Annotated in this window: 87 protein-coding genes and 1 pseudogene (2 of these 88 only partly in view); 66 read left to right on the top strand and 22 right to left on the bottom strand. The window is 46.1% G+C overall.

Annotated elements, in window-relative coordinates; all coding sequences use genetic code 11:
* From ACKTT9_RS15055 to ACKTT9_RS15080, 6 genes are all read right to left on the bottom strand, one after another.
* On the bottom strand, positions 1-889 hold the 5' portion of the coding sequence (locus ACKTT9_RS15055; protein ID WP_407872184.1) for a 2,3-diketo-5-methylthiopentyl-1-phosphate enolase. 380 nt of this gene lie to the left of the window's left edge; 889 of the gene's 1,269 nt are visible here — the first part of the coding sequence; its start codon is at positions 887-889; its stop codon lies beyond the left edge, outside the window.
* A 42-nt stretch (positions 890-931) separates the two neighbouring features.
* Positions 932-1,801: a pyrroline-5-carboxylate reductase gene (gene proC, locus ACKTT9_RS15060; RefSeq protein WP_407872185.1), complete on the bottom strand. Its 870-nt coding sequence runs from the start codon at positions 1,799-1,801 to the stop codon at positions 932-934.
* Between the two features lie 27 nt (positions 1,802-1,828).
* Entirely contained in the window at positions 1,829-3,076 is a 1,248-nt protein-coding gene (locus ACKTT9_RS15065; RefSeq protein ID WP_407872186.1) for a glutamate-5-semialdehyde dehydrogenase, read from the bottom strand.
* Positions 3,069-4,802 (bottom strand): proline--tRNA ligase, encoded by a 1,734-nt coding sequence (locus tag ACKTT9_RS15070; RefSeq protein WP_407872187.1) that lies wholly within the window; start codon positions 4,800-4,802, stop codon positions 3,069-3,071. The genes ACKTT9_RS15065 and ACKTT9_RS15070 overlap by 8 nt, the downstream gene beginning before the upstream one ends.
* A 30-nt stretch (positions 4,803-4,832) precedes the next feature.
* Positions 4,833-5,933 carry a glutamate 5-kinase gene (proB, locus tag ACKTT9_RS15075; RefSeq protein WP_407872188.1) on the bottom strand — a complete coding sequence of 367 codons (1,101 nt, stop codon included), beginning with the start codon at positions 5,931-5,933 and terminating at the stop codon, positions 4,833-4,835.
* 388 nt (positions 5,934-6,321) lie between these two features.
* On the bottom strand, positions 6,322-7,524 hold the full coding sequence (locus ACKTT9_RS15080) for a pyridoxal phosphate-dependent aminotransferase (RefSeq protein ID WP_407872189.1): 1,203 nt from the start codon (positions 7,522-7,524) through the stop codon (positions 6,322-6,324).
* Between the two features lie 155 nt (positions 7,525-7,679).
* Here ACKTT9_RS15080 and ACKTT9_RS15085 point away from each other — a divergent pair, with 155 nt between their 5' ends.
* From ACKTT9_RS15085 to ACKTT9_RS15095, 3 genes are all read left to right on the top strand, one after another.
* A complete protein-coding gene (locus ACKTT9_RS15085; RefSeq protein WP_407872190.1) occupies positions 7,680-8,210 on the top strand; it encodes a DUF1572 family protein in 531 nt (176 codons plus the stop codon).
* A gap of 85 nt (positions 8,211-8,295) precedes the next feature.
* Positions 8,296-9,096, top strand: coding sequence for a carbon-nitrogen family hydrolase (locus tag ACKTT9_RS15090; RefSeq protein WP_407872191.1), 801 nt, complete (start codon positions 8,296-8,298; stop codon positions 9,094-9,096).
* Positions 9,097-9,459: 363 nt separating this feature from the next.
* A complete protein-coding gene (locus ACKTT9_RS15095) occupies positions 9,460-10,842 on the top strand; it encodes a glycine--tRNA ligase (RefSeq protein WP_407872192.1) in 1,383 nt (460 codons plus the stop codon).
* 53 nt (positions 10,843-10,895) lie between these two features.
* On the opposite strand, the gene ACKTT9_RS15100 is transcribed toward ACKTT9_RS15095, so the two are convergent.
* The 7 genes and pseudogenes from ACKTT9_RS15100 to ACKTT9_RS15130 all read right to left on the bottom strand — a co-directional run bounded on the left by ACKTT9_RS15100 (position 10,896) and on the right by ACKTT9_RS15130 (position 17,666).
* Positions 10,896-11,387: a cysteine dioxygenase gene (locus ACKTT9_RS15100; protein ID WP_407872193.1), complete on the bottom strand. Its 492-nt coding sequence runs from the start codon at positions 11,385-11,387 to the stop codon at positions 10,896-10,898.
* Between the two features lie 150 nt (positions 11,388-11,537).
* The gene (locus ACKTT9_RS15105) at positions 11,538-12,413 is read right to left on the bottom strand and encodes an SDR family NAD(P)-dependent oxidoreductase (protein ID WP_407872194.1); all 876 of its coding nucleotides are present in this window, start codon (positions 12,411-12,413) and stop codon (positions 11,538-11,540) included.
* A 103-nt stretch (positions 12,414-12,516) separates the two neighbouring features.
* A complete protein-coding gene (locus ACKTT9_RS15110) occupies positions 12,517-13,122 on the bottom strand; it encodes a WYL domain-containing protein (RefSeq protein WP_407872195.1) in 606 nt (201 codons plus the stop codon).
* A 248-nt stretch (positions 13,123-13,370) separates the two neighbouring features.
* Positions 13,371-13,496: pseudogene (locus ACKTT9_RS15115) on the bottom strand (DeoR family transcriptional regulator); the annotation flags it as partial.
* A gap of 30 nt (positions 13,497-13,526) precedes the next feature.
* A complete protein-coding gene (locus tag ACKTT9_RS15120) occupies positions 13,527-14,420 on the bottom strand; it encodes a LysR family transcriptional regulator (protein WP_407872196.1) in 894 nt (297 codons plus the stop codon).
* A gap of 151 nt (positions 14,421-14,571) precedes the next feature.
* Entirely contained in the window at positions 14,572-16,635 is a 2,064-nt protein-coding gene (gene fhuB / locus ACKTT9_RS15125; RefSeq protein WP_407872197.1) for a Fe(3+)-hydroxamate ABC transporter permease FhuB, read from the bottom strand.
* On the bottom strand, positions 16,632-17,666 hold the full coding sequence (locus ACKTT9_RS15130) for an ABC transporter substrate-binding protein (protein ID WP_407872198.1): 1,035 nt from the start codon (positions 17,664-17,666) through the stop codon (positions 16,632-16,634). Before ACKTT9_RS15130 ends, fhuB begins: the two co-directional genes overlap by 4 nt.
* A 237-nt stretch (positions 17,667-17,903) precedes the next feature.
* Between ACKTT9_RS15130 and leuC the strand changes: the two genes are divergently transcribed.
* The 15 genes from leuC (at position 17,904) to gyrA (ending at position 42,941) form a co-directional block, all read left to right on the top strand.
* Complete coding sequence (gene leuC / locus ACKTT9_RS15135; RefSeq protein WP_407872199.1) at positions 17,904-19,325, top strand: 3-isopropylmalate dehydratase large subunit; 1,422 nt, start codon at positions 17,904-17,906, stop codon at positions 19,323-19,325.
* Positions 19,326-19,352: 27 nt separating this feature from the next.
* Positions 19,353-19,958, top strand: coding sequence for a 3-isopropylmalate dehydratase small subunit (leuD, locus tag ACKTT9_RS15140; protein ID WP_127451503.1), 606 nt, complete (start codon positions 19,353-19,355; stop codon positions 19,956-19,958).
* Between the two features lie 242 nt (positions 19,959-20,200).
* A complete protein-coding gene (locus ACKTT9_RS15145) occupies positions 20,201-21,718 on the top strand; it encodes an N-acetylmuramoyl-L-alanine amidase (RefSeq protein WP_407872200.1) in 1,518 nt (505 codons plus the stop codon).
* Positions 21,719-21,786: 68 nt separating this feature from the next.
* On the top strand, positions 21,787-22,377 hold the full coding sequence (locus ACKTT9_RS15150; RefSeq protein WP_157324554.1) for a GerMN domain-containing protein: 591 nt from the start codon (positions 21,787-21,789) through the stop codon (positions 22,375-22,377).
* A gap of 28 nt (positions 22,378-22,405) precedes the next feature.
* On the top strand, positions 22,406-25,120 hold the full coding sequence (locus tag ACKTT9_RS15155; protein ID WP_407872201.1) for an S-layer homology domain-containing protein: 2,715 nt from the start codon (positions 22,406-22,408) through the stop codon (positions 25,118-25,120).
* A 195-nt stretch (positions 25,121-25,315) separates the two neighbouring features.
* Positions 25,316-25,987 (top strand): endonuclease III, encoded by a 672-nt coding sequence (gene nth / locus ACKTT9_RS15160; protein WP_315949361.1) that lies wholly within the window; start codon positions 25,316-25,318, stop codon positions 25,985-25,987.
* 25 nt (positions 25,988-26,012) lie between these two features.
* Positions 26,013-26,288 (top strand): NAD/NADP transhydrogenase alpha subunit, encoded by a 276-nt coding sequence (locus ACKTT9_RS15165; RefSeq protein WP_127451514.1) that lies wholly within the window; start codon positions 26,013-26,015, stop codon positions 26,286-26,288.
* A gap of 92 nt (positions 26,289-26,380) precedes the next feature.
* On the top strand, positions 26,381-30,070 hold the full coding sequence (locus ACKTT9_RS15170) for a dynamin family protein (protein ID WP_407872202.1): 3,690 nt from the start codon (positions 26,381-26,383) through the stop codon (positions 30,068-30,070).
* 270 nt (positions 30,071-30,340) lie between these two features.
* The gene (locus ACKTT9_RS15175) at positions 30,341-32,176 is read left to right on the top strand and encodes an ABC transporter ATP-binding protein (RefSeq protein WP_407872203.1); all 1,836 of its coding nucleotides are present in this window, start codon (positions 30,341-30,343) and stop codon (positions 32,174-32,176) included.
* On the top strand, positions 32,173-34,020 hold the full coding sequence (locus tag ACKTT9_RS15180) for an ABC transporter ATP-binding protein (protein WP_407872204.1): 1,848 nt from the start codon (positions 32,173-32,175) through the stop codon (positions 34,018-34,020). The genes ACKTT9_RS15175 and ACKTT9_RS15180 overlap by 4 nt, the downstream gene beginning before the upstream one ends.
* A gap of 1,620 nt (positions 34,021-35,640) precedes the next feature.
* Positions 35,641-36,456 (top strand): GDSL-type esterase/lipase family protein, encoded by an 816-nt coding sequence (locus ACKTT9_RS15185; protein WP_407872205.1) that lies wholly within the window; start codon positions 35,641-35,643, stop codon positions 36,454-36,456.
* Positions 36,456-37,436 (top strand): ABC transporter ATP-binding protein, encoded by a 981-nt coding sequence (locus tag ACKTT9_RS15190; RefSeq protein WP_157324566.1) that lies wholly within the window; start codon positions 36,456-36,458, stop codon positions 37,434-37,436. The genes ACKTT9_RS15185 and ACKTT9_RS15190 overlap by 1 nt, the downstream gene beginning before the upstream one ends.
* 15 nt (positions 37,437-37,451) lie before the next feature.
* Positions 37,452-38,444 carry an ABC transporter permease gene (locus ACKTT9_RS15195; protein WP_157324828.1) on the top strand — a complete coding sequence of 331 codons (993 nt, stop codon included), beginning with the start codon at positions 37,452-37,454 and terminating at the stop codon, positions 38,442-38,444.
* Between the two features lie 63 nt (positions 38,445-38,507).
* A complete protein-coding gene (gene parE, locus ACKTT9_RS15200; RefSeq protein WP_157324568.1) occupies positions 38,508-40,475 on the top strand; it encodes a DNA topoisomerase IV subunit B in 1,968 nt (655 codons plus the stop codon).
* A 24-nt stretch (positions 40,476-40,499) separates the two neighbouring features.
* Positions 40,500-42,941: a DNA gyrase subunit A gene (gene gyrA, locus ACKTT9_RS15205; protein WP_407872206.1), complete on the top strand. Its 2,442-nt coding sequence runs from the start codon at positions 40,500-40,502 to the stop codon at positions 42,939-42,941.
* Here gyrA and ACKTT9_RS15210 read toward each other — a convergent pair.
* Entirely contained in the window at positions 42,932-43,099 is a 168-nt protein-coding gene (locus ACKTT9_RS15210) for a hypothetical protein (protein WP_407872207.1), read from the bottom strand. The two genes, gyrA and ACKTT9_RS15210, sit on opposite strands and share 10 nt — an antisense overlap.
* A gap of 255 nt (positions 43,100-43,354) precedes the next feature.
* On the opposite strand from ACKTT9_RS15210, the gene ACKTT9_RS15215 reads away from it, so the two are divergent.
* Positions 43,355-43,759 carry a MarR family winged helix-turn-helix transcriptional regulator gene (locus ACKTT9_RS15215; protein WP_127451825.1) on the top strand — a complete coding sequence of 135 codons (405 nt, stop codon included), beginning with the start codon at positions 43,355-43,357 and terminating at the stop codon, positions 43,757-43,759.
* A 32-nt stretch (positions 43,760-43,791) separates the two neighbouring features.
* On the opposite strand, the gene ACKTT9_RS15220 is transcribed toward ACKTT9_RS15215, so the two are convergent.
* The 3 genes from ACKTT9_RS15220 to ACKTT9_RS15230 are packed head-to-tail and all read right to left on the bottom strand — an operon-like array spanning position 43,792 to position 46,549.
* Complete coding sequence (locus ACKTT9_RS15220; protein ID WP_407872208.1) at positions 43,792-44,505, bottom strand: RluA family pseudouridine synthase; 714 nt, start codon at positions 44,503-44,505, stop codon at positions 43,792-43,794.
* Position 44,506: 1 nt separating this feature from the next.
* Entirely contained in the window at positions 44,507-45,373 is an 867-nt protein-coding gene (locus ACKTT9_RS15225; RefSeq protein ID WP_127451529.1) for a class I SAM-dependent methyltransferase, read from the bottom strand.
* A gap of 54 nt (positions 45,374-45,427) precedes the next feature.
* Positions 45,428-46,549, bottom strand: a complete 1,122-nt coding sequence (locus ACKTT9_RS15230) for a peptidylprolyl isomerase (RefSeq protein ID WP_407872209.1) — start codon at positions 46,547-46,549, stop codon at positions 45,428-45,430.
* Between the two features lie 180 nt (positions 46,550-46,729).
* Here ACKTT9_RS15230 and glgB point away from each other — a divergent pair, with 180 nt between their 5' ends.
* The 6 genes from glgB (at position 46,730) to cls (ending at position 54,351) form a co-directional block, all read left to right on the top strand.
* Positions 46,730-48,688 (top strand): 1,4-alpha-glucan branching protein GlgB, encoded by a 1,959-nt coding sequence (glgB, locus tag ACKTT9_RS15235; protein ID WP_407872210.1) that lies wholly within the window; start codon positions 46,730-46,732, stop codon positions 48,686-48,688.
* Positions 48,678-49,826: a glucose-1-phosphate adenylyltransferase gene (locus ACKTT9_RS15240; RefSeq protein WP_407872211.1), complete on the top strand. Its 1,149-nt coding sequence runs from the start codon at positions 48,678-48,680 to the stop codon at positions 49,824-49,826. The genes glgB and ACKTT9_RS15240 overlap by 11 nt, the downstream gene beginning before the upstream one ends.
* Before the next feature lie 6 nt (positions 49,827-49,832).
* Positions 49,833-50,942, top strand: a complete 1,110-nt coding sequence (gene glgD, locus ACKTT9_RS15245) for a glucose-1-phosphate adenylyltransferase subunit GlgD (protein WP_407872212.1) — start codon at positions 49,833-49,835, stop codon at positions 50,940-50,942.
* Between the two features lie 90 nt (positions 50,943-51,032).
* Positions 51,033-52,463, top strand: a complete 1,431-nt coding sequence (glgA, locus tag ACKTT9_RS15250) for a glycogen synthase GlgA (protein WP_407872213.1) — start codon at positions 51,033-51,035, stop codon at positions 52,461-52,463.
* Between the two features lie 127 nt (positions 52,464-52,590).
* Positions 52,591-52,785 carry a hypothetical protein gene (locus ACKTT9_RS15255; protein ID WP_127451541.1) on the top strand — a complete coding sequence of 65 codons (195 nt, stop codon included), beginning with the start codon at positions 52,591-52,593 and terminating at the stop codon, positions 52,783-52,785.
* A gap of 111 nt (positions 52,786-52,896) precedes the next feature.
* Positions 52,897-54,351 (top strand): cardiolipin synthase, encoded by a 1,455-nt coding sequence (cls, locus tag ACKTT9_RS15260; RefSeq protein WP_407872214.1) that lies wholly within the window; start codon positions 52,897-52,899, stop codon positions 54,349-54,351.
* Between the two features lie 57 nt (positions 54,352-54,408).
* Here cls and ACKTT9_RS15265 read toward each other — a convergent pair whose 3' ends face one another.
* Positions 54,409-54,837, bottom strand: coding sequence for a VOC family protein (locus ACKTT9_RS15265; protein WP_315949388.1), 429 nt, complete (start codon positions 54,835-54,837; stop codon positions 54,409-54,411).
* Between the two features lie 99 nt (positions 54,838-54,936).
* A complete protein-coding gene (locus ACKTT9_RS15270) occupies positions 54,937-56,157 on the bottom strand; it encodes a helix-turn-helix domain-containing protein (RefSeq protein ID WP_407872215.1) in 1,221 nt (406 codons plus the stop codon).
* Between the two features lie 134 nt (positions 56,158-56,291).
* On the opposite strand from ACKTT9_RS15270, the gene uidA reads away from it, so the two are divergent.
* The 17 genes from uidA to speD all read left to right on the top strand — a co-directional run bounded on the left by uidA (position 56,292) and on the right by speD (position 86,840).
* Entirely contained in the window at positions 56,292-58,091 is a 1,800-nt protein-coding gene (uidA, locus tag ACKTT9_RS15275; RefSeq protein WP_407872216.1) for a beta-glucuronidase, read from the top strand.
* Positions 58,092-58,138: 47 nt separating this feature from the next.
* Entirely contained in the window at positions 58,139-59,551 is a 1,413-nt protein-coding gene (locus tag ACKTT9_RS15280; protein ID WP_407872217.1) for an MFS transporter, read from the top strand.
* A 512-nt stretch (positions 59,552-60,063) separates the two neighbouring features.
* The gene (locus tag ACKTT9_RS15285) at positions 60,064-60,546 is read left to right on the top strand and encodes a DUF6530 family protein (protein ID WP_407872218.1); all 483 of its coding nucleotides are present in this window, start codon (positions 60,064-60,066) and stop codon (positions 60,544-60,546) included.
* Between the two features lies 1 nt (position 60,547).
* Complete coding sequence (locus ACKTT9_RS15290) at positions 60,548-61,747, top strand: MFS transporter (RefSeq protein ID WP_407872219.1); 1,200 nt, start codon at positions 60,548-60,550, stop codon at positions 61,745-61,747.
* 183 nt (positions 61,748-61,930) lie between these two features.
* Positions 61,931-62,797, top strand: a complete 867-nt coding sequence (locus ACKTT9_RS15295; protein WP_407872220.1) for a GyrI-like domain-containing protein — start codon at positions 61,931-61,933, stop codon at positions 62,795-62,797.
* A 158-nt stretch (positions 62,798-62,955) separates the two neighbouring features.
* A complete protein-coding gene (locus tag ACKTT9_RS15300; protein WP_407872221.1) occupies positions 62,956-64,758 on the top strand; it encodes a sensor histidine kinase in 1,803 nt (600 codons plus the stop codon).
* A gap of 9 nt (positions 64,759-64,767) precedes the next feature.
* A complete protein-coding gene (locus ACKTT9_RS15305; protein WP_407873046.1) occupies positions 64,768-66,096 on the top strand; it encodes an ABC transporter substrate-binding protein in 1,329 nt (442 codons plus the stop codon).
* A gap of 16 nt (positions 66,097-66,112) precedes the next feature.
* The gene (locus ACKTT9_RS15310) at positions 66,113-66,889 is read left to right on the top strand and encodes a response regulator (RefSeq protein ID WP_407872222.1); all 777 of its coding nucleotides are present in this window, start codon (positions 66,113-66,115) and stop codon (positions 66,887-66,889) included.
* Between the two features lie 133 nt (positions 66,890-67,022).
* Entirely contained in the window at positions 67,023-68,381 is a 1,359-nt protein-coding gene (locus tag ACKTT9_RS15315; RefSeq protein WP_407872223.1) for an ABC transporter substrate-binding protein, read from the top strand.
* 69 nt (positions 68,382-68,450) lie between these two features.
* Positions 68,451-69,377 (top strand): carbohydrate ABC transporter permease, encoded by a 927-nt coding sequence (locus ACKTT9_RS15320; protein WP_157324608.1) that lies wholly within the window; start codon positions 68,451-68,453, stop codon positions 69,375-69,377.
* A 1-nt stretch (position 69,378) separates the two neighbouring features.
* Positions 69,379-70,200 carry a carbohydrate ABC transporter permease gene (locus tag ACKTT9_RS15325; RefSeq protein WP_407872224.1) on the top strand — a complete coding sequence of 274 codons (822 nt, stop codon included), beginning with the start codon at positions 69,379-69,381 and terminating at the stop codon, positions 70,198-70,200.
* 27 nt (positions 70,201-70,227) lie between these two features.
* Positions 70,228-71,256 carry an S-layer homology domain-containing protein gene (locus ACKTT9_RS15330; RefSeq protein WP_407872225.1) on the top strand — a complete coding sequence of 343 codons (1,029 nt, stop codon included), beginning with the start codon at positions 70,228-70,230 and terminating at the stop codon, positions 71,254-71,256.
* 46 nt (positions 71,257-71,302) lie between these two features.
* Entirely contained in the window at positions 71,303-72,880 is a 1,578-nt protein-coding gene (locus ACKTT9_RS15335) for a cohesin domain-containing protein (RefSeq protein ID WP_407872226.1), read from the top strand.
* A gap of 237 nt (positions 72,881-73,117) precedes the next feature.
* On the top strand, positions 73,118-79,024 hold the full coding sequence (locus ACKTT9_RS15340) for a GH92 family glycosyl hydrolase (protein ID WP_407872227.1): 5,907 nt from the start codon (positions 73,118-73,120) through the stop codon (positions 79,022-79,024).
* 77 nt (positions 79,025-79,101) lie between these two features.
* Positions 79,102-82,269 (top strand): GH92 family glycosyl hydrolase, encoded by a 3,168-nt coding sequence (locus ACKTT9_RS15345; RefSeq protein ID WP_407872228.1) that lies wholly within the window; start codon positions 79,102-79,104, stop codon positions 82,267-82,269.
* Positions 82,266-85,904, top strand: coding sequence for an immunoglobulin-like domain-containing protein (locus ACKTT9_RS15350; RefSeq protein ID WP_407872229.1), 3,639 nt, complete (start codon positions 82,266-82,268; stop codon positions 85,902-85,904). The genes ACKTT9_RS15345 and ACKTT9_RS15350 overlap by 4 nt, the downstream gene beginning before the upstream one ends.
* A 123-nt stretch (positions 85,905-86,027) precedes the next feature.
* Complete coding sequence (speD, locus tag ACKTT9_RS15355; protein WP_127451576.1) at positions 86,028-86,840, top strand: adenosylmethionine decarboxylase; 813 nt, start codon at positions 86,028-86,030, stop codon at positions 86,838-86,840.
* A gap of 60 nt (positions 86,841-86,900) precedes the next feature.
* On the opposite strand, the gene ACKTT9_RS15360 is transcribed toward speD, so the two are convergent.
* Complete coding sequence (locus ACKTT9_RS15360; protein WP_407872230.1) at positions 86,901-88,088, bottom strand: CynX/NimT family MFS transporter; 1,188 nt, start codon at positions 88,086-88,088, stop codon at positions 86,901-86,903.
* Between the two features lie 234 nt (positions 88,089-88,322).
* Here ACKTT9_RS15360 and ACKTT9_RS15365 point away from each other — a divergent pair, with 234 nt between their 5' ends.
* The 16 genes from ACKTT9_RS15365 to ACKTT9_RS15440 all read left to right on the top strand — a co-directional run bounded on the left by ACKTT9_RS15365 (position 88,323) and on the right by ACKTT9_RS15440 (position 105,894).
* On the top strand, positions 88,323-89,981 hold the full coding sequence (locus tag ACKTT9_RS15365; protein WP_407872231.1) for a helix-turn-helix domain-containing protein: 1,659 nt from the start codon (positions 88,323-88,325) through the stop codon (positions 89,979-89,981).
* 144 nt (positions 89,982-90,125) lie between these two features.
* Positions 90,126-91,031, top strand: a complete 906-nt coding sequence (locus ACKTT9_RS15370; protein WP_407872232.1) for an iron-hydroxamate ABC transporter substrate-binding protein — start codon at positions 90,126-90,128, stop codon at positions 91,029-91,031.
* A gap of 148 nt (positions 91,032-91,179) precedes the next feature.
* Positions 91,180-92,067 (top strand): LysR family transcriptional regulator, encoded by an 888-nt coding sequence (locus tag ACKTT9_RS15375; protein WP_407872233.1) that lies wholly within the window; start codon positions 91,180-91,182, stop codon positions 92,065-92,067.
* Positions 92,068-92,275: 208 nt separating this feature from the next.
* Positions 92,276-93,490 carry a M20 family metallopeptidase gene (locus ACKTT9_RS15380; protein WP_407872234.1) on the top strand — a complete coding sequence of 405 codons (1,215 nt, stop codon included), beginning with the start codon at positions 92,276-92,278 and terminating at the stop codon, positions 93,488-93,490.
* On the top strand, positions 93,483-94,895 hold the full coding sequence (locus ACKTT9_RS15385; protein WP_407872235.1) for a YfcC family protein: 1,413 nt from the start codon (positions 93,483-93,485) through the stop codon (positions 94,893-94,895). The genes ACKTT9_RS15380 and ACKTT9_RS15385 overlap by 8 nt, the downstream gene beginning before the upstream one ends.
* Before the next feature lie 170 nt (positions 94,896-95,065).
* A complete protein-coding gene (locus ACKTT9_RS15390; protein WP_407872236.1) occupies positions 95,066-97,213 on the top strand; it encodes an AraC family transcriptional regulator in 2,148 nt (715 codons plus the stop codon).
* 40 nt (positions 97,214-97,253) lie between these two features.
* On the top strand, positions 97,254-98,213 hold the full coding sequence (locus ACKTT9_RS15395) for an aldo/keto reductase (RefSeq protein WP_407872237.1): 960 nt from the start codon (positions 97,254-97,256) through the stop codon (positions 98,211-98,213).
* Between the two features lies 1 nt (position 98,214).
* Entirely contained in the window at positions 98,215-99,219 is a 1,005-nt protein-coding gene (locus ACKTT9_RS15400) for a FecCD family ABC transporter permease (protein WP_407872238.1), read from the top strand.
* A complete protein-coding gene (locus tag ACKTT9_RS15405; protein WP_407872239.1) occupies positions 99,212-100,012 on the top strand; it encodes an ABC transporter ATP-binding protein in 801 nt (266 codons plus the stop codon). The genes ACKTT9_RS15400 and ACKTT9_RS15405 overlap by 8 nt, the downstream gene beginning before the upstream one ends.
* Positions 100,013-100,169: 157 nt before the next feature.
* A complete protein-coding gene (locus ACKTT9_RS15410; protein WP_407872240.1) occupies positions 100,170-100,634 on the top strand; it encodes a CBO0543 family protein in 465 nt (154 codons plus the stop codon).
* 138 nt (positions 100,635-100,772) lie between these two features.
* Positions 100,773-101,336, top strand: coding sequence for a hypothetical protein (locus tag ACKTT9_RS15415; RefSeq protein WP_407872241.1), 564 nt, complete (start codon positions 100,773-100,775; stop codon positions 101,334-101,336).
* A gap of 226 nt (positions 101,337-101,562) precedes the next feature.
* The gene (locus ACKTT9_RS15420; RefSeq protein ID WP_407872242.1) at positions 101,563-101,826 is read left to right on the top strand and encodes a hypothetical protein; all 264 of its coding nucleotides are present in this window, start codon (positions 101,563-101,565) and stop codon (positions 101,824-101,826) included.
* A 44-nt stretch (positions 101,827-101,870) separates the two neighbouring features.
* Positions 101,871-102,413 carry a hypothetical protein gene (locus ACKTT9_RS15425; protein WP_407872243.1) on the top strand — a complete coding sequence of 181 codons (543 nt, stop codon included), beginning with the start codon at positions 101,871-101,873 and terminating at the stop codon, positions 102,411-102,413.
* A gap of 76 nt (positions 102,414-102,489) precedes the next feature.
* Entirely contained in the window at positions 102,490-102,948 is a 459-nt protein-coding gene (locus ACKTT9_RS15430) for a DUF5071 domain-containing protein (RefSeq protein ID WP_407872244.1), read from the top strand.
* Between the two features lie 501 nt (positions 102,949-103,449).
* A complete protein-coding gene (locus tag ACKTT9_RS15435; RefSeq protein WP_407872245.1) occupies positions 103,450-103,764 on the top strand; it encodes a hypothetical protein in 315 nt (104 codons plus the stop codon).
* Positions 103,765-103,818: 54 nt separating this feature from the next.
* Positions 103,819-105,894: a thioredoxin domain-containing protein gene (locus ACKTT9_RS15440; protein ID WP_407872246.1), complete on the top strand. Its 2,076-nt coding sequence runs from the start codon at positions 103,819-103,821 to the stop codon at positions 105,892-105,894.
* 92 nt (positions 105,895-105,986) lie between these two features.
* On the opposite strand, the gene ACKTT9_RS15445 is transcribed toward ACKTT9_RS15440, so the two are convergent.
* Positions 105,987-106,145 carry a DUF1540 domain-containing protein gene (locus tag ACKTT9_RS15445; protein WP_157324647.1) on the bottom strand — a complete coding sequence of 53 codons (159 nt, stop codon included), beginning with the start codon at positions 106,143-106,145 and terminating at the stop codon, positions 105,987-105,989.
* A gap of 161 nt (positions 106,146-106,306) precedes the next feature.
* On the opposite strand from ACKTT9_RS15445, the gene ACKTT9_RS15450 reads away from it, so the two are divergent.
* Complete coding sequence (locus tag ACKTT9_RS15450) at positions 106,307-106,522, top strand: double zinc ribbon domain-containing protein (RefSeq protein ID WP_397369812.1); 216 nt, start codon at positions 106,307-106,309, stop codon at positions 106,520-106,522.
* A 188-nt stretch (positions 106,523-106,710) separates the two neighbouring features.
* On the opposite strand, the gene ACKTT9_RS15455 is transcribed toward ACKTT9_RS15450, so the two are convergent.
* On the bottom strand, positions 106,711-108,633 hold the full coding sequence (locus ACKTT9_RS15455) for a glycosyl hydrolase family 18 protein (protein ID WP_407872247.1): 1,923 nt from the start codon (positions 108,631-108,633) through the stop codon (positions 106,711-106,713).
* Positions 108,634-108,814: 181 nt separating this feature from the next.
* Here ACKTT9_RS15455 and ACKTT9_RS15460 point away from each other — a divergent pair, with 181 nt between their 5' ends.
* From ACKTT9_RS15460 to ACKTT9_RS15490, 7 genes are all read left to right on the top strand, one after another.
* Positions 108,815-109,348 (top strand): DUF309 domain-containing protein, encoded by a 534-nt coding sequence (locus ACKTT9_RS15460; protein WP_407872248.1) that lies wholly within the window; start codon positions 108,815-108,817, stop codon positions 109,346-109,348.
* Positions 109,345-110,073, top strand: a complete 729-nt coding sequence (locus tag ACKTT9_RS15465) for a response regulator transcription factor (protein WP_127451600.1) — start codon at positions 109,345-109,347, stop codon at positions 110,071-110,073. The genes ACKTT9_RS15460 and ACKTT9_RS15465 overlap by 4 nt, the downstream gene beginning before the upstream one ends.
* Positions 110,066-111,520: a cell wall metabolism sensor histidine kinase WalK gene (locus ACKTT9_RS15470; RefSeq protein ID WP_157324652.1), complete on the top strand. Its 1,455-nt coding sequence runs from the start codon at positions 110,066-110,068 to the stop codon at positions 111,518-111,520. The genes ACKTT9_RS15465 and ACKTT9_RS15470 overlap by 8 nt, the downstream gene beginning before the upstream one ends.
* Before the next feature lie 101 nt (positions 111,521-111,621).
* Positions 111,622-112,224, top strand: a complete 603-nt coding sequence (locus ACKTT9_RS15475; RefSeq protein ID WP_407872249.1) for a hypothetical protein — start codon at positions 111,622-111,624, stop codon at positions 112,222-112,224.
* Between the two features lie 15 nt (positions 112,225-112,239).
* The gene (locus ACKTT9_RS15480; protein WP_407872250.1) at positions 112,240-113,964 is read left to right on the top strand and encodes an efflux RND transporter periplasmic adaptor subunit; all 1,725 of its coding nucleotides are present in this window, start codon (positions 112,240-112,242) and stop codon (positions 113,962-113,964) included.
* Positions 113,965-113,991: 27 nt separating this feature from the next.
* Positions 113,992-114,711, top strand: a complete 720-nt coding sequence (locus ACKTT9_RS15485) for an ABC transporter ATP-binding protein (RefSeq protein ID WP_127451607.1) — start codon at positions 113,992-113,994, stop codon at positions 114,709-114,711.
* On the top strand, positions 114,708-115,343 hold the 5' portion of the coding sequence (locus ACKTT9_RS15490; protein WP_157324658.1) for an ABC transporter permease. 543 nt of this gene lie beyond the right edge of the window; the window shows 636 of its 1,179 coding nt (coding positions 1-636); the start codon lies at positions 114,708-114,710; its stop codon lies off the right edge, out of view. Before ACKTT9_RS15485 ends, ACKTT9_RS15490 begins: the two co-directional genes overlap by 4 nt.

A 115,343-nucleotide genomic window follows, 5' to 3' on the forward strand; every position in this document is an offset into this window, starting at 1 on the left:
ATAACACCAGATCTGCTCCAGCTAGACGCATCAATTTACCAAGCAGCACAGAAGGGGAGATTCCGTAGTGCGGTGAAGGATACGTTGCACCAGCCATGGCCGGATGCGCCATAATTGGAATCGTAATCTCCGGGTCAGCGCTTAACTCATGCAAGACGTCGAAGCCGTAGGCCAATACATTAAATAAAAGGGCGTTAGCTCCTGCACGGATCGCTTTTTTGGCTTGCGCAGCCAGTTTCGAAGTAGGGCCCGTTAAATTCACGGCGTACAGCAGCTTCTGGCCGGTTTCTTTGGAGGCTTGCGCTGCTGCTTCCATGCAAATTTCAATTCGCTTCTCCAGCGGAGTTAACGGATTTTCAAACAAAATCTCATCGTCCTTGATTAAATCCACGCCGCCTGCCGCTTGCAAATAAAATTGTTCGCGCAGAGCCGGTAGCTCATAGCCGACAACGGATTTAAAGATGCTCATCAGCAATGGACGGTCATGCACGCCAAGAAGGTCGCGCACGCCTTGCATCCCGAACTTCGGTCCGGAGAAGCCAGCAAGGAAGTCAGTGGAGAATTTCAAGTCAATCAGTTTAATTTTGCCGTCCATGGATAGTTTGCCGAAAACGGTAACTAACAGCGCAGGGATATCGCGGCTGAAATTGACGTCAGGATAAGCGATCGTAATGTCCGCATAGCGCGCACTGAGTGGCTCTCCAGGAGCGGGCTCGTGAACCTCTACGGCAATCACTTTGCCCAAATGTTTTTCCATTTGCGCTTTCTGAGCCTCAGGCAGTTCCGTCCATGAGCCGACGGTCAAGCCGACAGCGATGCCCGTTGCTTTTTTATGAAAATCGGCTTTCTCATCGAAACTCCGATATGTGGCTAAACAATATGCACTCATCGTAAATGTTCACCTGCTTTGCTAGAATAAAACCTCGTTCATTCAGGACGTTTTGCTCACTGGGCTTGGGGCTGCGATTTGCTCGCCCATTTCTTTGGCCCGTTCAGCCGAGCGGAATACGGCCTTGGTAATAGCTTCCGTAAATTTGTAATGATCCAATGCTTCAATGGAAGCCTGCGTAGCACCATTCGGGGATGTTACTTTACGGCGAAGCTCAGCCGGATCTTCTTGGGTATGCTGGACCATATGAGCGGCGCCAAGCACGGTTTGCAGGGTTAACTGGCGGGAATCTTCTTCGGTTAGACCGCCTTCGATACCAGCTTTGATCATGGCTTCCATGAAATAGTAGACGTAGGCAGGGCCGCTGCCGGATACGCCGGTAAGAATTTCTAGCTTCTCTTCTTCAACAATGGATACAATGCCCACCGCTTCGAACATTTGGGTTGCGAGCTGCTTGAATGTATCATTCACGTTTGCGGAGAAGCTCATTCCTGTAGCGCCCAATCCAATCGTTGAGGAAGTGTTCGGCATTGTGCGAGTGATCGCCATTTTCGATTCCAGCAAAACTTCCATTTTGGCGATGGATAGGCCGGCGATGACGGATACCAGCAGCTGATTTTCATTCAAAAGCGGCTTCAAATCTTCAAAAGCGGTCACAACATCTTTGGGCTTCATACAAAGCACGACGACATCTGCTTGGCGAAGGTAAGCTTCTTTCGTAGCAGGATCGGATGTGGCTTGCAGGCCATACTCAGAACGAAGAAAAGCTAATCGGTCTTGATCAGAACGGTTCATCACATAAATATGCTGTGGATTGGCTACTTGGGTTTGAATCAGACCTCGGATAATGGCTTCCGACATGGAGCCTGCACCGACAAAAGCAATTTTGGCTTGGGATAAAGTTGTGGACATCGTACATTCCTCCTCAAATTGTATGAACTATTGACGTATTTGACCGTTTCCGTAGATACGGTATTTGGTTGAAGTTAAGGCTGGCAGACCCATCGGTCCGCGAGCGTGCAGTTTTTGAGTCGAAATGCCGATTTCCGCACCGAATCCGAATTCAAAGCCATCTGTGAAACGCGTCGAGGCATTGTGGTAAACCGCTGCCGCATCGACTTCCTGCAGGAATCTCTCCGCATTGGCGGCATCTTCCGTCACGATACACTCGGAATGCATCGTGCCGAATTGGCGAATGTGGTCAAGCGCTTCATCCAGATCTTTGACTACTTTGACATTAAGAATGTAATCTCCGTATTCCGTTCCCCAATCTGCCGACGCAGCTGTTTGCATGCTAGAGACCAGGTCCCTGGCACGATCGTCTCCTCTAAGCTCGACATTGGCGCCTGTGAAAGCTTCTGCAATGGCGTTCAAATGTTTGGCAGCCACAGCTTCATGTACGAGCAGAGTTTCCATCGAATTGCAAACGGAAGGACGTTGAGCTTTGGCGTTAAGCCCAATAGAGATAGCCATTTCAAGCTGTGCGCTTTCGTCTATAAAAGTATGACATACACCTGCTCCTGTTTCAATGACAGGGACGGAGGCGTTATTGACAACATTTTGAATAAGTGAGTGTCCGCCTCTTGGGATGAGAACGTCGATGAGACCGTTCAGTTTCAGCATTTCATCTACAGAACTGCGATCTGCACTTAAGATCAATTGAAGGGCGTCAGCCGGGATGGCGGACCGGTTTAGCGCGCCATGCAGAACCTCGACGATTTTCTCATTGGAAAATAGAGCGGAAGAGCCGCCACGCAGCACAACGGCGTTGCCTGTTTTGAGGCATAATCCTGCGGCATCCACGGTAACATTAGGTCTAGCTTCATAGATGATGCCGATCACGCCAAGCGGAACACGAATTTTGCGAATGCGAAGACCATTCGGACGTTCAAAATCTTCGAGCGTATCCCCGATTGGATCGGGTAATTCAGCGATTTGACGCAATCCTTCAGCGATGGCGGCAATCCGGGACTCGTTAAGAGCAAGACGGTCAAGCAGGGAAGCGCTGGTGCCCAGCTGCTTGCCACGCTCCAAATCCTTGGCATTTGCTTCAATAATAGCTTGTTGCTCAGTAACAAGGGCATCTGCCATAAGCAGCAACGCTGCGTTTTTCTGTTCCGTTGTGAGATTGCCCATGGTTTGGGCAGCTTGTTTGGCTAATTTGGACTTTTGAACGACTTCACTCATGGGAAGATCGACCTCCTGTTTGAAAAAAAGTTTGGCAATGCGCAATGATTTGTTCAGCCGTAAGTTCATATTGATCTCCGCTGAGGCGTTCTTTACATTCCACGATATGTTCGGCAGCTTTCTTTCCTACCGTAATGCGAAGCGGAAAGCCTAGCAAGTCGGCATCGTTGAACTTCACGCCAGGACGATCTTCACGATCATCCCATAGGACGGAATAGCCGGCATCGGTCAATGATTTGTAAATCTCTGTGGATAACTTCATCTGAATCTCGTCCTGCACATGGACCGTGAGGAGATGAACGGCGAAGGGAGCAACAGATGCCGGCCAAATGATGCCGCGCTCATCATAATTTTGTTCAATAATGGCAGCTAGCACACGGGAAACGCCAATCCCGTAGCAGCCCATAATGATGGGCTCGGAAGCACCGTTCTCGTCGCTGAACGACGCGCCTAGCGAACGGCTGTATTTAGTTCCCAGTTTGAACACATGACCGACTTCAATCCCTTTGGCAAAAGAGAGTTCATGTCCGCAAGTTAGACAGTGCTCGCCCTCGGTGACATTTCGCAAATCATGATATGCAAGGCCGGCAAGATCCCTCTCAACTTGAACATGCGTGAGGTGATAATCGGCTTCGTTGGCACCAATGACAGCGTCTTGCATGCCAATTACGGAGTAGTCAGCAATGATCTTAACGTTCTGAAGTCCAAGGGGTCCGATAAATCCTGCGATAGAACCTAATTGTTGAATGGCGGATTCCGATAACATAGTGAATTCTGTACCATCTAAGGCATTTTTTAATTTAATTTCATTGACTTCACAATCACCGCGAAGAAGAACAATCACCGGTTTGCCATTCGCTTCAATTGCGATAGATTTAATGATTTGCTTAGGCGAGATTTGAAGGAACTCGCTTAGCTGTTTAATGCTGGTCACCTGTGGGGTATGCACTTTTTGAGGTTCGGCATGCAGACCTGATTGATTGCTTACTGGATCAACTGGCGCCGGTAATTGACCAACCGCTTTCTCCAAATTGGCTGCATACTGACAGGAAGGACAATGAACGATGGTATCTTCCCCAATGTCCGCTAGCGCCATGAACTCATGGGTATCCGTACCGCCAATCGCTCCGGAATCCGCTTCAACCGCCCGGAAATTTAACCCGCAACGCGTGAAAATACGATGATAAGCCTTGTACATGCTCTCATAACTCTCATCGAGACCACTCTGCGATCGATCGAAGGAATATGCGTCCTTCATAAGGAACTCACGTCCGCGCAGCAGCCCGAATCTAGGTCTTCGTTCATCCCGGTACTTCGTTTGAATTTGATAAAGCGTGACAGGAAGTTTCTTGTAGGATTGAATTTCGTCCTTAACAATCGTTGTAATCACTTCCTCATGGGTCGCCCCTAGAGCAAACTCACGTCCATGTCGGTCTTCCAGACGCATTAGTTCGGGTCCATAGACGTCCCAACGGCCGGAAGCTTTCCATAATTCGGAGGGATGAAGCGCTGGCATGAGCATCTCTTGCGCCCCGGCGGCGTCCATCTCTTCCCGAACGATGGTTTGAATATGTTGAAGGGCTTTAAGCCCCAATGGCAGATAGGAGTAAATACCGCTGGATAACTGGCGGATCAGTCCCGCACGCAGCATCAGCTTGTGGCTAGCGACTTCGGCATCACCCGGGACATCTCGTAAAGTCGGGATCAGCATGCGTTGTTGTCTCATTAATGGTGTGCCTCACTTTCATTAATCAATTTAAGCAAGCGGAACCCATTCATCTCGGTGAATGACTTCAATTCTTGCCACTTCGACGCGCTTCTGGACTTCTTCGGTTGATAATCCTGCTGCTGCTTGTATTTGCCAAGCAGCGTAGTTGACAACACCGCGTCCGAGCAGCGTACCTTCGTTGCTGAGCACTTCGACCACGTCGCCGGGATGGAAGTCTCCGGTAGCTCCAATGATTCCGGCGGGGAGCAGGCTCTTGCCGCCGCTCATTAGGGCCGATCTCGCACCTGGATCGACGAGGATTTGGCCTTGGGGCAGCGAGTGGAAGCCGACCCATTGTTTCTTCACCGGCAGATTGTTCAGCGCCGTGTCAAAGTATGTGCCCTTGCCGCTGCCGCCAACGGCCATCGGCAGATCGCCGGGCTCCAGCACGCGCCCGATAAAGACCGGCACGCCCCCGCGCATCGCGATGCGGGCGGCTTCAACCTTCGAGCGCATGCCGCCGGTGCCGACCGCGCTTCCTGAACCTCCAGCGAAGCTGAACAACTCGTCGCTGATGGCGGCTACGCGATCGATACGCTGAGCGTTCGCGTTCTTGCGGGGATCGTCCGTGTACAGGCCGTCCATATCTGTAATGATGATCAATTTGCTGGCCTTCACCAAATTGCCCACCAAGGCTGACAAAGTATCATTGTCGCCGAATTTAAGCTCATCCACCGAGACGGTGTCATTTTCGTTGATAATCGGGACGACGCCGCGCTGCAGCAGCTCGTCGATCGTCATCAGCGCGTTCTGGACGCGCTTGCGGTTGGAGAAGTCGTACCGGGTCAACAAAATTTGCGCCACGCTGACGCCGTGGGACGCAAATGCTTCATGGTACGCCTGCATGAGCAGCGCTTGCCCCACGGCAGCGGCAGCTTGCTTCTCGTGCAGCACCTTGGGCCGTGTGCGGTACCCAAGGGAGGTGAAGCCTGCGGCTACTGCGCCGGATGTCACGAGCAGGACCTGGTTGCCGTCCTTCTGCAATTGCGCTAGTTCCGATGCGAAAAAGCGGATTTTATCGGGATTTAAACCACCCGTATCTGAAGTTAAAGAAGAACTGCCGATTTTCACGACGATGCGCTGTGTCATTACGATCCCATCCTTTGTTTGAGCAATATGTAAATAATGGATATAAAAAAAGACTCCCGTCCTCATAACATAAGGACGAAAGTCTGTAGCTTCCGCGGTACCACCTTAGATTGGCGCACGCCAAAAAGGCTGCACCCAACTCTGGATTCCCTGGATAACAGCAGGGGACTGTTCAACTCATCGTTGACGGTTCAGGGGCGGGTTCGGAATCGGTTCACGGCAAGCTCTCTCAGTCGGTGGAGCTTACTCTCTGTTTACGTGCTGATCGTTCCTACTATTCCCATCATAACATTGCGATATAGAAGTTTTGGAAGACTTCCTTTTTTGGTTCTATATAGAATAGCACGGGGTACAAGTGTTTGTAAAGAAGCAGATGCCTCTAGTTTTACTAGCCGAACAGGTTCAGCTTTCCAATACGCTGTACAGCTTCTGCTAATCTTTCTTCCGAAGATAAGAGCCCAAGACGTACATAACCCTCGCCATGTGTACCAAAGCCAATGCCTGGGGCGACGACCACTTTTGCTTCCTGAAGAAGCAGATCAGCAAGGCTTTGTGAAGTGTGTCCCTTCGGAACCGGCAGCCAGGAGAAGAAGGAGCCCTGGGAAGGACGGGCATTCCAGCCAATGTCAGCTAAAGCGGTGTACAAAGCATTACGGCGGCTTTCATAGACATCCCGAAGCTCGCTGACGCAATCTTGCGAAGCGGTAAGCGCCGTTGCCGCAGCAGCTTGAATGCCGCCGAACAAGGAGCAGTAGTAATGATCCTGCATTAAGTTGATGAGGCGGATGACTTCCTTGTTACCCAGCGCAAAACCTACGCGCCAGCCAGCCATGTTATACGTTTTGGAAAGTGTATAAAACTCGATGCCAACTTCTTTGGCTCCAGGCGTCTGTAAGAAGCTGATCGGTTTCTCACCGTCAAATCCAATAGCACCGTAAGCAAAGTCACTGGCTACGACCACGCCGTTGCGCTGCGCGAATTGAACCGTTTCTTCATAGAAGGAAGCGGGTGCTGTAGCTCCAGTCGGATTGTTCGGATAGTTGATGAACATAAGTTTCGCGCGGTCCAAATCCGATTGCTTCAATGCCGAGTAATCTGGAAGAAAGTTATTTTCTTCTCGCAAAGGCATGAAAGCCATCTCCGCTCCGGCTAATGCGACACCTGACCAATAATCGGGATAACCCGGGTCAGGCACCAGGCAAACATCGCCAGGATTCAATAAGCACTGAGCGATCTCGATGAGTCCTGTTTTGCCGCCGAAAAGAATGGCGACCTCTGTATCCGGATCCAGATCAACCTGATGATCTTCTTTATAACGTTGTGCAATCGCTTGTTTCAGAAATGGAAAACCACTGAAAGGCGGGTATTTATGATACAAAGGATTAGCGGCTGCTTCCTGCATCGAAGCTACGATATGAGGCGGGGTTGGGCGATCCGGGTTGCCTTGTCCCAGATTGATGACATCATGTCCTAAGGCAATTTGTTCGTTCGCTTTGCCTACGAGCGTAGCAAAAAATTGGGTAGGCAAACCTTTCATACGTTCAGCAGGCTGTATGGGGAAAGCACTTGTTTGTGTAGATAGCGTAGTCACGGTTTTAATTCACACTCCGGAGGTCGGGATTTTAATTAATAACCTAAATGTAACATGATTAGTCTATTTTTCATAGTGATGAAAAAAATCGATTTTACAATGGACTAGTCTTATCATACAGTTAATTCAAAAGCTGTGGAAAGGTGTTGAGAGCTATGTCAGACCAATCACAAGTTGCTCAAGTTTTTTTGCAGGAGTCGATTCGTGCTTTTGAGAGTATGAAAAAACTGGCGGATCAAGCATTTGCGCAGGCGGCGGATGAGCATTTTTATCAAACCTTGGATGAAGAGTCGAACTCTTTGGAAGTGTTGATCAAACACATGCATGGGAATATGTTATCCCGTTGGGTCGATTTTCTAACATCGGACGGGGAAAAGGAGACGCGGGAGCGCGACATGGAATTCGAGAGCAGTCGTTACTCGCGGGAGGAGCTTCTTTCTTTATGGGAGGAAGGATGGAAAGTGCTTTTTGATGCCCTGCATCCCCTAACTCCTGAGGATGTTTTGCGCATCATTCGCATTCGCGGACAAGAGCATACGGTCATTCAAGCCATTCAGCGCCAGGTTTCTCATTATGGTTACCATGTGGGACAAATTGTTTTCTTGAGCAAACACTTGGCCAGCCAACAAGGCTGGAAAACGCTTAGCATAGCAAGAGGTCAATCGAAAGCTTTCAGGCCGTCTTAAGCCAGCACTTGGGTTCAAACCGATTTTCGATTATGATGGATAAAAGAAATGGCTATTTTCGCCCACTGGAAGGAGTATTTATAGTATGTCAGAATCCAAACAGCTTCACTTGGCACTCATTCAAATGGATATCACGATCGGTGAACCAGATAGGAACTTTGCCCGATTGGAGATGCTGCTCCAAGAGGCTGTGCAAAACAATCCGAAACCGGACGTCATCGTTTTTCCTGAGATGTGGAACACCGGCTATGCCTTAACGGAGATTCAGCAGCTTGCTGATGTGAACGGGGAGCGGACAAAAGCGCTATTGAGTAATTTTGCCAAAGCGAACCATGTGAATATTATTGGCGGTTCGATTGCCGATAAAAAAGAAGACCGTGTGTTGAACACGATTTATGCGTTTGATCGCGAAGGGGCGGAAATTGCGGAGTATTCCAAAATTCATTTGTTCCGTTTGATGGATGAAGAGAAATTTCTGCACAGCGGTGACCAGCTTGGTCGGTTTGAGCTCGAAGGCGTACCGGCTGGCGCCATGATTTGCTACGATATCCGTTTCCCGGAGCTGGCACGCAAATTAGCGCTGGATGGTGCTAGAATTTTATTCGTTCCTGCCGAGTGGCCTCATCCGCGACTGCATCACTGGCGCACGCTGCTCATGGCTCGGGCGATAGAGAATCAAATGTACGTCGTTTCTTGCAATCGTGTCGGAACGAGCGGGACAACGAGCTTCTTCGGACACTCCATGGTTATTGACCCTTGGGGCGAAGTACTTGTGGAAGGCGACGAGAACGAAGCGATTTTGCATGCAACAATTGATTTGGAGGAAGTAGTGCGTGTAAGGGCTAAAATCCCAGTCTTCGAGGACCGCCGTCCACATTTATATTAATTTTATTTAAATAGGCGGTAAGCATTTGATTTTTTGTCGGTTTTTCTGTAAACTAAAACCAATTGAATGATCAATTGCGGCAGTGAAGGATGAATAGTACTTGAACAACTTCTTGTTCAGCGAGCTGGGGATGGTGAGAGCCCAGACAGGAGCTCAAGGAAAAGGCTATCCGGAGCCGATACGATAAAGGGGATACAGGCTTTTACAGGTGTATCAACTAGGGTGGAACCGCGGGTGCGTAAGGCTCTCGTCCCTAGGCATGATTTGATGCCTTTGGATGTGGAGCTTTTTTTGCGTGCTCATATCCAAACGGACGTCTAAGGGCTTAGCCCCATTTTGATAAGCTGAAGGAGCGAATGAACAATGAGTGTTACTATGGATCAAGTTGTCGCATTAGCAAAGCACAGAGGTTTTGTATTCCCGGGTTCTGAAATTTATGGCGGTTTGGCCAACACATGGGATTACGGTCCGTTAGGTGTTGAGTTGAAAAATAATATCAAACGCGCTTGGTGGAAAAAATTCGTTCAGGAATCCCCGTACAACGTAGGTCTTGACGCTGCCATTCTGATGAATCCACAGGCTTGGGTAGCTTCCGGTCACGTTGGAAACTTCAACGATCCGATGATTGATTGTAAAAACTGTAAAGCGCGCCACCGTGCGGATAAGCTGATTGAGAACAAACTAGCTGAAAAAGACATCGAAATCATCGTAGACGGTATGACATTCGATGATATGATGAAGCTGATTGTCGAGCATAACATTGTTTGCCCGGATTGCGGCAGCAAAGATTTCACAGATATCCGTCAGTTCAATCTGATGTTCAAAACGTTCCAAGGCGTAACAGAAGCAAGCTCCAACGTTGTTTACCTACGTCCTGAAACTGCTCAAGGTATTTTTGTTAACTTTAAAAATGTACAGCGTACGATGCGTAAAAAGCTGCCATTCGGTATCGGCCAAATCGGTAAAAGCTTCCGTAATGAGATCACGCCAGGTAACTTTACGTTCCGTACACGTGAATTTGAACAAATGGAGCTTGAGTTCTTCTGCAAACCGGGCGAGGATATGAAGTGGTTTGAGTACTGGAGAAGCTTCTGCCACAACTGGTTGCTGTCACTTGGCGCTAAAGGTGAAAACCTTCGTTTGCGTGACCATAATGAAGATGAGTTGTCTCACTACAGTAATGCTACGACTGATATTGAGTACAAATTCCCGTTTGGTTGGGGCGAGCTTTGGGGTATTGCGGATCGTACGGATTTCGATTTGAAACAGCACATGGAGCATTCCGGTGAAGATTTCAACTATATCGATCAAGAAACGAATGAGCGTTATGTTCCTTACTGCATCGAGCCGTCCCTTGGTGCGGACCGTGTAACGTTGGCGCTGTTGATTGACGCGTTCGAAGAGCAAAAGCTGGAAGGCGACGACAGCCGTACAGTGCTTCACTTCCACCCAGCGCTTGCTCCGATCAAGGCGGCTATTTTCCCGCTTTCCAAAAAGTTGAATGATGGCGCGCAAGCCGTTTTTGCTGATCTGGCGAAACATTTCATGGTTGACTACGATGATACAGGTTCAATCGGTAAAAGATATCGTCGTCACGATGAAATCGGTACGCCATTCTGTATCACGTACGATTTCGAGTCCGAGACAGATGGTCAAGTAACGGTACGTGATCGTGACACGATGGAACAAACGCGGATGCCTATTTCGGAGTTAAAAGCATTCATCGAGAATTCCCTACAGTTTTAATATAAAAAGGCTGGCCATTAAGGTAGTTAAACCTTGTGGTCAGCCTTTTTTTATCAAATGACGTAATCGAGAACTTCACTGTATGGCAAATAACGATGAACGTCAGTAAGCGGTGGACTATAGACATGAATGGATACGGCGGACTCATGGAACGGATTGCTAAGCTGATGGATTTGATCCTTTGGAGCTGTAAAATAATCGCCTGTTCGAATCAAATCATCGCTGTGAACAACCGGGTAACCTTCCGTGTCCAGATGGAATTTGGAATTGACAATATGGCCTTGAACCAAGCAGGCAGCTCCTATCGAAGCTCCATGATTATGAATGGCTGTTGCGGCCGAAGCGGGAATATGGATGATAATGACTTCAAGCTCTTTCGTGCTATAAATGACATTGCGGCCATAAGCGAGATTCAGGGGTTCAGTTTTATGATCAGCCACTTCGTGAAATATGCTGTTTACGGACTGAAGTGCAGATTTTAGTTGTTCCAATGAGGGTTCTTGCAATTTACAGAATGACTGCTCAATTGCTTCTACTAACATCATGGTTTCCGCCTCCTAGGCACTTGGTATCTCTTTATCAAAATTAATTAGAGAAACGATAAGATTTAATTATATAGTATGCTTTAGGAGGAGGAAGGGTTAGGGGAATTGGCATAATTTTGAAAAGAAATGGGTCATGAATTAACTAAAGAATTAGACGCGAAACGGCGGCATTCGTCTGCCATCGATATCCGTGAAATCATATTCGGCAGCTAAGGAACCAACCTCGTGAAGCAGTCCTGCTTTCAGTTGAACCTGTGTATCAGAGGCCAACGCAACAACGGCGCGCCCAATATATTCAACGGACTCCGTAGCGTGTAACTCTTCAATTCGCATGAAGTCGGGATCGCCAGGTTCGAGGCCATAATGTTTATACACAGCTTCTGTTCGCATCCAACCGGGAGCTAATGCCAATGCGGTTACATCCAACTGGTTTGCTTTGAGATTTAGAGCCATAGCACGGGTCATATTTACAACTGCACGTTTCACTGTGTCATAAAATACATTCACCGGGTAATCGCCTCCGATGTCGGAGTAGACACCCGTGTTAATAATTAAGCCGCGCTTCTGCTCAAGGAAGAAGGTGGACATGGCATACCGGCTGGACACCATTTGTGCCCGTAAGCCGGCATCAAACATGCTGTCCCAACGTTTCAAAGGCTGCTTCCAGAAAGGCGCTAAAAAATCATCTTTTTCAATGTCCTCGTAACCGCCCCAAGCGTTATTGACTACAAGATCAAGTTTGCCTTGTTCCTGTTTGATTTGCTCGTACAGCTTTTGAACATCGGCTTCAACCGTATGATCACATCGAACCGCAATCCCAACGCCTCCGCGTGCAGTCACTTCTTCCGCTGTATCCTCGATCGTACCTGTAAGATCTGTCTGAGTCGATTGTGCCTTTGTACTGCGGCCAGTCACATAAACGGTGGCACCTGCTTCACCAAGCACTAAGGCAATTCCACGGCCGGCACCCCGACTAGACCCTGTCACAAGTGCTACCTGACCTTGAAGCTGTTTACTTTTCGTCATCCTTTTAAACCTCCATTTGTCATTCACCAAGTTACTTTGCACTTATAGTTTAACTCTATACAATGACAATTCTTGTCATGGATTGAAAAGGCGCAAAAAATGTTCATGTTTGTGAATTTTCCATGGTGCTGTATGCGTGAAGCATACGCTGAAGTTGTTCACGAATCCATTGCACCATTTCGGATGGTTCTTCAACGATGGCATCTGCGCCCATGCCCAGGAAATATTTTGAGAAATAGTGCAGATTACTCTGGTGCATCTCACTGACTAATTCTCCGCTCCCGTCGGCATGAATCGTGACATCTTCATCTCTGCCATTGCTCCGCTCGTAGGCACGGACACCAGCAGGTGTAAGTTTGACGCGAAGTCTCATGTGTTCGGACAAATCGTTTTTCTGACTTACTCCACCTGATAACCAATCAAGAATGGTGTAGTTCATGAGGTTTTTGCTAGGGTGATCCGGCTCGGCAGGAGTCAAGCTTTGCAAGCGATCTGTGCGAAATAGGAGGATGCGATCTTTTTGAAAACAATAAGATGGAAAATACCAATAGCCATTCGATGCGTAAATGCCGATGGGCTGTATGGTACGTTCCGTTGCACCATCTTTGGAAGCATAGGTAATATGAAGGGGAAGACCATCGATCGAAGCCTCCAGAAGTTGCTCCAAATAAGGAGAACTTTGTGTGCGGGTAGGTGTCCAAAATGACACGCGATTCTTGAGTGCATCAATTCGCTTCTTCGTATCGTCGGAAGATAGTGATAAAACTTGCCTAGCGCTGACGTCGATTCTGCAGCAAAAGGCAGCGCTCCATAATACTGGAGCGACTGAAAGGCGAAGAACATCGCGACCGCCTCTTGTTCCGTGAACAAAATAGGAGGCAGCATCCGCTTTTTCAGCAAGCGATAGCCGCCGTGCGGGCCGAACTCCGTATAAAGCGGCATTCCGAGCTCGCTTAGCTCCTGTAAATCGCGATGCATGGTGCGTTCCGAGACGCCGAATTCTTGCGCTAGCTCTTTGGTCGTGAAAGCCATGCGTTCATTAACGGCCATCATAAGCTGGATCAAACGCTGTGTTTTGTTCATGACAGTTCGTTTCCCCCTGTACGTCTAAAGCTATCCAATTGTTCGCATAACCTCTTTCATCGTGCTGACGAAAGCTTCGGCTGCTTTGGAGAGGTATCTGCCCTTACGGTAGGCGATGACAAGTGTTCGGGTCGGTCGGCCTTCCAAAGTAAGGTGAACGGGAGATAACTCGCTGAAGCTGCGTTTTGAGATCAAATAGGGCACGAATGCGATGCCCATACCGGCTGCCACAAGGGACTGGACCGTTTCCATGTTGCTGGATTCGAACACGATATTAGGGACAATCCCGGCGTTTTGGCAGAGATCAAGCGTAAGCTTTCGAAAACCTTGCCCTTTTTTCAAGGCGATGAAGGCTTCTTTTTCCAATTGTGAGATGCTGATCGGTTCCTGGGCCTGCGTTAACGGATGGCTCGGGGGCACGGCAAGGACAATTTCTTCTTCCAGCAGCGTTTCATATATAAGCGATTCTTCCCTCAGCGGCAAGGATAGGAGAGAAATATCGGTTTGCCCGTTCATGGTCAAAGTCTCCAAGTTCGCTGAAGTTTCTTCAACAAGTGAAATTTCTATATCCGGATAAGCGGTTTGGAAAGCAGGGACTACAAATGGAAGGATGGTCGATCCCGTGATTGGCATACTGCCGACGACGAGGCGTCCTTTTTTCATCTGTGAAATGTCTTCCATTTCTTTTTTGAGCTGCTCTACCATATCAAGAATTTTTTGTGATTTCTCGACGAATAAAGAGCCGGCATGCGTAAGTTCAACGGAGTTTGTACTGCGCTGGAACAGGAGAACGCCAATTTCTTTCTCTAGCTTGGACAACTGCTGACTGAGTGAGGGCTGGGCGATATGAAGTTTTTCTGCGGCTCGCGAGAAGTTTCGTTCAATGGCAATCTGAATGGCATATTGTAGTTGGCGTAGTTCCAATGATTTTACAACTCCTAAAATAAATGATGAGGTTAAACGTGTTTATTTATCATAGCTCATGATCGTATTTTAGCATAATCCATAAATAAAAAGAGACTGTCACACAAGCAGATTAAATCTACTTGCGGACAGCCTCTTCATACCTTGAATGTTACCTCTTCACCGTACTCCGGTACATCAGGAACAGTAAATATGGTGCGCCAATGACAGCAACAACGATGCCGGAAGGGATTTCTTTGGGAATGGCGATCACTTTCCCGATAATATCCGCGATGACTAGCAAAATGGCGCCGATCAAAGCGGAAAGGACAACCGATTTCTGGTGACGTTGGCCCATGAAAATCCGAACGGCATGCGGAGCGAGCAGCCCGATGAAAGATATGGTGCCAACGCAAGCTACTGCGATTGCCGCTATCATAACCCCGATGCTTGCCGCAATCAGGCGGGTTTTCTGCAGCTTGAGGCCAAGTCCGAGCGAGACAAGATCTCCAAAGGCAAGCAAATCCACACGGCGGCCGAGCAGCCAAGCGATCGGCAAGAGGATAACCATGGCCACGCTCAATTGCCAGAATTCCAACCAACCTCTGGCATAGGTGCTCCCAGCCAACCAAGTTAGAGCTGGAGCAGCGCCGAGTTTGGATTTAATGATCAGGAACTGGATGACAGCTGAACCAAGCGCAGATATCGCAATCCCGACAAGAATTAATACGACAGGATTCAGCCCTTTTTTCCATGCCAACAGATACACACTGCCGGCTGAGAGGAGAGCTCCGGCCATCGCGCCGATCGGTACCCACATGCCCGAAGCCGTTGGCCAGATAGTGAGGACAAGAAGTGCTCCCATGCCAGCACCTGTCGTAACACCGACAACGGAAGGGTCGGCAAGCGGATTGCGAACGGCGCCTTGCATCATGGAGCCGGCAATCGCAAGCGAGGCACCGGCAAGTGCGGCTACGAGCACGCGAGGCAAGCGTAAGTTAAAGATGACGTTGCTCGACATCTCGGGTCCACCGCCGGATAGAACTGCAAGGACATCTGCAAACGGAATCTTTAAAGCACCCGCGGATAATCCGGTCAGAATAAGCGCAAGCAGAGAGGCGGATGACAGCAAAATAAGCAAGGGATATGGAATTTTGCTGCCGATGAAGCCGACGCCCATCGAAGATCCGTTATCCGACGAAGCTTGCATCTTGGAGCCGCGAACAGCAAGCCAAATGAGCCAAGGAGCTCCAAGAACGGCGGTGACGGAGCCGGCAGGCAGTTCGCCAAGCGTGCTGCGAAACATTTTGGCAATCGTATCCGCCGAAATGAGCACGACCGCTCCCCATATTGCGCTGCCCGGAATCAGGAACCTATGACGTCTGAGGCCGATCAATCGGATCAAATGGGGGGCGATGAGCCCGACAAAGCCAATTGGACCTACGACACTTACCGTCACTCCGGCCAGCAAAATGGCAGCAGCAAGCGCCATGAAACGGATTAAATTTACATTCTCACCCAGTGAAGCAGCCGTTTCCTCATTCAGCTCCAGCATATCCAACTTTTGACTGAACAAAAGGGCAGCAACTAGCCCAATCAATACCCAAGGAAGAGCGTAGCGTACACCAAGCCAATCATTTTGCCCCAATGCGCCTGAGCCCCACATGAACAGACCGTTGGTCTCATTCTCATACATAATTTGCAGACCGCTTGTAAAGGCAGACAATACGAGGGAAACGATCATGCCTGCCAAAGCCATGCGCAGCGGAGTACTTTTGCGTCCCCCTGACATGAAGTAAGCCATGACGGCTGCGCCGCATGCGCCAATGAGTGCCAATAGCAGTGAATGATCCGACTTTAAGCCAGGGAAGTAAACGGCTGCAAGCACGATGATAAAATAAGCACCTGCATTCAAGCCCAGTGTTGAAGCGGATGCCAGCGGATTGCGGGTAACGGTTTGGAGCAGCGCTCCTGCAACCGCAAGCGAAGCTCCGGCCAGGAGGCCGATGACCGCCCGCGGCAAGCGAAGCCCCCGAACCATATGATGGTCGGGGGTATCTTGTGGATGCAGCAAAGCGTTCACGATGGTATGAACAGTAAGGTTGGCTTCTCCTTGCGTAATGTTCAGGAACAAAACCAGAAGCAGGGCCAGAAGGCCTCCTCCAATAACGAAAAAGGCTTTCCATGTCGTTTGCCAATGTATAAAAGGGTCCGTTTTTAAATTAATCTGGCTCATTTGGTTAACGCTTTAGCTGTCAACTCGGCAAATAGTTTTGCGGACAATGGACCGCCGAACGGCCAAGTGTTGCCAGGCAGCTTGTAGGTTTTGTTCTCTTTTACAAAGGAAAGACCTTTCCAAACGGCATTATCTTTGAGTTGTTTCTCAAACACATTATCGTTGTCTTGCACAATGTAAATAAAGTTGGCGTTTTGTACAGCAGGCAGTGCTTCCACGGAAGCGGTCGAGTAGCCGTACATTTCAAATTTATTGGCTTTAAATACGTTTTTCAATCCGATGCGCTGTAGAACTTGTACAGCCATGGAGTTGTCCAGGAACATGCGAAGATCTGCGTTGTTTTGATTGCTGAAAGCTTGTGTAAGTGCGACTTCAGCGCCATCTTTTTTAGCCGCGGCAAGTTTTGCTTTCGTATCTGCGTATGCTTTTTGAAGGTCGGCAAGCACTTTGTCGCCTTCCTCTTTTTTACCTACAATATCAGCAATCGTTTTGAAAGTATTTTCCATCTCTGCATACTGGTCGCCTTTTCCTTCAGCAGGGTAGGAGTTAAAAACGATAGTAGGTGCGATTTTTTTGAGTGCCTCATAGTTTTTGCTTGAACGCAGTGTGCTGGTAATAATGAGATCAGGCTTGAGACCTGTAATTGTTTCCAGGTTAGGTTCTTGACGAGTTCCTACATCAACAACTGAAGCATCCAAAGCAGGCGTTACGTTAACCCAGTTTGCATAACCTTTTTTATCAGCAGATCCTACAGGTTGAATACCAACGGCGAGCAGGTCTTCCGCATAGGTCCACTCTAAAGTGACGATCCGTTTAGGAGTACCTTTAATTTCTGTCGTCCCTAGGTCATGAGTGATTGTTTTGACTGTGTCAGCAGCAGCCGTAGCGGCAGCAGACGCAGCAGGTTTAACTGAAGCAGCAGCTGGAGAAGATGTTGAACTGGTGGTACTAGTCGCATTACCGCATGCAGCAGTAAGGAAAAGCATGACGATTGAAGCTGTAACCGTTAATGGTTTTACAATTTTAAGCACAAATAAACCCTCCTATAATATGTATCTATAAATGGATAAAAATGATGGGTGTTTCAATCCCACTCAGAGAATGATAATCATTATCACTAATAAAGTCAACGTTTTATTAAATTATAGGATTAATCTATCAAGCTTATAGTTATTATATCTTGGAGCAATGATGGTAATCGTGATAAACTACGTTATGAGGGTAAGACATTAACAAATTGAGCGGATAATGACAAGAGGTGACTGGATATGAGTAAAAAGACGATGTTCGAAAAAATCTGGGATAATCACGTAATTAACCAGGAAGAAGGCAAACCAAGCGTTATCTACATCGATTTGCAGTTGGTACACGAAGTAACATCACCGCAAGCGTTCGAAGGACTTCGGTTATCGGGTCGTAAAGTTCGTAGACCTGATTTGACTTACGCAACGATGGATCACAACGTTCCAACGAAGGATCGTTTCAATATTACAGATCCTATTTCCAAGCAACAAATTGATACACTTTCACAAAACTGCCGTGACTTCGGCGTTACACTATTCGATCTTGACAGTATCGACCAAGGTGTCGTGCACGTTATGGGACCTGAGCTTGGTCTAACGCACCCAGGTAAAACGATCGTTTGCGGCGATAGCCACACATCGACACACGGAGCTTTCGGAGCACTAGCATTCGGTATTGGTACAAGTGAAGTTGAGCACGTTCTTGCTACGCAAACGCTGCAACAATCCAAAGCCAAAACACTTGAAGTTCGCATTACGGGAAGCCTGAAACCAGGCGTAACAGCGAAGGACTTGATCCTTGGCGTTATTGCGAAATACGGCACGGATTTTGCTACTGGTTACGTTATCGAGTATACAGGCGAAGCCATTCGCGGTCTTTCCATGGAAGAGCGTATGACGGTATGTAACATGTCCATCGAAGGCGGAGCTAGAGCAGGATTGATCGCTCCAGACGAAACGACTTTCAACTACCTGCGTGGTCGTGAGTACGTGCCTCAAGGCGCTGATTTCGATGCAGCTGTTGGAGAATGGTCCAAGTATGTAACGGACGAAGGCGCGACGTATGACTGGGTCGTTGAGTTTGACGCTGATTCCTTGATTCCGCAAGTAACTTGGGGAACTAGCCCGGGCATGGGTACAAGCGTAACAGCACTTGTTCCGGATCCACAAAGCTTCGAAACCGAAAATGAACGTAAAGCAGCTGAAAAAGCGCTTGAATATATGGATTTAACACCAGGCACACCAATGACAGATCTGAAAGTGGACTATGTTTTCATCGGTTCCTGTACGAACGGACGTATCGAAGATCTTCGCGCAGCTGCAAAAATCGCACAAGGATATTCAGTTGATCCTACAGTTACAGCAATCGTAGTACCTGGCTCCGGCCGCGTCAAAATTCAAGCTGAAAAAGAAGGCTTGGACAAAATTTTTACAGCCGCGGGCTTCGAATGGCGTGATGCTGGCTGCAGTATGTGTTTGGCGATGAACCCAGACGTTCTGCAACCTGGCCAACGTTGTGCATCGACTTCCAACCGTAACTTCGAAGGCCGTCAAGGCCGCGGTGGACGTACGCATCTCGTGTCCCCAGCGATGGCTGTTGCTGCAGCGATCAAAGGTCATTTCTATGATGTTCGTGATTGGGAAATTAAAGAATACCAACAAGCTTAATTTTGGCTGATTAAGGAGAATGAAAACATGGAAGCTTTTAAACAACATACAGGCCTCGTCGGTCCTGTGGATCGTGTCAATGTAGATACAGATGCAATTATTCCTAAGCAATTTCTTAAAAGAATTGAGCGTTCCGGCTTCGGCCAATTCCTGTTCTTCGAATGGAGATGGGATGAAGCGGGTAACGTGATCGAGAGCTTTCCTCTGAATCAGGATCGCTATCAAGGCGCTTCCGTTTTGCTCTCCAGAGCGAACTTCGGCTGCGGATCTTCCCGTGAGCACGCGCCATGGGCGATTCAAGATTTTGGCTTCCGCGTCATCATCGCACCTTCTTATGCGGATATTTTCTATAACAACTGCTTCAAAAACAGCATTCTGCCAATTAAGCTTTCGGAAGAACAAGTGGATGATTTGTTTAACCGCACAGCGCAACATGAAGGTTACAAGCTAAATGTTGATCTGGAGAACAACAAGCTTACAGACGACTATGGATTGGAAATTAGCTTTAACATCGACGAGCACCGTCGTCAGTTTTTGCTGCAAGGTTTGGACGATATCGGTTTAACACTCCAGCATGAAGACAAAATTACGGCTTACGAGCAAGCTCACGCAAAGCGTTTGGCTTATAAATAAGTTCGGGTCGAAGACGCATCTCTATGGGGACCCCATGGGATGTGTCTTTTTTTTGTTAATTTTTTATGCAACTTTTGGTAGTTTGATACGTCTAATAGATTACTAGATTGTCGAACGGACGGGGGTTTTGCTGTCGGGCTAAGTGACTAATTTGAGATAAAGGACAATTGCTGCTAGGTTTTGAGAGACAGAGTTCTCATTTTTGTGATTACGACTATAATTCCGACAATATATAGAGGTGAATGATGAAAATTCCTGCATTTTGTTTCATGTTGCTGATTTCTGTGCTGCTGCCTACTACGGCATTGGGAGCGGAAGCGTCTAATGCGATTAAGCTTTTTATGAATGAGAAAAGATTGGTTTCGAGTGAAGTTCAACCTCGTATTGTTAGTGGAAATACAATTGTACCCGTGCGCATTATTGTTGAAGAAATTGGCGCTAAGGTAACTTGGGATGAAGCCACGAGCAAAGTAACCATCGTCAAAGACGATGTGAACATTCAATTGACGATCAACAGCAAAACAGCGTTGATTAAAGGCAAAAAGGAAGTCATGGAGGTTGCTCCGATCATTGATAAAGGCAATACGATGCTGCCGCTCCGTTTCATTGGACAGCAAATGGGTATTGAATTTACATGGGACGCATCCACTTCTTCCGTACATATGTTCAAAAAAGACGATAGCGATTCCAAGCCAGTAACAGGTCCGGTTGATGTCGTAGATGGCAACACACCAACAACGCCGCCAACAACAACACCTACCAATCCAACAACACCAACAAATCCAGTCAAACCAGGAGACGGTACAGAGACTGGGAGTGGAACTGGTACAGGTACAGGTACAGGCGCTGGCACTGGCACTGGAACGGGGTCCAACATACCGGATCCGAATGTCCATCTGGTGCAATCTATCGTGTTGACCGATAAGGAGCTAACGGTAACGGCCAAAGACGGCACGCTTGTGCCGACATCAATGAAATTAGCCAATCCCAATCGGATTGTATTGGATTTCCCTAACACAGTGTTAGATGAGCCTCTCAAGAAAATGCTGGTCAAAAATGCGGGAGAGCTGAGTTCGAAGCATCCGCTGGTCGAGAAAGTTCGCTTTTCCAATTTTAACGATAATCCGGCTACTGTAAGAGTTATTCTGGATTTGAAAAGTACTGCTGATTATAAGGTTCAGCCTACCAAGCTGCCTAATCAGTGGAAAGCGACAATTGCCGAACATCAGTTAACTGTCGTAATTGATGCGGGTCACGGCGACAATGATCCTGGCGCATTATCCATAACTGGCAGACATGAGAAGGATTTTACACTGTCTATGGCGAAGAAAGTAGAGCAGCTTCTCCTTCAGGACAAGCGTCTTAATGTTTTGATGACTCGTTCTGATGATACGTTCATACCGCTGGATGACCGGGTATCCTTTGCCAATAACATTCAGTCGGACCTTTTCTTATCTATTCACGGTAACAGTGCCAAGGCTACGGTATCCGGTACAGAAACGTATTATAACCGACCGGAAAGCGCAGCTTTTGCGAATGTCATTCACAAATATGCGATTCCGGCAACAGGGTTTCCTGATCGCAAAGTACGCGAAGCTGATTTTAGAGTCATCACGAAAACGACCATGCCGGCTGTTCTGCTGGAAGTAGGGTATTTGTCTAATAAGAACGATGAAAGTGCGATGTACAAGGATGCGTTCCAAGACAAATTAGCCTCTGCTCTCGTTGCTGCTATCAAAGAATACTTGAACCTCAAATAGGAGGTAAAAACTCTAAATTTAGGCTACGATGCTAGTTTTGCTATGCAAAACGCGAAGGAGTGTGTGAAATGACCCAAACAAGACGCTTTATTCAAGGGGCACTTCTTGTGAGTGCCATTACATTGTCTATAACTGCCTGCGGTCAAAAAAATCAGTTGGTAAGCGGTTCTGCACCTCAGACATCAACAAACCCAATCTCAACGTCAACGGTTCAAAGTCCTGCGCCAACAGTTGCGGCGACTCCGACACCGGAGCCTGAGCTGCACAAAAAGATCAAGGCTTACTATAGCGATCAAGATGAAATGAAGCTTGTAGAGAAAGAAGTTACGATCACTTACAAAAAGGATGCAGATGTGTATGGCGCAGCCTTGAACGCACTTAAGAAGAGTGATGATCCTAAAGCCATTCCTTTATTTGACGACTTAAAGTTTACAAGTTCAGCCTTTGATAAAACCAAAGGGGAATTGAAAGTGGACCTCACGTTTGGTCCCAAAACGCAATTGGGCGCCCCTGGGGAAGAAATGTTTTTGCAAGCCCTGAAGAAAACGGTTTTTCAATTTCCGGAAGTGAAAGCTTTATACGTCCTGAAGGATGGCAAACAAGTAGACAGCTTAATGGGGCATCTGGAGCTTCCCTACCCAATCAAACGACCTAATTAAATGGAAGAGCAGAGGAGTTAATTTAGAGATGAGAAATAAGAAGTTGGCAAGCACAATCTTAAGTTCTTTAATTGTAACAAGTTTAGCTGGAACACCAGTTCTGGCCGCTGATTCCACGAGTGGAACGTCCAAAAATAGCGTAAAGCTTTCGTTCCCGGATGTAAAATCAGATTATTGGGGAATTCGCCATATTTCCAAATTGGCTCTCGAAGGAATCATTGAAGGTTATGAAGACGGTGCCTACCGCGCTGAAAACTCGGTTTCCCAACAGGACGTACTGATTATGGCAGTCCGCATGATGGGGTTGCAGGATGAAGTCAATAACATGACATCTACAACTGTATTCCCTGATTTTATGCTTGTTGATAGTTACGCTAGGAATTATGTAGCTGTCGCGCTTCAAAAAGGATTAATTACGAACGAAGAAGAGAAAGAGCGAAGCTCGAGCGATAAGTCCAAAGAGAATTGGGGACAACGCAAGGCAACTAGAGAATGGGTAGCAGAAATCGTTATTCGTGCGATCGGCAAAGGCGCTTTTGCCCAAAGCTTATCCGAGACGCAAACGACATTTAACGATAACAGCTCCATCAGCGCTACATCACTTGGATATGTAAATGCTGCGGTAGCGTTGAAAGTTGTTGATGGTTTTGAAGACGGGACCTTCCAGCCGAAAGGCGCTGTAACCCGTGCTCAGATGGCTGCATTCCTTAGCCGCTCGCAGAAAGAATTGACATCTTTGCCTGCACATGCGAAAAAAGGATACTTGACCACCCTCACAAGCGGCACCATTGGACTAATGGACAAAGAGGGTAATACAAGTACATATAAGATCTCACCAAATACTGTTTTTTACGGAAACAAAAACGATACGGCAATTGACCCGAAAGAACTTCAAGAAACCTATGAAGTTTCAATCGTTGAAGTAAATGGCGTTGCTTACTATGTTGAAATCATTAAAGACGAATTGCAGATGGACATTAAAGAGGGCAAATTGCTCAAATTAAACATGAGCACGATGAAAGCTACATTGGATGATTTTGAGAGCTATGATTTGGCTTCGGATATAGCCGTAACGGATACGGAAGGTCGCGGACTCAGTCTTGGGGACATTGTAACCGGCAGCACCATTCAATTGCGTAAAAGCAAAATTGTCAACACAGACAAATACACATCTATCATCGTCAAACAAGTGCCGGTTAATAAAACGGCAAATGGAGCGATCCAAAACCTGAACAAGGACGCGGCACAAATTACGCTGCTGGACACGGAGTCAGGTCAACCGGAATCATACAGCTTCTCTTCTGCTTTAATTATTACTTCTACGGATAACAGCTTGGCGGATCTGAATTCCCTGCACATTGGCGATGTCGTCGAATATACGATTAAGAACAGTGAAGTAGTGAAGATTTCTGTTAAAAAGCAAGCGGATGTTGGTGTAAGTATTGAGGGGACTTTTAAGGAGTTCTCTGAAGATAAATCGACTTTATTGATTAATAAAACGACGGGTAAACCTGTTGATGCGTATGAATTGTCTGAGAATGTGAAAGTCGTGATCAATGGATTAACAAACGCAAGTATTTACGATCTTGCTGCTGGCGATCAGTTGAAACTGGAAGTTCTCAATAATAAAGTAACGTTGATTACAGTTGCAAATCGCTCTATTGAAAATTTATATTTTGCTAAAATAGTTGGCTATGATCAAAATTTGAAGCTGCTTTCGGTGATCGATAACAAAGGCGAGCCTCATGCGTATATTTTGACGGATAGCGTGTCGATTTCATATGCAGGTATGAAGCTTCCTTTATCTAACTTTAGCGGTACATTTACAGTAGGCAAATATGTAGATTTGCTGGTTGCACAGAAAAAGGTTACACAAGTTCAGATGTCCACGCAGCTAAACGGGCAAATCACGCAATTAAACCTGCAAACGAACGATATTACGCTAAAAACTGACAGCGGTCAAAGCTTGTCATTTAAGCTGCAGTATGCACCTGTTGTTGAATTGGCGAATAAGCCAGATAGTACACTTTCGGATCTAAAAGTTGGGGACACGATCTCCCTTCAAATTAGCTTCGACCAAAGTATCGTGACTAAAATTACAACTAGTAAAACAGCTATGTACAAAACGGTTATTACAAATGTAAATTCCAAGCAAATTACTGTGACAGATGAATCGAATTCGCAGTATGTCATCTCGCTCGACGGTGTACCGATTGTGAAGCCGGATCAAACCGCAGGTTCGATCAATGATTTTGTAGTGGATGATTATGTGAAGCTTTCATTCAATGGTGCAACAGTTGTCAGAGCTGAAATTGCAACGCCTGTAATCGGGAAAGTAACAGCTGTGAATGCGGCTAGCTCCTCGTTGACGGTTCAAGACTTTACTGGGAAAAGCCAAGTCATCAATGCAGGAACCAATTTCGGCGTGAAGCTGAACGGTGGATCGGATTATAATTTCGCCTCCATTAAAGTTGGCGATCGTGTACAAGTCATGAAAGATGCAAGCGATAAGCTTATCATTCAAGTGGCCGCTACTGCGAAACGAGAAGTTGATAACTACAGCTCAGTTGTTAATCAAATGTATTTGAAATCAACTACTGCTGGAGATAAGACTTCCTATAGCCTTTACCCAAGAGCTTATTACCATAAAGGAACAGATATTGTGGGTCCATCCTCGTTCGTGTCTGGCGATATCATCACGATCTATGTGCTGGATAATAAAATCGTTGAGATTGAGAAGTAAGAATTGAACAAAATATTCGTCCCATCCGTCTGTATCGTAGGAGCTTGTCTCCTGCTGCAGGCGGTTTTTTTATTATTTTTAAAATAAATATGGCAATTTTTTAGAAAATGTTCGCATTTTGACGCTCACAAGCATTGATTCTAACGTCACAATTCGCTAAACTGAAGAATATTACGACCCTAAGGAAGCAAAGACATGACGCAGAAGTTAGTAAGGCATATTTTGGATACGATTGGTGAACTATTTCCGGATGCACATTGCGAGCTGCGTCACAGTAATCCTTTTGAATTAACGATTGCTGTTTTGCTATCCGCGCAATGCACTGATGAAACCGTAAATAAGGTGACATTGGATTTATTTCAGAAATATAAGCGCCCCGAAGATTACTTGGCGGTTCCATTAGAGGAGCTGGAGCAAGACATCAGACGGATTGGACTATTTCGAAATAAAGCGAGCAATATTCAAAAACTGTGCCGGTTATTACTGGACAAGTTTGATGGTGAGATCCCAGAGAAGCACGAACACTTAGTCGAGCTGCCTGGTGTAGGCCGAAAGACGGCAAACGTCGTTGTCTCCAATGCTTTTGGAGTACCTGCCATTGCCGTTGACACTCATGTAGAGCGCGTATCCAAGCGACTGGGATTGGCGGGCATCGATGATTCGGTGCTTGAGGTAGAAAAGAAGCTGATGAAGAAGGTTCCACGAGAAGAGTGGACACAAACCCATCATCGCCTGATCTTTTTTGGCCGTTATCATTGTAAAGCGCAGAACCCGAAATGCGAGGTATGTCCTCTCTTGGATAACTGTCGCGAGGGTAAGAAACGTATGAAACCAAGCTCAACTAGGAAAACTATTACAAACAAATGATATGCAGACAAAGGATGGGATTTAAATGAAATGCATCGCCGTATATACCAATAGCTTTGAACAATTCTCTGATATTTTCGAACAAGTGATTAATACTCCATTAGCCGATAATGAGGAAAAAGTCATTGAAGGCATTACAGTCAGTGAATCAGGTGAAGTTCCTCAGAATTACATAGACAAGATGAAAACAAAAACTGAGGTTGTTGTGATGAAAGTTAAAGAATCGGATATTACGATTTTGCAGCATCGCGATGTTTTTGAAATTTTCTTGCCAGAAAAAGAAAAAGTGGTTATGTCCTAAAAAATTAAATCTCCCTCTGGGAGATTTTTTTCTGTATCCTCATAGATATAGGATTGGATAGAAGACCGGTAAATAAGGAGCGGAACGGACGAATGACGCAAGCAATCGATACAAACATCTCGGTCATGCCGGATGCAATCAAGAAGATGCAGGTAAATCTGCAAACAACAGGGGATTTGGATAATGCTAGCAAGCTGGGGCAACTGCTGGCGAAGATTGATTCAGGCAGAATGAACATCGCTTTCTGTGGCCATTTTTCAGCGGGGAAATCAACCTTAATTAACCAGCTATGCGGGCATCCGCTGCTGCCGTCCTCCCCGATACCAACGAGTGCTAATATCGTGAGTATCCGCAATGGGGCACCTGGCGCTCATGTTACACATCGACATGCAAGTCTTCAAGGGAAGACGAATACGATCCCTCTTGATGAGCTTGAAGCTTATTGTGTGAACGGCACAGATATTGAAACAGTAGAAATATCTTATCCCATTGCTTTTCTGGGTGAACATACAGCGCTGTTAGACACGCCAGGGATTGATTCGACGGACGATGCCCACCATAAATCTACGGAGTCTGCCCTGCACTTGGCGGATGTCGTGTTTTATGTGATGGATTACAATCACGTACAGTCCGAAGTGAATCTCGCGTTTACGAAGAAAATGAAGGAGTGGGGCAAACCGCTCTATCTCATTGTCAATATGATCGATAAGCACAAAGAATGGGAACTGCCATTTTCACAGTATCAAGAGGGGACGAAACAAGCCTTTTTGAACTGGGGTATCGTGCCGGATGATCTACTTTTTGTCACCATGAAAGAGCCGAACCATCCTCATAATGAGTATGGGAAGCTGCAATGGCTTTTAAGCCGCTTGATTGAGCGTGGCGACGAGCTGCGCAGCTTCAGCATTGACGCCTCTGCACGCTATCTTGCCGACGAGCATGGCAAATGGCTGGCTGAGCAGCATGAGCCGCAGAAGGCTGAGCTTATGGAGCAAATCAGCCAGGAAGGCGATGTGCAGGAGGTTGAAGCGCTAGCGACTGCCAAGCAGCAGGAGCTGACGATCTTGAAGGGACTGCCGGAAGCACTGACGGCACAGCTGCGTAAAGAAGTTGGCACGATCATTGAAAATGCCAACATTACACCGGCCTTGACCCGCGATCAGGCTCATGCGTATTTAGAGAGCCGGAAACCCGGGTTCAAGGTAGGGTTTTTCTCCAGAGCTGCACAGACGGCTCTGGAAACGGAGAAACGGCTCAACGCGTTTCAAGCGGATTTATCGGAGCAGGTGGAAGCACAGCTGGATTGGCATCTGCGGGACGCTTTGAAGAAAGCTGCGCAAAATCAAGGGCAGCATGATGCTGGTCTCTTGGCTCAGATTGAAGCTTTGCGCGTGGAAGTCACGCCAGAGTGGCTTGCAGCACAAGTGAATGCTGGCGCCACATTCGGCGGCGAATACACGCTCAACTTCATGAAGCAAGTTGCGTCGGATATTAAACAGCAGTACCGCAAACAGGCTTTTGCGGTGATCGACCTGATCGCGGCTGCTGTCAGCGAGCACGGTGCTGTGGCCGCCGCTGCGCTTGCGGCCGAGCTGGAAGCGCTGAGCAGCCGCCTCGGCGCTGCCCGCGAACTGCGCCGCCTCGAGGAAGCCGAGGCGGCCGCAACGGCCCAGCTGCTGCGCATGGCGAGCTGGGCAAGACCAGCTGCGCCGGCGCTGCCGGACGCGCAGCTGTACACCCCCATGGAGGAGCAAGCAGCCGCCCCGCTGAGCGGGGGGCTGCATGTCACCTCCATGGATAAGATCCTGCAGGCCGCTGCGACAGCATCGGCGGCCGCAGGGCCTTCAGCCGCTGCCCCTGCGGAGGCAGCGGCCTCCGCGCCGACCGCGTTCACCTCAGGTGAACACGGCAGGCGCATGGAGCGCAAAGCCGCCGACTTGCTGGCGGCTTCGGACATCATCGACGGACTGCCGTCGATGCGGTCGATCGCGCGCGCCATGCGCGAGAAATCGGAACGTCTGCGTCAGCGGACGTTCACGATTGCGCTGTTCGGCGCATTCAGCGCCGGCAAGTCGTCTTTCGCCAATGCGCTGATTGGTGAAAGAGTGCTGCCGGTCTCGCCGAACCCGACGACGGCGGCCATTAATAAAATTATGCCGCCGCAAGAGGGCTGGCCGCATGGTACGGCCAAGGTGAAGATGAAGAAAGCGGACGCGATTCTGCAGGACGTCCTATATTCACTTGAAATTTTAGGCGTGCAAGCTAGTGATATGGCGTCCTCATTGAAACGTATAGGCGCTCTTTCGCCAGCTGACGTAACCGCCAAAGGAAAACCGCATTATTCCTTCCTTAAAGCCGTCGAGAAAGGCTGGCAGCTGGCGCAGAATCATTTGGGCACGGAGCTGAAAATTACCAAAGAGGAGTTTCCAAGTTACGTCGCCGACGAGTCAAAGTCTTGTTTTGTTGAATTTATAGAATTATATTATTCGAATCCCTTGACGGAACAAGGCATTATTTTCGTTGATACACCTGGTGCAGATTCCATTAATGCCCGCCATACCGGCGTTGCTTTTAATTATATTAAAAATGCCGATGCCATTCTTTTCGTGACTTATTATAATCACGCGTTCTCGCAGGCGGATCGCGAGTTCCTTTTACAGCTTGGACGTGTCAAAGACAGCTTTGAAATGGATAAAATGTTCTTCATCGTAAATGCCGCCGATCTTGCAGCAAGCCCGGAAGAATTGCAAGGTGTGATGACCCATGTGGAAACAAATCTTCTGCAGCACGGTATCCGTAATCCGCGGATTTATCCGATATCCAGTTATTTAGCGGCAGAAGGAAAAATTACCGGCAACGAAGCGCTTGTCGCGCAGTCGGGCATTCGTCCGTTTGAAGGTGAGTTTGTGCAGTTTACTTTCAATGAACTGAGCGATGTTGCGATACATTCAGCGAATCTGGAGCTGCACCGCGCGATTGCCACAATGCAGCAATGGCTCGAGAGTGCGCAAACAGGGGAAGAACAGCGGAAGCAGCAGCTTAGGAAGCTGGAGCAGTCTGAGCGGGAGTGTGCTGAGCTGCTTGAGCGTACGCTTTTCGAGGCGGAACTCAAAGAATTGAAGAAAGAGATTCAGGAGCTTCTGTATTATGTGAAGCAGCGTACGATGTACCGGTTTGGTGAATTGTACAATTACGCCTTTAATCCTTCCACGTTCCGTGAGGAAGCCAGAGATCCGAAGCAAGCGCTCCAGTCGGCCTGGGGTGAGCTGCTGCGCATGATTGGTTATGATCTTTCGCAAGAAGTGCTTGCTACGACGCTGCGTGTTGAGAACCGGATGAATCTGATATCCGGAAATCGTGTTAAACGTTGGGAAGAGCAGCTTCGCCAAGTTATGGATGGCTTCGAGAGCGGTTCATACGAATCCAACACATTTGTCACGCCTGAAATCAGCTCCAAAATGGAAGCGCCTGAGATCTCACTTAAAATGCTGCAAAGTCATTTCAAGAACCCGAAGCAATTTTTTGAAGGGGATGGCAAAAGCAAACTGAGAGCAGATTTGGAAAATCGGATGACGGCGCCGGTCGCTCAGTTTGTTGAGTTTCAAACTGCAGAGCTTGAAGAGGCATATGCCAATCAGCTCGAAAATTGGTTGCTGAAACAGAAAAATCAGCTGCTTGGGCAGCTGAATGAGCACGCTGAAGGGATGCGCGATGCCCTTGAAATGAAGATTGATTTGAACGAACTAATATCCAAACAGCATCAATTAAAGTCGTTTGTTTAACATTTAAACAATAGGGTTGGTCATGTTCAATTGAACGTGATCAGCCCTTTTTCACGTACCGCTATGTAAAGGCTTACATTGATGGTTATTGGGATGATTTTAAAGAATAGGGTGGATTCCTGCACGTTTTTGTGAAGTTATGGGCTTTTAAGCGAATATATCACGCATTCTTCTGATTGCCCGCATATAGGGATGGTGTTAAGATTCATTAAGTATTAAAACGCTTACCTAGCTTTTCCAAATTCACCTTCTTGAGGAGGGGTCACCAAAGTGGATGTATTCAGGCAACTGAAGCCCTATTTTTGGCCAGAGAAAAAACTGTTTTTTGGAGCCATTCTATGTTTAGCCCTAGCAACTGCATTAGGTCTCGTTTATCCGAATTTACTCCGGTATCTCATCGATAACGTGATCGCAAAAAAGCAATTTGAACTCGTTCCGAAATTAGCCATTATTGTTGTTATTGTCGTTTCTATGAAAGGGATGTTTCAATTCCTGCATGGCTTGCTAGGGGGCCGATTGGGCAACCGGGTTGCGTATCATTTGCGGAATGCGCTTTATAACAAGCTGCAGTACTTATCCTTTCAGTACTACGATCAAGCAAGAACAGGGGACTTAATGTCCAGATTGACGGCTGATTTGGAAGCAATTCGGCAATTCATCGGATTTGGTTTCGCTCAACTATTAAATGTTCTACTAATGTTGATTTTCGGTATGAGCATGATGTTCTCCATCAATTGGAAGTTAGCTTTACTGACCATGATTTCGATGCCATTTCTGGCGTTTACGGCCATTCGTTTTGAAGGCAAAATTCATCCCGCATTCCGGATGGTGCGCCAATCACTTAGTTCTATGACAACCGCGGTACAAGAGAACATCACAGGGGTTCGGACCGTCAAATCGTTCGCGCGTGAAGCTCATGAGGTGACTAAGTTTTCAGCGCGTAATGAGGACTACAAGGCGATGAATATTGAAAGTTCCGGGATTTGGGCTAAGTACTTTCCGATCATGGAAATTCTGGCGAATCTGAGCGTCGTTATGCTGCTTGGCGTTGGGGGCTACATGGTCATCCAGGATACGATTTCCCTAGGTGAGCTGGTTGCTTGCTTCAGCTTAATCTGGTACATCATCGGACCGATGTGGGGACTTGGTTTCCATATCAACAACTTCACGAATACGAAAGCTTCAGGTGAGAAAATTCTCGATATTTTGCATCAATATTTACATGTGAAAGATCAAGGGGATGCAGCCGTTGTAACAAGCAGCCAAGTGAAAGGGCATGTGCGTTTCGACAATGTGACATTTGCTTATCCCGAAAAGCAGCCAGCTTTATATGACTTCAATTTGGATGCTCCAGCAGGCTCAGTTATCGGGCTTCTAGGCAGCACGGGTTCAGGTAAAACGACGGTGATTTCACTGCTGATGAGAGCGTACAATGTGAAAGACGGCCGAGTCATGCTGGACGACAGAGACGTTCGTTCGCTTGAGATTGAAAGCTATCGCAGCCAGATTGCAACCGTTTTCCAAGAAACGTTCTTATTCTCTTCCACTATTCTTAACAATATTGCTTATGGACGCAAAGATGTTACGATGGATGAAATTATTCGAGCAGCGAAATTGGCTAAAGCGCATGATTTCATTTCTGAGCTGCCGGAAGGCTATGATACCGTTGTCGGCGAGCGCGGATTAGGCTTATCAGGCGGTCAAAAACAGCGTATTGCTATTGCTCGAGCACTGATCAAAGATCCCAAAATCCTGGTGCTTGATGATGCAACGAGCGCTGTTGATATGGAAACAGAACACGAGATCCAAGCAGGCTTTAGTGAAGTCATGAAGGGAAGAACAACATTTATTATTGCGCATCGGATTTCTTCCTTGAAGCATGCTGATGAAATTATCGTCTTGGATAAAGGACGAATCGTTCAAAGAGGCAAACATCACGAGCTTCTGCAGCAGGAAGGCCTTTATCGTCAAACTTACGATATTCAATACGCGGATCAACCTAAGCAAGCGACTGAAGATGATCAAGTTGCTGCAGCAAAAGATAGTGAATTAGATGCGACCGCGCGAAACCATTCCTCTTTGCAAGAAAGAAGGTTAGCACATTGAGTACGAAATCGAATCAAGCCGAGGCGGCTGCCAAGAACGAAGATTCTCAAGTCGGGCAACGATTTGTCTACCAGGATGATGAGTTGATTGATAAGCCCTTCGATTGGGGTCAATTGAAACGTTTATTTAGTTATATGAAGCCCTATAAGAAACAAATGCTCCCGATTATCATTATTATGATGTTGGTTGGAGCTATCACCAAACTGACAGTACCCTTACTGATCAGAGAAGCGATTGATAATGCTATTGTACCTAAAAATACGAACTTGCTGCTAATCATCGTCGGTGTCATGCTTGGCGTATATATCATCCAATGGTTGGCAAACACGTTCCGAATTAAGTATACGAATATGATTGGACAACGCGTCATTTACGATTTGCGGCACGATTTGTTCAGCCACATTCAAAAGCTGTCGTTCCGATTCTTCGATACACGTCCAGCAGGATCTGTTCTTGTTCGTGTAACGAATTATGTGAACTCACTGCAAGATTTGTTTACAAACGGGGTCGTCAACCTGTTGATTGACGTCGTGCAGCTTGTTGGGATCATTATTATTTTGCTGACTTTTAATTTTAAATTAGGGGCTGCCATTATTGTAACGGTTCCGATCATGTTCATGATTTCTACCAAGCTGCGCAAGAAAATTCGCCATGCCTGGCAAGATGTAACGATGAAACAATCGCGGCTGAATGCCCATTTGAATGAGTGTATTCAAGGGATACGGGTCACCCAAGCTTATTCGCAGGAAAAAGAAAATATTCAGTTTTTCACCAAAATGAATATGGTTAACCGTTTGTCCTGGAATCGCGCTTCGATGCTTAATCAGACGTTCGGTCCTCTCATCGAGATTACAGGAGCAATTGGATACTGCATTCTCTTCTGGATGGGTGCTTATTTGATCCAAACGGAGGAAATTTCAGTCGGTTTATTGGTTGCTTTCGCTACTTACATAGGTTATTTCTGGGAGCCGATTACGCGCCTGGGTCAAATGTATTCGCAACTGCTAATTGCAATGGCTTCTGCCGAGCGGATCTTCGAATTTATCGACGAAAAGCCTTCTGTCGCTGAGCTTGAAGACGCGAAAGACCTGCCTAACATCAAAGGGAATGTGAAGTTTGAAAATCTCGTATTCGAGTACGAGGCTGGTCGTCCGGCATTAAAAGGTTTTAATCTGGATGTACATGCAGGGCAATCTATTGCGTTAGTTGGGCACACAGGATCAGGTAAAAGTACCATTATGAATCTGCTTTGTCGATTCTATGATCCTACAGAGGGACGTATTCTGATTGACGGCACTAACATTCGCGATGTTACGATTCAAAGCGTGCGTTCCCAAATTGGCGTCGTTCTGCAGGATACGTTTATTTTCTCGGGCACGATTCGAGATAACATCCGTTTTGGTCGGTTGGATGCAACGAACGAAGAGATTGAACTGGCTGCTAAAGCCGTTCATGCGCATGACTTTATCGTCAGCTTGCCGAATGGCTATGACACGGAGGTACAGGAACGCGGAAATGTGTTATCGATGGGGCAACGTCAGTTGATTTCCTTTGCGAGGGCACTGCTTGCGAATCCACGAGTACTCATTTTGGACGAAGCGACGGCCAGTATTGATACAGATACGGAGCTGAAAATTCAAGAAGCCCTTAAAACGCTTCTTGCCGGGCGGACTTCCTTCATCGTGGCGCACAGGCTTTCTACGATTCGCAACGCGGACAAAATCGTTGTGCTGGATCATGGCCGCATGATGGAGATCGGCAATCATGATGAATTGATGAAGGAACAGAAAATTTATTACGGTTTGATTCAAGCGCAGTATAAGTTTTTGCAGGATGCAGTTTAAGTCATAAACCTGGCGGTGATGTTCAAGCCGCTAGGTTTATTTTTTTGCTAAAAGTGGGGGGAGGAGTATACCTGCAACCCTCTACCATTGCACTACATCTTCTGCTAACGGACTCACATGCCGTTATTCGGCCCAATTAGCCATTTTTGAGAATCTAACGGACCGAGGCGCAGTTATTCAACGAATTTACAGTGGTTTCAGCTAGTTTCAAGACGATTAAGGTCACCTGTGTCCGTTAAATTCCAGATTAGCTCAAAAAGTAACCAATAGGGCAACTGAGTCCGTTAGAGTATTGTAAACGTAACAACTTGAACTGCGCCACCTGTAAGCTGATAACCACGACTCCCACAATAGTAACACCACCATCAGTAACACTGCACACTTACCAACAGTAGAACCACCATCAAGTAACACCGCGCACCTACCAACAGTAGAACCACCATCAATAACACTGCACACCTACCAACAGTAGAACCACCATCAAGTAACACCGCACACCTACCAACAGTAGAACCACCATCAATAACACTGCACACCTACCAACAGTAGAACCACCATCAAGTAACACCGCACACCTACCAACAGTAACACCACCATCAAGTAACACCACCATCAAGTAACACTGCACACCTAACAACAGTAGAACCAACAGCAGCACCACCTTCAGTAATACCGTAACACTACCAACAGTTGAACCGTGATCGAAGCAGCAACACCATCACCAATATCTATACGACCTCAAGAGACAAGCTAATAACCACCCTCCGCGATACGAACCACTATTAAAATTACTTTTGTTGCACGACACCTTCAATTATCTTCATCCCGCACCATACATCTGCTGCTGTAACGCACCCAAATGTCGCTATTCCGCAATATCAGCCCGTTTTGTGATTCTAACGATCACTATTCCCCTCTAACCTGTACATAGGCGCTTGCACAATACAAAGCCCGAGAAAATCAATCTACTTTACCTACCTTCCACAATCCAACCGATGCACTCACTAATTCGCAGCCTTCCATCCCACTAAATACACAAAGTCTAGCGGAAAATTCCGCTAAGCTAAATCATAGCGGAACTGGAGTCCTCTATTTCCAGGATATCATTCAGATTCCTCGATGAGCGGAACCACAGGGTCTTATCTTCGCACCGTGACAGCAATTTCGGCCGAAATTGGTGGAATAGAGGACCACAGGTCCCTTCTTACTCGGAAAACGTGTATTTTCCGAGAAATAGCGCCCTGTAGTGCCCCTTAACCTGTGCCGAGGCACTTACACAATACAAAGCCCGAGAAAATCAAGCTACTTTACCTACCTTCCACAATCCAATCGAGGCACTCACTAATTCGCAGCCTTCCACCCCACTAAACACACAAAGTCTAGCGGAAAATTCCGCTAAGCCAGATCATAGCGGACCTGGAGTCTCTATAACGGGGAAATCATCAATCACACAAACCAAAAAAAATTGAGGCTGTTTGATTTATGGCGAAATATGTTATACTATCCAAACGAACATATGATCGTTTTTTGGGCAGCGACTTTTTGCAGCGTTTGCAAATTTATTCTAGAAGCTATACTCTTAGTATGAATTATGCCATTTATTCGCAGGAGGGGACATTTTTGAGATCATCTCGCTTCATATGGGGAACAATTGGCTTAACCGCATCTATTACGACGATTGTTTTCGCTGTAGGATTTGCTTACGCGGCGAATCAGATATGGTTTCCGAAGGCTTCCGGATCGCTTCAATTGGCGACAGAGGCTCCGAAGAAGGAATCGATGATTGAAAGCAAAGCAAAGCTGCAAATTGTAGCGCTCGGCGATTCATTAACGGCAGGAACGGGTGACAATACAGGCAAAGGTTATGTGGGCCGCGTCCGTGAAAAGCTGGAGAAGGAAACGGGCAAACCGGTATTTGTGCTTAATAATTTAGCCATTCCAGGCTATAAGAGCGACCAACTGCTAGCTGATCTGGCACTAAAGAAGACACAGGATGCGCTTGCGCAGGCAGATATTATCTTGCTTACTATCGGCGGAAATGATATTTTTGCAGGTGGAGACGGACTTTTCCAAGGGGATAATCAGACAGAGTTTAACCCTGAGGCAGCAGAAAGTCGAGTGGCTCCGGCGCTCGAAAAAGTGCAGAAAATTCTTGAAGCAATTAATAAAGCTAACCCTAAGGCAACTGTGATGTACGTAGGCTTATATCATCCATTTCTAGATTTGGATCCGAAACAGGAAGGATCGCTCGTTGTACAGCGCTGGAATAATGGCGTTTTCGAAATGATCAATCGTTATCCACAAATGGTGATTGTCCCGACTTATGATTTGTTTGAACAAAATTTGATTAAATATTTGTCTTCGGCTGATCATTTTCATCCTAATGCGGATGGTTATGAGCGGATTGCAGATCGAATTTTACAAATTCTGAAGTAATGGGGGCAGGCAAAGTGACAGAAGCAGTAATCGTTCCTGATACCGTATTATCCGTGAAAAATTTGAGAAAACAAATTAAAAATAAAGAGATTATCAAGGGAATTTCCTTTGATGTTTATGCCGGTGAAATTTTCGGTTTTTTAGGGCCTAACGGATCCGGGAAAACAACAACTATTCGAATGCTTGTTGATCTAATTCGGCCAACGGAAGGGACGATTCACATTTGTGGATTTGACGTTCGCAAGGAGCACAATCAAGCCATGCGTCATGTTGGCTGCATTGTAGAGAATCCGGAGTTGTATTCGTACTTAACGGGATGGGAAAATCTCGAGCATTTTGCAAGAATGCTGCCGGATGTTGACGAGCAGAGAATTCATGAGGTTGTTGAAATTGTTTCGATGGATGGGCGAATTCATGATAAAGTTCGTACCTATTCCCTTGGCATGAGGCAGCGGCTTGGTATCGCGCAAGCGCTTCTTGGGCGGCCTAGCTTGTTAATTTTGGACGAGCCTACCAATGGACTTGATCCGCAAGGAATCAAGGAAATGAGGGAATTTATTCAGCGTTTGGCGGCTGATGGATTGAGCTTGTTTGTTTCCAGCCATCTATTAAGCGAGATTCAGCAAATGTGTGACCGTGTAGCGATTATTAGCCATGGCCAAGTCATTCAAGTAGGAGCGGTGAATGAGTTGATTGCACAAGGCGGCAAAGTGGTTTGGTCCGTGTCTCCGGCCGATAAGGCTGAGGGGCTTCTCGATGCGTCTCCACTTGTGAACGCGATTGAGGAAATTGGCCAAGATGATCCCACGCATACACATGATTCAGTGAGACAAATTGTTACCCAGATGGATAAAGAGCATGTCCCGCAAATAAGTAGGCAATTGATGGAAGCAGGAATTAGCCTCTACGCTGTAGAAATCAAGAACCCAACGCTGGAAGATTTGTTCTTGAGCCTAACCGAGGGTGAAACCATACAATAGGGGACGGTGAAAGAAATGCGTATTCTGTATGAACTCGTCAAAAATGAATGCATCAAAATGATCAAGAAAAAACGATTTTATGTGATCATCCTGATCCTGCTTGCCCTTATTCCTATGTTTACTTATGCACAAATGCGAGTGGCTCAAAATACACAAAAGCAATTTGGTACGACAGACTGGAAGGCGGATCAGCGCCAGAAAATTATTGACTGGGAAAAGCGTTTAAGCTCTGCACGTACGCCAGACGAATGGAAGCAGCAGCTTAAAGTGCAGATTCAGATTGCTAATTATTATCTGGATCAAGATGTCGATCCGAGCTCTCCTAATGCCGTTACTTTCACGCGTGAATTTGTCAAAAATGCCGTCTCTTTATTCATTCCGTTGATCATCATGGTCATTTCCGCAGATATCGTATCATCCGAGCATTCTACGGGGACTATTAAATTATTGTTGACAAGACCGGTCCGGCGATGGAAAATCCTATTGAGCAAATTAATAACTGTTATTTTCTTTACTTCGCTTACAGTTCTTTCGACCGGTGTGCTGTGTTACTTGATTTCCGGCCTAGTTTTCGGCTATAACGGATGGACGATGCCCATTTTTACTGGCATTCAGATCAATGGCACGGATGTGGACTTCAGCCTGGTAAGAGCGGTTGATCAATGGTTCTTCCTCTTGATGGAGTTTGGATTAGTTTGGTTTTCGGCATTAGTCGTCGCACTGATGTCGTTAATGATCTCTGTTCTCATTCGATCAACAGCTGCCGGTATGGGGGTCATGCTCGCAGTCTTAATTTCGGGGACGATTCTTTCGAACATGGTGTCATCTTGGGAAACAGCGAAGTATTTGTTTATGGTCAACTTGGACTTAACCAAATATCTTACAGGAGGTCTGCCGCCGATAAAAGGTATGGATTTGGCCTTCTCGCTAAGTGTATTAAGTGTTTGGGCCGCGATTTCGCTGATTGTTTCCTTTACTGTTTTCTCCCGCAAGGATATATTGAATTAACAAGATATTTGGAGTCGCGAAACTCCTATCAAAGAACCCTATATTAGAAAAAGGAGGGCTTCAATGACTGAGCAACTAGAATTTGCTAATGGAAAAGCCCCAACATCGGATTACGATGTCGATGATATTCAAGTACTGGAAGGGCTTGTCGCTGTTCGTAAACGACCAGGTATGTATATCGGCAGCACGAGTTCTTCCGGTTTGCACCATTTGATTTGGGAAATTGTCGATAATGCGGTAGATGAACATCTTGCCAAATACTGTTCCAAAATCAGTGTAACCATACATAAAGATCAGTCCATCACGGTGCAAGATAACGGTCGGGGGATTCCGACAGGTATGCATAAGACAGGAGTTCCTACGCCGCAGGTCGTGTTTACGATTCTTCATGCCGGAGGCAAGTTCGGAGGTTCTGGATACAAGAAATCCGGAGGTCTGCACGGCGTTGGTGCTTCGGTTACGAATGCTCTCTCAGAGTGGCTGGAAGTTGAAATTTATCGCGAGGGCAAAGTGCACAAGATGCGCTTTGAATATTGGGTCGATGATGCTGGTGTTGAGCATGTGGGTGAACAGGTTACGAAGCTTGAAGTTATAGGCAATACGAACCGAACAGGGACTAAAGTTACGTTCAAGCCAGACAAACGCGTATTCCAAGGCGGCACCACCATTTCCTACGATACCTTATCCGAGCGATTGCAAGAGATTGCCTTCTTGAATTCGGGGTTACAGGTTAATTTAAAAGATGAGCGCACGGATAAACAGGATTCGTTCCAATATGAAGGCGGCGCCAGCCAATTCGTTGAATTCCTGAACGAAGAGAAGACGGTGCTTCATCCCGTTATTCATTTTGCCTCTGAGAAGGACGAAATTGAAGTGGAAGTGGCTCTTCAGTACAATGATGGCTACACCGAAACGATCGCCTCATTCGTGAATGCAATCCCGACCCGCGGCGGCGGTACGCATGAAACGGGTTTTAAAACTGCCTATACAAGGGTCATGAATGAATATGCACGTAAAGCGGGCATTCTCAAAGAGAAAGAAAAAAACCTTGACGGTACCGACCTGAGAGAAGGTATGATGGTCGTAATCAATATTAAGATGGGCGATGTCGAATTCGTCGGTCAAACCAAGGACCAGCTTGGAAGCGCTATTGCAAGAAGTGCGGTGGATGCGGTTGTTTCGGACAAGATGACGGTGTTCCTGGAAGAAAATCCGCAAATCGCGCAGATGATGCTGAAGAAGGCTGTTCAAGCTTCTAAAGCCCGTGAAGCAGCTCGTAAAGCTAGAGAAGAAATTCGCAGCGGGAAAAAAGGGAAAAGCGAGAGCTCTAACCTTGGCGGCAAGCTAACCCCTGCGCAATCCAAGGATTTGCAGCGCAATGAATTGTTCGTCGTTGAGGGAGATTCTGCAGGAGGTTCCGCGAAACAAGGGCGCGACTCCAAGCATCAAGCGATTTTGCCGCTAAAAGGGAAGCCAATGAACCCTGAGAAGGCAAAGCTGCTCGATATTATGAAAAACGACGAGTATAAAGCGATCATTGCGGCGATCGGAGCAGGAGTCGGCTCTGAGTTCGAAGTTGAAGAAATGAACTACGGTAAAATTATTATTATGACGGATGCGGATACTGACGGCGCACATATTCAAGTGCTGCTTCTGACGTTCTTCTACCGCTACATGAAGCCTATGATTGATGCAGGCAAGGTGTACATTGCGCAGCCGCCGCTTTACAAAGTGACGAGAAAAGGCAAAAATGGCGGCTATAAATATGCATGGACCGACGACCAATTGCAGCAAGTTGTGAAAGAGCTTGGCAAGAATACCGAGTTACAGCGGTACAAAGGACTTGGCGAGATGAATCCGGAGCAGTTATGGGAAACAACCATGAATCCGGAGAGCAGGCAGCTGCTGCAGGTTCAGATTGAAGACGCTGCGAAAGCGGAGCGCCGAGTAACAACCTTAATGGGCGATAAAGTGGATCCGCGTAAACGTTGGATTATCGAGAACGTCGATTTTACCGAATATGTAGAGTAGACCAAAAAGAGTGGTGACTGAAAGTTGGGTATTTTAGAAGAATTTTTACCGGCCTATCTGGAAGAGATCGTTGGCGATCGATTCGGGCGTTATTCCAAATATATTATCCAGGATCGCGCGATCCCGGATGTCAGGGACGGCTTAAAGCCTGTACAACGACGCGTATTGTATGCGATGTACGATTCAGGGAATACCCCTGATAAACCATACCGCAAGTCCGCAAAAACGGTCGGCGATGTGATGGGGAACTATCATCCCCATGGAGATGCGTCTATTTACGATGGTATGGTTCGTATGGCACAGCCTTGGAAGATGGGTCATACACTTGTAGATGGCCATGGAAACTGGGGATCACTGGATGATGATCCGCCGGCAGCGATGCGGTACACAGAAGCAAGGCTCTCAGAAATTGCGATGGAACTGCTTCGTGATATTGAGAAACGTACCGTCATGTTCAAAGATAATTTTGATAACTCCACGAAAGAGCCAGTTGTGCTCCCAGCGCGTTATCCGAATCTGCTAGTGAACGGCGTAAGCGGTATTTCGGCAGGTTTTGCGACTGAAATTCCGCCGCATAACTTGCGTGAAATAATTGATGCTTGTACAGCGATGATAGATAAGCCTGAGATGACAGTTGAAGAGTTAATGACCATCGTTAAAGGTCCTGACTTCCCTACTTCCGGGATTATTATGGGCGAAGAGGGGATTCGTGAAGCTTATCGTACTGGCAAAGGCCGTATCTACATAAGGTCCAAAACAGCGATCGAAGACATGCGCGGCGGAAGACAACAAATTGTGATCACGGAAATTCCGTATCAGGTCGTGAAAGCGCGTCTTGTAACGGCAATGGAAAACATCCGTCTTGAGAAGAAAGTTGAGGGTATCGCGGAGGTTCGGGACGAAAGCGGACGTAACGGATTACGAATTGTCATTGAACTGAAAAAGGAAGCGGATGCGCAAGGGATTTTAGCTTATTTGCTGAAGAAGACGGACTTGCAAGTCACGTACAATTTCAATATGGTGGCGATTGTTAATAAAGCGCCGCGACAATTGGGCATTCGCGAAATTCTGGAAGCTTACATTGAACATCAAAAGGAAGTTGTCACGTTCCGTTCGCAATATGAGCTTGAGAAAGCGGAAGACCGCGCTCACGTGCTGGAAGGGCTAGTCAAAGCGCTTAACATACTGGACGAAGTGATCGCAACAATCAAAGCGTCCAAAAATCGGCAGGATGCTCAAAACAATCTGATGGAGAAATTTGGCTTTTCCGAGCGTCAAGCGGACGCCATTCTCGTCTTGCAATTATACCGGTTAACGAATTTAGAAATTACAACTCTTGAAAAAGAGTTGAAAGATGTTGAAAAAACAATTGCTTATTTGCGTGGCATTTTGGGCAGCTTGAAAAAGCTCTTAGGTGTCATTAAAGATGAAATGGGCGAAATCCGGAAGAAATACGGCATTGAGCGCCGTTCAGCGATTCAAGGCGAGGTTGAGGAGCTGAAAGTTAATCTGGAAGTACTCGTCAATCCGGAAGACGTGTTCGTCACGCTTTCTAACGAAGGCTACTTGAAACGCACTAGCAAGCTGTCGTTTACACGATCTGGCGGAGAATTGGAAAATACAGGTCTCAAGGAAGGCGACTACTTGCGCTTCTTGCTGGACGTGAATACGATTGAGAGCCTGCTGATCTTCACGAAAAAAGGCCAGTACTACTTATTGCCCGTCCATCAAGTGCCAGAGTACAAATGGAAAGAAAATGGTACCGCGATTGTCAATGTCATTCCAATCGCCAAAGAAGACCGTATCGTTAATGTGATTCCGGTCAAAGGCTTTGAAGATCCAACGAAATCACTTGTGTTCGTCACTCGCAAGGGCCAAGTGAAGCGTACGGAGCTCAAAGAGTACATGACGAATCGCTCCAATGGACTTGTTGCTTGTAAGCTTGCTGAGCAAGATGAAGTACTTCATGTGCATCTCAGCGATAACACGAAGGAAATCCTGCTTGTCACGAAACTGGGCATGAGCATCCGCTTCCGCGAGGAAGAAGTAAACCCAATGGGCCGTGCAGCCGCGGGTGTGCGCGGCATCCAACTCAAAGAAGACGATGATGTCGTCTCGGCTGAGTGGATTTATGGGGATGAGGGGGAAGTGCTCGTCATCTCGGACCTCGGATATGCCAAGCGGTCCCTTGTCGTCGATTATCCAATTCAAGGGCGTGGAGGAAAAGGTATTCTCACCTTTGAGTTTAAAGAAGGCAAGCGCGTGAGACCGAATGGAACAGGTTTAATCCGAACGTTCATTGTGAAAATGGATTATCAGATTACAGCCGTGATGAGTAATGGAGAGAAGCTTCGCTTCTCGACGGAGACAGCGCCGCTGGAAGATCGTAAAGCGCAAGGCAAACAGCTTATCCCTGTTACCAAAACAGAATCCATTATAGATGTCCTGCGTTTCCCTCAGTCATAACTGACCGTAGGTGGATCCAGCTTCTCCATCAGCATAAAAGCTAACTCTAATAAGACCCACAGGGGCATCGGTTCGTCTAATCGATCCAGCCACTGTGGGTCTTTCAGGATGCCGGCCTCGAGTGCCTTTTTACCAAGCTCCATTTTCCAATCATCCACGTTGAACCACTCCTTAGCGTGTTCTGCAAATCTAACTGCTTCACAGTATATGTAAGATGTGGGCGGAATGTTAAAAAGAAGTCGAGGTATTCTTCAAGTTCGGACAAAGTTGTGGATGGCTCGACAACATGCCACAGCATGTCCTGGAAATGTGCAGCTTTTGTAGGAAAGTATTAACGGCATTAACCTTTTAACCAGTGAAAATGCGTGCTATACTTGCGTTATAGTAGATGTTGGAAGCGAGTTGATGTGAGGTTGTATTCCGATGAGTTTGGAAAGCTGTGGCTGAAATTGTCTAAGGAATTGAAGAGCCAGATGGAAGTAGGATTAGCACCTACGATTACAGAAGGGCAACTTAACGTATTAGAATTGCTTATGACGAACGAGCGTATGAAGCCTTCAGATCTAATCGAATATCTATCTACAACACCTGCAGCGGTTACAACGCTATTAGATCGTATGGAGAAAAGTGAATTAATCGTACGGGTGCGGGATGAGAAAGACCGCCGTATCGTGTGGGTGCACGTAACAGACAAAGGAAAAGCGGAATGCGAGCGAGGTACGTTAGTCCGTGAACAACTGCTGGACACTTACCTGAGCCGCGTTTCCGCCCATAATCAGAAACTGCTTATTTATTTGTTGGGGAAAGTCGCTAATTAATTGCAGTAGCGACACCTCGGTACGAGGTGAATTTACAATTCTGGGATTGTAAATTCACTCCATGGCCGCTGCACAGGTGGCAGCGACCGAAAGCGCATCGTCTCTTTGAGTGTTGGATGCTCAAAGGACAGAGCCGTCGCCCAGAGCGCTAGCTGCTGGCCGGGCTTGTTGACCGCGCTGCCGTAGCGCTGGTCGCCGTACAGTGTGCAGCCGATTGCGGCCATCTGCACGCGGATTTGATGCGGCCGCCCGGTATGCAGCTTGATTTGGATCAAGCTGAGACCGTCTTGGCTGCCGAGAAGCTTATAATCCAGCACAGCCTCCTTGGCTTCGTGCTGGCCTGGTTTGACAACGCTGACGGTATTCGTCCGCGTGTCCTTCCAGAGCCAGTGACGCAGCGTTGCCGTCGGCTGTGGCGGTTTGCCATGCACAATAGCGACATACGTTTTGTCGAGATGCCTAGTTCTTACCGCGTCCGACAGCCGTGATGCGGCTTTTGATGTTTTGGCGAAGACCATCACGCCGCCTACAGGCCTGTCAAGCCGGTGGACAAGCCCGAGGTAGACATTGCCAGGCTTGTTGTGCCGGAGCTTGATATCCGCCTTCAGGACGTTCAGCAGATCAGGATCACGCGAGTCGTCCTCTTGTGTTGGCATGTTCACGGGCTTCTCTACCACGAGAATGTGGTTGTCTTCGAAAAGGATCGGAATTTGCGATGCTCCCGAAACATCTTTAGTTCCAGTCATATTAGGACTCCCAGCGTCCCAGAATACCGCAAGGGAGCATTAAGCCGGAGTGAGTGATCGGCAGGCCGATTTCTCCACTTGAGATCGTACCTCCATGCTTGCTTTTCATCGCCATCGTTAAGATGTTTTGCAGGACCGTAGCCGAAATACCTGTTGTATAAGAGTTAATTAACAGGAACAAAGGATTATCGGTCAAGATCGTCTGGCAAGTTTGTATGAAAGGGAAGAGATCATCTTCCAGCTTCCAAGTCTCGCCATTAGGTCCGCGCCCGTAAGAGGGAGGATCCATGATGATCGCATCATATTTGCTGCCGCGGCGCTGTTCTCTTTGCACGAATTTGAATACGTCATCCGTAATGAAACGTACAGGACGGCTGCCCATGCCGCTGAGATGCAGATTCTCCTTCGCCCATTGTACAACACCTTTGGAGGCATCAACGTGGCAAACTTCTGCTCCTGCATAAGCGCAGGCCAGCGAAGCTCCACCTGTATAAGCGAATAGGTTCAATACCTTGATCGGTCTTCCGGCATTTTGGATTTTATCAATCATCCATTTCCAGTTGACGGCTTGCTCAGGGAAGAGGCCCGTATGCTTGAAGCTGGTTGGTTTAATATAAAAGCTCAGCTTCTGGTCGTAGGTGATGGTCCAGCGTTCCGGCAGTTCAGCATGCTGCTGCCATTGTCCGCCGCCGCTGGAGCTGCGGTGATAATGAGCATCGGCTTGACGCCATGCGGGTGTTTCTTTTTCCAAAGGCCAAATGATTTGCGGGTCAGGTCTTCTCAATACGATCGTACCCCAGCGTTCCAGCTTTTCGCCACCGCCAGTGTCGAGAAGTTCATAATCTACCCAGTCTTTTGCATAAAACATGTTGCATTCCATCCTTCAACTTGTATACTTTAACAAACATTCATTGTACACCATTTATTCACTTAAATCGATCTTTTCAATCAAACCGGGCAATTCTTTTTCTACAAATTGTTGGTAGTGAGCTTGCTCCAGTGATTGTCTTATTGAATCTTTGACGGAATCGAAAGATTTCACGGATCTGGATTCGACTTTGATCACATGGTAACCAAATTGTGTTTCAACGGGGTCGCCTACAGCGCCGACAGGTTGCTCAATCGCCGCTTTTTTGAATTCAGGTACCCAACCGCTAACTTCTGCATCTTCATAAAGACCGCCGGTTTCTTTGGAGCCAGGATCGTCTGTGAGTTCTTTAGCCAGCTTCGCGAAGTCTTCACCATTCTTAAGTTTTTGCTCGACATCCTTAGCAAGCTTAAGTGCTTCTTCTTTCGTACGGGTCACACTCTTGTCCGCATTTGTTAAACCAATCAAAATATGGCGGACGGATGCAATCGTATAAAAATCTTTATCTTGTTTGAGGTTGTCGTCATATTTGGCTTTAACTTGTGCATCAGTAACGCTGGATTTGATATAGTTTTCTGCTGTTAATCGTCCGACCAGGTAATATTGAAGCTCCGTTTCAGTTACTTTGAAGTTCTTCAATTCTTCCAGAAACTTGGCTTCGCCATTTTGGGATTTCCAAGTTGCCATTTGTGCAGACGCTGTATCTTTCGCCGCTTTTTGATCAGCCTCGGAAGATTTACCGTACAGAATTCTATATTGAATTAATTGGTTCAAAACGCTTTTTTGATACTCAGGGTTATCTTTTGAAGCTGCATGGCCGTTATTGAAAATGCCCTGCATCGCAAAGAAAGTATCGAACTCGCCTCTTGTCACCGTACCGCCTTGATAGGTAGCAACGATTTTATTCGGGTTGATTCCGATCCAAATGGTTTCATTGGCTTCATCCCATTCGACTTTTTTTCCCAGAGCTTCACTCACGAAGCGAAGAGGGACGTAAGTAGAACCTTCGTAAACAAAACCTTTTCCATCTGCAGGCACTTTTTCGACACCATCAAACATATATTTGATGCTGCGGAACGCCACTTCAATTTGACTGCTAGCCGCAAAAGCAGCTGTACCGCTAATTAACGAACCGATCGTTAAACCTACGATAAGTCCTTTCACCTTGTCTTTCATAATCAGTTTTCCACCTTTCAAATGACTGTCACTTTAGTAATTCACCCAGGATTAAGGATTTTCCTTTTTTTAATATGAGGGTTTGAAGGAATTCTCCACCTGCTTGTTGTATTTGTACTGTATGTGATTAATTATTACATCCATATTTTGAAGAAAAAGGTCGATTATGGGAGGGATAACATGGGGGCAAATGTTGGTACACCCAGCTCAGAAGATTTGTTTCTACTTCATGAAGGATCCCTGTATCACAGCTATCGCATCCTAGGGGCGCATGTTAGCAAAAGGAAGGGTTATGAGGGAGTTCGTTTCGCTGTATGGGCGCCTAATGCCAAACAAGTAGCCGTGCTCGGCGATTTCAACCAATGGCAATCAGGAAAACACCGTATGGAGAAGTTCAGTTCACTCGGCGTATGGATGCTGTTTGTTCCTGAGGCCAGTGAAGGTGATCATTACAAGTACGAAATCCTTAGCGAGACAGGTCAAATATTGTTGAAAGCTGACCCATACGCCTTTTATTCGGAAGTGCGTCCAGGCACAGCCTCTCGTGTTGTCGATTTGGAAGGCTACGAATGGCAGGATGAGGCTTGGTTAGAGCAGAAGAAGTTGACTCCCGCCTATAATAAGCCTTTGTCGATTTATGAAGTGCACCTAGGGACGTGGCGCAAAAAAGACAGACATAGTGAAGAATTATATACCTATGACCAGCTTGCGGACGAGTTAGTCGATTATGCCGTGGAGATGGGTTATACACATATTGAAGTTATGCCGCTTGCCGAGCATCCGTTTGACCGTTCATGGGGTTATCAGGCGACAGGTTATTTCTCTGTGACAAGCAGGCATGGTTCGCCGAAAGAGTTCATGCATTTCGTCGATCGTTGTCATCAAAAAGGGATTGGCGTCATTATGGACTGGGTCCCTGGGCATTTCTGCAAGGATGCTCATGGCTTAAGGCAGTTTGACGGAAAGCCGCTGTATGAATACCAAGACCCTCGCAAAGCCGAGAAGTTGGAATGGGGGACACTTACATTTGATTTTGGCAGGCCGGAAGTGCAAAGCTTTCTCATTTCAAACGCAATTTTCTGGATGGATATGTACCATATCGATGGTATCCGGGTTGATGCTGTAGCTTCTATGCTGCACTTGAATTTCGGCAGATGGAATGAGAAGCCCCTTAAGAATCAATGGGGCGGGGATGACAATCCCGAAGCTGTCGCTTTCTTGCGAAAGTTGAATCAGGTTGTCTTCTCATATTATCCGGATGCGCTTATGATGGCAGAGGATTCCACGGATTGGCCACTGGTGACAGCACCCGTGCATGATGGAGGGCTTGGATTTAACTATAAATGGAACATGGGCTGGATGAACGATATGCTGCGTTATATGAAGCTGGATCCCGTTCATCGCAAATATCACCATAAATTGATCACGTTCTCCTTTATGTACGCCTTTAGTGAAAATTATGTTTTACCTTTTTCTCACGATGAGGTTGTCCATGGGAAACGTTCACTCCTGCATAAAATGCCAGGCGATTATTGGCAGAAATTCGCCAATCTGCGCGTTTTATACGGATATATGTCAGGTCACCCTGGCAAAAAGCTCCTGTTCATGGGCAGCGAATTCGGTCAATTCGACGAATGGAAGGACCAGGAGGAAGTGGATTGGTTCCTGCTGGACGGATATGAGAAGCACGAGCAAATGCACGTTTACGTGAAGGCGCTCAATCAATTTTATTTGGACCAACCGGCTTTGTGGCAAAAGGATCATAGCCCGGAAGGCTTCAAATGGATTAATCCACATGATGAAAGCCAAAGTGTCGTCACTTTCATGCGCAAAGGAAATAAGGCTGAGGATGATCTGATTCTCATCTGTAATTTCACACCGGTGGTGCATCCCGATTATCGAATCGGCGTTCCGCGCAATGGCATGTACGAGGTTGTTTTCAACAGCGATGCTCCAGAGTTCGGAGGTTCCGGCCAAGGGAACAAGCTGCCGATCACAAGTGAAAAAAGAAAATATCACGAACTGCCTTATAGCTTGTCTCTGTGTATTCCGCCGCTTGCGGCTGTTTATATAAAATGTGTAAAAGAATTCCAACTAGAGAAAACGAAGTTGAAGGGGGAAATCAGAGATGCGCAGTAAAGAATGTGTTGCCATGCTCCTCGCTGGTGGAGAAGGACGAAGACTAGGCGTACTAACGAATAATTTGGCCAAACCAGCCGTTCATTTTGGCGGGAAGTACCGTATCATTGATTTCACCCTAAGCAATTGCACGAATTCAGGCATCGACACGGTTGGTGTCTTAACGCAATATCAGCCTCTCGTGCTCAACACGTATATTGGAATCGGCAGTTCGTGGGATTTGGACCGCAAAAATGGCGGTGTTACTGTGTTGCCTCCGTTCATGGAACAAAAAGGTGGAGATTGGTATAAAGGTACAGCTAATGCCATCTTCCGCAACATTGGATTTATTGAGCAGTATGATCCGGAGTATGTCTTGATCATCTCGGGTGATCACATTTACAAAATGGATTACGATAAGATGCTTTCCTACCACAAAGAGAAGAAAGCTGATGCAAGTATCGCCGTTATCGAAGTGAAATGGGAAGAAACCAGCCGTTTCGGAATTATGAGCGTGAATGAGAATCAGGAAATAACTGAATTTGCCGAAAAACCAAAAGAAGCGAACAGCAACTTGGCTTCCATGGGTATTTATATTTTTAACTGGAGCGTTCTGAAATCGTATTTGATTGCGGATGAGGAGAATCCGGATTCCAGTAAGGATTTCGGGAAAGATATTATCCCGATGATGCTCCGAAATGAAGCAAGAATGTATGCTTATCCGTTCGAGGGGTATTGGAAAGACGTCGGTACCATTGATAGCTTATGGGAAGCAAATATGGATTTGCTCGATGATCATAACGAGCTGAATCTGAATGATAAAGATTGGCGTGTGTACTCCCAAAATCCATATCAACCAGCTCAATATGTAGCGCCTACTGCGAACATTAAGCGTTCACTGGTGAATGAGGGTTGTGCGATTTTCGGAGATGTCGATCATTCTGTCTTGTTCTTTGGTGTACAGGTGGGGGAAGGCAGCCAAATTAAAGACTCCGTGATTATGCCGAATGCGAAAATCGGTAATAATGTAACGATTAACAAAGCGATTATTGGGGAAAACACGATCGTGGAAGATGGCGCTGTTGTAGATGGTCACGGTGAAATTACACTCATAGGCGGCAATGAACGAGTATTAGCGACTGCCAAACAGAAGGGATGATCTCAGATGAAACATGTAATGGGTGTCATTAATTTAGTGAATGAACCGGACGATTTGGAAGAACTGACTTATTTCCGCTGCCCTGCATCGGTACCATTCGGCGGACGCTATCGGTTAATTGATTTTACATTGTCGAACATGGTGAATTCTGGAATTGATAATGTGGCTGTATTCACACAGCACAAGTACCGTTCCTTGATGGATCATCTGGGGTCAGGGAAAGAGTGGGATTTGGACAGAAAACGGGGCGGATTGTTCGTTCTTCCATCCGTCTTGGACGAGCCGACGGGCATTTCACGTGGGGACCTATACCAATTCTACAGCCATCGGGATTATTTCTATCGCGGCAAAGAAGAGCTGGTTATTATTTCTCGCAGCCATATGGTGTGCAATCTTGATTTGCGCGATGTTATCCGTCATCACGAGGATACGCAAGCGGACATTACGGTCATCTATAAGCAAACCGATGAGGATATTCAAGGGAAATTCCGCCGCTTGGCCGTCAAAGATAACGGACAAGTAACGCTTATGGAGGATCACACGGGTAGACTGCGGACAAATAACATTTCCATGGAAATGTATATTATGAGCAAAGCGCTTCTGCTGGACATGGTAGAATCTTGCCTGGCTCAAGGGTATGATCACCTGGTTCGCGACGGTATCATGAAAAATATTGATAAGCTTAGTGTGTATGGCTATAAATTTGAGGGGCATGTAGGCATCGTGAATTCGATTCAAGGTTACTACAAGCACAGCATGCAGCTGTTAAATCCAGTGATCTGGAGAGAATTGTTCTTCCAGAAGAACCTGATCTATACAAAGGTCAAGGATGAACCGCCTGCGAAATACCTGGAATCCGCCGCAGCCAAAAACGCGTTGATCGCAAATGGCTGCACCATCGAGGGTAAAGTAGAAAACAGCATTTTGTTCCGCGGAGTGAAAATCCGTAAGGGAGCTTACGTGAAAAACAGCATTATCCTCCAAAACTGCGAAATCGAGGAAAATGTCATTATTGAGAATGCGATCCTCGATAAGGATGTCTTCATCTCCCGCGGTCGCGTCCTGACAGGTGATAACAAAGCGCCGTTCATCGCGGCAAAAACGAAAGTGATCTAATCGGTATCGTTCTTAAGCGCATAACTAGATATAATCCGAAAAGCCTGCCTTCCCATAGGCGGGTTTTCGACTATCAGGAGGAGTGGAAAGATGAAAGTACTCTTTGCAGCTTCAGAGGCAGTTCCTTTTATCAAAACGGGAGGTCTTGCCGATGTGATCGGTTCATTGCCGAAAGAACTTATCCAGCAAGGGCTGGATGTACGGGTTATCTTGCCTAAATATGGCGGGATTCCTGCCAAGTACCGGGATGCGATGACTACGGCTGTGACGCATGATATCTATGTCGGTTGGAGAAAGCAATATATCGGCATTCAAGCTCTCCAGCAGGATGGGGTTACTTTTTATTTCGTGGATAATGAATTTTATTTCAATCGCTCCGGCGTTTATGGTTATGGCGATGAGGCAGAACGTTTTGCTTTCTTCTGCAAAGGCGTTATCGAAACGCTGCCGCTGCTGGACTTCCAGCCGGATGTTATTCACTGTCACGATTGGCAAGCCAGCATGATTCCCGTGCTGTTGAAGGCTCATTATCAACATCTGCCATTCTATAGCGAGATCAAAACGTTAACGACCGTTCATAACTTGAAATATCAAGGTGTGTTTAGCCAATCGTTGTTTAAGGAGTTGTTTGGCTTATCCGACGATCATTTTACCGGAACAGCGCTTGAACTGCATGGTGGTGCGAGCTTTCTAAAAGGAGGGCTTCTGTACGCGGACCGTATTACAACGGTGAGTCAGACCTATGCCGAAGAGATTCAAACTCCGTACTTTGGCGAACATTTGGATAGCCTGCTGCGCCACCGCAGAGACCAGCTGACGGGGATCGTGAACGGGATTGATTATGAGGTGTTTGATCCGATGAATGATCCGCATCTGGTTTCTACATACCGGGATTCGCTGCCTAAAAAGCAGTTGAACAAGACAGCACTTCAGGAGCGGCTAGGATTGGAAGTGAGAGAAGATGTCCCGATGATTGCCCTGGTAACGCGTTTGGTGCAGCAAAAAGGGCTAGATCTCATCCAGCATGTCCTGCCAGAAATTTTGTCGCTAGACATCCAACTCGTCGTGCTCGGGACAGGCGAATACGACTATGAGGAGATGTTCAAGCAAGCGGCATTGAAGCATCCTGGCAAAGTATCCGCTCAGATCTGCTTTGACGAGGCATTGGCGCATCAAATCTATGCGTCTTCGGACTTGTTCCTAATGCCATCTCAATTTGAGCCATGCGGGATTGGTCAGTTGATTGCACTTCGGTATCGCTCTGTGCCGATCGTCCGTGAAACCGGTGGACTGAAGGATACGGTTCTGCCATATAATGAATTTACAGGCGAGGGGACAGGCTTCTCCTTTAGAGATTACAATGCGCATGATATGCTGCATACGATCCGCCGTGCGGTCTTTTTCTACAAAAATGACCGTGACGCCTGGTTGAAAATTCAGATGAACATGAAAAAAGGCGACTTCAGCTGGAAGAAGTCCGCGCAGCAGTATATCGGACTTTATAAGGAAATGGTCAAATAAAGGGAAAAATCAGGACTGGAGGCTCATAGCTTCCAGTCTTTTTTACCTACTTCCTCTTCATTTATCATTTACAAATGACGATAAGTATGTTGTCACGTGAAAAATGGTGAGGGAGGCAGTTGTTCAGATGAGCAGGACGACAGATTGTTTAACCGATGCGGATATGTATCTTTGCATGCTATTTCAAACACCTGTAGAGGTGTGGTTTGACGGCGAATTAGAAGACTCAGGAACACTCATAGAAGCGTATTCGGATGATGTCATTAAAGTAGGCGGCGTTTACTATTTACGGAAGTTATGCCTAATTAAAAAAATAGCCTAATGCAAGATCAGCCTCGTGTTCTTATGCCAGAATACGAGGTTTTTTTCGAAATTGCCGAAAATAAGGTATAATATTCCTGATCCACTGACAACAACGGTTAGGAGTGGCAACATGGATTGGATATCGCACGCACTTACTGTACTTTTTATTGTTAATATTTTACTTGCTCTTACGGTCGTATTCTTGGAACGCCGGAACGTGGCGGCTACCTGGTCATGGTTGATGGTGCTTCTATTTATTCCAATTCTCGGTTTTCTGCTCTATGTGATGTTAGGGCAAAATTTAAGCCGCAGAAAGCTGTACAAATGGAATCAGCGCATGCAGGAAAGAATGCAGACGGTCATCTCGGAACAGCGGGAGCAGCTGATGAACGGGACGATGACCTATCTGAATCCGATGGTCAGCGACTACCGTGATTTGATTTATTTGAACGTGTCCTCGAATGACGCATTTCTAACCCAGGATAACAGCGTCGATATTTTTACGGATGGGATAAGCAAATTCAGTGATTTGATGCTGAAAATCGAAGCCGCGAAATCGCATATCCATATGCAATATTACATCGTCAAGAATGACGCATTGGGGAAGCGGATTATTCAGGCCTTAACGAAAAAGGCGGAGCAAGGGGTCATCGTTCGATTTTTGTATGATGATATTGGTTCACGTTCGTTAAAGGATTCTTTCTTCCGTGATTTTCTGAAAGCAGGCGGGCAGAAAGCAGCTTTTTTCCCTTCGCGAATCCCTTATTTGAACTATCGAGTGAACTATCGCAATCACCGGAAGTTAGTCATTATTGATGGCAAAATTGGCTATATGGGCGGATTCAATGTGGGGAATGAATATCTTGGCATGGATCCTCGATTCGGGTTTTGGCGGGATACACACCTTCGCTTAACAGGAAGTGTGGTTCGTGCGCTTCAGTCCCGTTTCATCTTGGACTGGAATTTAGCTTCTTCGACAGCAGTCGAAGTGGATCAGTGTTATTTTCCAGAACGTGAAGAAGGAGGGACTTCACAGCAGGTACCGATGCAGATCGTGGCGAGTGGGCCTAATGAAGAATGGCCGCATTTTGTGTACACCTTCCTCAAAATGATTCATATGGCCAAAAAACGGATCCTGCTGCAGACACCATATTTTATTCCAGAAGAGAGCATGCTGAATGCACTTCGCATAGCAGCCTTGTCCGGCATTGACGTACGTATCATGATTCCGGAAAAAGCGGATCACTTGTTTGTGCATTGGGCTTCCCTTTATTATGTGGGGGAACTGCTTCGCGCCGGCGTGAAATGCTACCTCTACGATTATGGTTTTTTGCACGCGAAGACAATTGTTGTTGATGGGAAAGTGGCATCAGTTGGGACGGCTAACTTCGATATTCGAAGTCTGCGGCTTAATTTTGAGACGAATGCGCTGATGTATCACGAGGAAACGGCGAAAAAGCTGGAAGCTACATTTTGGAAGGACATGGAAGGCTGTATGGAACTAACATTGGAGGAATATGAGAAGCGCTCACTTCGCATACGATTCCTGGAGTCCATCTCGAAGCTGATTTCACCAATTTTATAAACAAAAAACACGTCATCTCCTGAATAGAGAGGACGTGTTTTTTGTTCACCCGTGGAATTAATAGACGACTTCGCCGTTATCGTAGTTAAATTGCCATTGGATGCCGAACTTGTCTTCCAAGCTGCCGTAGCATTTGCTCCAGAAGGTTTCTTGGAGTTCCATGCCTACTTTGCCGCCTTCTTTCAGTTTATGGAAAGCGGATTTGATTTCTTCGATATCCTTGCTGACCATGGATAAGGAAATATTATTTCCGGCTACAAAAGGCATACCTGGGAAAACATCGGAGAACATCACCGTGCTGCCGCTAATGGTAAGTCTTGCGTGCATAACCATGGATTTCGCTTCTTCTGGGAGTGGGTAGGCCGGATCTGACGGCGTATCGCCAAAGGTCATGATTTTCGGTTGTTCAGTCCCGAATACTTCTGCATAATACTCCACCGCTTCACGACAATTTCCATTGAAATTCAAGTAAAAATCTAATGCCATTTGTATCACTCCTCAGATTTGTTTTTTTTCATATTATTCCCATATTGTATCATTTAACTTGTCCATATTCCAATATAAAGAAGGCTAAGGGGACTGCATCTAGCTCTTTTGAAATTGCGTTGGCGTCATGCCCTCGATTTTCTTGAAAATACGTGTGAAGTAGCCGGCATCATCGAAACCAATGGATTCGGCAATCCATTTGATGGCTAAATCGCCATTGCGCAGCAATGGTTTTGCTTCCTCAATCCGCTGTTTCTGCTGGAAGTCGGTCAGGGTCATTCCTGTTTCTTTCTTGAATTGTCTCGAAATATGGGCTGGATGTGCGTGGCACTCCTGAGAAAGCTCCTCTAAGCTTAATGGTTTATTATAATGCAAGGAAATAAATTGAACGACCTTTTGAACGAGCGGGGAATAGCCCTTTACAGCATGCTGGCGCACGAGCCGGCAATATTCGTCGAACATGAGCGTCATTAATTTATTAAGAAAATCGATCGTTTCGGTCCTTTCGATTTGCTTTGCAAATTTCTCTGAAATTTGGTGCAAGAAAAAGGGCTGAACATTTGCATTTTTGGCAGCGATACGCAGCAAAGTATTTAAAATAATAAGCGCATTTCTTAAAGCTCTTACCGGTTGGTTCGGAAACCTTTCGGAGAAGTCATACAGATTTTTCATTTTGGAGCGCACTTTCTGCAAAGTTTCATGATCCCCATGCTGGACGGCTTGCATCATTTCCTGCTCAATTTGATAACGCAATTCAATCAGGTCGATAAAAGCCTCATCGGGCTGCTGCAGCATGAGCTCGATTTTGCTCTGACGGGGGGACCGGGCAGGCTGCGTTTGGAGTTCCAACTCCCGAATATCCGTTTGCGAAATGCCTTCGATTTGCTCGAACACATTGGCCATGCTTTGGACCCTCGCGGCGCTGATTAATTTCATTCCTCGGTAAAATCCTTCTAATTCGATTCGCTTTCCTTGATCCAGTTTGAACTTCGTGTACAGTTTATTGACGTCTGGAACCTGCAGTAAGAAAGGCCCTGTGACTATGATTTTAGTACGTTCCTCTTGTAATCGAAAAGCTTTGGCTAAGTAGGTAAATCCCCATATATTGGTGTATTTGCAGCATTGGTCAGGAGAGATTTGAGCTTCCGCGGCAAAGAACGCGATATCTTCCTTCTGCCAGCTGTTTAGAAATTCAGGGATATTATCATGTTCATGATTCAACAAAACAGTTCCGCTGCTCGTCAGAACGACGGTGTTGATGTCCGTTAAGTGAAACAATGTCGTGCTAATTGCGGATAGATGAAGCTGCTGTTCACTCATAAGAATCTCCATTTTCCAAATCAGAATGTTAAAATAATCCCTTAAATGCATTCCACGTCCTACTTAGTAGTTGGTTAACTTAGTATAATCTTAATTGTTGAGTTTGCAAATGAGAATAAAAAGGAGCGGCTGTTATGTTATATCCAATCGTATCAGAGTCACGGGGAATCATAGATCTTAGTGGGATTTGGAATTTTAAATTGGATTTTGGAAAGGGCTTTCAAGAGAAATGGTTCGCTTCAGCGCTTACTGAGACCATCCCGATGTCAGTGCCGTCCTCTTTCAACGATGTAGGCGTTACGGCGGATATTCGAAACCACGTTGGTTGGGTCTGGTATGAGCGAGATTTCACGGTATTAAATTTGCTAATGTCGGAGCGTATTGTCTTGCGATTTGGTTCGGCTACTCATCGAGCTGTCGTTTATGTGAATGGGGAAGCGGTTATGGAGCATAAGGGAGGATTTACACCGTTTGAAGCGGAAATCAATTCCTTTTTAACTACAGGCCATAATCGATTGACAGTTGCCGTGAACAATATCGTGGACGAGACGACGCTGCCTGTAGGAATCTACAGTGAGCAGGAAGTTCCGGGGCGTGGCCTTGTTGCGAAAAACAGCCCGAATTTTGACTTTTTCAATTATGCCGGCATCCATCGACCGGTGAAAATTTATACGACACCACACGTGTATGTGAAAGATGTGACTATTTTAACCAATTTGAACCAGCAAAAAGGGCTTGTTCAGTATGAGGTCGAGATAGCGGGGAAAGGACAAGTTAAGGCAACGGTTGTTGATAAGTCGGGCTTTGTGGTGGGAGAAAGCAGCGGACTTCAGGGGTTGATCGAGATCGAAGGGGTGAAGCTGTGGGAACCTTTGAAAGCTTATTTGTATACGCTTAAAGTTGAGATTAGCGATAATGGACAGCTTGTAGACGTTTACGAACAGCCATTTGGTGTACGAACCGTTGAAGTTAATGACGGGAAATTCCTGATTAATGATAAACCTTTTTATTTTAAAGGGTTCGGGAAACATGAGGATTCGGCGATTCATGGTAGAGGATTTAATGAAGCGGCGAATGTTCTCGATTTCCGCTTGATGAAATGGATCGGTGCCAATTCGTTCCGCACAGCTCACTATCCTTATTCGGAGGAGTTAATGAGGCTGGCTGATCTTGAAGGTCTTGTTGTCATTGACGAGACGCCTGCCGTCGGGCTGCACTTGAATTTCATGGCGATGTTCGGAGGCGGGGCGAAGCGGAAAACTTGGGAGGAGCTTCGAACGCAAGAGCATCATCAGGATGTCATTCGGGAACTCATTGCGCGTGACAAAAATCACGCTTGTGTCGTGATGTGGTCTATAGCCAACGAGCCGGCTTCAGAAGAAGAAGGAGCGGATGCTTACTTCAAGCCGCTTGTCGAGCTTGCCAAGGAACTTGATCCGCAAAAAAGACCTGTGACCATTGTCACACACCTGATGTCAACGCCTGAAACGTGCAAAGTGGCGGAGCTTGTTGATGTGCTTGCACTGAATAGGTATTACGGCTGGTATGTGCAAAGCGGCGATATGGAAGCAGCCAAAATCAAGCTGCGCGAGGAACTGGATGGCTGGGGCAAACGCTGCCCGGGCAAACCAATCATCATGACCGAGTATGGGGCGGACACGATTGCCGGCTTGCATGATGTAGACCCTGTGATGTTTACCGAAGAGTTCCAGGTCGAGTACCTGCGGGCGAATCACGAAGTGTTTGATGAATTCAGCACCTTTGTTGGTGAACAGGTTTGGAATTTTGCGGATTTTAACACATCCCAAGGTGTTATTCGGGTTCAAGGAAACAAAAAGGGCATCTTCACACGGGATCGGAAGCCGAAATATGCGGCACATGAGCTGCGCAAAAGATGGCTGGCTATTCCAGATTTCGGATATAAGAAACCTTAGAAATAGGATCTGAGCAATCTGAGTTGCACATGTAGTGGGGGGATACGATGAGTAATTTGGTTATTCACAATGTGTCTGAAACAACGGGTAACATCAAGGCAAGCCGTCCTTTTGGGATGCGAGATAAGCTGGGGTACTTGTTCGGCGACTTCGGGAATGATTTCTTTTTTATCCTCGTGAGCTCGTTCCTGATGGTCTATTATACGGATATTTTTAAAATTCATGCGGCGACGATCGGGCTTGTATTTATCATTGCAAGACTTTGGGATGCAGTTGCAGATGTCGTGTGGGGGCGTTTCATCGACACTAGAAAAGCGGGGATTCAAGGCAAATTTCGGCCTTGGATCTTCCGAATGTCTTTTCCGCTCGTCATATCCGGTATTCTGATGTTTGTGAAAATTCCGGGGATGTCCGACGGGTTCTACATGGCTTATGCCTTTGTCACTTATCTGATTTGGGGAACGTTGTACAGCACGGTTAATATTCCATACGGGTCCATGGCGTCTGTGATTACAAGTGATTCGGTGGAGCGCACGACATTATCGACGTTCAGAACGATGGGGGCTATGCTCGCGAGCCTAATTATCAATGTGATCGGGCCGTTGATCCTGTTTGTTAACAATAAAGCAGATTCCAACAGGTTCATGCTGGCCGCTATTGTTTTTGGCATATTGTCGATTGCCTGCTACATGGCTTGTTATAAACTATCAACGGAACGCATTACAATACCGGAAGCGCAAAAGAATAAGGTCCATCTAGGTATAACTTTAAAAGGCATGTTAAAAAATAGACCGCTGATCTCTATTTTGATCGCATCTCTCACGTTTATGATGCTTTCGATGCTGGTAGGCGCAGTGAATGTGTATTTGTTTAAAAATTATTTTGGAAGCGCTTCGATGTTGAGTATGGCTGGATTAATTCAGACAGCTGCGGTATTTATCGCGATTCCTTTCGTGAAATCATTGGTACACAAGTTTGGCAAAAAGGAAATAGCCGCAGCTGGTATGCTGCTTTCCTCCGTTGTCTACCTTATGCTCTACTTCCTGCCACATTTGACAGCTTGGCAATTTGTTCTTATTTCCGCTGTTGGTATGTTTGGCTTTGCATTCTTCAACTTAGTCGTATGGGCATTTGTCACTGATGTAATTGACTATCAGGAGTATGTGACCGGCGTGCGGGAGGACGGTACGGTGTATTCCGTTTATTCCTTTGCCCGCAAGGTGGGGCAAGCGCTTGCAGGCGGGATCGGCGGCGTGGCTATCGGCTCAGTTGGCTATGATGCGGCTCGATCCGTTCAGACCAAAGAAGCGTTAGATGGCATATACACGTTAGCCACTTTAGTCCCCGGCATCGTCTATCTGGTTATTTTTCTTATCATTGTATTCTTATACCCGCTGAATAAACGGCGGACGAGTCAGTTGGCGAGTCATTTGAACGAAAAGCGACTAGGGGGCGCCTGAGAATAAGGATTTTGGAAGTGATGAACCTGATCTGTTTGCAGATCAGGTTTTATGTAGTTCTCCGTGGCGGAGTCACGGCCTTGCCGCCGACTTGCCGAGCTGCGTGCGGCGGCGCATAGAGGACCCTGAGGGTGTTATTTGTGTCCTCAGGGTTGTTGCAGAGCATTTCGGGGAACTACAGGACCTTATTTCTAAGAAGTTGGCGGAATATCCACCAAATCCATAGAAATAAGGTCCCCCAGTTCCCCTTCGGCGCAAAAAGGGCCTATTTCTCCGAAATAGCGCCCTGTGGTTCCCCAAAGCCGAGTCACCACCTCGGCTCGGCCTTGTCGCCGACTTGCCAGCCTGCTCGCAGCGGCACATCTGCTAGGAGCTGCCGACATGGAGGATGGCTAAGCATGAATAATATTGACTTTTGCAAAACATCAAGATAGAATCGGGTTAGTGATTTACTAAATTACTAATTTACTAAATTACTAAATCGCGAAACCAAATCAAAGGAGCTAACCAAAATGAAAATACCAACATCTTTAAAACATAAGCCCGTCATTGTTTCCGAAAATTATGAGCAAGTTGATGGCAGATACGCTGAAACGTCCGATGCGAAAGGACTTTCGCTAGGACTGGCTCAATGGAATGACAGAGGGAAGGTCGACATTTCGGCCAAAGTCTGGAGATACACAGGGGAGAAGTGGTCGAGGCAATCGGAAGAGCTGCCGCTGCACCGCGTTCTTGATCTTGCCATTCTCGTAACAAGAAGCATGCTGTATTTCCGCGAAGAGGCGTATCGAAATAAGAACTTATACGATCCCGAGAATCCGGTGATTGACCGTGTAGGCTTGCAAGGAGATGCCATGACCGTGGCCGTCTGTACGGATAACGATCGAATTAACGAAGACATTAAACTATTCAGCCAAGCGCTTAGCGAAGATGATGAGCTCAATGGCGAACGTCTGCGTATGCTGTCTAGAATTTTAAAAGATATGGGGTATTAACGTGTTTACGAATCGATATGTGCGAACGATTATCCTGTCGCGGGTGTTCCTGCAGTTAGGCGTATGGATAAGAAATTTTGCCGTGCTTTTATATGTCACCGATATAACAAATAATGATCCTAAGTTTGTTTCACTTATTTCCGTCGTTGAATTTGCTCCGATATTTTTATTCGCCATCATCGGAGGGACGTTCGCAGACCGCTGGAAACCAAAGCGCACCATGATTTGGAGTGACTTTTTATCAGCTATTTCCGTGTTAGTCGTGTTGCTCGCTCTAGTGATGGGTGAATGGTATGCGTTATTAATTGGAACACTGGTCTCAGCAAGTTTATCTCAATTTTCTCAACCATCCGCGATGAAGCTCTATAAGAAACACGTTGCCGCTGACAAACTGCAAAGTGTCATGGCTTTATCGCAATCGTTAATCGGCATCTTTACCATTGTCGGTCCGATCATTGGTGTTTTTATTTTCATGCAGTTTGGGATTCAGGTTTCCCTTTTGTTGACGTTTTTATTTTTCCTGACCTCTGCCATCATCTTGTCGTTTTTGCCTCGTGACACAGAGGAAGCGAACGCGCATAATACAGATAGTTTTATGTCCGAGATGAAAGATGGAATCAGTTATGTATGGTCTAACCGTTCATTACGAACCCTAGGTGCAACTTTTGCCGCTTCAGGGCTTGCCGCGGGGATGATTCAGCCCCTAATGATTTTTATCACGATTGAAAATTTAGGACAGGATAAATCATTTATGCAGTGGTTTCTAATGACGAATGGCGCGGCCATGCTGATTGGCGGAGCCTTCATTATGACGGTTGCCAAGAAAGTAAAACCTCAAGTTTTGCTTGCTGTGGGTTTGCTGGTCAGTGCCATATGTACCATTGCAGTTGGAGCATCGAAGATATTGCTGCTGTCCTTCACGCTCCAAGCGCTCAGCGGGTTATTTTACCCTTGCATTCAAGTCGGCATTCAAACTCTTCTCATGAAAAATACTGAAGCCGCTTATATGGGGAGGGTGGGAGGCGCGATAACTCCCATTTTTATGGGCATGATGGTGGTAGGCATGTCGATTTCCGGATATTTAAAAGATATGTCCTCACTGCTTTCGGTCTATGTGCTCAGCGGCTGTTTGCTCCTGGTTGGAGCATGGCTGTTGATGCCGATCATGAAGGAAAAGCAAGCGCGGGTGCAAAGTTTTTGATTTTCATGACAACAAGAGGCTGTCCCACAGGTTAATAAACCTCAAGACAGTCTCTTTTTCTTCTTCTTTGTCTTCTTCTTCTTCTTTTTTAACCAAGGACCCTGCGAGATTGTGCACGAAAAGTCGGATGCTGTCTTTGTACAATTGCTATTGTATAAATAAGCGAGGGAGGTGAGCTTGAAGATGCTTGAGAACATGAATGGGGCTTTATCTTATATCGAAGAAAATTTGACGGAAGAGATTGATTTCAAAGAAGCAGCCAGAATAGCGATGTGTTCGGAGTTTCATTTTAAAAGAATGTTCTCGTTCCTGGCCGGTGTCTCGCTGTCAGAATATATCCGTCGCAGAAGGCTTACGCTTGCTGCATTTGAGCTGAACCATAGCGCAATCAAGATTATTGATTTGGCGGTCAAATACGGCTACAATTCGCCGGATTCTTTTACCAGAGCTTTTCAAAGCATGCATGGGATAACGCCAACGGAGGCAAGAGAGACAGGGCAAACGTTAAAAGCTTACCCAAGACTGACCTTCCAGCTCACCATTAAAGGAGGAGATGTCATGAACTACCGGATTGAAGAGAAAGAAGCATTTCGCATCGTGGGACTGAAGAAAAGGGTACCGATTATTTTTGAGGGAGTAAATCCGGAAATCGCCGCTATGTGGGGAAGCTTAAACGCAGAGCTCATTCAAGAGCTTAAATCGCTTTCGAATGTGACGCCAAGCGGGCTCATTAGCGGGTCAGCCAACTTTTCAGAAGGGAGGATGGAAGAGAAAGGGGAGCTCGATCATTATATAGGAGCGGCTACCACGAAAGAGTGCCCAGATCAGTTGGCTGCACTTGAAGTTCCCGCCTCTTCGTGGGCCGTATTTGAGGCTGTGGGTCCTTTCCCGGATACGCTGCAACAAGTATGGGGCCGCATCTATGCCGAGTGGTTTCCATCGTCGAGCTATGAACAAGTGGATGGTCCAGAGATCCTATGGAATGAAAGCAAAGAGGTAACATCCCCAAACTTTCGAAGTGAAATCTGGATTCCTGTTTCGAAAAAATAAGTGAAACTTCATAAACAATCATGTTGAGATGGTGCTTCCGAAGCATCCTCTCTTTTTTTTGCAACAATTTATTATTTTTTATGTGATCTTTCACTTATTTCGACAAACATTTCAAATTGAACGTGATAGATTATTCGTGTATTTAATCGGTGGAAAGGGTGAGCGCTTTCAATAATGTCAGCAAACTAATCTCTATTCGCACGATCTTGCTGTCCGTTTTTCTACTGCTCATGATTCTTCCACTAGTCGTCATCACATATATTACTTACAAAAAGGAAAATGAATTGTTTCAAAAGCAGGTTAGTCAGTATCTTCTGCAGACCGTTGGGCAAACTCAGCGTGCATTGGATGCCAATCTTTCCGAAATTGATCGGCTCACTTGGACTTTGTTGTATGAACAGTCGCTTGATTTTTTAAACGGCCCCTTAGACTCCTCCTATCCACTGTTCGAAGCCAATCAGAAATTTAAAAATATGGTCTATTCCAACCTGTTTCGTGGCAGGCTTGAGCATATTAGAGCCATCTATTTTATAACAGCTGGACATGAGGTTCTTTCGACAGAAAATTTATTTTACACGTATGAGCAAGTTGATCGCGTCAATATTCAGTTTGTTATGGATCAGATTGAGCGGCAGCCCTTAAAGATGAATTGGTTCAGCGATAAAAGGTCGATCTACCGTCTAAAAGACGGTTTCGAAACACCGGTTCGCGCGTCCGTAACGGCTGCTCGGCGTCTCATTGACAGTAACACAGCTAAGCTTAGGGGTTATTTATTTGTGCAATTCAACGATCGTTTTATAAGCGAGCATTTGCGAAACGTTCAAATTGGTTCAACAGGCTCATTATTAGTCACGGATGCTTCCGGCGATGTGATTTATCAGCAGGACCCTCAGTTGTCTCAAAATAATAAAATAAGCCAAGCCATACAAGATTTGCCTTCTCAAGGCCAAGGGCTGCAGATTGTGGATGGCAAATGGCTGCTCGCCTTCGATACTTCCCAAATTAGCGGATGGAAGATGACGGCGGTCGTCCCCATCAATGAATTAATCGGCCCCAATCAAAAAATATTGCGGTATTTGTTAATGATGTCGGCCATTGGCGCGCTTGTCGCCGTAATTGTCTCGTTTCTGTTGGCTACCGCTATTTCGAAGCCGGTTATTAATCTTGCCAGGTTAATGGCATTTGCTGCGAAAGATAATCTTCATGTAAGGGATACGCAAGGACCCATTCAAGAGATCAGCATCTTGCAATTTAGCTTTAATCGATTGATGGACCGTATTCAAAGGCTGATCCAAGAAAATGAAAAGCAGCAGAAGGAAAAACGCGAGGCGCTTCTTCAAGCGCTGCAAATGCAGATCCATCCTCATTTTTTATATAATACGCTGGATATGATTTATTGGATGGCCAAGAAGCATAAAGCGGAATCCATCAGCAAGCTGGTAACCGCTTTAGGAAGGTTCTTCCGGTTCACCCTTAATGCCGGTCAGGAATGGACAACACTAGGGAAAGAACTTGAGCATGTGGAGAACTATTTGCAAATTCAATCCTTCCGGTATAGAGACAAGCTGTATTATGAAATTGAACTGGAACCCGAAGTTGCTTATGTCAATGTGATGCCGCTTATTTTGCAACCGCTAATTGAAAACGCTTTAGAACATGGGATATCCAAGAGTCAGGATGGCGGAAAAGTCTTGATCAAAGCGTTTCGAAGCGAAGATAACGTGCTGATTGTCATTTCGAATACGGGGAGGCAGGTCGATCTGGAACATGTCCGGCTTTTGCTGCAGAATGCAACTTCAAATAACCATGTGGGACTGCGAAATGTGCAGCAGAGAATTCAGACGGCTTTCGGGACGGAGTATGGCATTGAGGTAGCGGCAGGTGAAGATCAAGGCGCGTTGGTAACGGTTACAATCCCTTATCGATTGGCTGCGTTGCAAGAGGATCAAGAGGGGGCATAGCATTTGAAAATGCTGCATTTCAATCGATTAATGTTGGTTTCGTTCGTTTTACTTCTCGTCTGGGCGTTAAGCAGCTTGCTCTTATTGGATCGGGTGACCGTGGATTCTCCTAAAGCATTAGCGAGCCCCAAAAAGATAAAAGTGTTGATTCGCACCGGTACGGAATCGACGGCGATGCGTCAAATATCGAAGACGTTTGAAGCGGATACGGGGATTCAGGTGGAGTATATCGAATTGGGAAGAGATGTCTATTTCACTTCTGTCGGCACGCAGCTGCTGGCTGGGACAGAGTCATTCGATATTGTCTCGATTCCGAATACATCCATTGCCCAATTTGCGGCCGTGCATGCCATTCTTCCATTAGATTCCTTCATGAATGATAAAAATTTGACGGATATCCAGTCGTTTGATGTCAGCGATTTTTTGGCTACTTACAAATATCAAGACACGACTTATGCATTGCCGACGGATATTAGCACGCACTTTTTGTATTATCGAAGCGACTTAATTCCCCATCCACCGGAAACCTGGGACGAATTATTCGAGTTAGCCCAAACATATACCAGAAGTAAAAACCCCACTTCTCCTACGAGATGGGGGCTTGCGATGCCTGCTGTTGTGCCGGAAGAAAGATCCAAGATCTTCGCATCCCTGTTGTGGTCGTATGGAGGCGACGTGCTGAATGAGGAAGACGGGAACGTCTTGTTGGATCGCGAGGAATCGGTTCAAGCCGGCAAATATATGGAGAAATTGGTTCAGGAGAAAGTGGTCCCGCAGGATTTGCTAAGTTGGGATTTCGCCAGAACACGTGATGCTTTAATCGCAGGTGAGATCGCCATGGCCGCACCATACTGGAATGCAGCTTATCCAATGATCAAGCAAAATAGCGACCCCAATAAAGAGGCTATCAAAATCGCGCTAATTCCAGGCACCAAAGATCAATTTGGCCATATTAAGCGTGTCCCATTTCAGCATGGTTGGACGCTTGCCATTAATGCAAGTTCCAGAAACGCTGTGGATGCCTGGAAATTTCTCGAATATGCAACCGGGAAACGCGGGGGAATGATTTATGCGCAGCAGGGGGGAATCCCGGCAAGACGCTCCATTCTAGGTGACCCGTCTTTTGAAGAGACGAGACCGGATTTTGCCTTGATTTTGAAGAGTATGGATATGGCCAAAATTGAACCTTCAATTAGTTATTACCCGGCGATGGTGGAAATTGAAGAAAGGGCATTGGCCAAAATCATTACATCTTTTGCCAAGCCGGAAATATCTTTTAAAGATGCAGCGAATGAATTACGCCAACTCTCAATGAAAATGAACGGAAATTTGAAATAGGACGGAGGATGACTCGATGACTACGACGACCGTTTGCCGTGCCGTCATTATTGATGACGAAACCTGGATTCGGGAAGGCTTAAGCGAACATATCAATTGGGAAGCGCTCGGAATCGAACTGGTTCAAGTCTTTCAAGACGGACTTGAAGCTATCCGCTATATGGAGGAGCATCCCGTCGACATTCTGTTGTCGGATATTCGCATGCCCAATATGACGGGGCTTGAATTAGTTGCCAGATTGCGCGAATTGGAAAAAGAAAGTCGTTTGTTGTCGAGTACCAAGGTTATTTTCCTCAGCGGGTATGGTGATTTTAAATACGCCCAAGAAGCGCTTCGTTTAGGAGCTGTAGATTATCTGCTTAAACCTTCGGATGTGGAAGAGATCGAGGTGGCTTTGCAGAAAGCAAAGACGCTGTGCGCCAACGAGGCAGCAGCGCCTGATAAACAGGAGCAGAAGGTCGCTGAGGAGCCCAGCTCCTACTTGATTAAGAAAGCGCTTCAAATGATGAGCGCCAGGTTCACAGAGGACCTGCATCTGAATCAGATTGCGGATGAGCTGTTTGTGACTTCGAACTATTTAAGCAGGTTGTTCCGCCAAGAAACGGGCAAATCGTTCAGCGATTATTTATCACAGCTGCGCATTGAGAAAGCCTGCGAGCTTCTTGGCAGCAGCAACCTCAAGATTTATCAGATTGGAGAGTCTGTTGGCTACCCCAATCCCCGTTATTTCAGCGAATGGTTTCAAAAGCAAAAGGGCATGTCGCCTGGGGATTATAGGTCAAAGCATGCTTAACTAACAGGGATTGCGTTTTGTGCAAAAAAACGGAATAAAAGATAGATTTACCTCATTAAAAGAATTTCCCCAATTGAGTAAGATAATTTTGTAAAGCGGTTTCATACAAAAGCGATCTGAAAGGGGAAGTACTGTGAAACGTAAATTATCTTTGATTCTTTCGACTGTAACATTAACGGGTTCGCTTCTTACGGCATGCGGCACCACTACCAACGAGGCGACGAACAGTCCGGCTCCAACTCCGGCTGCGGCCGCAAACACACCTGCCGCATCGGCAGCGCCAGCTACGCCGGCTCCGGCTGCTGGCAAGAAACAAGTGGAAATCTTCAGCTGGTGGACGGGTGCCGGTGAAGAAGCGGGCCTTCAAGGACTTATTAAACTGTTCAAAAATAAATATCCGGACATTGAAGTGATTAATGCGGCTGTTGCCGGCGGTGCCGGAACCAATGCCAAAGCAGTTCTCGCCAGCCGCATGCAAGGCGGAGACCCGCCTTCAGCCTTCCAGGTTCATGGCGGGGCAGAGCTGAATACAGGTTGGGTGGCAGCTGCTAAAGTCAGCCCATTGAACGACCTCTACGACAAGGAAGGTTGGAAGGATAAGTTTCCGAAGGACCTGATTGAGATGGTTAGCAAGGACGGCAACATCTACTCGGTACCGGTTAATATTCACAGGGGGAACGTCATTTTCTATAATAAGAAAATTTTTGACCAGAATGGTTTGAAAGCGCCTACGACATTTGATGAGTTCGTTAAGGTAGCAGATGCATTGAAAGCGAAAGGTATTACGCCTCTGGCACTCGGTGATAAAGAACCGTGGACAGCGACCATGTTGTTCGAAAATGTCTTGCTCGGCGAATTTGGCGCTGACGATTACAAAAAATTGTGGACCGGCGAAATTCCGTTCGACGATGCAAAAGTGAAAAAATCACTCGAAACTTTTAAAAAGATGCTTTCTTATACAAATAAAGATCATGCTGCACGTAACTGGCAGGATGCCGCCCAGTTGGTGGCCAATGGTGAAGCGGCAATGAACAACATGGGAGATTGGGCAAAAGGATATTTCACAACGGATTTGAAACTGAAAGTAAATGAGGATTTTGGATGGGTGGCTTCCCCAAATACGGATGGCAGCTTCATGGTCGTAACGGATACGTTTGCTTTGCCGAAGGATTCCAAAGACCAAGCGACAGCTAAAGAGTTCCTGAAGGTTCTTGGCTCTGTAGAAGGTCAAGATGTGTTTAACCCGTTGAAGGGGTCCATTCCGGCAAGGGTGGATGCGGACGTTTCCAAATACGACATCTATGGCAAAACGACAATCGAAGATTTTAAAAAGAGCAAGCTGACGCCAAGTATGGCTCACGGCTCGGCAGCGCCTGAAGGCTTTACGACACAAGCGAACCAAGCGATTAATATTTTTGTAACGCAAGGTGATGTAGAGCAAGCGGCAAAAGCGCTTAAACAAGCACAAACTGCCAATGGCATGAAGAAATAGGTTTGAAAAATCGTCAGGGCCAGATGTTGGATTTAGGCATCTGGCCCTGTTTTTCTGGAGTGTGAATCGATGAACGCTTTTCGTTGGAAGTCGGAGAAGCTTGTGCCTATCGCCATGCTGATGCCGTCTTTAGTAGCAATCGCCATATTCGTGTATGGTTTTATAGCCTGGACCGGCTACGTATCGCTATCAGAGTGGAATACACTCGTTAAAAACCTGACCTTTGCAGGATTCAGCAATTATGCTTTTTTATTTAATGATTTCCGGTTTCAAGCGGATTTAAGAAATACGGTGATGTTTACGGCTTTATTCATCGCCGGCGGGATGTTTGTTGGCTTATTTCTGGCGGTGATGGTCGATCGGAAGATCCGAGGGGAAGCATTTTTTCGAAATATATTCGTATTTCCGATGGCGCTTTCTTTTGTTGTAACCGGGGTTGTGTGGCAATGGATTTTGAATCCAACGACTGGGGTTAACTTATTGCTGAAGTCGCTTGGGGTTACGAATGTGCCCAGCTGGTTTGTAAGCACGCAAATTATTCCCAAAATTCCAGTAGGCCAGATTGATGTCGGCCTTCCAGTCGCCATTATTGCTGTTGCGATTGCGGCCATCTGGCAAATGTCGGGATTCGCCATGGCGATGTATTTGGCCGGATTAAGGAACATTTCCGAAGAACTCCGGGAAGCGGCACGTGTGGATGGTGCAACGGAATGGCAGGTGCTTCGGAAGGTGATTTTGCCGCAGCTGAAGCCTATTACGATGAGCTTGATCATTATTTTGGCGCATATCTCCCTAAAGATTTTTGACTTGGTCTATGCCATGACAGGACCTGGTGCGATGTTTGTCACGGATGTGCCAGGCGTGTACATGTTTGAAACGACATTCCGCGGAAATCACTATGCCCAAGGAGCAGGAATCGCGATGATTATGCTGCTGCTGGTTTCCTTACTCATCATTCCTTACTTAATTTCCAACTTGCGCAAAGGAGAGGAATAATATGTCGCTGGAGCGCGTGAATCGTACGCTGTTGTATGTGGCGCTGATCGTTTTGGCGATTGTTTATCTGGTTCCGGTGTATGTCATGCTCATCACGAGCGTCAAGGGACTGAACGAAATCACACTCGATAAAATGTGGGCGCTGCCTCAGTATTTTAACTTGAAAGGCTATCAAGAAGCGTTTAAGAAGCTGATTCCCAATTTGACGAACAGCTTTTTGCTTGCCATTCCGGCTACGTTGTTGTCTTCACTGCTTGGATCTTTAAACGGCTACATTTTATCAAAATGGAAGTTTAGAGGATCGAATTTTTTGTTCTCTCTGATGTTATTTGGGATGTTCATTCCCTACCAAAGTATTCTCATCCCTTTAATTCAATTTCTGCAAACTATTAAGCTTTACAATTCGATTCCTGGATTAATTCTCGTTCATGTCGTGTACGGTTTGCCCATTTGCACCCTGATGTTTCGCAACTTTTATGTGGGAATCCCAACGGAAGTGTTGGAGTCGGCCAAAATTGACGGAACCGGATTTTTCGGCATTTATCGGTATATCATGATTCCACTTTCATTAACGGGATTTGTTGTAGTAGGAATTTGGCAATTCACGAGTGTATGGAACGAGTTTCTGTTTGCCGTTACGCTGACCACCCAGAAGCAGCAACCGATCATGGTGGCTCTGCAAAACCTGTCAGGCAGTCAAATCGTACAGTGGAACGTACAGATGGCCGGAGCGATTTTGGCCGCTTTACCTACGCTGCTCGTTTATATTTTCTTGAGCAAGTATTTTATTCGGGGTCTCCTGGCAGGTTCGATTAAAGGATAGAAGGACGCTCAGAAAGGAACGATCTGCATGAAACGTAAAATTTTCGGTATGTACCTGACACTCATGATGTGTATGCTGCTGGTTCCAATCTCCACTTGGGCTTCAGACTCCTTCACTTACACGCTAACAATCAGTAACGATAAACCTGAAGTAGGGAAAGACAAGGAAATTAACGTGACTGTGACAGGAGATAACCTTCAGGATGTATACGCTTATGAAGTGAATTTTGTTTATGACCCCAACCAATTACGATTTAAGGAGGCGAAAAGCGCGCTAGACGGCTTCTCCATTCCTGCTATCGTGAAAAATAATCAAATTCAATTTGCGAGTACCAAAATTGGCAATAAGGCCGGGGAAAGCGGGAAGGTTCCCTTATGCACGCTTACTTTTGAACCGATTGGCAAAGGCCAAGCAGAGGTAGAGCTTACGGACGTGAAGCTGGTCACCAGCAAAATGGTTTCTAGTAAACAAAATGCGGGCACGCAGATTGCTATGGATATAACGAACGATAATACAGCTATGTTTCGTGATATTGCAGGGCACTGGGCGAAAGAGGCGATTGAAAGAGCGGCGAAACTGGGCTTTGTCAACGGTTATGAGGATGGCACTTTTAGGCCGCAAGGACTTATCACACGCGCAGAGTTTGCGACCATGCTAGCTCGTGCCATTCATTTGCCGTTGAACGGCCAAGATCCGCTTACCTTTGCAGACGAGTCTACGATACCGGAATGGGCGAAATCGAGCATCGCTTCAGCCGTAAACGCCGGCATCGTATCAGGGTATGAAGACAACACATTCCGTCCAGACCAAATGATATCCCGAGCCGAAATTACCACGATGATTGTGCGGGCTTCAGGTATCCAGACAGCTGAGCAACCAATATCGACTTTTGCCGATAAAGACCAAATTCCTGCCTGGGCGTACTCTTTCGTAGCAGCTGCAGCAGAAGCCGGGCTGGTTCAAGGCAAGGGAGATCATCTGTTCATGCCGAATGATAATGCGACAAGGGCTGAGGCGGTCACACTCCTTTTATCTTTGCTTGATTATAAGAAATGATAGGCCGCCATTGGTTCCTACATAAAGCCAGAGAGGATATTAGACGATGAGAAAAAGAAAAAGGTATAGGACATACCTTATATATGCGCTTCTCATGCTTTTATCGGCGAACTGGTTTGCTGATCTCTCACTTGCCAAAGCCGACGAAGCCATCCATGCCACCTTGTCCGGTCAGGACAAGGTGCTGGTTGGCGATGCATTTGATTTGACCTATGGATTGAAGGGGGTTACGCAAGCGGTCTACGCTCAGGATCTCACAGTTACTTATGATGCTGAGCAGTTGCGTTTTAATGGTGCGGAAACAGTAAAGGAATTAAAGGATCAGTTCTCGATTGTCGGACTGTCTGACACACCTGGACAAGTTCGAATCATTGCGGTGAGCCATGGGGCGCAGTATGCGATTCGCGAAGATAGCGAATTGTTAACGCTTCATTGGAGTTCTAAGAAGCTTACTCATTCTGCCTCATCCGATGTAACAATTAGCAATCTCGTTGTTTCAAACGGAGACGGCGTGGAAACAAGCGTAAGTGGAGCGACACATACGGTCCAACTTTCTGTAGATAACTCGCTGCCTGGGGATTTGAATGGAGACAACAAATACACGATCGGGGATTTAGCGATTGCGGCAGCTTCCTATGGGAAAACATCGGCTGACTCCGATTGGGCCAAACATGTGAAGGCGGATGTCCATCCCGATGGCAGGATTGATATTGCCGATTTGGCGATCATAGCCAAAGCGATTATGAGTGGTTTGCCGGATGCGCCGAAACCTCCCGAATGGACGGCAGCAAAGCGGCTTGACGTATCCGGCGTGTCTAGTTCAGGCGTGAAGTTATCATGGTCCGGTGCGACCGATCCAGACGGGATAACCGGCTATAGGATTTACCAGGATGGGCAGGCTTTAGCCACTGTGACGGGCAATGTCTATCAATACGCCATTACGTCATTGATGCCGAATACGGCGTATACCTTTAAAGTGGAAGCGGGTAACGCATCCGGGCTTTGGAGTACGAATGGTCCCAGCGTAACTGTCACCACACAGGCAAACCAGCCGCCATCGGCCCAATTAACCGGTCAGGAATCCGTTTATTCCGAAGGTCTATTTACGCTAACTTATGGACTTAAAAGTGTAACTGAGAGCATCTATGCTCAGGATTTCACACTGACTTATGAGGCAGAACACTGGGAATTCCTCGGAGTGAATACGCTTCGTGAAGACATGTCTGCTGTCATCGATTCCGAAACGAACGGACAAATTCATGTCATGCTCCATGCAGGGGAACATCCAATAAAAGAGGACGCTGATTTATTAGTGCTGCGCTGGAAGGCTAAATCCATTTCTCAGCCAGTAACAACAACAATGACGATTCAAGACATCGTTCTGAGCCATACAGATGGTTTAGAAACAACAATTAGCGGTGTATCACACAGCGTTCGCATTACTTTGGTTGATCTAAATAGTGATAACAAAATTTCAGTGGGAGATCTGGCTGTGGTTGCGGCGGCTTACGGACGTACGTCAGAAGATCAGGATTGGGCGAAGTATGAACGAGCTGATCTCAATCAGAACGGTAAGGTGGATATCGACGATCTGGCGATGGTAGCCAAATGGATTTTTCGTTAAAGGCACAAAGTGAGGGGATAGGCGGTAAGCGACCTCACTTTTTGTATTCCTAAATGCCGATGGAATGGAAATGTGATTATTTTATCGGAAGAAAAGATAGATTTACCGCATAGTTAAAGCCAGGCTCTTTCAGTAAGATATGTATGGGGAAGCGCTTACAGGTGTGCTTCGAAAGGAGGCTGCTTGACTCTTAACGATCACGATCGCTTTGAAAACAATAATGGGAGGTTTTCTGGAATGGGTAACCGGAAAGCTAGGAAATTTCTGGCTATGGCAACGAGCTTTACACTTCTGGCAGGATCATTTTATCTGCCTACGAATCAGCGGGCATCCGCTGCTGCTGCAGAAGGTGCTGACTTCTACTCGTCATTCGAGGCAAGTGACCCGATAGTGACTTGGGAAAATAAAGTCGAGTCAGACATCGACGGGAATCCCCTAACTTCGGGGATCGACGGCAATACGCCGTTTGCGGGTATTCCAGGCAGCATTACGAATAAAGTCGTTGAAGTAACCGCAAGAGGAGAGTACACATCTTCAGGTGAAGTCGCCGTCAATTTGATCGATTCAAACACGAATTCAAAATGGCTGGATACGAGCTCGACGAGTTGGGTTAGATTCAAGCTTAGTGAAGCATCCGCAGTCATGAGATATGCCTTGACCTCTGCGAACGATTCAGCCGGAAGAGACCCTAAAAACTGGCAGTTTGAAGGCTCCAATGACGGCAGCACCTGGACGACGCTGGATACGAGAACCAACCAGACCTTTAGCGAACGTTTTCAGACAAAAGTCTATGACTTCGCCAATGAAACACCGTATGTCTATTACCGGTTAAACATTACGGCGAACAGCGGAGATTCTTACATTCAGTTATCCGAGTTCCAACTTTCCAATGGCATTGTTCTCCCTCCTCCTCCGCCAGCAGATATGAAGTCTTATGTCTCGAACGGTCCTTCAGGCCTTTATAATGCCAAATCCAATGCAGGGTGGACCGGTTTAAAAGGGTTTACCTACTCCGGAACTCACCTGGTTGACGGCAGAGCTTATTCCTATAACAAAGTGTATGATACCGATATCGCCGTGACGCCAAGTACCGAACTTTCCTATTACATTGCTCCTGAATTCACGGATAAAGCGCAAATGGATTACTCAAGCACTTACGCAGCGGTAGATCTCGCATTCTCAGACGGCACTTATCTGCATAATCTTGGTGCGCTGGATCAACATGGCGTTAAACTAAATCCTCAAGATCAAGGCAACTCCAAAACACTTTACAACAATCAATGGAACTTCAAAAAATCCAACATCGGGGCCGTTGCAGCCGGAAAAACAATTAAACGCATTCTGGTTGCGTACGATAATCCAGCTGCGAAAACCGGTACAGGATTTAAAGGTACGATCGATGATATCAAAATTGTAGGGAGTCCTGCTCCTGTAAATTACAGCCGGCTCTCCGATTATGCCAACATCCTCAGAGGCACGCAGTCCAATGGAACTTTCTCCAGAGGAAATAATATTCCAGCCGTTGCTGTTCCGCACGGATTTAACTTCTGGATACCGAAAACAAACGCAAGCTCCGACTGGGCTTATTATTACAATCAAAGCAATAACGCGAACAACTTACCAACGATACAAGCGTTCGCATTAAGCCATGAGCCAAGCCCTTGGATGGGGGATCGGCAAACCTTCCATGTGATGCCTTCCGACACGGTGGGAACGCCAAATATTAGCCGTACGACAAGGGCGTTACCTTTCAAGCACGAGAACGAAATCGCGAAGCCGTATTATTATGGCGTAACTTTTGAGAACGGTCTCAAAACGGAGTATACGCCAACCGATCATGCAGCGATGTTCCGATTCACATTTGCCGGAGATTCGTCCAATCTGCTTTTTGACAACCAAAGCAATAGTGGCGGTATTACGCTGGATGCAGCTAACAATGCTATCTCAGGCTACTCTGACCAAAAAAGCGGCCTTTCCACAGGCGCAACGCGCATTTTCATCTATGCGACCTTCGATAAGCCGGTTACGGCAAGCGGCAAGTTGACGGGCAGTGGCGGCGGCGGAACCAATGTGCAGGCCTACTACAAATTCGACACCACGACGAATAAAGTGGTCACGATGAAGATCGCAACTTCCTTGATCAGTTTAGATCAGGCCAAGAAAAACCTGGAGTTGGAAATCAGCCCTGCGGACACTTTTGAAACGATTAAAGAGAAAGCTCAAACACAGTGGGATCAACAAATGGGCATCATTCAGGTAGAAGGTGCCTCAGAAGATCAACTGATTACTTTATACTCCAACATGTACCGTTTATTCTTGTATCCGAACTCCGCTTTTGAGAATGTGGGCACGAATGAAGCGCCGGTCTACAAGCATGCGGATCAAACGCCGATTACGTCATGTTCCACAAGTACGGCAACGACATCATGCGCCAAAATTAACGACGGCAAAATTTATGTTAACAACGGTTTCTGGGATACGTACCGTACGGCATGGCCGGCCTATTCCTTGTTAACGCCGTCTAAGGCTGGCGAATTTATTGATGGTTTCGTTCAGCACTATCGGGATGGCGGTTGGATTTCCAGATGGTCCTCTCCTGGTTACGCCAACTTGATGGTAGGAACAAGTGCGAATGTTGCTTTTGCGGATGCGTATTTGAAAGGTGTTACGAACTTTGATGTTCAAAGCTTCTATCAATCCGCGTTGAAAGACGCTGCCGTCACTCCGCCAAATGCTAATGTAGGCAGAAAAGGGATGGCGACCTCCGTTTTCGACGGCTATACGAATACGGATACAGGTGAAGGCTTGGCATGGGCTGTAGATGGCTACATCAATGATTTCGGTATTGCCAACCTGGCCGATGCGCTCGCTAAGAAAAATGATACCAACGATGCGTATAACGCTCACTACAAAGATGACCAACAATACTACATCAACCGGGCACAAAATTATGTCAACATGTTTAATCCTGATTTAGGATTCTTCAATGGCCGTACAGCCAGCGGTGCTTGGAGATCCTCGACGGCGAATTTCGATCCTAGAAATTGGGGCAACGATTACACGGAAACGAATGCGTGGAACATGGCTTTCCATGCTCCGCAGGATGGCCAAGGATTAGCTAATCTGTATGGCGGCAGAGCGAAGTTGGCTGAGAAACTGGATTCATTCTTCAGCATACCGGAACCTGCTTCCAGCTCCAATGCGGGTTCATACGGCGGGGTCATCCATGAGATGACAGAAGCCAGAGACGTAAGAATGGGACAATACGGACACAGCAATCAACCGTCACACCATATTATCTACATGTATGATTATGCAGGGCAGCCTTGGAAGACACAGGAGAAAGTTCGTGAAGCTTTAGACCGTTTGTACCTTGGAAGCCAAATTGGCCAAGGTTATGCAGGTGACGAGGATAACGGTGAAATGTCAGCTTGGTATATTTTCGGAGCATTAGGCTTCTATCCGCTCAAAATGGGCAGCCCTGAATATGCGGTAGGCGCACCATTGTTCAAAAAAGCGACGATCCAACTTGAAAATGGCAAAAAACTCGTCGTTAATGCACCGAATAACAGCAAAGAGAACAAATACGTGCAAAGCTTGAAAGTGAATGGCGAAGCTTACACGCAAACATCGCTGCCACATGCGGTACTTGCAGCCGGAGCTACGCTGGACTTTGATATGGGGCCTACGCCTTCTACATGGGGAAGCGGCGACAATGACGTGCCGTCATCCATTACTCAAGGTTCTGCCGTTCCTGCTCCATTAAAAGACATGACAGATAAATTGGTTGCTCAAGGGTTTGCCAAAGTAACTGACAGTACGAACAGCTCCACAATCGGCAACCTGTTCGATAACAGCTCGAATACCCGAGTTACGTTAAACAGCGCGAAGCCATGGATACAGTATCAATTCCTCGGCTCGAAAAAGCAGGCGGCCATGTATACACTGACTTCGGGCAATACTGACGGCGATGCGAAAAGCTGGATGCTGAAGGGCTCCAATGACGGTCAGAATTGGACGGTATTGGATCAAAGAACGAATGAAACTTTTGCATGGCGTTCGTATACCCGACCATTTACGATTCAGACTCCGGGTAAATATGAATTCTACCGATTAGAGGTTACAGAAAATTCGGGAACCGCCACTACTTCATTTGCCGAAATTGAGCTCCTCGGCTACCCGACACCTCCTGTAAACGATGAAACAGCGGTAGCTGAAACCGTTAAAGGTCTGGATTTAGGCAATACCAGCGCTGTGACAAAGAAGCTGACTCTACCTACCGGCAACTTTGAATTTGGTACAACGATTACATGGGTAAGCTCTAATCCAGCGATTGTTTCCAACGAAGGTAAAATTATAAAACGTCCTGATTTTGGGCAGCCGGATGAGATCTTAACATTGACTGCAACGGTGAATAAAGGCAGCGTAAGCGCTACGAAGGTTATTACGATCACGGTGCTTGCTCTCAATGAAACGGATCTAAGCTATGAAGCCGGCGTTGATTTCAAAACAGGACTTGAAGCTGGCGATGTCTTGCCGACTTGGGAAAACCGTACCATCGAATCAAAGAACATCGGCGAATTCTGCTGCGGAATCGGCGGTGTTGAAACAAAGGTTGGCACACCAGGACGAAATAACAGTACAAGTGCGATCCTGTATTCCGGTAATGCGACCAATGCTGTAGAGAACTATGCTTATAATCAAATGTTTGATGCTGATTTCGACATTAAACCATCTACAGTGCTTTCTTACTGGATAAATCCGGAAGGCAGCGCAGGAACCGTACTGCCTGGTAATGCTAGAACAACAAGCCAGAATTATGCCGTTGACTTGCTGTTCACCGATGGCACGTATCTGCATAATCTGAGTGCCGTCGATCAAAACGGTGTCGGGCTTAATCCGCTGGCACAAGGAAATGGCGGTAAACTTGTTTCTGATCAATGGAATTTTGTGACATCGAATATCGGAGCGGTGGCTGCCGGGAAAAGGGTAGATAAAATTCTCATTTCCTTTAATGCTACAGGGAAAACCGGATATTCACGTGGATATTTCGATGATATTTCCATTGAACACGGCAAGAGCGAAGCAACGGCGTTCTTAAGCGGCAGCTCCGTCGTTTCGGCCGGTCAAACGTTTAATTTGACGTATGGATTAGGCGGAGTGACGCAAAGCGTGTATGGTCAAGATTTTACGATTACGTATAATTCGGATATTTTTGAATTGCTTTCTGCTAAATCGGCGAAGGAAAAAGATTTCGTGATCGTGGACGAGAAAAAAGCTCCTGGTCAAAGCCGATACCTTGCCGTTCATGTTGGGCCGAGTGCTTCCCAGCCAAACGGTGCCCTGCTGTCGCTTCAGTTCAAAGCGAAGACATCGGAGCTTGGCGCAGCCGGCACAATCGCAGTCTCCCAACTTGTGATTGCTGATGGAGAAGGGAAAGAGACGGAAATGTCAGGCGTTTCGAAAACGATCAGCATTAAAGCGGTGGACAAAACAGCGCTGAACAGCCTGATTACAGAGGCGCAAGCGGTACACGACGCAGCTGTGGAAGGAACCAAATTCGGTCAATATCCGGTAGGTTCCAAAGCAATTCTGCAAGCGGCTATCGATACGGCTAAAGCAGTAACAGCGAACCTGCAAGCTGTACAGGATGAAGTAGACCTGGCAAGAACGCAGCTGAATGCAGCTTTGCAAACGTTCAAAAATGCAATCAACAGTACAGTGGATAAAGCAGCACTTAATGCCTTGATTGCAGAAGCACAATCCACGCATGATGCAGCCGTAGAAGGCACCAAAACCGGCGAATATCCTGCAGGCGCTAAAGCACTTCTGCAAGCGGCCATTAACGCAGCCAGCCAGATCGCTAGTGACGCAGCGGCTACGCAATCTCAAGTAGATCAAGCTGTGACCGAACTGAACTCGGCTCTGCAAGGCTTCCTTGCATCGGTGAATACACGCGTACCAGAGGATATGAATGGTGACGATAAGTTTACCATCGGTGACTTGGCTATTGTGGCTGCTTATTATGGAAAAAATGATCGGGATGCTAATTGGAACCTGTACAAAAAAGCGGATTTGAGTGGCGATGGCCAGATCGATGTCGCTGACCTTGCGATGATTGCAAGTAAAATTTTGAATCAATAACAAGATATCGGGAGGATGGCAGGCGGTAACGTCTTCCTCCCGATTTTTCTCATGGAAAAAAAGTGGAGGTGAACGCGATGAATAGAAAGACCTTCAGGAAATCGTGCAGTCTTTTACTTAGTTTTGTGCTGTTGTGGAGTATGTTGTTCATCTCGCCGGCATTCGAACATTCGGTAGAAGCTGCGGCACCAAGCTTCAATGCAGGGTTTGAAAGCACTGAGGCTGTACAGCCAAACTGGGAAGATGAAACCGAAGCGAGCCTTCATGTGAGCCAAGCGGAATCCAAAATTTCCAGCGAAATGCGCCAATCCGGTAAAAAAGCATTGCTTTATGCGGGGAAAATTTCCGATACAAGTGCAGCCTATGCTTACAATAAAGTGTTCGAAGTGAACATTCCTGTTAAACCCAATACCACTTTATCTTATTGGATTTATCCGCAAAGCCATACAACACTAGGCGGGACTGACTTGAATCATGGGAAAAACAGCACGTATGTCGCTGTAGATCTTGCTTTTGAAGATGGAACTTATCTGCACAGTTACCAAGCTGTTGACCAGCACGGTATTGTCATGAGTCCCGAAGAACAAGGAAAAGGCAATCAATTGGCTGTAGACACATGGAATTTTATTACTTCGACTGTTGGTTCGGCTGCAGCGGGAAAAACGATTAAGCGAATTCTCATTTCTTACGAACAAAGCGGCGGGAACGCTGGGACATACCGAGGATTTATCGATGACATTCAAATTAGAAACTCTGAATTTGATCCGTCGGCCTACGCCAACCCGTTGTTAGGCTCACAGAACAATAAGCTTGATATCGTTGGTTTCGGCGGCAATAGGGGAAATACGTTCCCGGGTGCCGTTGTGCCTTTCGGTATGATTCAATGGAGTCCGGATACCGGTTACAACGACCTTGGTTCTGGTAAATCACCTTTGGGCTCGGGATATGATTACGATCGTAAATCCATTGCTGGATTCAGTTTGACGCATATTGACGGTCCCGGCTGCGATATTGCGCAGAACATTCCCTTTTTACCTGTCGTAGGCAAGATGGGAAAATCCCCGGCAACGCATTTCGAAGACTATGCTTCACCTTTTCAACGCGAAAATGAAATTGCAATCCCGGGCTATTATAGCGTCTTGTTGGATAAATACAACATTAAAACGGAATTTACAGCAACGGAGAGAACAAGTATCGGCAGATTCACCTACCCTGCTTCCACACAGGCGATGATGCTGATTAATACAGGTATTAACGCCACAGGTGTCAGAGATGCCAACATCCAGATTGACAAGGATAGCAGCATGGTGACCGGGTATGTGAATGCCGGCGGATTCTGCGGAACCAAAGGGAGCGGTACATTAGCTGAAAATACGAACAACTACACCGTTTATTTCGCAGCAGAGTTCAGTCAGCCGTTTACAGAGGTCGGTACGTATAAAGGCTCTCAAATTACGAAAGACAGCCAATCTGCACAATCGGAAATCCCGAACAATCGGAAGGTTGGCGGTTATGTCAGGTTTGATACATCTACCCAAAAAGAGGTTTATGTCAAGGTAGCAATCTCCTATACCGATATGGAGCATGCGAAGCTGAATTTGAAAACGGAGAACCCTGGCTGGAACTTCGACTCCGTCAAACAAACGGCGCAGGCCAAATGGAAAACGGCGCTCAGTAAAATTCAAGTCACTGGCGGGACCGAGAAGCATATGCGGATGCTTTACTCCTTTTTGTATCACTCCTTAATCCATCCGAATGTGTTCAGCGATGTGAACGGCGATTATAGAGGCTTTGATCAAAAGATCTATAATACCGGGGGCAAATATACCCATTATTCGACTTTTTCCGGATGGGACGTATATCGCACACAGATGCAGCTCATAGGGCTTCTATTCCCGGAAATAGGCTCAGATATCGCGCAATCCTTCGTTGATGATGCCAAAAGCAGAAGCGGGTTTTTACCGAAATGGAGTATTGCCAATTCCGAAACGAACGTGATGAATGGCGATCCCGCTTCCATTACGATCTCCAACATGTACGCTTTTGGAGCCAGAAACTTTGACTTGCAAGAAGCTTTGAAAGTCATGGACTTTCATGCATCGACACCATCCAGCTTGAATGGGCGCTTTAATTTGGCCGATTATCTGCAGCTGGGTTACATTCCGATTGAGAGAGGCGGCTGGGTAACCGGTTATATCCCGGAATATAACAATGCGGACTTTGCGATTGCTCAATTTGCCAAAGCGCTTGGGGACGAGGGGAAATATAATACGTATTTGACCCGCTCCCAGAGCTGGAGGCTTTCGTTCAAAGATGGCTATATTCAACCGCGACTGGCGAACGGAAATTTCGAGAGCACCTTTGATCCAGCTAGCGAGCATGGTTTCCAGGAAGCAAACTCCGCTCAGTACACATGGGTGCTCCCTTTTGACTACAAGGGATTATTCGAGAAAATGGGCGGTTTGGAGGCAGCAAGAACAAGGCTCGATTTCTTCTTTCAAAAATTGAATGCAGGATCGACGGAGCCGTATTCCTTCTTGGGTAATCAACCGAGTTACGGTATTCCGTGGGCTTACAACTTTGCCGGACAGCCTTGGAAAACCCAAGAAATCGTGCGCAAAGGCATGACCGAGCTGTTCCATGATGGACCTGCCGGTTTGATCGGCAACAATGATTTGGGAGCAGGCTCTGCGTGGTTCGTTTTGGCAGCACTTGGGCTGTACCCGTCGATTCCGGGTATCGGTGGCTTTTCGATGCATGCGCCACTTTTCGAGGAAACGATTATTCAATTAAACGATTGCAAACAAATCAGGATAATCGCCAATCATGCTTCGGAAGAAGCGAAGTATATTCAGGACTTAAAGCTGAATGGCCACAGTTATGACAGTACCTGGCTGCCATACGAGTACTTCAAGGACGGGGCGGTTCTTGATTTTACGCTGGGCACAACGCCTAATACAAGCTGGGCAACGACTCCTCCGGATCCGTTGGCGGCGCCTTCCAAGGGGCAGTTTGCTTCTCAAGTCGCCATTGCCTGCAGCAACTACACGCCAATGCAGGATAGCGCTCAAAAGGCGCCGGACACGAACAATTCGGATGCTGCACAGTCATTAGTTGCCGTCTTGAATACAAAAGAGGCAGCAGCTACCGAAGCTCCGGCTGGATTCAGCAGCGAGGCGAAGCCGTGGAGGCTTGTCCAGTTGCCTAATGTGAACGCCAGGTACAAGGAGGTTACTGGAAGATGATGAGACAGCTCTTAAGTCGTTGGCATGTTCTGATTTGCAGCCTGCTGATGTTCTGCCTGCTTCCGAACCTGACCGTTCAAGCGGCTCCTGGGGATTTGGTCAATGTCGCTCTCGCAAGCAATATGACCGTTAAGTTCAGCAAAGAAAACCAGCCTAATGAAACCGCTGTGAAATTGTTCGATAATAATGCCAACACGAAGTGGCTGGGGGCTCAAACAACGAATGTTTGGGTGCAGGTCCAATTCAATTATGGGGATACCCAAGCCGTTAGTAAATATGCCATGGTGTCGGCCAACGATGCAGCGACAAGGGACCCGAAAAACTGGCGAATCGAAGGTTCGAATGATGGGTTGAGCTGGAACGTGCTGGATGAGCAAAGCAATCAGTCTTTCAGCGCACGTTTTCAAACGAAAGAATATACGATTGCTGCCAACAAAGTGAAGGAGTACGGCTATTACCGGTTGTTCATTATGAATAACAACGGGGAGTCGACGAATACGCAATTAGCGGACTGGAAATTGTATGCAACGGAACTTGATGACAATACTTCTGTAGCGTCAGCAGTCGCAGCACTTGATCTAGGAGATACGACGGCTTTAACGAAAGGAGTCATCCTTCCATCAACGTTCAGGAAAGGCACAACCATCACGTGGGAAAGTTCGAATCCTGGCGTACTCAGCAACACGGGAAAAATCGTAAAACGTCCGGATCTTGGCCAGCCGAATGCACAGCTCACCTTGACAGCAACAGTGAAGAAAGGCTCTGCATCTCAGATCAAACAGTTTGCTGTAACTGTATTGGCGATGCGGGAGGCTGATTACCAATATGAGGCGGGAATTGATTTCGACTCAGGTTTTGAAGCGGAGGATCTCGCTCCTACGGATACGACGGGTCCGGCTAACACGTACAGGATCTTGTCGTTGACGAAAAATATCGGGGAATTTTGCTGCGGGATCGGCGGGATGGAGTCCAAAAAAGGCACCGGAGCGCACAATGGCGCGGGCGCACTCCAATTTTCTGGGAATGCTCTAGATGCTAATCAATCCTACGCTTACAACCAAATCTTTGATACGGAGATTCCGGTTAAGGCTTCGACAACCTTGTCTTACTGGCTGTTTCCTGAGAAAGAGTCGGATGTTCTGTCGACTTTGACAAGAACGACAAGCAAGTACGTGGCGCTTGATATTTTGTTTACGGACGGTACTTACCTGCATGACTTGGGTGCCAAAGATCAGAATGGTGTTGTCCTCCATCCGAATGCGCAAGGAAAAGGGGGATTTGTTCTTGAAGATCAATGGAACTTGATTACGACGAACCTCGGAGAAGTGGCGAATGGAAAAGTCGTCGATAAAATTTTGTTCGCATTCGATTCCAGCGGTACGGTATCAGGCTTCTTTCGCGGCTCCGTCGATGATATCACGATTGATCACAATTCGACGGTTGGAGAAAAGGATACCCTCGCCGTTAATGCCGCGAAAGCAGCACTTAGCTTAGGCGATACATCCGGAGTCTCCCATGATTTGAGTTTGCCTGTAGCAGGCGAACAGCAAACAAGAATCACATGGGAGAGCTCAAATCCGCTGGTCATGAGCGATTCAGGGCATATTGTGACTAGACCCATTCAAGGGGAGCCAAGCGCGGAGTTGAAACTGACAGCTACGATAATCAAGGGTGATTCGATCGCGACGAAGGCTTTTCAACTCAAAGTACTTCCCATGGACGACGCTGAAGCGGTTGATTTGGATAAAGCCGCACTGCAATTGGGAAATACGAGCGCGGTTGCTGACCATTTAACGCTGGTGACAAAAGGTAATTATCGATCGACGATTGCATGGCATTCATCGAATCCTGCTGTGATTGACGATGCCGGGCATGTGTCTCGGCCAGAGGAAGGTCAACCGAATGCGGTAGTGACCTTAACAGCAACAATCACAAGCGGAGGGGTATCGGCAGATAAACCTTTTATCTTGACGGTAGTTGCCCAAGGAGATATGGGAGATCTGGCCGCAGATAAAGCCGAGCTTGAGCTTAACAGCAGCAATACGGTGACCGGTAATGTGTATTTACCGAGTAATGGCCGATTTGGTTCCACGATAAACTGGAATAGCTCTAATCCAGATGCCATTAGTGAAACTGGGCAAGTTCATCGTCCAGGTGTCGGGCAGCCGGATGCGAGTGTTATGCTAACAGCTACGTTGACCAAAGGTGCCGATACCGAAATGAAAACATTTTCCTTAACCGTTAAAGCAATGAGTGCAGACGAGCAAAGTGTGATATCGGCTGCAGCGTCGCTTGATTTGGGAAATACGAGATCCGTCGTGAACAATTTGCTCTTGCCGATCAGCATAAACGGTTCGCCTGAAGTGGTGATTACGTGGTCAAGTTCAGATCCGGGAGTGATCGATTTCCATGGCAACATCGTGCGGCCTTGTTACGGTGATCCGAATGTAACGGCTGTGCTGACGGCCAGGATTAGCAGAGGTACTACAAGCATCACGAAAACCTTTAACATCACGGTTGCTGCGCTTGGTGACGTCGAAGAGCCTTTGAATGACGATGCAACCTTAAGCAGCATCACAATAAATGGGGAGCGGATGTCCGGTTTTGATCCAAACACAGCAGCCTACACCGTGGAACTGCCGGAAGGCGAAGTCCAAGTTCCGACAGTTGCAGCAACAACGGCAGATTCGAATGCAACGTTGGTAGTTACTCAGGCTGACAAACTGCCGGGCCAAGCGACAATTGTAGTTACGGCAGAAGACCGTTCCACACAGAAAACGTATACGATTGATTTTAAAGTAAAAGAAAGTCCTGCCGGAAACATCGCCTATTTATTCGGTGTTGATCAAGTTAGCTCCGGTGCCACTTTCGATCTTACTTATGATTTGCACAGCGTGAGTCAAAATGTCTATGCGCATGACTTGATCTTCGCCTATGACGCGGCAGCTGTGGAGTTTATCTCTGCAAAATCGCGACAAGAGGATGTCTTCTTCGTAAGTACGAAGGAAACACCAGGTCAAGTCCGTGTCCTTGCTGCAAGGATAGCTGCGGACAAAGATCTTCTGGCGACCGGTTTGATTAACCTGCAATGGAAAGCCAGATCTTCTGCGTTGCCTGTATCCACAGCTATCTCACTGTCTAGTATCATTATCTCAGACGGAGATGGAGTCGAGACCAATGTGGCTGGCGTTGTACATCCTATTCTTATCAACAGCGTAAACAAAGCCGGTCTCCATGAACTTATTGCGCAAGCTCAGGCAGCGCATGATGCGGCGGCAGAAGGCACAAGTGTCGGACAATATCCGGTTGGTTCGAAAGCTGTGTTACAAGCCGCTATCGCCCAAGCCAAAGTTGTGGCCGATAACGCGGCAGCAAGCCAAAGCCAAGTGGATCAAGCTTCCGCCGAGTTGAATGCGGCGCTCCAAGCATTCCTGGCATCTATCAACACGCAATCGCCAGGCGACCTGAACGGAGATAACCACTTCAGTATCGGTGATTTGGCTATGATGGCAGCTTACTATGGTAAAAATTCCGATGATCCGAATTGGCTATTGTATAAGAAAGCGGATCTGAACAATGACGGAGTCATTGATATTCGTGACATTGCGATTGTAGCTAAAATGATTCTAGGCTAGAAGGTAGGCCAGAGGTGGTGTCCATTGTGACATCATCTCTTTTTTACATGTCTAAAAATGGAATAGAAGCTGCCCGGTGATCACATCCTAAGCTTAGCTTTATCATGAAAAGGGGGAGCCTAGGTGAAATTAACGTCCGAGCAGCGCATTACCTTGCATGGTTTTAATAATTTGACCAAATCACTAAGTTTTAATATGTATGATATTTGCTTTACAAAAACCAAGGAAGAGCGCGAAGCCTATATTGCTTATATAGACCAGCAGTACAATGCAGACCGATTGACTGCGATCTTGAAGTCCGTTGCCGACATTATCGGCGCTCATGTGCTGAACATTTCCAAGCAGGATTATGATCCGCAGGGATCCAGTGTCACCATGTTGGTGTCCGAGGGTCCGATTGAGAAAGAACCGAATGAATCGTTTGAAGAATCGCCGGGGCCGCTACCGGAAGCCGTTGTTGCACATTTGAACACCAGTCATATCACTGTACATACGTATCCGGAGTATCACCCGGACGAAGGGATCAGCACATTCCGGGCTGACATTGACGTATCCACTTGCGGAGAAATATCGCCGCTGAAGGCGCTGAACTACTTGATCCGCTCTTTCGATACGGACATTATGACAATGGATTACCGGGTAAGAGGTTTCACGCGCGATATCACGGGGCACAAGTTGTTCATTGACCATGAAATCAGCTCCATTCAGAACTATATTCCAAGTGAAATCAAAGACATGTACCAAATGATCGATGTGAACGTATATCAGGAAAATATATTTCATACGAAATGTAAGCTGCGAGAATTTGATTTGAATAATTATTTGTTCGGTTACACCAAGGATTCCCTGAGTAAGGAAGAGCAGCTGGAGATTGAGAAGAGCGTGAAATGGGAGATGGATGAGATTTTTTACGGGAAAAATATGGTCTTTACTTGATCGGAAGAACAAAAACCGCTCACTGGGAGAATATCCCGATATGAGCGGTTCTTTTTTTGACTAGTCCGACTGAACAAGTTTCGACTTTTTATTGCCGATTTTAAACTGGATGAGGATCATGATGGCTACGAGTATCGACATGCCAATAAGTGCAGGAGGAAAACTGCCTGCATAATCATGGATAAAGCCTACAAAAAAAGGACCTAAGGCAGCAAAAATGTAACCGCCGGATTGCGTCATTGCCGATAACGCGCTGGCTTCCTCCGTATTCGATGTTTCATCGATAGGTAGCATTAAAGCCATGGGGAACAGTCCTCCTGCACCGATTCCCAAGAAGATGCAGGTGAGCCAAGGCGTTACGGGGAGCTGGAGCAGAATGAGTCCGATTAACTCCATAGCTGAACAGCCAATCAGCCAGAGCATTCTGCTTTGAAAACGGCTGACGAGAATAGGAATGACCAAGCTGACAGGCATTTGTACGGCAGTAAATAAGGTCAAAATCATGCCTGCCGTTTGTTTCCCATAACCCATTGCCTGCACCATGGGGGCCAGCCAGGCGGTAAGTGAGTAAAAGATGAAAGCCATCAACCCGAAAAAGCATGTCAGCAACCAAGAACGTTTATTAGATAAGGGAAGCTTTAAGCTGTTGCTGTTTGATTTGGGCAAGGTGCCGGGCACGGCAGATTCGAGTGATTTCGGACTTTTCCGTTGCGGTCTCCACCAAAAGCAAAGCGCAAGGAAAGCCAGGACGGACCAAGAAGCGACGGACGCTTGCCAGGAGTGGTTAAAGACATTTTGCAGAGGTACGGAAAAAGCGGACCCAAGGGCGGCGCCAAGAACCATCGCCATGGAATAGACGCCGACGATCGCTGAAGGGTTAGCAAAATTCCCTTTGATAAATCCGGACAACAAAGGCCCAATGATGGCAATTCCGATTCCGGCAAGGAAAGCGGTAATTAGCATCAACCATTCAGAGGTAACAAAGTACCTCGCCGCAGTAGCAAGTCCGATGAGCAATAGACAATAGGCAATCGCTCTTTCAATCCCCCACCGAATGCCTAGTTTCACTGCAGCAGGAGCGAAAAAGCCCATGCAGAGCACAGGCAGGGAGGTCAATAGACTGGCGCTGGAACCGCTCATGCCAAGCGCTTCCTGAATCGTTCCGAGCAAAGGAGAGACTGACGTTATGACAGGACGCAAATTAAGTGAAGCGAGAAAAAGGGCAGTGATCAGAAAAGCAAAGCGCATGATCGGTCATCTCCATGATTCATTCAAGATTTATCAGCTTAGTCTATAATACGAGAGTACCGTCAAAGACTGCCTCCTTATTATGTATTTATGCCACGTGCAATATGTGTTAAAGGCATTCATGCATGCTCACATGGGTATTGTTTTTATGCCTCGTTATCGAGATAATATAGCGTAATACCCTGCTGAGGAAGTACAAACGTCCCTCATTGTAACAAAGTTATGGAGGCTTCAATGGTGAATAACGCGAATTCGGAGTGGGCGGAGTCTCACTTTCCTTTCTATACCGCTGACAGCATTCAATCGCTGTACAGCACTTCGAACATACCGCAGTATAAGCTGAATGAGAATTTAACTGCACTGATTGCGATTGCAGGCGGCAAAGGTGTCTTAAGGGCAAAGGATAATCAAACATACGAACTCATGGAAGGAAGCGTCATCCTTCTACCCGCATTTTTCGAGGCTTCATTAATTGCGAATGCTTCTTTTCCGCTTCATGCTTTTAAGCTTTTAATCAATACCCAAGATCAAGCAAGGTTCCTACAGGAAGGCGCTTTGTTGCGAAAAAGTGAAGTAACCGCAAGCGCGAATATTCAATTTTTTCCCTATGAACCTGGGATTGTTGCCAATATGGAGGAGCTATATATCCACCGGTTACCCATCAGTGAAACCCGCCATGTGCAAAATCAAATTAAATTTCACCAAATTCTTCTTCAGTTGCTGGAGCATCAGGCAGCCAAGCATGCTGCGAGTGAACAGCCGACTATGGAACGAAGCATTGCCTATTTGGAGAACCATTATATCGAGAAAATAACGCGAGAGCATTTGGCGGCTATTGCAGGCGTAAGCGTGTCCCACTATTCGACCTTGTTTAAGCAGCATACGGGTTTTTCTCCGAACGAATATTTATCGCGATTGCGTGTTCACCGGGCCAAAGAGCTGCTAATGAACGGCTCAAGCACGCTTAGGGAAATTGCACTCAAAGTTGGGTATAAGGATGAGTTTTATCTCAGCCGCCGTTTCAAGCAGCAGACGGGAGCATCGCCTTCGGGGTTCGTCCAGGGAACTTTCCAACGTGTGGCTGTATGGCTTACCCCATATGCGAGTCATCTGCTGCTGCTTGAATTGGAGCCTGCCGTTACTATCTCGGATAGCAGCGAATTTGTGAATACGACAGAGCTCCAGCCGCAAACGATGATATTTATCGATACAAACAGCACATCGGAACAGGTGAAGACTGACTTGCTCAATGCCAATATCGAGTTGATTATTGCGGCAAAAGAGCATTTGCATCACTTTGGACTAAATCCCGAATATTTGCGTGTAGTAGCCCCAATTGCAGAAATTTCGTGGATGGAAATGGGATGGAAAGAACATCTGCGTCTCATCGCGCGATCCATTCAAAGGAGCGACCGGGCAGAGACGTGGTTAGCTGACTTTGAAAAGGAAGAGCAGGCTGCCCGTTCTCTTATCCAGCAAACGGCAGTCGCGAAAGAAATTCTAACCATTCTCGTGATTAAACCGGGAAAATTGCTCATTTACGGAGGGAGAAATGTCGGCTATGTCATGTATCAATCACTCGGGCTGCAGCCTCCGGTAAGGATTGAGCATGAGATGAGAAGGCATGGAGATCAATTTCACTCCATTCCCATAGAATTGTCTGAGCTGGATGAGTATGTTGGGTCCAGGATATTAGTGATTGTGTTTCCAGATGACAATGGTTCCATCGCCCACTCGGAATTGGTTTTCAATTCCCCGTACTGGAACAAGCTTCCTGCCGTTGAGCGGAATCATGTCCATCATCTTGATCGAGATGAATGGATCCCATACAATCCGGTTTCTATTCGTTTACAGCTTCAGCGGGCAATCGCTTTATTTACGGGCAATCAATAGTCCAAGTCGATTTCCGAACAAAAAGGCATGGTTTGACTCTCCAGGGATCATTATAATTAGGGATGCAACTGAGAATGATTTTCATGATCAGTGAAAAATGAGCAAAACTTTTTATATAAGTTTCTAAAGGGAGAGAGTCATCTAATGAAAAAGCTTTTCGCATTGTCCGTCGTTATCTTAATTCTTTTACTTAGTGCTTGCGGTAGTAAGCCGACGTCAACCGTCTCGAGTTCTGGTACATTTACCTACCAATCTGAGGATGGCCCTGTTCAGGTACCTACGAATCCGCAGCGGGTCGTGGTGTTAACCCGGTTTCTGACAGGTAATGTTATGCTGCTCGGCGTGCCTTTGGTCGGTGTAGACGAAATGTCCAAAACCAATCCGAATTTTCAAGACAAACTGAAAAACGTTGAAGTGGTTACCGACGAAAGCATTGAAAAAATCATTGAACTTAACCCGGATCTCATCATCGGACTGTCGGACATTAAAAATATCGATAAGTTCAAAAGCATTGCGCCTACGGTTACCTATACGTATGGGAAAGTGGATTATTTAACGCAGCAGCTGGAAATCGGCAAATTGTTGAATAAAGAAAAGGAAGCACAAGCTTGGGTGGACGATTTCAAAGCACGTACGAAGAAAGCGGGAGAAGAAATTAAAGCGAAGATCGGCGCCAATGCGACAATTTCGGTCATCGAAACTTTTAATAAGCAGCTCTATGTCTATGGCGATAACTTTGGCCGTGGCACGGAAATTCTCTATCAGGCATTCGGGCTTCCAATGCCAGCTAAAGTCAAGGAAATGACTCAGAAGGAAGGGTTCTTTGCTTTATCCACGGAGGTTATGAAGGATTACATGGGGGACTACGTCATTTTTAGCAAAAATGCAGATGAAGATAACTCGTTCCAGAACACAGAAACGTACAAGAATATTCCCGCAGTTAAAAATGGGCATGTATTCGAAGCAGACGCGAAGGCGTTCTACTTTAATGACCCTCTAAGCATGGAATATCAACTTACTTTTTTTATTAAGAACTTTCTAGGCAAGTAATAGAGCTGTTCAAGTCTGTTCATTCATGAAGGCTGCCCTTAAGTCAAGGCTTTCTCTGGGACATTGGATGACTTTGGGGAAGCCTTTTTTGATTATGCGATAGAGTATGCTAAGCTTTAGACATTAAAATTCCAGAGGAGGGTGGTCTTTGAACGAGAAGGATTGCATCATGCTGCAGTATCTTGCAGAGGAACAGAGTCTGACAAAAGCGGCGGAACGCCTATACATCACGCAGCCCGCGCTATCTTACAGGATTCAGCAGTTAGAAAAAGACTTCGGGGTGCCTATCATCGTTAAATCCTCTAAGGGGACCAGACTTACCCCGGAAGGAAAATATCTGGTTGCCTATGCGAAGAAAACACTGATCGAATTGAATAAAATGAAGGATCACATTATGAGTTTGCGTAATGAGGTCAAAGGGACACTAAGACTGGGCGTTGCCAGTTACTATGGTCTATACAAACTTCCGCCGATCCTCAAAAGGTTCAAAGAGTTTTGCCCAGACGTGCAGTTCAATGTTACCTCCGCATTAAGCCCGGAGATTCTTGAATTGCTCCAAGAGGAAGAGATCCATGTGGGTATAATTAGAGGAGACTACCCGTGGTTTGATGCCCGATGTCTTTTACACGACGAGCATATTTATTTGATTTCCAAAGATGATATTGATTTAGATAACCTCCCGGACTTGCCTCATATCTACTATAAAGAACCAAGAATTAAAACCATGAGCTCCATGCAGTCTCCCTTCAGCGAAACGATTCAAGCCTGGTGGCATGAGCGGTATAACACGCCGCCTACGATTACAATGTGGGTAGACGCCTATGAAACTTGCAAAGAGATGGTGAAGCAGGGGCTTGGCTATTCGATTGTTCCTGGGGTTTTTGTTTCGCCGCAAGATGGATTGAAAACCACAGAGCTGATCCGAAAGAACGGGGAACCAATCAAACGAAACACATGGATGATTTATCGGGAATCAACATTAGAGCTTGCGTTTGTGGATAGATTCGTGCAATTTATGAAGTCCCAATATGTTTAAGAAAATGTACAGTGCCATTTGGCAGTGTATTTTTTTTTGCGTGGCTATAAAAATTTTTTAGGGGTTGGCCAAAAAACAATCAATTGTACTTATAGATTTGAAGTCGATAAAATAATATTCATTATGTTACATAATTATTCATTTCATCATTGGCTTTATCCATGCAAATAGTAAATCATCACGAGGTTTTGACAGGGGGGCTTATACAATGATCCAAGAAAATTTAGATGCCAGTAAGAGCAAACAACAGATTGAGCAAGCTGTAGATTCGTTTGACGAGCAACTGAGACGTATTTCTAAGCAAATTCATGCGAATCCGGAACTCAGCTTCCATGAACATAAAGCGAAGATGTGGTTGGTTGAACCCTTACTTGAAGCGGGATTTGAAGTAGAGCAAGGGATTGCGGGTTTAGAGACCTCGTTTCGCGCTACTTGGGAAGGTCAGCCCGGAGGACCAACGATTGCGCTGCTGGCCGAGTACGATGCGCTACCTGTGATTGGCCATGCTTGCGGCCATAACTTGATTGGGACTGCATCCGTTGGCGCCGCGCTGGCGTTGAAGGAAGCACATCCTGATCTGCCAGGCAAAATCGTTGTCTTAGGTACGCCTGCCGAAGAAGAAGGCGGCGGTAAAATCATCATGTGCAACGAAGGAATCTTCGATGACATCGATGCTGTGATGATGGTCCATCCGCAAAATAAAACGATGGTTCTGCGCGGTGCACTTGCTTGTGTCGACGCAACGTTTACCTTTCATGGGAAGCAGGCGCACGCTTCTTCCTCTCCAGAGAAAGGAATCTCTGCGTTGGATGCCTTAATTAATGCATTCGTAGCTATCAACGCCATCCGTCAGTTTGTGAAAGAGGATGTGAGGATTCACGGCATTATTACCAAGGGCGGAGATGCGCCGAATGTCGTACCGGAGCTGTGCGAGGCTGTATTTATTTTGCGAGCGTCGACGGTGGAAGAACTGGAAATTGTCAGAGAAAAAGTATATCGGGCCGTTCGCAGCTCGGCAGAAGGTGTTGGAGCTACCGTTGATATCGCGGAAGGGTTAATTTATGCGGAGCGGAACAACAATAAGGCTTTGGCTCAATTGTTTCAAAAAAATCTGGAACAGATGGGCATCGAGGTATCCGCACCGCCGCAAAAGGGAGGTGTCGGCTCCTCTGACATCGGGAATGTCAGCCAGATGACGGCGACGATCCACCCATATATCCGATTAGGGGATGCTACGACGCATACGCCGGAATTTGCTCAGATGGCGGGTTCGGAAGAGGGCATGATTGAATTGAATCGAGCGGCCAAAGCGTTAGCCCTTACTGCGTATGATTTATGTACCGACAAGGCGGCGATGCAGAACGTTCGCAGTGAGTTTACAGCGTGGAAGCAGAAGAGAGAGGGGGGAACGGGCATTGAATAGTATAACAAAAGATAGTCCTCGCAAATGGTTTAAAATGCCTCATACCTTTGTTATCTTATTTATCCTTGTTTTCGTTGCAGCGGCATTAACGTATACAATCCCTGCAGGAAAATTCGAGCGTGTCAAAGATAAAGTGACTGGAAAATCCTTACTCGTGACAGGATCGTATCATCAGGTAGATGCGAGTCCGGTTAATTTAGTTGAAATTCCGAAAGCGATCGTCCATGGGCTAGTTTCTTCGGCGGATGTAGTTTTCTTTATTTTCATTATTGGCGGGGCTTTCCAAATCATTTCGTCGACAGGTACGATTGAGGCGGTAACCTCCAGGGTGGCAAAAACATTTGCCAATAAGGGCAGGTGGGTGATCCCCATCTTCATTACCCTGTTCTCGGTCGGCGGTTTTACAATGGGGATGTCCACTGAAGTCATGGTCTTCGTCCCCATCGGGATCGCGATTGCCCGTGCGCTCGGTTTTGATGCTTTGACGGGTACAGCGATGATATCCTTGGGGGCATCCTGCGGCTTTACGGCGGGGATATTGAACCCGTTCAATGTCGGTCTGGCTCAAGCTATTGCGCAAGTGCCGATGTTCTCAGGGGCTTGGCTGCGCGTTATTTTATTGATTTGCCTCATCACCGTGACAAGTCTTTATTTGGTTCGATATGCAGGTAAAGTAAGAAAAGATCCGAAGCAAGGGCTTGTTTATGATTTAGAGCAATCTGTTACAAGCGAGAAAGTCGACTTCTCCAAGCTGCCGACCGTTCAGCTTAAGCACTACCTTACAATTGCTGCGGTGATCATTGGTTTCGGTCTAGTTATTTGGGGTGTTTCGAAAAAAGGCTGGTGGATGGAGGAACTCGGTGCGTTATTCTTGACCATGGGGATCGTGTCCGGCTTCAGCGCAGGTTATGGTCCAAGCCGTATCGCCAGCGAATTCGTCAAAGGTGCAAGCAGCATTACTTATGGCGCGTTCATCATTGGTATTGCAAGAGGCATCATGGTCGTGCTAGAGCAAGGAAATGTCATCGACAGCATCGTGAATGGCCTGTCCATTCTTGTAGGCGACTTGCCAAGTTCAATTCAAGTGCTAGGTATGTACGCTTTTCAAAATATTATGAACGTATTCATCACCTCTGGTACAGGTATGGCGGTTACAACGATGCCGATCATGACACCATTGTCCGATTTGCTTGGCGTTACAAGACAAACCTCCGTATTGGCCTTTCAACTGGGTGATGGCATTACGAACATGATTCTTCCTACCTCGTCCGCTTTGATGGGCAGTCTGGCTGTATCGGGGATTGCTTATCAGAAGTGGGTAAAGTTTTTCTGGCCGTTGATGTGCATGTGGCTGATTATCGGTGCCATTTTTATCATCGTGGCGAATGTAATTAAGTATGCGTAAGTGACGTTGATGCAAAGTATGCTCTTCCTATTTAAATGGGGAGGAGCATGCTTTTTTTCTATGCCCGGTTGCTATCCTTATGTCTTATTTTTCCTGCGTTGGCTTATTTTCAATCGACCATTCAGCTTGTATAATGAGAATTATTATCAATGAACGAGCGAGGTATAGGTATGAATATTCAAGAACATATCAAATTATGGAATCATGCGGCTATTAAAATTATGGATATTCGACATACGAAGATGAAGGTCGGCGAAGAGTTGCGTTCCTATCAATTGCCAGCAAGCGGTTTTCTGCAATCTGTTTGTGGAACCGCGATGATCTCTTTGGATGGAACAACCTATGAGTTGAAGCCGCTGCATGTCTTGCATGGAGGCAAAGGGATGCGCATGCATATTGAACGGACGCAGGAAAATTTCGAATACTATCTGGTCCTCTATAAAGCTGTTATCTCATTGCCGTACAGACAAGATATTCAGGAGTTGATGGAACGCAACAATCCCTTTCATACCCAGTATGGGCTTGAGCCATACTCTCCTGTCTCGCTGCTGCTGAAAATCCAGAAGATGCATCAGGAATGGAAACTGACAAACACACTGGAACAATTTCATGTGAAGACATTATTTTATCAATTTGTACATGATTTGTTGTGGCAGCAGTATACGCAAAGACTTCCGCTCAAGAAACCCGAAATTGTCTCCCAGGCTGTTTATTATATGAACGAGCATTACTCCGATACGATTACCTTAGAGTCGTTAGCCGAATTGCTAAATTGCAGCCCTCGGCATCTATCGCGGTTGTTTCAAGATCGTTTCGGACAAAGTCCCCTTGATTACTTAATCCGAATCCGTATGGATATCGCCAAACAATTAATTTGCACGACAGATGCCACGATTGAGGAAATTGCCTTTGGTCTCGGTTACCAGGATCGTTATTATTTCAGTCGGTTGTTTAAAAAATATGTCGGCATGTCTCCCAATCACTTCAAGGATCAAAACGCAAATGCGGGATCTCGTCCGAAACGTGTATTAACCATGTCCGAATCGTCCATTGTCGCACGAAGGGGTCAGAGCTATATTAATAGTGATCATGATAATCATTATCAATATAAGCGAAGAGGAGTATTACTTATGACCAGTATGTGGAAGAACCCTTCCGTGGCAGTTAGTCTTTTACTTATGTTTACGTTGTTGCTTAGCGCATGCTCCAGCGTGCCTAGTACGACTGGAACGAATGCAAGCACGCAGAAACCTTTGAACACCGCGTCTGTAGACGCTGCAGCAAGCAATAACAAGGGAGTAGCCAATGATGCCAGCAGAACGATCGTCGATGATCGCGGAGAGAGCATTGTTTTAAATAAGCCGGCCAAAACGATTTTAACATTTCCAAAACCGCTTGCTGAAACAGCCATTGCCATTGCAGGAGATGTAAAAAGTGTCGTCGGGATCCACCCTGCATCCAAAAGTATGATTTCACAGCGCGTGCTGAACAAATATTATCCGACAATCAAAGATATTAACTCGTCCTTCACAACGGACGGCGGTTTTGTGCCGAACATTGAAGAAGTGCTGAACATCAAGCCTGATGTCGTATTCCAATGGAATCTAGGAAAGCCCGAGTATTACGAATCCATGGTGAAAGCTGGCGTAAAAGTGATTACCATCGGCTGGGGTCCGTGGGATAAAGAAGTGGCGACAATGAAAATGCTAGGCGCAGCGCTCGGGAAAGAAGACCGCGTCGAGCAATTATTAGCCAATCAGGAAGCGGCCAAAACCGATGTACAACAACTGGTGAAGGACATTCCAGCCGATAAGAAAGCCCGCTCACTGCTCATTAGCGCTATTGACGGCAATAAGATCTCGGTGTGGGGCGATAGCAACTTTTATCATGAAATTCCTGGTGTGAAAAATGTGGCTTATCAAGAAGGTGTTTCCAAAAATACGATGCAGGTCAATGTTGAGCAAATTTTGGCATGGAATCCTGACTTTATCGTCATTCACGAAACCGCAGTCGGCGTGAATCCAAGCCAAATTTATGACAATCCTCAATTGAAGGAATTGGCGGCAGTCAAGAATAAGAGAGTGTACAAGCTGCCTGAATTTGCTCTAATGTCGCATATGGCTTCCTTAACCTGGTACTGGTACGGGGCGATGGCTTACCCTGAACAATTTGCAAAATTGAACATTAGAGACATTGTTAAGGAAGGTTATAAGTTCTCTTATAACATCTCGCTGACAGATGATGAAGTTAACCAAGTGCTTAAGATGGACGCAAATAAAGACAGTAAAAATTATGTGGAAAAGTTTTCGAAAAAATAGCATGTCATCTTGAAAAAATCACGTGTTGCGGGGGATTAGGATGCAGTATAGATCGCTAGCAGGAACAGATATACAAATCTCTAGAATTGGCTTTGGCGCGCAGCGCTTCGAGAATCCGCAGAACAGGGATGAATGCGTTGAAACGGTTTTACATGCCTACAATAATGGAATTAATTTCTATGACACGGCGATGCAGTATTGTGCCGATCAATCCGAATTTATTTTAGGAGATGCCATCACTGAAATGAAGAAAGGGCCGATCCCTTTTCATATTTCGTCGAAATGCTACTATGGTGACTCAGGAAAGTTCAGAGAAATACTGGAGCGGAGTCTTCAAAGAATGAATCTGGAGCAGATTGATTTCTTCACCAATTTATGGGGGGTCAAGAGCTACGAGGATTGGCTGGAATGCGTGAGATTCGGAGCCGTTGATCAGATCGTGAAAGCCAGAGAAGAAGGCTTGATCAAGCATGTTTCCATCACAACTCACATGCCTAGCGATGACTTGCGGAAAGTGCTCAGCGAGTACAAATTTGACATCAATATTGTTGGCTACAATGTCCTGAATGCGCCATGGCGAACTGAGGGGATGAAATCCTCCCAAGAGCTGGGAGTCGGCAATATTGCCATGAATCCGCTTGGAACAGGGATCATCCCGCAGTATGAGGATGTATTCAAAGCCATCTGCATCAGAGAGAATCAAAACATTGTGGATGGTGCAATTCACTATATGCTCTCAAGCCCTTATGTGGATAGTGTACTTGTTGGTTTGCGTAACAAAAGCGATGTTCAAGATGCATTGAATTCCTTTGAAAGTTTCAAACCCTATACAGAAGAAGAATCTAAGCTAGTGCACACCAGGTTGAAAGAAAGCATAGCTAAGCTGGATTATGATACCCGGCATAAAATTGCCATGGATATTTGTCAGAAGATGTATATCAATAGAGAAGAGGTTGCAGCCTTGATGGATGTGTATGTCTTGTCCATTTGGCGAAATTAGGATGCGATACAAGAGTGCTTATTTTTTTATTGCCACATCGCTGCTGTTTCTCGTAGCTATCGTAGCAGCTTTGTGCATGGGCAGATATGCCATGTCTCCCGGCGAGTTATTTCAATCCATCTTCTCTCCGAGCAGCTTGAATAGCGGCAGCTCGGGCGCGACGGTTGTTTGGAACATTCGTTTTCCGCGAGTGATTGTGGCAGCTATCATTGGCGCAGGCCTGGCCGTTTCCGGAGCCAGCCTGCAGGCGATGTTTTCCAATCCGTTGGTAAGTGAACACATTTTGGGTGTTTCTTCTGGAGCTGGTTTTGGTGCGGCCTTAGGTATTTTCTTATTTCATCAAACCTTCCTGATTCAGGGGCTGGCTGTCGTATTCGGCTTGTTCTCCATGGCCATTGCCTATACGATCAGCAAGAAAAACGGGCAGGTCAATATATTGAAGCTGGTGCTGGCAGGGACGGTCACGAGTTCCGTTTTTGCCGCTTTGACCTCCATGCTGCAATATATAGCTGATCCCGAGAAGCATTTGCCAAGCATTTTGTTCTGGCTCATGGGGAGTTTAGCGGGTGCAAGCATGAAGGATGTTATCACAACCGTGCCTGTAATCGTGATAGGCATCTTGGTGATTTGGAAACTGCGCTGGCAGTTAAATATCATCTCCCTTCGAGAAGAAGAAGCGGTATCGCTTGGGATTAATCTTAAAAGAATCCGAATCATTGTCATCCTGGCGACAACAGTTATAACGGCGCTTGCTGTAGCTACGGCAGGGCTTATCAGTTTTGTCGGCCTCATTGTCCCCCACTTGGCTCGCATGATGGTGGGAGCGAATAATAAAATATTGATCCCAGCGAGCATTCTATTCGGGGCCTTGTTTATGGTCGTAGTAGATACGATAGCTCGTACGTTAACTTCAGCTGAAATCCCTCTATCCGTGCTTACGGCACTGATCGGCGCTCCGATCTTTGGGTATTTGCTTTACAAGACGGGGGGCGCTTGGAATGATTGAGGTCGTCGAAACGTCATTTTTTTATGAGCCAACGAAAGTTCTGTTCGAGGGTCTGAGTCTTAAAGTCCCAGAAGGAGAAACATTAGCTGTACTCGGCGTGAATGGTGCTGGTAAGACTACTTTCATCAAATGTTTGATGGGTTTCGAAAAGTTCAAACGTGGACATATCAGCATTGATGGGACCGAGGCGCATACCTTATCTTCTTCCGCTTTCTGGAGAAAAGTCAGCTATGTGCCTCAGGCTAAGCACACTAGCTTTGGATACAGCGTAACGGAAATGGTCGTCATGGGACTTTCGCCTTACATAGCAATGGGGCGTGCCCCTAAGAAGGAAGATTACAGTAAAGCCATTGATTTACTACATCGTATGGGACTAGGTAGTATTGCAGAGAGACCCTGTAATCAGATTAGCGGAGGGCAGCTGCAGATGGTGCTGATTGCCAGGGCGCTGATCAAGAATCCGAAAGTCTTGATCATGGATGAGCCTGAATCCAATCTGGATATGAAAAATCAGCTGATGGTTCTGGAAATGATACAGTGGTTGAACAAACAAAAGTTGTCCATTATCATCAATACCCACTTCCCAGCGCATGCGTTAAGAGTTGCAGAACAGACGCTAATTATCGGGACAGGTGAGCATATTCTCGGTCCCACGAAGCAAATCGTAACGGAGTCCAACCTGGAGAAGTATTTCGGTGTGCACACGGAACTTGTTCGGGGCAGGAGTGGGAACGGAGTTGATGGTATTTTGCCGATTGATTTGGTTGATCGGATGAGTCATGGAGTGGAATAAGGTAAAAATAATACATCGATTAAAGTTCCTAATATGTATTTAGGAGCTTTTTTATATTGGTAAATGTAGGGTACCAAAGCCCCAAAGTATAATTCATTCTTTTATGGAGAACCTATCTCATTATTGAAATTATTTTCCTTTATTTGGGGAGGATGCTATGGAATATGTGATACTGTGGGCCGTCACAATACTATGCTTTGCTTCAATGTTCGTCTGGATGCTTAGGAAACCTATAAAAGACTGGCTTATTATTTTTTTCTTGAAGTCAGTTATTACAACAATTACCGACTGTTTTATCATTGCAGCTGATTTATTGGATTATCCGATTCGCTTTTTCCCTAACGTTTTCGATACAAACATTGTATTTGATTTTCTGGTTTTTCCTACACTCTGCGTCTTTTATAATATAACTTCACAGCACTCGAATTTAAAAAGCATCTTTGTACAGGCACTTTTGTATAGTATTCCGGTGACATTGCTGGAATTTTGGGCCGAAAAAAATACGGAATTGATTACGTACAATCACTGGAACGCATTTGTAAGCCTAGTTACTTTAATAGTAACTTTTTTGATTGTTCGTGGAGCGATAGCTTTAGTTCGTAAAGCTGATTCTTATGTTTGATTGATGTTGTAAATAGTATGCCGGCAATAAAAATCCAGCCAAAAGCTGGATTTTTTGTTGTATAATTATTTTGTTTAAATGGAAAAAACAGGAGTGTTTTGTGATGGAAGAATGATTGTGTTGGAGGAGGGGGGGCAAGTGAACAAGCAAATCCATTTATTTGAAAATGAATTTAAGAATCATAGGATTAGGATATGGCTTAATAATCCACCACCAATTTCAATGGACATTATTGATTCATTTGAACATCAGATTAGACCGAAAATACCAATATTACTTAAATCAAATATCTCTATTGTTGTTGAAATGAATAAAAATCAGAATGCTAGCAACTACGCCTTGCTAGGGGCAATGTTTATTCCTTCAGACAATGAAGTTTTACAAGTTAAAGGACTTATTAGTCAAGACACAGGAAGAGTTTTATTAGATAACATGGCTAAACCAAACGATATGATTCAAATAGGAATACCTTTTGAGTATGCTCAAGCCATTTCGAATATAACACTTAGTTTTAAATATTATGCTAACTTGCTACCAACCGGGCACTTATTGTTTAATCTTGGTGCGCACGCTGCTGTGGGTTCAAGTAAAGCAATTTTTGCCAATGTGACTAGGCTAATCTATAGGTTGCTTATAGCTGATGTAAATAATCTAAATCTCGAAGAGAAGAAAATAATTATTCATAACCATTTGTACGAATGAAAGCGTGAATTGATTGAAAAAGAGGATCAATATGATGCATGACGACTTCATCTTCAATATGGATTATGATATGTGGATTAAGCCAAAGAACAGATAATAGAGCAAATTTCATATGAAGTTTGGTGGGAAGTACATGAAACTTAGAGGTACGAAAACGGAAGAAGATATTACAATAGCGTTGATCAAACAGCATTAGTCTTTGTTCCACGATAAAGGTAGACAAAGAATGTTGATCGTGCTGCGAAAACATTTTCCCAATATTAAAACTGTATATATAATCGATTGGATCCCTGAGCAAGGTGAGGATATTATTACTTTCCTTATAGATACAAGTGTAATTGCCCAGATTGAATTTGACCTTATGGATTTGGATTCTGAACCCACAGTTGAAATTTGCTCAATTGATGTTTATTCTAATGGGTTTCGAAAATTGGCTCAAATCAAACTTGCGGTTGCATTGGATTTAGCACATAGAGATATTGAAAGATAAAACGTGGACCTCATATTAGCTTGCTCCGAAAGTGGTGTGAATTATTGAAACTAAAATTAATACATTTTCCGTTGCTGTTGGTAGTTGCATTCGTAGCATATCTTGCTTTTCCTTGGCTGCTCATTTTTATTGGCATTCAAAGTAAACCAAATCCTCCACGACCTGAAATTACATACGGAGAATTTCCATTTCGTTTGAAGTATGAAATTAATGGAAATCAAAAAGTGATTGAAGATACACTAATATGTGAGTTCGATGGTTTTGGTGCTGATGAGGGACGGGGGAAATATCGTAAATGGAAACGAAAATTAGCGAGTGGTAATGAAAGAATAACATTGCTAAAGGTTGATAGCGCAACAGAAATATACTTTACGGCTGGTAGGACAGAATACTATATGGGTGATCCATACTATGCGAATAGTAATAGTAGTTTTCCAAATGCATCAGTAGTAAAAAAGGAAGGTGCGATGTCAAAGGATAGTTTTCTCAAGGCAGACGAATTACTTAAACAGTACAATATAAGATTGATCAGTTGGGACGTTAGTCCACCAATTAAGAATAATTTTAACCAATTGGTTTTTCAATAAAAGAGGAGTTACTTATACAACTTGGTTGAGTTACGTGCTGGCTTTTTGTTATTTTATTATGTCAGAGGGTGCTAACTTGGAGGATATTTTTAAACTTATTAAAGATTTGAGTTGGAACAACCCAGAACACGTTCAACGTGATGCAATAAAAGAATTATCCAACTTGAAAGGTGAAGACGTGATTCTTCTAGCTAAACAATCAAATGATTTGTGCAGTAAACCATGCTGGGACAATGCCGCGATTGTATTGAAAAATATTGGTTATCCAGCGAATGCAGTGGCGTTGCCTTATTTAATGGAGTGGTTTCAAGACATAACGTGGCCAGGTGTAGGACCAATTATTACGACCCTAAAAGATATAGACACAAAAATACTAATTCCACATATTAAAAATGCATCGGTTTCAGCAATTAATGAAAATGATGATTGTTGGGCAAATGGATTAATTTATTTAATAAAAGAACTCAATCTAGATCAAGCAGACTTTAATAATGACAAATTACTTTTGGAATTAGGAAAAATAGCTGATAGATGAGAACATGGGTGGTGGTGGACATTTGGATAACACTCTATTTTGGTTAGGATTTATTATTTTTTTTGTAATACTATTAATTATATTTATATTCAAATATGGTGTACAGCCAGGGATATCAGTTAGCGCAAGCCTAACAAGTAAGGAAATAAAGGATTACTTTCTAAAGAAATATTATTGTAAAGAATGTAAAACAAGACTCAAAAGAGAATCACAAAAAGCATTCAAAGGAAAAGGTTGGTCCGAATCAATGGAGTCTATTTACGGCGAAAAGTATGAAATAACATACAGACTAAAGTGTCCAACGTGCAATCGAGTTTATACTTCGGATGATGTTTAACGGAATTTTATGAAGCAACCATTCTTATTTTCAGGTAGAGAACAGTGATGTACTCGTCTTAATAGTGATTAGTGATATTAAATTTATAAGCTATTTTGAATAACTAGAACATGGATTTCACTTGATACTCAACAGTTTGATTATAAAAACGGATGGTGAAGTAGTTGTCATTATTAAAAAGAAGATTCTCCTTCTTGATTTCTATAATAAGTATCATTATTTGTTTAAGTGATTTTATGGGTAGTGGTTTAGCAAATATTTCTATTAGATTAATTCCACCAATAAATATTCTTGCAGATGTTGAACCAATAAGACATTGGATGTTTGATTTTGAAAATAATAAATGGGGAGCGTCGAGCAGTATACTGTTAGAAGTTAATTATTTAACATATTTTATACTTTTTATCACTTGGTTTTTGGTGGGTTTATTTATTGACATACTTGTTAAACGCTTAAGAAGAACAAAACAACTTGTATAGATGAACTTCTAACTTCAAGAGAGGTTTTATTTAAATATAGAAAAGGAGTATATAATGTCTGAACGAAAATCAAACGCACTTATAAACGAAAAATCCCCTTATTTGCTCCAACACGCATACAACCCGGTCGACTGGTTCTCTTGGTCCGAAGAAGCGTTTGAGAAAGCGAAGCAAGAGAATAAGCCAATTTTCCTATCTATTGGGTATTCAACTTGCCATTGGTGCCACGTGATGTCACACGAATCTTTCGAAGACCAAACCATAGCTGATATGCTAAATAAAGATTTCATCTCAATCAAAGTAGACCGTGAAGAACGCCCAGACATCGATCACATCTACATGGCGGTATGCCAAGCGATGACGGGACAAGGAGGCTGGCCGCTCACGGTGTTCCTGACGCCGGAGAAGAAGCCTTTCTTCGCAGGAACGTACTTCCCACGCAGCCGGAAATACAATCGTGCCGGGATGGTGGAAGTGCTTGCGCAACTTACAGGGAAGTGGCGGGAAGACGCCAATCGCGTTCGCGAAGTCGGGGAACAGATCATCCAAGAGACAACAGCTCGGTTGCTGGAGCATCAATCTGTCGGTGAATTATCGGAAGAGACGCTTCACGAAGCGTTCCGTTTATATGAGAGCTCGTTCGATCCGGAGTTCGGGGGATTTGGAAGTGCGCCGAAATTTCCAACCTCGCACAATTTGTCATTCCTACTCAGGTACTATAAGAAAACGGGAAACGAACGCTCCCTTGAAATGGTCGAAAAGACGCTGGATGCCATGCATCGCGGAGGCATGTACGATCACATTGGATTTGGTTTTTCCAGGTATTCGGTTGATTCTCAATGGCTGGTTCCGCACTTTGAGAAGATGCTGTATGATAATGCGCTTTTGCTTATGACTTATGTAGAAGCTTATCAAGTTACTGACAAAGCCAAGTACGCTGAAGTAGCGGAGCAGATCATTACCTATGTATTCAGGGATATGACCGATGTTGGTGGCGCTTTCTATTCGGCGGAGGATGCAGATTCCGAAGGCGAAGAGGGCAAGTTCTACGTATGGACACCCGACGAGGTAGAACTTGTGCTTGGCATAGAGGAGGGAGACCTCATCTCCGAGTTGTTTGATATTACGGAGGCGGGAAATTTCGAAGGGCACAACATCCCGAATCTGATCCAGACGACGCCAGCGTCTTTTGCCAAGCGGAAGCAGATCCCTTTGGATCAGCTGAAGCATCGGATGGAGGAAGCCCGCGTCAAGCTGTTCGAGCACCGCGAGAAGCGCATCCATCCGGGCAAAGACGACAAGATTCTGACCGCGTGGAACGGTCTGATGATCGCTGCGCTGTCCAAGGCGGCCCGCGCCTTGGACAAGCCGGCTTACGCGGAGGCGGCCGCGAAAGCCGCGGACTTCCTGCTTCGCGAGCTGCGCCGCGAAGATGGGCGCTTGCTCGCCCGCTATCGCGACGGCGAGGCCGCTTTTCCAGGATACGTGGACGACTATGCGTTCCTCGTTTGGGGACTGATCGAGCTGTACGAGACCACGTTCGAGCTGCGTTATCTCCGTGATGCGGTCCAGCTGAACGCAGAGATGCTTCGTCTCTTCGGAGACGAAGAGAAGGGCGGGCTCTTCTTCTACGGCAGCGATGCCGAGCAGCTGCTCACCCGCCCCAAAGAGATCTACGATGGCTCAATGCCGTCGGGCAACGCCGCAGCCGCGCTGAACATGCAGCGGCTGGCCAAGCTGACCTACGACGCGAAGCTGTCGCAGGCCGCGGATGAGCAGCTCCAGGCTTTTGCCGGAGCTGTGGCGTCTTACCCGCCGGGGCATGCGCTCATGCTGGCGGCGCTCGATTTCGTTTACAGCGAAGCCAGCGAAATCGTCATCGCCGGCGACCCGGCGAAGCCGGAGACGCAGCACATGCTGCGCGCCGTACAGCGGCAGTTCCTGCCGAATGCGCTGCTCATTCTTCACCCGCCAGGGGCAGCGGGAGAAGAAGTGCGCAAGCTGATTCCGCTTGTGCAGGACAAACTGCCTCTGGGAGGGCGCGCGACAGCCTATGTATGTCAGAACTTTGCCTGCCAAGCGCCGACACAGGATCTCGAAGACCTCGAAAATCTTTCCTATATTCGATGATAATAATTATCATTATTGGTTACAATAACAATAGAAAGAAAAAAAGAGGCCCGAAAGGGCCTCCACACTCTTTAAGTTAAATAGCTCTTAAACTAAACTTTAGGTTCAAACGTTTTGCAGTCTGTCTCTTCGGAATTGCGCGCTTGATTGCTGCCGTGGTGGCTCACGACATAAATCGAGGACGCGTTGCATTTATTGCCATTTGCCCAGTTTTTGCAGGAATTGACTTCGCAAAGCACATCTTTTGCCATTGGTTATTCACCTCCTTTACCTCATAGGTTGGGGTAAAAAGGCATGTTTTTATACATGGTCAGACACGAAAATGGAAAAAAGTATAAAGATTCGTATTCACCATTCGTCCGAATGACTTCATATACTTGGAGTAGAGAACCTACTTCAAGAAGGTGAAGTTATGGCTGAAAAAGAATTTCAGCAATGTGTCAGATGCAAATATGTTGCGGACAAAGAGGAAAGATATTGTATCAAATGCGGAGCCCCACTCAAAAACCGCTGTACTCGGGAAAAAACGTTGCTCCACAAGGGCTGTTCGAAGGTGAATAAACCGGACGCTAAGTACTGTGCAGACTGTGGGACGGCAACGATATTTAACGAATGGAATCTACTGTAAAAGTCGGTTTTCCTCCAAATAGCGGACTTCAATTCCCTCAAAGTAAGTCAAGTTAGTATTTTGAGAAATTGTTTCTGTCTTACCCAAAAATGGTGTTTACCGTGGATGTATAGTGGAACTATATTTCCAACGTAAACGTAAAAGCACTGCCAGGAGCATCCTGACAGTGCTTTTTTGCTTCAAATAAATTACTTGTTCTGCAAAATCATCGTCCACAAATCCGAAGAATCATAACCAAGCCGCCAAGCTGCGACACCGGCGATGTCATACTTTTTCGCAACATCCAATCGAGCCTTGACAGTTGCGGCATCTTCTAACCAGAATACATAAGTAAAGCCGTCTTCCTGGTACTCCACGCGATACTGACCGTATGTCGCATCCCATGTCTGTTTGACCGTTTTGGAAGCGAGCAAAGCTGGAATATCCTTCAACAGCACAGTCCGGTTACTTTGCAAGGCGCCGACTGCGTCCAATTTCCATTCCCGCACATAGTAAGGGATGCCTAGAATGATTTTGTCTCGCGGGATACCATAGGATAAAAATTCCTGAATCCCACCGTCTGTCCAAGGGAGACCTGCAACGGAACCGGCGGAGGTACTCCCTTTATAAAATTGGTCATAGGCCATGATAACGACGTAATCCACAATGCCGCCGAGCTTCTCATGATCAAAAGCGGAAAGATGATTCCATTTGACACTGCCGCGCGGTAGATCGATGGAAATTGCCAAGCCGTTGGAGTGCGCGTAAGTTGTCAATTTGGTAATAAAAGCAGTGAATGCATTGCGGTCTGACCCTGCAAGGCTTTCGAAGTCGACGTTGATGCCAGGAACACCAAGCTGCACGGAACGATCAACCAAAGCTTTAATGAATTTATCCTGGGCCTTGCTATCGGCAAGGAATTGCGTCGTCAAGCTGGCATTGAATTGATTGCTGACGAGAGGGTACACGGTATAGCCGCTGTTTTGCAGCCATTTGACAGTATCGGGATTCGAGCTGTCTTTGAGATTACCTGCAGCGTCCGCAAGCTCGAAATAGCTTGGTGAATCGACATCCAGTCCAACTGTGTTGGAGACTTGAGCTTTTATCGCATCGCCACCGGATTGGCCGTTCCATCCCCATACTTGCAATTTCTTGAAATTATCCCATAGTATTCGGTGTTCAAGCGTTTGAATGGAGCTGTTGTTGTACTGTACGCCATAGTTCAGCGCATCAGGAAGGTTTGTATACTCGCCGATTAGAGAGGCGTTCTGGAACACTTGATAAGCGGCAAAATTGTTCCAAATTTTGTGGCCATCCTTGAATATGGTGGCATGTCCCCATAATTTTGCATAGTCAATGGCAACATCTAATGAAGTGAAGTCCTGAAGAAAGGTATCATTTTGGTATACTTTATAGGATTTAAGATTGCTGTATACGGTTTTATTCGTGTTTTTATTAACGACGGTCGAGTTGCCCCAGTTCAAGGCTTCTTTTACCGCATCCTCCAAGGAAGCAAATTCCCAGTTATCGGCTGAAAAAGTACCTTGATAGACCTTATAGATAGGATCTCCAGCACGAAGCAATGTTTTATCCTCATTAGAAATGTTGTCCCAGACCCAAGCTCGGCTGTTTAAATCGATGATATGGGCACTGCCCCATTTTTTCGCTTCAGCGATGGCCTCATTTAACGTTTGAAATCTCCAAGAGTCTAGAGTAACTTCATTTTGATATACTTGATAATGAGGATAGTTGTCCCACACCCAGCCGGTGGATGTTAGATCACGTACGCTGGCATTGGACCATTTTTTCGCTTCAGCAATAGCAGCATCTAATGTGGAGAATTGCCATTCTGGGAGTGTAGCGTCCATTTGATAAACCTGATAGCGAGGAAAATTGTTCCACAACCACTTGCGTGTGCCAATCTCTTCCACATAACTATTGGAAAAACCTTTGGCAAAAGTTTCCGCTTGTTTATATGTAGCAAATTCCATGAGTACTTGATTATACTGATAAACGCGGTATTTCGTTGTTTTATCGGTAGTGCCGCCTGCGGTTCCTGCTGCTTGTACAACCTGCGGTATCGTTATTGATAACAAAAGGGTACTCGTCAGCAGCCATTTTCCAACTTTCATAGATCACGCCTCTTTCTCTTAATCTACTTAATAAGACGTACGGAATGATAGATTGGTTGCGATGGAAATAGCTAGAAATGTAAGCGAAATACAAGGTGATGTTGGACGATGGAACAACTTTCGAGTAACATGAGGTATACATAGTCATTATCGTGATCAGAACAAGGTGGAGGAACGATTTATGAAGCAGTATCCGGAAGCTTATATTGAATATTTACTGCATTTTCATGCGGAGCGGGATTATTTTGAATGCCATGAGGTTATGGAAGAATTTTGGAAAGAGCATCCAGGGGACGAACGCAGCAGAACGTATGTCGCGTTGATTCAAATAGCGGTTGGCATGTATCATATCAGACGCGGGAATCGCGCAGGTGCCGTAAAAATGCTGCAAAGCGCAGAGCGTAATGCGCAGGCGGAGCATGTGGCTTCTTTGGGGCTTGATCCTGAGAAACTTGGCGAGTTAATTGGACACACTTGGGCTCAAATCGAGCTGGATGGTTATTTGTATCAAGATATTAATTTGCCGATCGCAGATTTGGACTTAATGGCGTTATGCCAGGCCGAATGCGAGCGAAGAGGGTTGATATGGCATGCACCAAGCCGATTGGCCGATATCGAACTCATTCAAAAACATACGCGAAGAGACCGGACAGAGGTCATTGAAGAAAGAGCAAGACAACAGCAAATTCGTAAGGAAAAGGGTGGCGCCAAGTGAACTCGGAAGGTAAAGTACTTGTCGTAGATGATGAGCCGAATATTGCGGAAGTGGTCAGATTGTATCTGGAGCATTCCAATTATGAACCGATTCTGCTGCCGCGAGGGCAGGAGGTTCTTCGTACAATTGTAGAAGAGAGACCGAGCTTAGTTTTACTCGACATTATGCTTCCGGATATTTCAGGCTATGAGCTATGTGAGATGATTCGTAAAATGGATGCTCCTTATCATCAGACACCGATCATTTTTCTAACGGCGAAAGGCGAATCCATTGATAAATTAAGAGGATTTAACTTAGGAGTCGACGATTACTTAGTTAAGCCATTTGATCCTAATGAGCTTATTGCCCGCATTAAGGCTGTACTGCGACGAACGGTTCAAGTGCCGACAGATGTGTCAGCTTCGCAAAATTCGTCTCGTAAATTATTGGAGATCGGAAATATTGTGATTGATTTGGATCAGTATCGGGTGACCGTAGGTGGGAAACGAATTGATCTCACGCCGAAGGAGATTGAACTTCTGCATTTCCTGACCAGCCACCCAAGCCGTGTATTCACTCGTGAGGATTTGCTTGGTTATGTGTGGAATTTTGATTTTACCGGTGGTACGCGTACGGTTGACGCTCATGTAAAGAATTTGCGTAAAAAGCTGGGCCAACATGATACGTGGAACATTCAAACGCTATGGGGAATTGGCTATTCGTTTGAGGTGGTCCAGCATGTTTAAGCTTTGGCTAAAGGGCAAATATAACAGCCTGTATCTGAAAATCTTCTTGTCGTTCTTGGCGACATGTGTGCTTTTCTTTGCGGGATTGTTTTTGTTCTGGAACTATTATTTTACGGATTTGTTTTATAAAGACAAAGTTGAACTGCTGGAGAAACGCGTTGTCGAAGTGACCCGGCTTATGAACTCTGTTCAAGACGGCACCATTTCCACGAGAGAACTGAAGTACACCGTACGCATTTTAGCGAGAAGCATTAATGGGCAGGTATGGCTCGTTGACGATAAAGGGAATATTCTGAACGGCTCCTCAGACAGTGAAGGTCGAACGATCCCTAAGCAGATGGATACTCAGTTTATCGACGGATTGCACGGCCACAGCGGTTACGGGATGGTCACTTTAACGTCGCCGCAGGGAAGAACGATTAATGTATTTACCTATCACGCCCCTTATCAATTAAATGATCAGCCAATGGTTTTCATTTTGCATTTCCCGGCTGAGGACATTGGTGAAGCTATTTCCGCTGTAAGGGTTAATATTCTGGTTCCGCTCTTGTTTTCTCTCTTGGCTGTAGGGTTCATCCTCTACATTATTTCACGAAAACTCGCCGGCCCCCTCCAGCAGATGAACCGTGCGGCACTCGAACTGGCGCATGGCGATTTTACGACACGTGTTCCGGTCACTTCACACGATGAGGTCGGGCAGCTTGCTGCAAGCTTCAACTTCATGGTGGAGCAATTGGAAGAATGGGAAGGGACTCGGCAGGAGTTTCTGACGAACGTATCCCATGAGCTGCGTTCACCGCTTACGACACTGCGTGGTTTCATCGTGGCGATGAACGATAAGATCATCCCTGAAGAGAAATATTCACATTACCTGCGCATCTGTGATCAAGAGGTTCAAAGGCTGCAGCGTCTCGTGACGGATTTATTAGATCTTGCTCAGATTCAAAATGGGGTCGATGTGTTTCGACTTAGACCGGTTGTCATGACAGAAGCACTCGAAGAATCATTGGAATTATTGAAAGCGCCGATCGCTGTTAATGAAATATCACTGCATCTTATTTTGCCTAGCCCGGATAAAGAGCCTGCTCAGGTTCCACTAGATCCTGATCGATTTGCTCAGATCGTCCATAATTTAATCTATAACTCCTTAAAATTCACGCCAAAAGGCGGGACGTTAACCGTTGCTTTGGAAGAAGCGGAGCATGAAGTCCATCTGTTCATTCGTGATACGGGAACCGGAATGACGGATGCCGAGTTGGCGCGCATTTGGGATCGTTTCTATAAAGCGGATGAAGCAAGAACATCAAGATCTGATGTACCAACGGGGACGGGGCTTGGACTTACGATAGTGAAGCATTTAGTCACAGGTATGCATGGCACGATCCAAGTACGCAGCCGAGTAGGCGAAGGAACCGAATTTTGTGTAACATTTCCGCGAATTTCGTAGAGTTTCACAATTTTTTTACAACTTAAACAAACTTATTTCATGTTTGAAATGTATCCTGATCCTATTGGACAGGATTTTTTTGTCTTGGAGGTGTATGTTTGATGAAGTACACTTGGAAAGCAGCTATGGGTTTGACGCTTTTTTCCTTCCTATTGGGTGGTTGTCAGACTCATTTGCCGGATCTTTCCTCAACGCAGGCCGTGATCGCATCGCCACCAATAACCGAGAAAGCTCTCCCCGAAGAAAACCCCACAGAAGACGTCCAGAATGTGAAGGAAATGCAGCTGGTCATGTTCTCTCAGGAATTGCTTCTTATGGACCGGCATACCAATTTGTCCATTACTGCTAAGCAAGCAGAGACGATTCTTCCATTGGTCCGTAAAAGCATAGATGAAGGAAGCATGAACGAATCCGAACGCAAGCTTGTTCTTGGCGGCTTGACCGCAGATCAAATTGCTTTTCTAGAGGAACAATCCAAGCAAGAAAAGGCGCGATTTGCTGAGCGTGCGGGCAACCAAGGGGATGAGCTCTCTTCGGAGGAACGAGAGAAGCGGGTGAAAGCTTTTATGCAAAAAAGAAAGACCGATCGACAGGCAGAGTCAGACTTCATTGACCGTGAGCATGGAGAAAACCAGTTCGATCCTCGAAGCATGGGGATTAGCGTAGAGCAGCAGTTAATGGATTTACTCATGTCCAAACTCTAAGGAGGAAGTTACTTCATGAAATGGTATCGCAGTAAGTGGTTTATAATTTTGATCGCGGTAATCGTCTGCGGAAGCGGCACTTATGTTTATTTGACGAAAGGTAAGAAAAGCAAAGCAGCGGACGTGAAGGAGGCTATTTACGAGGTTAAAAAAGGCAATATCCGTTCTTCCGTTTCCGGTACAGCCCAATTCGAACCCAAAGATACACAAACGATCTCTGTCCCGGTTGATTCGGACATTAAATCCATTAATCTAAAACGGAATCTGGCGGTGAAGGCCGGAGATGTACTTTTAGAATTGACGAGTACAAGCTTGGAAAGTGATTTGCAGGATGCCCAGTTGACTTACGAGCAAACGCAGAAGGACTTGGATTCTTTAATGGCTCAACAAGGATTAATGGCTGTTAAGGCTCCCGTTAGCGGGAAACTTACCTATGCCACGAACCTGGAGGAAGGAGCTACGATTAACAAGTCGACTAAAATTGCAACCATTTCCGATGTAAACAACTTGACGGTGACGCTGCCATTTTTTGTAGAGGATGCTGCACAGCTGCACAACGGCGATCCTGTTGATATTACGATAGATGGTTATATGATAACGAAAACAGGCAAGATTCAAAGCATTTCGAAAGACCCGAAATCGGATGGAAAAGGCGGTAAAGTAGTCGATATTGATGTTGCTATTCCCAATGACAACTCTATGGATGCAGGTACGAGCGTGCTGGGCAGCGTGACAATTGGCGGGCGTGCGGTTGATTCGCAAGCGAAAGCTGCGCTTCAATATGTGAAAGTCACAACTGTCTTGGCAGGCACAACCGGTAATGTGGCTACGATGCCTTTAAAAACAGGCAATATGGTTCGTCAAGGTGATTTACTTGCAACGTTCGCGAATGATACGATCGGCGATGATATTCTCACGAAACAGTCTGCTCTTGAGCGTGCGAAGCTGAAAGTGGACTCGGCGCAAGATAAGGTTGATGGACTTAAAATTTTAGCGCCATTTGATGGTGTATTCTCAACGGACTTTGTTAACAAACGCAATGATATTCTTAGTCTTTTACAAGTAGGAACCAAGGTAACCAGCGGTATGCAGTTAGGAGCCGTTGCGAGCATTGCCAAAATGCAGCTTCCGGTACAGGTAGATGAGTTAGACTTGCCTAACGTTAAGCTTGGGATGAAGGCTGAAATCAAGGTCGATGCTTACCCTGGCCGCATTTTCCCGGCGGAAGTAACGCAAATTTCTTCTGTGGGTACAACAACGAACGGTGTAACGGCTTATGATGTCGTACTCGCTGCTGACAACAAAGATAATGTATTGAAATACGGCATGACGGCTACAGGTGAGATTCTGATTCAAGACAAGAAAGATGCGATTTACATACCTCCTGAAGCGTTGCAATTGCAAAAAGGCAAGCGCATTGTCACCTTAAAAAAGGCGGATGGAACGGTAGAACCTGATCATGAGGTAAAAATCGGGATTCGCTCGAAAACGCAAATTGAAATCACGGAAGGTCTGAGTGAAGGAGATAAAGTTGTTCTTCCTACTTCAGTAAAAAGACAACAAAACCTCAGCCAGGACGAAATTAACCGCTTAAGACAGCAGTTCCAACAAAACGGCGGAGCAGGTGGAGCCGGCGGATTTGGCGGCGGTGCTGGTGGTGGATTCCAAGGCGGCGGCGGCGCAGGCGGAGCTACCCGGACTAACGGCGGTGGTGGAGGCGGCGGTGGCGGTAACAGATAACACTGCCGGGAAAGGAGTTAGTGCGGTATGAATATCATTGAGCTAAAAGATATTGTCAAAACCTATAAACGCGGTTCAGAAGATTTACCTATCCTGCGCAGTATTTCGCTTACTGTTGAAGAAGGCGACTTCGTTGCCATTATCGGGCCCAGCGGATCCGGTAAATCAACGCTGATGAATACCATTGGGCTCCTGGACGTTCCGACGTCGGGGAGCTACATCCTGGATGGTGTCGTAACTGAACGTATGAGTGATAATGAGCTCGCTGCGCTTCGTAATCAAAAGATCGGCTTTATTTTTCAACAATTTAACCTATTGCCCCGTTTATCCGCGATGGAAAATGTGGAGCTTCCGATGATTTATGCAGGAATTCCAAGAAAAGAACGGCGGGAGCGGGCGCACGAAATGCTCAAAATGCTCGGGATGGGCGAGCGGGGCCATCATAAGCCTAGCGAGTTATCCGGTGGTCAACAACAACGTGTGGCGATCGCCCGAGCCCTTGCGATTTCGCCATCGCTTATCTTGGCGGATGAGCCGACAGGAGCATTGGATTCCCGGACGGGGGAAGAGGTTCTGGAGTTAATTTTGCAGCTGAACGCGCAGGGAAATACCATCGTTCTGATTACCCATGATCATCATATTGCCGATAATGCCAAGCGCGTTGTTGCCCTTCGTGACGGCGTCATCATTGATGATTACCGGAATAACGCTGACAAAAGCGATGTTAAGCAAGAGGTGAGCGTATGAAGGTAAGTGAACTGCTCAGGATGTCGCTGCAGACGATTGTCTCCAGTCCGCTGCGGACCTTTCTGACGATGCTGGGGGTTATTATCGGAGTTAGCTCTGTCGTGACGCTAGTTTCCATCGGGCAAGGAACATCGGAACAAATCGCGAAGCAGTATGAAAATATGGGGACCAATCTTCTCGTTGTTACAGCGACAGGAAACGGTCGTGCGACGCAGTTGGATTATAATGAATTGATGAATTTCGAGAATTTTGAGGAATTCAAATCCATTGCGCCTACAATGACGAAGAATGGCTCCAATGTCAAATATGATCGAACGCAAGAGAAGTACAACGTACTTGGAACTAATGATCGATACTTGGACATTATTAAAGCGAAAGTCGATAAGGGCCGTAACCTGTCGCCGACGGATCTTGAGTTTCGTTCCAATGTGGCGATTCTTGGGAGCGAAGTAGCGAAGACATTTTTTGGCACTTTGGATCCAGTGGGAGAGGAAATCAATATCGATGGCGCTGTGTTCAGTGTTATCGGCACCCTTGAAGCCAAAGGCTCTAATATTGGAGGAGCCTCGGTAGACAGCTCTATCATTGTGCCACTGGAATCGGCCAGACGTGTGTTTAAGCTGGGGCAAATT

The sequence above is a fragment of the Paenibacillus sp. P36 genome, assembly GCF_045866505.1.
Taxonomy (GTDB): domain Bacteria; phylum Bacillota; class Bacilli; order Paenibacillales; family NBRC-103111; genus Paenibacillus_E; species Paenibacillus_E chondroitinus.

Excerpts from the sequence above, each read along its gene's own strand:
- ACKTT9_RS15445 (WP_157324647.1), bottom strand. The coding sequence starts at position 106,145 with ATGGCAAAAGATGTGCTTTGCGAAGTCAATTCCTGCAAAAACTGGGCA.
- ACKTT9_RS15365 (WP_407872231.1), top strand. The coding sequence starts at position 88,323 with ATGGTGAATAACGCGAATTCGGAGTGGGCGGAGTCTCACTTTCCTTTC.
- ACKTT9_RS15325 (WP_407872224.1), top strand. The coding sequence starts at position 69,379 with ATGTCGCTGGAGCGCGTGAATCGTACGCTGTTGTATGTGGCGCTGATC.
- ACKTT9_RS15095 (WP_407872192.1), top strand. The coding sequence starts at position 9,460 with ATGAGTGTTACTATGGATCAAGTTGTCGCATTAGCAAAGCACAGAGGT.
- ACKTT9_RS15265 (WP_315949388.1), bottom strand. The coding sequence starts at position 54,837 with ATGGCATTAGATTTTTACTTGAATTTCAATGGAAATTGTCGTGAAGCG.
- ACKTT9_RS15070 (WP_407872187.1), bottom strand. The coding sequence starts at position 4,802 with ATGAGACAACAACGCATGCTGATCCCGACTTTACGAGATGTCCCGGGT.
- proB (WP_407872188.1), bottom strand. The coding sequence starts at position 5,933 with ATGACACAGCGCATCGTCGTGAAAATCGGCAGTTCTTCTTTAACTTCA.
- ACKTT9_RS15230 (WP_407872209.1), bottom strand. The coding sequence starts at position 46,549 with ATGAAAGACAAGGTGAAAGGACTTATCGTAGGTTTAACGATCGGTTCG.
- ACKTT9_RS15335 (WP_407872226.1), top strand. The coding sequence starts at position 71,303 with ATGAGAAAAAGAAAAAGGTATAGGACATACCTTATATATGCGCTTCTC.
- ACKTT9_RS15065 (WP_407872186.1), bottom strand. The coding sequence starts at position 3,076 with ATGAGTGAAGTCGTTCAAAAGTCCAAATTAGCCAAACAAGCTGCCCAA.
- ACKTT9_RS15105 (WP_407872194.1), bottom strand. The coding sequence starts at position 12,413 with ATGACGAAAAGTAAACAGCTTCAAGGTCAGGTAGCACTTGTGACAGGG.
- ACKTT9_RS15270 (WP_407872215.1), bottom strand. The coding sequence starts at position 56,157 with ATGAGTGAACAGCAGCTTCATCTATCCGCAATTAGCACGACATTGTTT.
- ACKTT9_RS15285 (WP_407872218.1), top strand. The coding sequence starts at position 60,064 with ATGAAAATACCAACATCTTTAAAACATAAGCCCGTCATTGTTTCCGAA.
- parE (WP_157324568.1), top strand. The coding sequence starts at position 38,508 with ATGACTGAGCAACTAGAATTTGCTAATGGAAAAGCCCCAACATCGGAT.
- ACKTT9_RS15455 (WP_407872247.1), bottom strand. The coding sequence starts at position 108,633 with ATGAAAGTTGGAAAATGGCTGCTGACGAGTACCCTTTTGTTATCAATA.
- ACKTT9_RS15330 (WP_407872225.1), top strand. The coding sequence starts at position 70,228 with ATGAAACGTAAAATTTTCGGTATGTACCTGACACTCATGATGTGTATG.
- leuD (WP_127451503.1), top strand. The coding sequence starts at position 19,353 with ATGGAAGCTTTTAAACAACATACAGGCCTCGTCGGTCCTGTGGATCGT.
- proC (WP_407872185.1), bottom strand. The coding sequence starts at position 1,801 with ATGTCCACAACTTTATCCCAAGCCAAAATTGCTTTTGTCGGTGCAGGC.
- ACKTT9_RS15440 (WP_407872246.1), top strand. The coding sequence starts at position 103,819 with ATGTCTGAACGAAAATCAAACGCACTTATAAACGAAAAATCCCCTTAT.
- glgD (WP_407872212.1), top strand. The coding sequence starts at position 49,833 with ATGAAACATGTAATGGGTGTCATTAATTTAGTGAATGAACCGGACGAT.
- ACKTT9_RS15350 (WP_407872229.1), top strand. The coding sequence starts at position 82,266 with ATGATGAGACAGCTCTTAAGTCGTTGGCATGTTCTGATTTGCAGCCTG.
- ACKTT9_RS15145 (WP_407872200.1), top strand. The coding sequence starts at position 20,201 with ATGATGAAAATTCCTGCATTTTGTTTCATGTTGCTGATTTCTGTGCTG.
- ACKTT9_RS15475 (WP_407872249.1), top strand. The coding sequence starts at position 111,622 with ATGAAGTACACTTGGAAAGCAGCTATGGGTTTGACGCTTTTTTCCTTC.
- ACKTT9_RS15450 (WP_397369812.1), top strand. The coding sequence starts at position 106,307 with ATGGCTGAAAAAGAATTTCAGCAATGTGTCAGATGCAAATATGTTGCG.
- ACKTT9_RS15420 (WP_407872242.1), top strand. The coding sequence starts at position 101,563 with ATGTTGATCGTGCTGCGAAAACATTTTCCCAATATTAAAACTGTATAT.
- ACKTT9_RS15470 (WP_157324652.1), top strand. The coding sequence starts at position 110,066 with ATGTTTAAGCTTTGGCTAAAGGGCAAATATAACAGCCTGTATCTGAAA.
- ACKTT9_RS15340 (WP_407872227.1), top strand. The coding sequence starts at position 73,118 with ATGGGTAACCGGAAAGCTAGGAAATTTCTGGCTATGGCAACGAGCTTT.
- ACKTT9_RS15410 (WP_407872240.1), top strand. The coding sequence starts at position 100,170 with ATGGAATATGTGATACTGTGGGCCGTCACAATACTATGCTTTGCTTCA.
- ACKTT9_RS15195 (WP_157324828.1), top strand. The coding sequence starts at position 37,452 with ATGCGTATTCTGTATGAACTCGTCAAAAATGAATGCATCAAAATGATC.
- ACKTT9_RS15295 (WP_407872220.1), top strand. The coding sequence starts at position 61,931 with ATGCTTGAGAACATGAATGGGGCTTTATCTTATATCGAAGAAAATTTG.
- ACKTT9_RS15310 (WP_407872222.1), top strand. The coding sequence starts at position 66,113 with ATGACTACGACGACCGTTTGCCGTGCCGTCATTATTGATGACGAAACC.
- ACKTT9_RS15390 (WP_407872236.1), top strand. The coding sequence starts at position 95,066 with ATGAATATTCAAGAACATATCAAATTATGGAATCATGCGGCTATTAAA.
- leuC (WP_407872199.1), top strand. The coding sequence starts at position 17,904 with ATGAGTAAAAAGACGATGTTCGAAAAAATCTGGGATAATCACGTAATT.
- ACKTT9_RS15240 (WP_407872211.1), top strand. The coding sequence starts at position 48,678 with ATGCGCAGTAAAGAATGTGTTGCCATGCTCCTCGCTGGTGGAGAAGGA.
- ACKTT9_RS15225 (WP_127451529.1), bottom strand. The coding sequence starts at position 45,373 with ATGTTTTATGCAAAAGACTGGGTAGATTATGAACTTCTCGACACTGGC.
- ACKTT9_RS15220 (WP_407872208.1), bottom strand. The coding sequence starts at position 44,505 with ATGACTGGAACTAAAGATGTTTCGGGAGCATCGCAAATTCCGATCCTT.
- ACKTT9_RS15085 (WP_407872190.1), top strand. The coding sequence starts at position 7,680 with ATGTCAGACCAATCACAAGTTGCTCAAGTTTTTTTGCAGGAGTCGATT.
- ACKTT9_RS15320 (WP_157324608.1), top strand. The coding sequence starts at position 68,451 with ATGAACGCTTTTCGTTGGAAGTCGGAGAAGCTTGTGCCTATCGCCATG.
- ACKTT9_RS15460 (WP_407872248.1), top strand. The coding sequence starts at position 108,815 with ATGAAGCAGTATCCGGAAGCTTATATTGAATATTTACTGCATTTTCAT.
- glgA (WP_407872213.1), top strand. The coding sequence starts at position 51,033 with ATGAAAGTACTCTTTGCAGCTTCAGAGGCAGTTCCTTTTATCAAAACG.
- fhuB (WP_407872197.1), bottom strand. The coding sequence starts at position 16,635 with ATGAGCCAGATTAATTTAAAAACGGACCCTTTTATACATTGGCAAACG.
- ACKTT9_RS15405 (WP_407872239.1), top strand. The coding sequence starts at position 99,212 with ATGATTGAGGTCGTCGAAACGTCATTTTTTTATGAGCCAACGAAAGTT.
- ACKTT9_RS15485 (WP_127451607.1), top strand. The coding sequence starts at position 113,992 with ATGAATATCATTGAGCTAAAAGATATTGTCAAAACCTATAAACGCGGT.
- cls (WP_407872214.1), top strand. The coding sequence starts at position 52,897 with ATGGATTGGATATCGCACGCACTTACTGTACTTTTTATTGTTAATATT.
- ACKTT9_RS15400 (WP_407872238.1), top strand. The coding sequence starts at position 98,215 with ATGCGATACAAGAGTGCTTATTTTTTTATTGCCACATCGCTGCTGTTT.
- ACKTT9_RS15345 (WP_407872228.1), top strand. The coding sequence starts at position 79,102 with ATGAATAGAAAGACCTTCAGGAAATCGTGCAGTCTTTTACTTAGTTTT.
- ACKTT9_RS15380 (WP_407872234.1), top strand. The coding sequence starts at position 92,276 with ATGATCCAAGAAAATTTAGATGCCAGTAAGAGCAAACAACAGATTGAG.
- ACKTT9_RS15150 (WP_157324554.1), top strand. The coding sequence starts at position 21,787 with ATGACCCAAACAAGACGCTTTATTCAAGGGGCACTTCTTGTGAGTGCC.
- ACKTT9_RS15360 (WP_407872230.1), bottom strand. The coding sequence starts at position 88,088 with ATGCGCTTTGCTTTTCTGATCACTGCCCTTTTTCTCGCTTCACTTAAT.
- ACKTT9_RS15165 (WP_127451514.1), top strand. The coding sequence starts at position 26,013 with ATGAAATGCATCGCCGTATATACCAATAGCTTTGAACAATTCTCTGAT.
- ACKTT9_RS15155 (WP_407872201.1), top strand. The coding sequence starts at position 22,406 with ATGAGAAATAAGAAGTTGGCAAGCACAATCTTAAGTTCTTTAATTGTA.
- ACKTT9_RS15190 (WP_157324566.1), top strand. The coding sequence starts at position 36,456 with ATGGGGGCAGGCAAAGTGACAGAAGCAGTAATCGTTCCTGATACCGTA.
- ACKTT9_RS15395 (WP_407872237.1), top strand. The coding sequence starts at position 97,254 with ATGCAGTATAGATCGCTAGCAGGAACAGATATACAAATCTCTAGAATT.
- glgB (WP_407872210.1), top strand. The coding sequence starts at position 46,730 with ATGGGGGCAAATGTTGGTACACCCAGCTCAGAAGATTTGTTTCTACTT.
- ACKTT9_RS15100 (WP_407872193.1), bottom strand. The coding sequence starts at position 11,387 with ATGATGTTAGTAGAAGCAATTGAGCAGTCATTCTGTAAATTGCAAGAA.
- ACKTT9_RS15170 (WP_407872202.1), top strand. The coding sequence starts at position 26,381 with ATGACGCAAGCAATCGATACAAACATCTCGGTCATGCCGGATGCAATC.
- nth (WP_315949361.1), top strand. The coding sequence starts at position 25,316 with ATGACGCAGAAGTTAGTAAGGCATATTTTGGATACGATTGGTGAACTA.
- ACKTT9_RS15305 (WP_407873046.1), top strand. The coding sequence starts at position 64,768 with ATGCTGCATTTCAATCGATTAATGTTGGTTTCGTTCGTTTTACTTCTC.
- ACKTT9_RS15255 (WP_127451541.1), top strand. The coding sequence starts at position 52,591 with ATGAGCAGGACGACAGATTGTTTAACCGATGCGGATATGTATCTTTGC.
- ACKTT9_RS15090 (WP_407872191.1), top strand. The coding sequence starts at position 8,296 with ATGTCAGAATCCAAACAGCTTCACTTGGCACTCATTCAAATGGATATC.
- ACKTT9_RS15280 (WP_407872217.1), top strand. The coding sequence starts at position 58,139 with ATGAGTAATTTGGTTATTCACAATGTGTCTGAAACAACGGGTAACATC.
- uidA (WP_407872216.1), top strand. The coding sequence starts at position 56,292 with ATGTTATATCCAATCGTATCAGAGTCACGGGGAATCATAGATCTTAGT.
- ACKTT9_RS15480 (WP_407872250.1), top strand. The coding sequence starts at position 112,240 with ATGAAATGGTATCGCAGTAAGTGGTTTATAATTTTGATCGCGGTAATC.
- ACKTT9_RS15370 (WP_407872232.1), top strand. The coding sequence starts at position 90,126 with ATGAAAAAGCTTTTCGCATTGTCCGTCGTTATCTTAATTCTTTTACTT.